The sequence below is a fragment of the Gordonia sp. N1V genome (assembly GCF_029269935.1).
GTDB classification, from domain to species: domain Bacteria; phylum Actinomycetota; class Actinomycetes; order Mycobacteriales; family Mycobacteriaceae; genus Gordonia; species Gordonia polyisoprenivorans.
Map to the genome: position 1 here is coordinate 57,445 of NZ_JARJDD010000015.1, position 89,230 is coordinate 146,674.

Annotated in this window: 92 protein-coding genes and 1 tRNA gene (1 of these 93 cut by a window edge); 41 read left to right on the top strand and 52 right to left on the bottom strand. The window is 67.4% G+C overall.

Annotated elements, in window-relative coordinates; translation table 11 throughout:
- Both dapC and fdxA read right to left on the bottom strand, forming a co-directional pair.
- Window positions 1-480, bottom strand: the 5' end (the start) of a protein-coding gene (dapC, locus tag P3L18_RS18765) for a succinyldiaminopimelate transaminase (protein ID WP_014360611.1). The gene continues 636 nt to the left of window position 1, outside the view; the window shows 480 of its 1,116 coding nt (coding positions 1-480); it begins with the start codon at window positions 478-480; its stop codon lies off the left edge, out of view.
- A gap of 7 nt (window positions 481-487) precedes the next feature.
- Window positions 488-820 (bottom strand): ferredoxin, encoded by a 333-nt coding sequence (gene fdxA, locus P3L18_RS18770; RefSeq protein WP_014360612.1) that lies wholly within the window; start codon window positions 818-820, stop codon window positions 488-490.
- 357 nt (window positions 821-1,177) lie between these two features.
- Between fdxA and P3L18_RS18775 the strand changes: the two genes are divergently transcribed.
- From P3L18_RS18775 to P3L18_RS18785, 3 genes are read left to right on the top strand one after another with little or no spacing between them, the layout of a single operon-like run.
- The gene (locus P3L18_RS18775; RefSeq protein WP_006367641.1) at window positions 1,178-1,807 is read left to right on the top strand and encodes a cysteine dioxygenase family protein; all 630 of its coding nucleotides are present in this window, start codon (window positions 1,178-1,180) and stop codon (window positions 1,805-1,807) included.
- An 18-nt stretch (window positions 1,808-1,825) separates the two neighbouring features.
- Window positions 1,826-2,200 carry a rhodanese-like domain-containing protein gene (locus P3L18_RS18780; protein ID WP_006367642.1) on the top strand — a complete coding sequence of 125 codons (375 nt, stop codon included), beginning with the start codon at window positions 1,826-1,828 and terminating at the stop codon, window positions 2,198-2,200.
- Window positions 2,201-2,213: 13 nt separating this feature from the next.
- On the top strand, window positions 2,214-2,630 hold the full coding sequence (locus P3L18_RS18785; RefSeq protein ID WP_276114903.1) for a pyridoxamine 5'-phosphate oxidase family protein: 417 nt from the start codon (window positions 2,214-2,216) through the stop codon (window positions 2,628-2,630).
- A 35-nt stretch (window positions 2,631-2,665) separates the two neighbouring features.
- Here the strand turns inward: P3L18_RS18785 and cofG are convergent, their stop codons facing one another.
- From cofG to typA, 7 genes are all read right to left on the bottom strand, one after another.
- Window positions 2,666-3,895, bottom strand: a complete 1,230-nt coding sequence (cofG, locus tag P3L18_RS18790; protein ID WP_276114929.1) for a 7,8-didemethyl-8-hydroxy-5-deazariboflavin synthase CofG — start codon at window positions 3,893-3,895, stop codon at window positions 2,666-2,668.
- Between the two features lie 21 nt (window positions 3,896-3,916).
- Complete coding sequence (locus P3L18_RS18795; protein ID WP_211544356.1) at window positions 3,917-5,422, bottom strand: NAD(P)/FAD-dependent oxidoreductase; 1,506 nt, start codon at window positions 5,420-5,422, stop codon at window positions 3,917-3,919.
- Complete coding sequence (locus P3L18_RS18800; protein ID WP_211544354.1) at window positions 5,419-6,546, bottom strand: FO synthase; 1,128 nt, start codon at window positions 6,544-6,546, stop codon at window positions 5,419-5,421. Before P3L18_RS18800 ends, P3L18_RS18795 begins: the two co-directional genes overlap by 4 nt.
- A gap of 50 nt (window positions 6,547-6,596) precedes the next feature.
- A complete protein-coding gene (locus P3L18_RS18805) occupies window positions 6,597-6,971 on the bottom strand; it encodes a hypothetical protein (protein ID WP_006367647.1) in 375 nt (124 codons plus the stop codon).
- Entirely contained in the window at window positions 6,968-7,876 is a 909-nt protein-coding gene (gene mshB, locus P3L18_RS18810; protein WP_006367648.1) for an N-acetyl-1-D-myo-inositol-2-amino-2-deoxy-alpha-D-glucopyranoside deacetylase, read from the bottom strand. Before mshB ends, P3L18_RS18805 begins: the two co-directional genes overlap by 4 nt.
- Complete coding sequence (locus P3L18_RS18815; protein WP_079930351.1) at window positions 7,873-9,759, bottom strand: ABC transporter family substrate-binding protein; 1,887 nt, start codon at window positions 9,757-9,759, stop codon at window positions 7,873-7,875. The genes mshB and P3L18_RS18815 overlap by 4 nt, the downstream gene beginning before the upstream one ends.
- 91 nt (window positions 9,760-9,850) lie before the next feature.
- Window positions 9,851-11,776: a translational GTPase TypA gene (typA, locus tag P3L18_RS18820; protein WP_006367650.1), complete on the bottom strand. Its 1,926-nt coding sequence runs from the start codon at window positions 11,774-11,776 to the stop codon at window positions 9,851-9,853.
- A gap of 152 nt (window positions 11,777-11,928) precedes the next feature.
- Here typA and P3L18_RS18825 point away from each other — a divergent pair, with 152 nt between their 5' ends.
- A complete protein-coding gene (locus tag P3L18_RS18825) occupies window positions 11,929-12,105 on the top strand; it encodes a hypothetical protein (RefSeq protein WP_006367651.1) in 177 nt (58 codons plus the stop codon).
- Window positions 12,106-12,186: 81 nt separating this feature from the next.
- On the opposite strand, the gene P3L18_RS18830 is transcribed toward P3L18_RS18825, so the two are convergent.
- Window positions 12,187-12,789: a TetR/AcrR family transcriptional regulator gene (locus P3L18_RS18830; protein ID WP_276114904.1), complete on the bottom strand. Its 603-nt coding sequence runs from the start codon at window positions 12,787-12,789 to the stop codon at window positions 12,187-12,189.
- A 60-nt stretch (window positions 12,790-12,849) separates the two neighbouring features.
- Here P3L18_RS18830 and P3L18_RS18835 point away from each other — a divergent pair, with 60 nt between their 5' ends.
- Window positions 12,850-13,530, top strand: coding sequence for a lysophospholipid acyltransferase family protein (locus P3L18_RS18835; protein ID WP_014360620.1), 681 nt, complete (start codon window positions 12,850-12,852; stop codon window positions 13,528-13,530).
- A 79-nt stretch (window positions 13,531-13,609) separates the two neighbouring features.
- Here P3L18_RS18835 and P3L18_RS18840 read toward each other — a convergent pair whose 3' ends face one another.
- The 4 genes from P3L18_RS18840 to P3L18_RS18855 are packed head-to-tail and all read right to left on the bottom strand — an operon-like array spanning window position 13,610 to window position 17,770.
- Window positions 13,610-14,020, bottom strand: a complete 411-nt coding sequence (locus P3L18_RS18840; RefSeq protein ID WP_006367654.1) for an NUDIX domain-containing protein — start codon at window positions 14,018-14,020, stop codon at window positions 13,610-13,612.
- The gene (locus tag P3L18_RS18845) at window positions 14,017-15,060 is read right to left on the bottom strand and encodes an ABC transporter ATP-binding protein (protein WP_276114905.1); all 1,044 of its coding nucleotides are present in this window, start codon (window positions 15,058-15,060) and stop codon (window positions 14,017-14,019) included. Before P3L18_RS18845 ends, P3L18_RS18840 begins: the two co-directional genes overlap by 4 nt.
- The gene (locus P3L18_RS18850; RefSeq protein ID WP_276114930.1) at window positions 15,060-16,778 is read right to left on the bottom strand and encodes an iron ABC transporter permease; all 1,719 of its coding nucleotides are present in this window, start codon (window positions 16,776-16,778) and stop codon (window positions 15,060-15,062) included. The genes P3L18_RS18845 and P3L18_RS18850 overlap by 1 nt, the downstream gene beginning before the upstream one ends.
- The gene (locus P3L18_RS18855) at window positions 16,754-17,770 is read right to left on the bottom strand and encodes a thiamine ABC transporter substrate-binding protein (RefSeq protein WP_249155086.1); all 1,017 of its coding nucleotides are present in this window, start codon (window positions 17,768-17,770) and stop codon (window positions 16,754-16,756) included. The genes P3L18_RS18850 and P3L18_RS18855 overlap by 25 nt, the downstream gene beginning before the upstream one ends.
- 477 nt (window positions 17,771-18,247) lie before the next feature.
- Here P3L18_RS18855 and P3L18_RS18860 point away from each other — a divergent pair, with 477 nt between their 5' ends.
- The 4 genes from P3L18_RS18860 (at window position 18,248) to P3L18_RS18875 (ending at window position 22,262) form a co-directional block, all read left to right on the top strand.
- Window positions 18,248-19,093, top strand: coding sequence for a hypothetical protein (locus P3L18_RS18860; RefSeq protein WP_014360625.1), 846 nt, complete (start codon window positions 18,248-18,250; stop codon window positions 19,091-19,093).
- 201 nt (window positions 19,094-19,294) lie between these two features.
- Window positions 19,295-20,308 (top strand): hypothetical protein, encoded by a 1,014-nt coding sequence (locus P3L18_RS18865; protein ID WP_211544344.1) that lies wholly within the window; start codon window positions 19,295-19,297, stop codon window positions 20,306-20,308.
- Window positions 20,305-21,576, top strand: a complete 1,272-nt coding sequence (locus P3L18_RS18870) for a lipase family protein (protein ID WP_276114906.1) — start codon at window positions 20,305-20,307, stop codon at window positions 21,574-21,576. Before P3L18_RS18865 ends, P3L18_RS18870 begins: the two co-directional genes overlap by 4 nt.
- Window positions 21,573-22,262, top strand: coding sequence for a lysoplasmalogenase family protein (locus P3L18_RS18875; protein ID WP_276114907.1), 690 nt, complete (start codon window positions 21,573-21,575; stop codon window positions 22,260-22,262). The genes P3L18_RS18870 and P3L18_RS18875 overlap by 4 nt, the downstream gene beginning before the upstream one ends.
- 7 nt (window positions 22,263-22,269) lie before the next feature.
- Here P3L18_RS18875 and P3L18_RS18880 read toward each other — a convergent pair whose 3' ends face one another.
- Window positions 22,270-23,757, bottom strand: coding sequence for a sugar porter family MFS transporter (locus P3L18_RS18880; protein ID WP_006367662.1), 1,488 nt, complete (start codon window positions 23,755-23,757; stop codon window positions 22,270-22,272).
- A gap of 179 nt (window positions 23,758-23,936) precedes the next feature.
- On the bottom strand, window positions 23,937-24,410 hold the full coding sequence (locus tag P3L18_RS18885) for a hypothetical protein (protein WP_006367663.1): 474 nt from the start codon (window positions 24,408-24,410) through the stop codon (window positions 23,937-23,939).
- Window positions 24,411-24,586: 176 nt separating this feature from the next.
- On the opposite strand from P3L18_RS18885, the gene P3L18_RS18890 reads away from it, so the two are divergent.
- Both P3L18_RS18890 and P3L18_RS18895 read left to right on the top strand, forming a co-directional pair.
- Window positions 24,587-25,165, top strand: coding sequence for an HhH-GPD-type base excision DNA repair protein (locus P3L18_RS18890; protein ID WP_079930360.1), 579 nt, complete (start codon window positions 24,587-24,589; stop codon window positions 25,163-25,165).
- A 19-nt stretch (window positions 25,166-25,184) separates the two neighbouring features.
- On the top strand, window positions 25,185-26,147 hold the full coding sequence (locus tag P3L18_RS18895; RefSeq protein ID WP_006367665.1) for a hypothetical protein: 963 nt from the start codon (window positions 25,185-25,187) through the stop codon (window positions 26,145-26,147).
- Window positions 26,148-26,166: 19 nt separating this feature from the next.
- On the opposite strand, the gene P3L18_RS18900 is transcribed toward P3L18_RS18895, so the two are convergent.
- From P3L18_RS18900 to P3L18_RS18935, 8 genes are all read right to left on the bottom strand, one after another.
- The gene (locus tag P3L18_RS18900) at window positions 26,167-27,504 is read right to left on the bottom strand and encodes a hypothetical protein (protein WP_276114908.1); all 1,338 of its coding nucleotides are present in this window, start codon (window positions 27,502-27,504) and stop codon (window positions 26,167-26,169) included.
- A 78-nt stretch (window positions 27,505-27,582) separates the two neighbouring features.
- Window positions 27,583-27,780, bottom strand: coding sequence for a CsbD family protein (locus P3L18_RS18905; RefSeq protein WP_006367667.1), 198 nt, complete (start codon window positions 27,778-27,780; stop codon window positions 27,583-27,585).
- A gap of 129 nt (window positions 27,781-27,909) precedes the next feature.
- Window positions 27,910-28,467, bottom strand: a complete 558-nt coding sequence (locus tag P3L18_RS18910) for a hypothetical protein (protein ID WP_276114909.1) — start codon at window positions 28,465-28,467, stop codon at window positions 27,910-27,912.
- Window positions 28,464-29,072: a DUF6286 domain-containing protein gene (locus tag P3L18_RS18915; RefSeq protein WP_006367669.1), complete on the bottom strand. Its 609-nt coding sequence runs from the start codon at window positions 29,070-29,072 to the stop codon at window positions 28,464-28,466. The genes P3L18_RS18910 and P3L18_RS18915 overlap by 4 nt, the downstream gene beginning before the upstream one ends.
- Window positions 29,069-29,638 carry an Asp23/Gls24 family envelope stress response protein gene (locus P3L18_RS18920; protein ID WP_079930362.1) on the bottom strand — a complete coding sequence of 190 codons (570 nt, stop codon included), beginning with the start codon at window positions 29,636-29,638 and terminating at the stop codon, window positions 29,069-29,071. The genes P3L18_RS18915 and P3L18_RS18920 overlap by 4 nt, the downstream gene beginning before the upstream one ends.
- Window positions 29,631-29,813 carry a hypothetical protein gene (locus P3L18_RS18925; RefSeq protein ID WP_006367671.1) on the bottom strand — a complete coding sequence of 61 codons (183 nt, stop codon included), beginning with the start codon at window positions 29,811-29,813 and terminating at the stop codon, window positions 29,631-29,633. Before P3L18_RS18925 ends, P3L18_RS18920 begins: the two co-directional genes overlap by 8 nt.
- The gene (locus tag P3L18_RS18930; RefSeq protein WP_006367672.1) at window positions 29,806-30,228 is read right to left on the bottom strand and encodes a hypothetical protein; all 423 of its coding nucleotides are present in this window, start codon (window positions 30,226-30,228) and stop codon (window positions 29,806-29,808) included. The genes P3L18_RS18925 and P3L18_RS18930 overlap by 8 nt, the downstream gene beginning before the upstream one ends.
- Entirely contained in the window at window positions 30,225-30,728 is a 504-nt protein-coding gene (locus P3L18_RS18935) for an Asp23/Gls24 family envelope stress response protein (RefSeq protein ID WP_006367673.1), read from the bottom strand. Before P3L18_RS18935 ends, P3L18_RS18930 begins: the two co-directional genes overlap by 4 nt.
- Window positions 30,729-30,890: 162 nt before the next feature.
- On the opposite strand from P3L18_RS18935, the gene P3L18_RS18940 reads away from it, so the two are divergent.
- Window positions 30,891-31,577 (top strand): RNA polymerase sigma factor, encoded by a 687-nt coding sequence (locus P3L18_RS18940; RefSeq protein ID WP_276114910.1) that lies wholly within the window; start codon window positions 30,891-30,893, stop codon window positions 31,575-31,577.
- On the top strand, window positions 31,574-32,041 hold the full coding sequence (locus P3L18_RS18945; RefSeq protein ID WP_006367675.1) for a hypothetical protein: 468 nt from the start codon (window positions 31,574-31,576) through the stop codon (window positions 32,039-32,041). The genes P3L18_RS18940 and P3L18_RS18945 overlap by 4 nt, the downstream gene beginning before the upstream one ends.
- 58 nt (window positions 32,042-32,099) lie before the next feature.
- Here P3L18_RS18945 and P3L18_RS18950 read toward each other — a convergent pair whose 3' ends face one another.
- Window positions 32,100-33,395, bottom strand: a complete 1,296-nt coding sequence (locus tag P3L18_RS18950) for an acyl-CoA dehydrogenase family protein (RefSeq protein WP_276114911.1) — start codon at window positions 33,393-33,395, stop codon at window positions 32,100-32,102.
- A 338-nt stretch (window positions 33,396-33,733) separates the two neighbouring features.
- On the opposite strand from P3L18_RS18950, the gene P3L18_RS18955 reads away from it, so the two are divergent.
- Window positions 33,734-34,912, top strand: a complete 1,179-nt coding sequence (locus tag P3L18_RS18955; protein WP_079930366.1) for an AI-2E family transporter — start codon at window positions 33,734-33,736, stop codon at window positions 34,910-34,912.
- Window positions 34,913-34,928: 16 nt separating this feature from the next.
- On the opposite strand, the gene P3L18_RS18960 is transcribed toward P3L18_RS18955, so the two are convergent.
- The gene (locus P3L18_RS18960; RefSeq protein ID WP_014360642.1) at window positions 34,929-35,750 is read right to left on the bottom strand and encodes an enoyl-CoA hydratase; all 822 of its coding nucleotides are present in this window, start codon (window positions 35,748-35,750) and stop codon (window positions 34,929-34,931) included.
- Between the two features lie 127 nt (window positions 35,751-35,877).
- Entirely contained in the window at window positions 35,878-37,593 is a 1,716-nt protein-coding gene (locus P3L18_RS18965) for an LCP family protein (RefSeq protein ID WP_276114912.1), read from the bottom strand.
- 462 nt (window positions 37,594-38,055) lie between these two features.
- On the opposite strand from P3L18_RS18965, the gene P3L18_RS18970 reads away from it, so the two are divergent.
- Window positions 38,056-38,385 (top strand): transglycosylase family protein, encoded by a 330-nt coding sequence (locus tag P3L18_RS18970; protein ID WP_079930369.1) that lies wholly within the window; start codon window positions 38,056-38,058, stop codon window positions 38,383-38,385.
- A gap of 131 nt (window positions 38,386-38,516) precedes the next feature.
- Here the strand turns inward: P3L18_RS18970 and P3L18_RS18975 are convergent, their stop codons facing one another.
- The gene (locus P3L18_RS18975; protein WP_006367682.1) at window positions 38,517-39,734 is read right to left on the bottom strand and encodes a cation:proton antiporter; all 1,218 of its coding nucleotides are present in this window, start codon (window positions 39,732-39,734) and stop codon (window positions 38,517-38,519) included.
- 179 nt (window positions 39,735-39,913) lie between these two features.
- On the opposite strand from P3L18_RS18975, the gene P3L18_RS18980 reads away from it, so the two are divergent.
- Window positions 39,914-40,339 carry an acyl-CoA thioesterase gene (locus P3L18_RS18980; protein WP_202947068.1) on the top strand — a complete coding sequence of 142 codons (426 nt, stop codon included), beginning with the start codon at window positions 39,914-39,916 and terminating at the stop codon, window positions 40,337-40,339.
- A gap of 15 nt (window positions 40,340-40,354) precedes the next feature.
- Here P3L18_RS18980 and P3L18_RS18985 read toward each other — a convergent pair whose 3' ends face one another.
- Entirely contained in the window at window positions 40,355-40,795 is a 441-nt protein-coding gene (locus P3L18_RS18985; RefSeq protein WP_006367684.1) for a hypothetical protein, read from the bottom strand.
- 113 nt (window positions 40,796-40,908) lie between these two features.
- Window positions 40,909-41,397 (bottom strand): MarR family winged helix-turn-helix transcriptional regulator, encoded by a 489-nt coding sequence (locus P3L18_RS18990; RefSeq protein ID WP_014360646.1) that lies wholly within the window; start codon window positions 41,395-41,397, stop codon window positions 40,909-40,911.
- Window positions 41,398-41,419: 22 nt separating this feature from the next.
- Between P3L18_RS18990 and P3L18_RS18995 the strand changes: the two genes are divergently transcribed.
- Window positions 41,420-42,688, top strand: a complete 1,269-nt coding sequence (locus P3L18_RS18995) for a multidrug effflux MFS transporter (RefSeq protein WP_276114913.1) — start codon at window positions 41,420-41,422, stop codon at window positions 42,686-42,688.
- Between the two features lie 8 nt (window positions 42,689-42,696).
- On the opposite strand, the gene P3L18_RS19000 is transcribed toward P3L18_RS18995, so the two are convergent.
- Both P3L18_RS19000 and P3L18_RS19005 read right to left on the bottom strand, forming a co-directional pair.
- Window positions 42,697-43,350, bottom strand: a complete 654-nt coding sequence (locus P3L18_RS19000) for a response regulator transcription factor (RefSeq protein ID WP_020170691.1) — start codon at window positions 43,348-43,350, stop codon at window positions 42,697-42,699.
- A gap of 34 nt (window positions 43,351-43,384) precedes the next feature.
- The gene (locus tag P3L18_RS19005) at window positions 43,385-44,587 is read right to left on the bottom strand and encodes a histidine kinase (RefSeq protein WP_079930374.1); all 1,203 of its coding nucleotides are present in this window, start codon (window positions 44,585-44,587) and stop codon (window positions 43,385-43,387) included.
- Between the two features lie 124 nt (window positions 44,588-44,711).
- Here P3L18_RS19005 and P3L18_RS19010 point away from each other — a divergent pair, with 124 nt between their 5' ends.
- From P3L18_RS19010 to P3L18_RS19025, 4 genes are all read left to right on the top strand, one after another.
- A complete protein-coding gene (locus P3L18_RS19010) occupies window positions 44,712-45,632 on the top strand; it encodes an ATP-binding cassette domain-containing protein (RefSeq protein ID WP_020170690.1) in 921 nt (306 codons plus the stop codon).
- Window positions 45,632-46,432, top strand: a complete 801-nt coding sequence (locus P3L18_RS19015; RefSeq protein ID WP_014360651.1) for an ABC transporter permease — start codon at window positions 45,632-45,634, stop codon at window positions 46,430-46,432. The genes P3L18_RS19010 and P3L18_RS19015 overlap by 1 nt, the downstream gene beginning before the upstream one ends.
- 137 nt (window positions 46,433-46,569) lie before the next feature.
- Window positions 46,570-48,054, top strand: a complete 1,485-nt coding sequence (locus tag P3L18_RS19020) for a trypsin-like peptidase domain-containing protein (protein WP_253194013.1) — start codon at window positions 46,570-46,572, stop codon at window positions 48,052-48,054.
- 64 nt (window positions 48,055-48,118) lie between these two features.
- On the top strand, window positions 48,119-49,192 hold the full coding sequence (locus P3L18_RS19025) for a hypothetical protein (protein ID WP_276114914.1): 1,074 nt from the start codon (window positions 48,119-48,121) through the stop codon (window positions 49,190-49,192).
- On the opposite strand, the gene P3L18_RS19030 is transcribed toward P3L18_RS19025, so the two are convergent.
- Window positions 49,114-49,746, bottom strand: coding sequence for a TetR/AcrR family transcriptional regulator (locus P3L18_RS19030; RefSeq protein WP_020170687.1), 633 nt, complete (start codon window positions 49,744-49,746; stop codon window positions 49,114-49,116). The genes P3L18_RS19025 and P3L18_RS19030 overlap by 79 nt on opposite strands.
- Before the next feature lie 128 nt (window positions 49,747-49,874).
- On the opposite strand from P3L18_RS19030, the gene P3L18_RS19035 reads away from it, so the two are divergent.
- Window positions 49,875-50,972 carry an oxygenase MpaB family protein gene (locus P3L18_RS19035; RefSeq protein ID WP_172398852.1) on the top strand — a complete coding sequence of 366 codons (1,098 nt, stop codon included), beginning with the start codon at window positions 49,875-49,877 and terminating at the stop codon, window positions 50,970-50,972.
- Here P3L18_RS19035 and P3L18_RS19040 read toward each other — a convergent pair.
- The 3 genes from P3L18_RS19040 to P3L18_RS19050 all read right to left on the bottom strand — a co-directional run bounded on the left by P3L18_RS19040 (window position 50,936) and on the right by P3L18_RS19050 (window position 54,436).
- Entirely contained in the window at window positions 50,936-52,081 is a 1,146-nt protein-coding gene (locus P3L18_RS19040; protein WP_276114915.1) for an acyl-CoA dehydrogenase family protein, read from the bottom strand. The genes P3L18_RS19035 and P3L18_RS19040 overlap by 37 nt on opposite strands.
- Before the next feature lie 20 nt (window positions 52,082-52,101).
- The gene (locus P3L18_RS19045) at window positions 52,102-53,343 is read right to left on the bottom strand and encodes an acyl-CoA dehydrogenase family protein (protein WP_006367696.1); all 1,242 of its coding nucleotides are present in this window, start codon (window positions 53,341-53,343) and stop codon (window positions 52,102-52,104) included.
- A gap of 115 nt (window positions 53,344-53,458) precedes the next feature.
- Entirely contained in the window at window positions 53,459-54,436 is a 978-nt protein-coding gene (locus P3L18_RS19050) for an AraC family transcriptional regulator (RefSeq protein WP_020170684.1), read from the bottom strand.
- A 214-nt stretch (window positions 54,437-54,650) separates the two neighbouring features.
- Here P3L18_RS19050 and P3L18_RS19055 point away from each other — a divergent pair, with 214 nt between their 5' ends.
- The 4 genes from P3L18_RS19055 to P3L18_RS19070 are packed head-to-tail and all read left to right on the top strand — an operon-like array spanning window position 54,651 to window position 58,675.
- Window positions 54,651-55,895, top strand: coding sequence for a cytochrome P450 (locus P3L18_RS19055; RefSeq protein ID WP_079930379.1), 1,245 nt, complete (start codon window positions 54,651-54,653; stop codon window positions 55,893-55,895).
- Window positions 55,896-55,900: 5 nt separating this feature from the next.
- Entirely contained in the window at window positions 55,901-56,965 is a 1,065-nt protein-coding gene (locus P3L18_RS19060) for a 2Fe-2S iron-sulfur cluster-binding protein (protein WP_276114916.1), read from the top strand.
- Between the two features lie 28 nt (window positions 56,966-56,993).
- A complete protein-coding gene (locus tag P3L18_RS19065; protein ID WP_276114917.1) occupies window positions 56,994-57,350 on the top strand; it encodes an HNH endonuclease in 357 nt (118 codons plus the stop codon).
- Window positions 57,347-58,675 carry a diacylglycerol kinase family protein gene (locus tag P3L18_RS19070; RefSeq protein WP_276114918.1) on the top strand — a complete coding sequence of 443 codons (1,329 nt, stop codon included), beginning with the start codon at window positions 57,347-57,349 and terminating at the stop codon, window positions 58,673-58,675. The genes P3L18_RS19065 and P3L18_RS19070 overlap by 4 nt, the downstream gene beginning before the upstream one ends.
- 153 nt (window positions 58,676-58,828) lie before the next feature.
- On the opposite strand, the gene P3L18_RS19075 is transcribed toward P3L18_RS19070, so the two are convergent.
- From P3L18_RS19075 to P3L18_RS19085, 3 genes are all read right to left on the bottom strand, one after another.
- Window positions 58,829-60,466, bottom strand: coding sequence for an HNH endonuclease signature motif containing protein (locus tag P3L18_RS19075; protein WP_276114919.1), 1,638 nt, complete (start codon window positions 60,464-60,466; stop codon window positions 58,829-58,831).
- Between the two features lie 535 nt (window positions 60,467-61,001).
- Window positions 61,002-61,565, bottom strand: a complete 564-nt coding sequence (locus P3L18_RS19080; protein ID WP_276114920.1) for a dihydrofolate reductase family protein — start codon at window positions 61,563-61,565, stop codon at window positions 61,002-61,004.
- Between the two features lie 40 nt (window positions 61,566-61,605).
- Entirely contained in the window at window positions 61,606-62,631 is a 1,026-nt protein-coding gene (locus P3L18_RS19085) for a bile acid:sodium symporter family protein (protein ID WP_276114921.1), read from the bottom strand.
- 90 nt (window positions 62,632-62,721) lie between these two features.
- On the opposite strand from P3L18_RS19085, the gene P3L18_RS19090 reads away from it, so the two are divergent.
- A complete protein-coding gene (locus tag P3L18_RS19090) occupies window positions 62,722-63,555 on the top strand; it encodes a LysR substrate-binding domain-containing protein (RefSeq protein ID WP_006367706.1) in 834 nt (277 codons plus the stop codon).
- A gap of 9 nt (window positions 63,556-63,564) precedes the next feature.
- Here P3L18_RS19090 and P3L18_RS19095 read toward each other — a convergent pair whose 3' ends face one another.
- From P3L18_RS19095 to P3L18_RS19105, 3 genes are all read right to left on the bottom strand, one after another.
- A complete protein-coding gene (locus tag P3L18_RS19095) occupies window positions 63,565-64,509 on the bottom strand; it encodes a glycoside hydrolase family 43 protein (protein WP_079932045.1) in 945 nt (314 codons plus the stop codon).
- 84 nt (window positions 64,510-64,593) lie between these two features.
- Window positions 64,594-65,109: a GNAT family N-acetyltransferase gene (locus P3L18_RS19100; protein WP_079932046.1), complete on the bottom strand. Its 516-nt coding sequence runs from the start codon at window positions 65,107-65,109 to the stop codon at window positions 64,594-64,596.
- A gap of 63 nt (window positions 65,110-65,172) precedes the next feature.
- Complete coding sequence (locus P3L18_RS19105; protein WP_276114922.1) at window positions 65,173-66,054, bottom strand: SDR family oxidoreductase; 882 nt, start codon at window positions 66,052-66,054, stop codon at window positions 65,173-65,175.
- 85 nt (window positions 66,055-66,139) lie between these two features.
- Here P3L18_RS19105 and P3L18_RS19110 point away from each other — a divergent pair, with 85 nt between their 5' ends.
- Window positions 66,140-66,718 (top strand): TetR/AcrR family transcriptional regulator, encoded by a 579-nt coding sequence (locus P3L18_RS19110; protein ID WP_079932048.1) that lies wholly within the window; start codon window positions 66,140-66,142, stop codon window positions 66,716-66,718.
- An 8-nt stretch (window positions 66,719-66,726) separates the two neighbouring features.
- Window positions 66,727-67,560: a chromosome condensation regulator gene (locus tag P3L18_RS19115; RefSeq protein WP_079932049.1), complete on the top strand. Its 834-nt coding sequence runs from the start codon at window positions 66,727-66,729 to the stop codon at window positions 67,558-67,560.
- 39 nt (window positions 67,561-67,599) lie between these two features.
- Here the strand turns inward: P3L18_RS19115 and P3L18_RS19120 are convergent, their stop codons facing one another.
- The 4 genes from P3L18_RS19120 to P3L18_RS19135 form a co-directional block, all read right to left on the bottom strand.
- Window positions 67,600-69,087, bottom strand: a complete 1,488-nt coding sequence (locus P3L18_RS19120) for an MFS transporter (protein WP_139765895.1) — start codon at window positions 69,085-69,087, stop codon at window positions 67,600-67,602.
- Window positions 69,088-69,265: 178 nt separating this feature from the next.
- The gene (gene ychF / locus P3L18_RS19125; protein ID WP_006367714.1) at window positions 69,266-70,345 is read right to left on the bottom strand and encodes a redox-regulated ATPase YchF; all 1,080 of its coding nucleotides are present in this window, start codon (window positions 70,343-70,345) and stop codon (window positions 69,266-69,268) included.
- A gap of 51 nt (window positions 70,346-70,396) precedes the next feature.
- The gene (locus P3L18_RS19130; protein WP_231386950.1) at window positions 70,397-71,560 is read right to left on the bottom strand and encodes an AI-2E family transporter; all 1,164 of its coding nucleotides are present in this window, start codon (window positions 71,558-71,560) and stop codon (window positions 70,397-70,399) included.
- 198 nt (window positions 71,561-71,758) lie between these two features.
- Window positions 71,759-72,037 (bottom strand): hypothetical protein, encoded by a 279-nt coding sequence (locus tag P3L18_RS19135; protein ID WP_014360687.1) that lies wholly within the window; start codon window positions 72,035-72,037, stop codon window positions 71,759-71,761.
- A 132-nt stretch (window positions 72,038-72,169) separates the two neighbouring features.
- Between P3L18_RS19135 and P3L18_RS19140 the strand changes: the two genes are divergently transcribed.
- Genes P3L18_RS19140 through P3L18_RS19155 form a run of 4 tightly spaced genes read left to right on the top strand, consistent with a single transcriptional unit; the run spans window position 72,170 to window position 76,805 of the window.
- A complete protein-coding gene (locus P3L18_RS19140; protein WP_079930416.1) occupies window positions 72,170-73,807 on the top strand; it encodes an Ada metal-binding domain-containing protein in 1,638 nt (545 codons plus the stop codon).
- Between the two features lie 10 nt (window positions 73,808-73,817).
- Entirely contained in the window at window positions 73,818-74,432 is a 615-nt protein-coding gene (locus P3L18_RS19145; RefSeq protein WP_079930417.1) for a methylated-DNA--[protein]-cysteine S-methyltransferase, read from the top strand.
- Between the two features lie 59 nt (window positions 74,433-74,491).
- Window positions 74,492-75,727 (top strand): DNA recombination protein RmuC, encoded by a 1,236-nt coding sequence (locus P3L18_RS19150; RefSeq protein ID WP_276114931.1) that lies wholly within the window; start codon window positions 74,492-74,494, stop codon window positions 75,725-75,727.
- Window positions 75,728-75,773: 46 nt separating this feature from the next.
- Complete coding sequence (locus P3L18_RS19155; protein ID WP_276114923.1) at window positions 75,774-76,805, top strand: DUF6542 domain-containing protein; 1,032 nt, start codon at window positions 75,774-75,776, stop codon at window positions 76,803-76,805.
- Between the two features lie 33 nt (window positions 76,806-76,838).
- Here the strand turns inward: P3L18_RS19155 and P3L18_RS19160 are convergent, their stop codons facing one another.
- From P3L18_RS19160 to P3L18_RS19185, 6 genes are all read right to left on the bottom strand, one after another.
- Window positions 76,839-77,426 carry a nucleosidase gene (locus tag P3L18_RS19160; RefSeq protein WP_006367721.1) on the bottom strand — a complete coding sequence of 196 codons (588 nt, stop codon included), beginning with the start codon at window positions 77,424-77,426 and terminating at the stop codon, window positions 76,839-76,841.
- A 22-nt stretch (window positions 77,427-77,448) separates the two neighbouring features.
- Entirely contained in the window at window positions 77,449-78,240 is a 792-nt protein-coding gene (locus P3L18_RS19165; RefSeq protein ID WP_238534721.1) for a fructosamine kinase family protein, read from the bottom strand.
- Entirely contained in the window at window positions 78,221-79,153 is a 933-nt protein-coding gene (locus tag P3L18_RS19170) for an SDR family oxidoreductase (RefSeq protein ID WP_014360691.1), read from the bottom strand. The genes P3L18_RS19165 and P3L18_RS19170 overlap by 20 nt, the downstream gene beginning before the upstream one ends.
- A gap of 32 nt (window positions 79,154-79,185) precedes the next feature.
- Entirely contained in the window at window positions 79,186-80,283 is a 1,098-nt protein-coding gene (locus tag P3L18_RS19175; RefSeq protein WP_079930421.1) for an N-acetylmuramoyl-L-alanine amidase, read from the bottom strand.
- A gap of 223 nt (window positions 80,284-80,506) precedes the next feature.
- Window positions 80,507-81,655, bottom strand: a complete 1,149-nt coding sequence (locus P3L18_RS19180) for a GTP-binding protein (RefSeq protein WP_079930422.1) — start codon at window positions 81,653-81,655, stop codon at window positions 80,507-80,509.
- Window positions 81,652-82,548, bottom strand: a complete 897-nt coding sequence (locus P3L18_RS19185) for a rhodanese-related sulfurtransferase (RefSeq protein ID WP_079930423.1) — start codon at window positions 82,546-82,548, stop codon at window positions 81,652-81,654. The genes P3L18_RS19180 and P3L18_RS19185 overlap by 4 nt, the downstream gene beginning before the upstream one ends.
- Before the next feature lie 34 nt (window positions 82,549-82,582).
- Here P3L18_RS19185 and P3L18_RS19190 point away from each other — a divergent pair, with 34 nt between their 5' ends.
- The 8 genes from P3L18_RS19190 to P3L18_RS19225 all read left to right on the top strand — a co-directional run bounded on the left by P3L18_RS19190 (window position 82,583) and on the right by P3L18_RS19225 (window position 89,017).
- A complete protein-coding gene (locus tag P3L18_RS19190; protein WP_253194018.1) occupies window positions 82,583-83,341 on the top strand; it encodes a hypothetical protein in 759 nt (252 codons plus the stop codon).
- Window positions 83,342-83,525: 184 nt separating this feature from the next.
- Window positions 83,526-83,870, top strand: coding sequence for an Lsr2 family protein (locus tag P3L18_RS19195; protein WP_006367728.1), 345 nt, complete (start codon window positions 83,526-83,528; stop codon window positions 83,868-83,870).
- A 101-nt stretch (window positions 83,871-83,971) separates the two neighbouring features.
- Window positions 83,972-84,772: a thioredoxin domain-containing protein gene (locus tag P3L18_RS19200; protein ID WP_238534722.1), complete on the top strand. Its 801-nt coding sequence runs from the start codon at window positions 83,972-83,974 to the stop codon at window positions 84,770-84,772.
- Between the two features lie 106 nt (window positions 84,773-84,878).
- Window positions 84,879-84,954: transfer RNA gene (locus P3L18_RS19205), tRNA-Ala, on the top strand.
- A gap of 404 nt (window positions 84,955-85,358) precedes the next feature.
- Entirely contained in the window at window positions 85,359-85,679 is a 321-nt protein-coding gene (locus tag P3L18_RS19210; protein ID WP_276114924.1) for a hypothetical protein, read from the top strand.
- A 50-nt stretch (window positions 85,680-85,729) separates the two neighbouring features.
- The gene (locus P3L18_RS19215) at window positions 85,730-87,340 is read left to right on the top strand and encodes an AAA family ATPase (protein ID WP_276114925.1); all 1,611 of its coding nucleotides are present in this window, start codon (window positions 85,730-85,732) and stop codon (window positions 87,338-87,340) included.
- The gene (locus P3L18_RS19220) at window positions 87,340-88,659 is read left to right on the top strand and encodes an ATP-dependent helicase (protein ID WP_276114926.1); all 1,320 of its coding nucleotides are present in this window, start codon (window positions 87,340-87,342) and stop codon (window positions 88,657-88,659) included. Before P3L18_RS19215 ends, P3L18_RS19220 begins: the two co-directional genes overlap by 1 nt.
- A gap of 19 nt (window positions 88,660-88,678) precedes the next feature.
- Window positions 88,679-89,017, top strand: a complete 339-nt coding sequence (locus tag P3L18_RS19225) for a 3'-5' exonuclease (RefSeq protein ID WP_276114927.1) — start codon at window positions 88,679-88,681, stop codon at window positions 89,015-89,017.
- The last annotated feature ends 213 nt before the right edge of the window (window positions 89,018-89,230 follow it).

The window sequence follows — 89,230 nt, forward strand, 5'->3', positions numbered from 1 at the left end:
CAGCACGGCCGGGCGCGCCGGCCCGAGCGCCACCGTCGAATCGGCACGCACCGGTGTCGCACCGGCCAGCAGGGCACTGACCTCATAGGTCGGGTAGGCGACCTCCGGGATGACGACCATCTCGCCGACGCCGACACCGAGCGTCGCGACCACCCCGGCGATGGCCTCCTTGGTTCCGATCACCGGGAGGATGCTCGACTCGTCCACGCCGACGGCGCCGTAGCGACGACCCAGGGCCGCGGCTGCGGCGTCGCGCAGAGCCGTGGTCCCGATCGTCGTCGGATAGCCCGGGAACTCCGAGGCCTGCGCGAGTGCCTCGCGGATGACCGGATCGACGGGATCGACCGGGGTGCCGACCGAGAGGTCGACGATGCCATCGGGATGGGAGTTCGCGGTGGCCTTGGCCTCGGCCAGGGTGTCCCACGGAAAGTCGGGAAGGGCGGCACTGACCCGGCGTCGGGCCGGACGGTCACCGGTCACCGCGAGCTCAGTCCTCGTCCTCGTTCATCGGGGGCAGCTGCTTGATGAAGGGCGGGTCGAAATCGGTCTTACCGACCTTGCTGGCGCCGCCCGGCGAGCCCAGCTCGTCGAAGAAGTCGGCATTGGCACTGACGTACGGATCCCATTCGTCGGGGACGTCATCCTCGTAGAAGATCGCCTCCACCGGACACACCGGCTCGCAGGCACCACAGTCCACACATTCATCCGGCTGGATGTAGAGACTGCGACCACCTTCGTAGATGCAATCGACCGGGCATTCCTCCACGCATGCCTTGTCCATCACATCCACGCAGGGTTCCGCGATGATGTAGGTCACCACACACTCCTTTGCTGCAAGCACTTCGGTCGGCCGCCGTCGCGCGGCGGGCCGAGATGTACGCGAGGGCTGGTCGCGCCGAGCACGCATGCAGCGGCAATCCGCAGCTCTGAAAGACCGCACACACGTGTTGTCCTAGAGTATCTGCCCACCGGGCGGCCCTCCCACACCCGCCCCTGCTCACCGACGGTCGTTGAGTCACAGATCACACCGGGGCCCGATTGCACCCAGGGTGAGGAGAACCCTCCCGCTCACGTCGATGCGCGGTCACCCTGGTCGCGTGAGCACTCCATCGAGGCGATGTCGCGGCCGTCACCGTATCCGGCGCACTCCCCTCGACCCTCGTTCACAGGAGAACTCATGACCTCGACCCTGCCCTCCCGTACCCAGCCATCTCGTACCCAGCCACCCCGCACGCTCCGCCCGGACCGTTCTGCCCGCCACACCGCTGCCCACCTACCGACCCGGCTGCGCCCGGCAGACCTGCTGCGGATCACCGACCAGGGCGTCGCCGACGTCCTCGACGGACGTTACGACCACCTGCTGCCCACCGCCTGGGACCCGGTGGAGCGGTGGTCGACCCGTCTGGAATCCGACGACGACCTCGACCTGTGGCTGATCAGCTGGACGCCGGACCGCTCGACCGACCTGCACGACCACGCCGGATCGCTGGGCGCACTGACCGTGTTGAGCGGCGCACTGCGCGAATACCGTTGGACCGGTGACGATCTCGCGCTGCGCATCCTCTCGGCCGGCGATCAGGCGGCTTTCCCGCTGGGCTGGGTCCACGACGTTCAGCACCACGGGAGCATCCCGCCGGCGCGTGGTCTCACCGTCCCGACGGGCGATACCTCGGTGGCCACTCCGAGCGGCCCGACGCTCAGCGTCCACGCCTACTCCCCGCCATTGACCGCGATGTCGTTCTACGAGGTGACCGAAGGCGGCGCACTCCGCCGGACCCGGACCGAACTGACCGACGAACCGGAATAGAACGCCTATCGTGAACCCATGCCGATGACCATCGACGACATGCTGCTCGTCGCGCGGGAGTCCCTGCAACGACTGCCCGCCGAGGATCTCGACGCCGAACTCGCCGCCGGTGCCGTGCTCGTCGACATCCGCCCGGCCGCGCAACGTGCCGCCGAGGGTGAGGTTCCCGAGGCACTCGTCATCGAACGCAACGTCCTGGAATGGCGATGTGATCCGGCCAGCGACGCACGGATCCCACAGGCCGTCGACCACGACGTGCGGTGGATCATCCTGTGCTCGGAGGGATACACCTCCAGCCTGGCAGCGGCATCGTTGCAGCAGTTGGGATTACACCGCGCCACCGATGTCATCGGGGGATATCGGGCCCTCGCGGCACATCACGATCCCCGGTGAATCGCCGACCCCGATGACCCCGACCGAATTCATCGCCTTCATTCGCTCCCACCCGCTCGGGGTCGTCGCGACCGTCTCGCCGGACGGAGCACCCGAGGCGGCGCTCGTCGGGATTGCCGTCACCGACTCCGCGGAGATCGTCTTCGACACCTCACGGTCATCCCGCAAGTTCGCCAATCTCGCGGCCGATTCCCGGGTCGCCCTCGTGGTCGGCACCACCGAGGAAATCACCGTGCAATGTGAGGGGCGGGCGGACATTCCGCACGGCGAGGCTGCGCAGCGATGCCGGGACGCGTACTTCGCGCAGTATCCGGACGGACGGCAGCGGGCGGCCGATCCCGACATCGTGCACGTGCGCGTCCGACCGCAATGGGTGCGCTGCGCCGACTATCGGCCGGACGGCGGCGGGGTCACCGAGAGACACTGGTGAGCGGCGCCCCGCTCACGGTCGGCAGCCAGACCCGCTCACGCCACCGACGACCACGCCCGGGGTGACGGAATCCGGTCGGCAGCCAGACCGCTGTGCGGATCGCTCAGGGCCACCACGTGCTCGTGCAGTGCCGGGTCGATCCAGGACGACGCCTCGAGGATGTACGGCGGCTGCGCGGTGAGACGTTCGGTCAGGGTGAATCCCGCGCCCGCGGTGAGGTCGGCGAGCACGTCGAGGTTGGGCCACGGGCGTTCGGGATTGACGTGATCGGGCGTCAACGGTGACACTCCACCCCAGTCGTCGACGCCGGAGGCGATGAGTGCCTCGCACTCGGCCGCCGACACCAGGTTCGGCGGCGCCTGGATACGCATGTGCGGACCGAGCACGATCCGCGCGGTCGCGACCGCGGCGAGGAATTCGGTCATCTCGGCGTCGGGGGTACCACGCATCGCGGTGTCCGGCTTGGCCCGGAAGTTCTGCACGATCACTTCCTGGATGTGCCCGCCGGCCGCGGCAATCTCGGCCATCGCGAGCAACGATTGCGCTCTCTCGGTGAGACTTTCACCGATCCCCACGAGGATTCCGGTGGTGAACGGAATCCCGACCGCACCCGCATCACGCAACACCTGCAGCCGTACCAGGGGATCCTTGTCGGGGCTGCCGTAATGAGGCATGCCCTTCTCGGTGAACAGTCGGCGCGAGGTGGTCTCGAGCATCATGCCCATCGACGGGGCGACCGGGCGAAGGGCGGTCATCTCCTCGGCGCTCATCACACCCGGATTCAGGTGCGGCAACAGTCCTGTGTGTGACAGGACCGCGATGGCGGCGGCGCGGACGTAATCCAGCGTGGAGGTGTAACCACGCTCGGACAGCCATTGCGCGGCCTGCGGCCACCGATCCTCCGGGCGGTCACCGAGAGTGAACAACGCTTCCTTGCAACCGAGTTCGGCACCCTTGCGCGCGATGTCGACAACCTCGTCGAGTTCGAGGTACATCCCTGCACCGGCGCGGGCGAGCTTCCCCGGGATCGTCACGAAGGTGCAGTAGTGGCATCGGTCGCGGCACAGTTTGGTCAGCGGGATGAACACCTTGCGCGAGTAGGTGACCTGCCCGGATCGTCCGACAGCCGAGAGGCCCTCATCGCGGAGATCGGCGGCGATCCGTTGCAGCGCATACAGATCGGCGCCGGACGCCGACAGCAGGGTGCTCACCACCTCGACGTCGGTGATCTCGGTGGTCGTCGCGGCATCGAGTGCCGCGGCCATGCTCATGGACGGCATGGGTGCTCACTCCCCTCGTTCACTGGTGGTGGCCGCTGTCGATCGGGTGACGAACGGCTCCGGCTCGAACGTGCCGTTGCGCTCTCGGAACGACAACGCCGTACCCGGCCAGAGCAGTGTCAGCCGACCACTCTCGGGATCGACATACCAACTGTCACAACCGGTCAACCACACCGTATCGGAACTCCGGTCGTCGATCTCCCGGGTGTACGCGGCCTCGGCGTCCGCGGTGACCTCCAGTGCGGCAACCCCCGCCTCGGCCATGTGATCGAGGGCGCCGACGACATAATCGAGTTGCGTCTCGATCATGTAGATCGCCGAATTGTGGCCGAGCGCCGCATTCGGGCCGTCGAGCACGAACATGTTCGGGAACCCGGCGACCACGGTCGAGGCATAGGAGATCATGCCGTGCCGCCAGTGGTCGGCGAGCAACTCGCCGTCCCGGCCGTGCACGCGCGTGGCGACCGGCGGTCGTGCCGCCTCGAAACCCGTTGCCATCACCAGGATGTCGAGTTCGTGACTGCGGCCGCTGGACGCGCGCGCCTTGGCTTCGACGACCGATTCGAGCGCCCCCGGCTCGAAGACGACGTTTTCACGCAACAGCGTCGGATAGAAATCGTCACTGAGAAGTATTCGCTTACAACCGATCTCGTAGTCCGGGGTGAGTTCGGCACGCAGCACCGGATCGGGGATCTGCGCGCGCAGGTGGGTCAATGCCCGCGCCCGGATCTCGTCGATGTCGGGACGGCGGCGCAGACGTTGCGCGAACGCGGCGTCGGCGTTGCGCAACAGTTCGTTTCGGTGTGCGGCCGCCCGCTGTGGATCGACGAGCTCGGCACGCTCGGCGGGATCGAGGCGACGATCCTCCCGCGGCACGATGTAGGGCGGGGTGCGGCTGAAGATGACGAGCTCGGCGGCGCGGTCGGCCACATGCGGCACGATCTGGATCGCCGACGCCCCGGTACCGACCACCCCGACCCGGGCGCCCGCCAGATCGAGGTCGGGCTCCCAGGCGGCCGTGTGGACCACGGTCCCCGGAAAGTCGTCGAGGCCTTCGATGTCGGGGATTCTCGGCTCCGACAACCGGCCCACGGCCAGCAGCAGGATCCGGGCGGTCAGCGACTGCGCACCGTCAACGCCCTCGGTGACCAGATGCCAGCGAGCTCCCTCGACATCCCATGTCGCACAAGTGAGTTCGCGGCCGAGTCGGATGTGGTCGGTGAGCCCTTCGTCGAATACGAGCCGGTCGAGATAGGCGCGGATCTCGGCGCCGGCGGGATAGACCGCCGACCAGTCGGCGGGGGGACGGAACGAGAACGAATAGAGGTGACCGGGGATGTCGCAGGCGATGCCGGGATAGATGTTGTCTCGCCAGGTGCCGCCGACCGCGTCGGCGCGTTCGAGGACCACGAACGATTCCCTCGCGCGCCGCGCCAGATGCGTGGCCATGCCCAGCCCGGCGAAACCCGCCCCGACGATCGCGACGTCGACCTGGGGTGCGGCCGCGGTCACCGGCCTGCCCGGTGCAGGATCGGCCGGTCGCCGGGCTGCCGATAGGCGGTGGTCCGCTGGACCGGCGTGCGGCCGGCGCGCTCGGCGAATCCGGCGAGGCGCTCGGCGTCGAGGACGCGACCGGCCTCCGGTCCGGCCGACGGCATCATCGTGCCGTCGAGGAGCATCCCGCCGATGTCGTCGACCCCGCCCCGCAGCACCTCGTCGACGACGTCGGCGTCGAGCTTGGTCCAGGCGACCTGGATGTGGTCGAACCGACCCAGGGTGACCAGCCGCGTGACGGCGTGGATCGCCCGCGTCTCGCGGCGTGAAGCGCCCGCCACCGCGACCGACCGCAGATGAGGTGGGGTGTTGTCGGCAACCATCGGCATCAGGATGAGCTCACTGAACCCGCCTGTACGCGACTGGATCCCGCACAGGGTCCGCAGATGGGCGAGGACGTGGCCCGGCGTTTCGACATGCCCGTACAACACCGTCGCCGTCGAAAACAGTCCCGCCTCGTGCGCTGCGGAGATGACCTCGATCCACCCGTCCCGGGTGTACTCGGTCCCGGGCGGTGCGAGGACCGCACGAACCTCGTCGTCGAGGATCTGCGCCGCGGTCCCCGGCACCGAACCGAGTCCGGCGCCGCGTGCGCGGCGCAGGAACTCCTCGACGTCGATGCCCAGCCGGGCGGCGGCGTCGCGGATCTCCGGTGGGCGGAACGCGTGCAGATGGACCGGCGCCGCGGCGGTGATCCGCTCGATCAGGCGCAGGTACCCCTCGGCCGGGGCATCGGCGGGCAGTGGCCCCTGCATGCAGATCTCGGTCGCCCCGAGCCCGTGGGCCTCGACGACCAGATCCTCCAGCGACGGGTCGATGGTCAGGCTCGCGGCCACCGCGGTGTCGAGATTGCGATTCACCACGTAGGTGAGGGCCTCGGGGTCGGTGACCGCACGGCGGGCCGCGTCGGCGTGCGCGCACAGCTCGTCGAGGAGATCGCCGTCGGCGCCGAGCAGCGCGATCCACTCGTCGTCGGAGAGGTCGGCCGGCGTTCCCACCGGGGCGGCGGACAACCGCTCCAGCGCCGCGGCGACCCGCTCGACGGGCGCCCGATGATCGGTCGCCCACGCGCGCAAAACCATGGACCCACTCTAACCGCAGGGTCCCCGGCGCCCGGGGTGGCTCGGGGCGCTCAGGCGTCCGGACGTGGCAGCCGGCCCGACCAGATGAGCGCCACCGGGATGCCGAGGCCGAACAGCACCAACATCAGCGTCGCGGGAACGGTGGTACCACCGAGGTAGAGCACCACGTCGCCACCCGGACCGGTGAACGCCGCGACCAGCAGAACCAGAACCCACGCGGCCAACGGAGCGAACCGCAGCGGTGAGTCGGTGGTGCGCGCGGCCAGCCACAGCAGTATCGCGTTCACCAGGCCGGCGACGATGGCGATGACCGGAACTGGCTGTCCCCAGAACCGCAGGTAACAGAACGCGACCGATCCCAGCCCGACCACGACACCGTCGACGATCAGCATCGCGAGGAGGAAGCGGTCGAGCACGCGGGTCACGGTCGCGCCTGTGCGGGACGGCGTTGCGGGGTGAACAGATCGTCGTTGCGGGCAGCGGGCCCTTCCGGTGCGGGGCTGCGCAAGATGAAGTGCTCGACGTCGAAGATCGGCTGAAGGATGTTGTTGGACAAGGCGTATTCGGTCCGCGACGGCGCCACCGTCACCTGCGTCGCGTGCGCGGCCAGGGCATCGACCTTGCGCTGATACACCCCGCCGACGTCGATGGCGGTGGTGATCCGATCGTCGGGGTAGCTGGGCAGTTCGGTGTCATGCGGCATCCGCCAGCCGTCGGGAACGCGGTCGGCCGCCGTGGCGAGACCGGCGCGCAGTGCGCTCGCCTCGGTGACCGACTCGTACACCAGGTACTCGGTTCCGGTCCGCCTCGACGCGATCGGTAGCGCCGCGACCGAGGCCTCGTGCACCGTCATGTGGTCGGGATGTCCGTAGGTACCCGCGGTGTCGTAGGTGACGACCACCTGCGGATCGAACTCGGCGATCTCGTCGGCCAGCGCCGCGACGACCGCGTCGAACGGGCCCTGCGCCAGTGCACGCGGATGCTCCGCCGACGGCGTCCCGGCCATCCCGGAGTCCCGCCAGCGTCCGGCGCCACCGAGGAATCGCGGGGTGAGCGGTGGCCGACCGGGCGGGGTGAGCGCCTCGAGCGCCCGGGTCAATTCGAGGATGCGGTAGCCGCCGAGCTGATCGGCACCGCCGTCGGCAACCAATTGCGCCCAGCGATCACCGATCACCTCGCCCTCTTCACCCAGGGTGAAGGTGACCACGCGCACGTCGACACCCTCGTCGAGATACCGGGCGATGGTGCCGCCGGTCATGATGGTCTCGTCGTCGGGGTGGGCGTGCAGCAGCAGCAGTCGGCGTCCTGCCGACTCGGACGGTTCGGTCATTTGATGTCCCAGGTGGCGGCGGTGCCGTAGATGGAGGTCTGGATCGGCCCGGACAGCGGCACACCGGTCACCGCCGGCGTCACCCCCACGAGCATGCTGTCCTGGTAGAGCGGCAGATAGATCGCCTGATCGGCCAGCAACGGTTCGGCCTCGGCGAGCATCGGCGTCGGGTCATCGGCCGAGAGCGCATCGCGGGCAAGGGAGATCAGCGCGGGATCGCACACCCCGGAGATGTTGCTGGCGTACACGGTGGTCGCCCCCGACGCGTCCTGGCTGGGTGCGACGCTGGTGGGCGTCGGGGGTGTCGACAGCGACGGCGCGGTCCCGGGCTTGGGCTGATCGCAGTCGACCTGCGAGGCCAGCGCCGCCGCCGGGGGCACACCGAGCCCCGTCCATCCGACGACGAGATCGACGCGTGAATCGGTCAACGCGACGCCGTAGAGGTCGCTGTTGGGCAGGGACACCACCCCGGCGCGCACACCGGCGGAACGCAGTTGATCGACGATGTTCGCCGCGGCCGACGTGGACCGGGGGTCACCGCTGATCGCCCCGACCCGGACCGTCAGGTCCTGGCCGTCCTTCTCGTACGGGATGACGCCGTCGGGCACCGGGGCGACGCTGGGCGCCGCCGCCGTCGGGGTACTGCTACTCGGTGCGGATGAGCTACTCGGGCTCGCCGAACTCGACGGGCCAGCCGAACCCGATGGGGTGGGCGTACCGGATGTCGGGGGCTCCGGAGCGGGTGGCGTGCGCTTGTATCCCGCGGCGGCGAGCAGATCGTCGATCGCCTGCGGAGCCGGGCGTGGACGGTTCACCGGGAAATACCCCGGGTCCGACGGTGCGTACACGGTGTTGGCGTACTGCTGCACCACCCATTCACCCGCACCGGCGAGCGTGGCGAGGTTGGTGTCGATCATCGACAGGATCGCGCGCCGCACCTCCACCCGATTCATCACCGGGGTACGCGCGTTGACGCTGACCGTGAGGGCCCGCGCGGTCGGGCCGCGCTGATCGGTCACCCCGGGTACCGCGGTGAGCTCGGCCGCGGTCGCCGGGCCCGCGCCGACGGTTGCCAGCGCCGAGCCACCCGAACGGATCGAATCGATCATCTGCGAGTCGGTACCGGCCCGGCGCAACACCACCTGATCGAGCTTCGACGGCGTCATCCAGTAGCGGTCGTTGCGGATCAACCGCACCTCGTCACGGGTGGGGTCGAGCGAAAAGATCTGAAAAGGACCGGCCGACACCGGTTTTCCCGAGTCCATGCCGGTCTGGAAACCGGCCGGGGTGCCACGCAGCACGTGGCTGGGCAGCAGGTTGGTGAACAGCTCGCGCCACCGCGGATAGGGCTGGGCGAAGCGGACCTCGACGACCTTGCTCCCCGCACTGGAGGTCACCGAGTCGATCAGCCGATAACCGGCCGGCGCCACCACATTCGGCTGTCGCGACATCTGCTGCCACAGGTAGTTGAAATCGTCTCCGGTGACCGGCAGACCGTCGGACCATTGCGCATTGGTGTGGATGCGGTAGGTGACCGTGAACGGCTCGGTCGAGGTGACCTCCGCCGAGGTCACCAGCGCGTCGTTGCGTTGCCACACAACACCGTCGGGCGTCTGCACCGGAAGGAACGCACTGGGCAGGGTCATCGCGGCGATGGCCGTGGTGACCGGATTCTGGTCGGCGCCCAGATGCGGATTGAAGCCCGTGCCGATCGAGTCGGTGGCGACGTAGATCGTCTTGCCGTCGGGATATTCGGTCGGCGTCTGCGGGGTCGCGGTGTCCCGCACGGGCGGCGGCGGGTTGGCGGTACACGCCGCCACCCCGAGCACCGCCGCGAGGACCGTAAGGACGAGCAGGAGTGATCGCCCGGCCGAATGCGTCACACGACGCCGCCTCGACCGCTCACATCCCACGTCCATCACGAATCCACTCACCCCCAGACCACGACCACGTTCACCCGACCGCGTACGGGACTCAGCCCGCCGCGGCATCCCGCGTCTTGGCGCGCGAACGCTCACGGGCTCGGGTGGTGGCATCGAGATGCACCTTACGCACCCGCACCACCTCGGGAGTCGCCTCGACACACTCGTCGGCGGCACAGAACTCCATCGCGCCCTCGAGCTCGAGATGCATCGGCTTGGCGAGGGTCTCCATCACATCGGCCGACGACTGCCGCATGTTGGTCAGCTTCTTCTCGCGGGTCACGTTGATGTCGAGGTCCTCGGCACGCGGGTTGATGCCCACGACATGGCCCTCGTAGGTGTCGTCGCCGGGATTGACGAAGAACGTGCCGCGGTCGGCGAGCTGGATCATCGCGAACGGCGTGACGGTACCCGCACGGTCACTGACCAGCGACCCGGTGTGCCGGGCGCGGATCTCGCCGGCCCACGCGGCGTACCCGTCGAAGACGGCATTGGCGATACCGGTACCACGGGTCTCGGTGAGGAAGTCGGTGCGGAAGCCGATCAGGCCGCGGGAGGGCACGGTGAACTCCATGCGCACCCAGCCCGAGCCGTGGTTGTTCATCTGGTCCATCCGCCCCTTGCGGGCGGCGAGCAGCTGGGTCACCGCGCCGAGGTACTCCTCGGGCACGTCGATGGTGAGGTGCTCGAACGGCTCGTGCACCTTGCCGTCGACCCGGCGGGTCACCACCTGCGGCTTGCCGACGGTCAACTCGAAGCCCTCACGACGCATCTGTTCGACCAGGATGGCCAGCGCGAGCTCACCACGACCCTGCACCTCCCAGGCGTCGGGCCGGTTGATGTCGACGACGCGCAGCGAGACGTTGCCGATGAGCTCGGTGTCGAGTCGATCCTTGACCATGCGCGCGGTCAGCTTGTGGCCCTTGACCCGGCCGGCCAGCGGCGAGGTGTTGGTGCCGATGATGACCGAGATCGCCGGCTCGTCGACCGTGATGCGCGGCAACGGGACCGGATTCTCGGCGTCGGCGAGGGTGTCGCCGATCATGATCTCCGGGATGCCCGCGATCGCGACGATGTCACCGGCCACAGCGGATTCGGCCGGACTGCGCTCGACACCGACGGTGGCCAGCAGTTCGGTGATCTTGGCGCGTTCGATGACGGGCTCGAGCGTCCCGTCCTCCTTGGTGACCGCACGGCACCAGGCGACGGTCTGCCCCTTCTTCAGGGTGCCGTTGTGGATACGCACCAGCCCGAGACGACCGAGGAACGGCGAAGCGTCGAGGTTGGTCACGTGGGCCTGTAGCGGCGCCTCGGGATCGCCCTTGGGGGCGGGCACGTGCTCGAGCAGGACGTCGAAGAACGGGTCGAGGTTCTCCCCGTCGGGCACCTCACCGTTGGCGGGCTGCTCGGTTGAGGCGATACCGGCGCGACCCGAGGCGTAGAGGACGGGCAGGTCGAGCACCTGTTCGGCCGCCGACGCGGCCTCCTCGTCGAGGTCGGAGGCCAGATCCAGCAACAGATCATGCGTTTCTTCGACGACCTCGGCGATACGGGCATCGGGACGGTCGGTCTTGTTGACCACGAGGATCACCGGCAACGACGCGCTGAGCGCCTTGCGCAGCACGAACCGCGTCTGCGGCAGCGGGCCCTCGGAGGCGTCGACCAGCAGCACGACCCCGTCGACCATCGACAGACCACGCTCGACCTCACCGCCGAAATCGGCGTGACCCGGGGTGTCGATGACGTTGATGACGACCTCGGTGCCGTCGGGCTGACGACGGTGGACCGCGGTGTTCTTGGCGAGGATGGTGATGCCCTTCTCGCGCTCCAGGTCACCGGAATCCATCACGCGGTCGACGAGCTCGGCGCGCTCGCCGAACACCCCGGACTGTCGGAGCATCGCATCGACCAACGTGGTCTTGCCGTGGTCGACGTGCGCGACGATCGCGACGTTGCGGAAGTTGGGAGCAGGGCTCACTGAGATCTCTTTCGTGTACGGGGGCGGTCACTCGGCGCACGCGGAACCGGCGCCGGCAGACTGACGACGGCTAACAGCGTATCGGGTCCGCGGGAGAGACCGCGATCACAGCGGAGTGTCAGTGGGTGAACAGCCGGTGCTAGCGTCACCGCATGGGCACGAAAAACCCGGCAAAGGTCGCCGACCTCAAGCCCAAGAAGAAGTGTTGTCGCTCCAAGACCCGCTGCGTACGCTGCCCGGTCGTCATCGCGCGAATGCGCAAACTCGACATCGACTCGATGAGCAAGAAGGACCTCGGCAAGGCCCTCAAGAAGGCACGGGCCGCCTGACCGATCCCTCGCCGACAGCGCCCGTCCCACCGCCGACAGCGCCCGTCCCACCGCCGACAGCGCTGTGACCACGCGGAGCGACTACGCAATGGCGTCGACCGCACCGATCACCAACGCCTCGACGTCGATCTCGACCACCGCTGCCATCGGTTCAAGCGCACGATTGGCCACCAGCACGGCCAACCCGTGAATGGACATCCAGAAACGGACGGTGGCGGTCCACGAATGATGATCACCGACGAATTCCGCAACGAGTGAGTGCAATTCGGCGATCATGGGTACCGATAGCGATCGCAGGTCGCCACCGGCCCCGTCGAGAATGTCGTGGCGGAACATCAGCTCGAACATCGCGCGCCGGCGTCGGGCAAAGCCGACGTACGCGTTCGCCGCGGAGACGAGTCGATCCCGCGGAGGCGTTGAGCGGTCTCGCAGTACCGGCGCGATCTCCGTCACAAGGTCGTCGAGTCCGCTACGAGCGACGGCGGCCAGGAGTTGCGCATGCGTAGGGAAGTACCGCCGTGGGGCACCGTGAGACACACCCGCGCTCCTCGCGATCGCCCGCACCCCCAGTGCCGCGAGCCCGTCACTCTCGAGCAACTCCACTCCCGCCGCCACCAGACGAGAACGTGTCGTGTCAGAGGGTTTCTCTTCGTCGGCAGCAACCATGTAGACATTGTCTACCATGGGCGCGTAGACAGTGTCTACGCCTGTTCAACGGTCCTTTCATCGACGAGCACAGGGGAAATGCGCATGTGGTACCGGCTGTTCAAGTACGTCCTGATCGGGCCGGCATTGTTGGTGACCTGTCGCCCTCGGATCGTCGGCCGCGATCTCCTACCCTCGACTGGTCCGGTCATCGTCGCGGCCACTCATAGCGCCTTCATCGACTCGCTCCTTCTGTGTCTGGTCCTCCCCCGCCGGTTGACCTTCGTCGCGAAAAGCGAGTACTTCGACCGACCGGGCTTGCGCGGGCGGATGCAGCGATGGTTCTTTCTCGCGGCCGGTCAGACTCCCATCGATCGATCCGGTGGGGACCGTGCCGCCACCACATTGGCCACGGCGACCAGCCTGGTGTCGGGAGGTGGCGCGTGGGCCATCCATCCCGAAGGGACTCGTAGTTGCGACGGCCGCGTGCACCGCGGCCATACCGGCGTGATGCGGGTTGCCCGGGCAACCGGCGCGCCGGTGGTCCCTATTGCCTTGCGCGGCACCGAGCGGGTAAATCCCCCGGGTCGTCTGATGTGGCGCCCGCATCGGGTCGACATCGTCATCGGATTCCCAGTTCCCGTCGACCAGGCAATGGCAGACGACGACCTACGGAGCGCCACCGACCGCCTGATGATCGAACTCGCGGCAATGGCGGGGCGACCCTACGAGAATTCCTACGCCGAACGCCGTCCGCAGGCACCGACGGCAACACCGTGAGCGCTATCGCCGACGTGGAGAGCGCCGTCGGTGAGGTGGAGAGCGCTGTCGGTGAGGCGGAGGGCGCTGTCGGCGCGGATCAGGCGCGGCGTAGCCGCGCCACCAGTTCCGGAACCCACACGGTGTCGGCGGGGACCAGGCGGCCCTCGTCACACAGCGTCGACAGTTCCTCCGCATCGACCCACCGCACCGCCTGATGTTCACGCGCAGTGGGTTCGCCGGCGATCACGCGCGCCCAGCGGGCGATCAACACCAGCTCGTCGGAGAGCACCACCTGATCGCGTAGCTCGAACTCGACGCCGACGGCGATACCCAGCTCCTCCGCGAGCTCACGACGCAAGGCTTCCTCGTCGGTTTCCCCCACCTCGGCCTTTCCGCCGGGCAGTTCCCAGAGACCGGCCAATTCGACCGGCCGCGCCCGTCGCGCCAGCAATATCCGCGTGCCCGAGGAGTCGAGGATGGCGCCGGCCAGCACGTGCCGACGTCTCATCGTCCGATCACCGCGACCCGGTCGGGAATCAACCGCACCAGGACCCGGTCGCCGACCGCGATCGCACCGGCGCCGATCGCGTCGATCTCACCGTGATCGGTGGCCACCCGTACGCGAGGACCTCCGGGGAGGTCGGCGACAACCATCGCCGTGCCGACTGCACCCGATGTCGTGTCGCTCTCCTCTGTGTCACGATCTTCGGCCGGCTCGGCAAGCACCGACTCGGCCCGCAGACCCAACCTCGCGCCCGTTTTCGGCAGATCGACGGCAAGTGCTCCGAAGACGGTGTCGGCCAGACCTTCTCGCTTCTTGCGGCCATCAATGATCGTGGTACACCCGAGGAATCGCGCCGTCCACTCGTCCGCCGGCGCCGACCACAGACCGGCCGGTCGCGCTGTCTGGACGATCTCGCCATCGCGCATCACCGCGACGGAGTCGGCCATCAATGCCGCCTCCGTGTGGTCATGGGTGACGACGATCGTCGGAGTTCCTGCGGCACGGACGATTTCGGCAATCTCCACAGCCAGGCTGTCACGGAGGCGGCGGTCGAGGGCGGCCAACGGCTCGTCGAGGAGCAGCAGCCGCGGCCGGGGCGCCAGCGCGCGCGCCAGCGCCACCCGCTGCGCCTGACCACCCGAGAGCGACTCGACGCGGCGTTTCTCGACGCCGGGGAGTCGTACGAGTTCGAGCATCTGGCCGACCCGAGCGGCGATGTCGGCTCTCGACCACCCCCGAACGCGCAGTCCGTAGCCGATGTTCGCGGCCACCGTGCGTCCCGGAAAAAGCTGACCGTCTTGGAAGACGACCCCGAAATCCCGCCGATGGGTGGCGATCTCGGCGAGATCGCTCCCGTCGAAACGGATCGTCCCGGCGGTCGGTCGCTCCAGTCCGGCGACCGCGCGGATCAACGTCGACTTGCCGCATCCGGAAGGCCCAAGTAGCGCGGTGACGAGTGAATCCTGGCCGCCCACAGACCAATCGAGCCCGTTGACGACCGCTTCGGCCCCATACGCGACGCTCAGTTCCTCGATCTGCAGCATCAGATCAGTGTCCCCGAGCGAGGTCGGAAGATCTCCACCGCGAGCACCGCGACAGTGGTGACGACCACCAACACCATCGATGCAGCCATCGCCGTGGCGAGTTCGGTGGCACCCGGGCGGTTGAGGGCCGATCCGATCAGGACCGGCAGGGTGGTGGTGTCGGCGCGCGCGAGAAAGCTCGTCGCACCGAACTCCCCGAGTGCCATGACGAAAGCGAAACCACCTGCGGCACCGAGCGATCGGCCGATCAGCGGCAGATCGACGGTGCGGAACACCCGCCACGGCCCGGCACCGAGGACCGCCGCGGCCTGGCGCAATCGCTCGGGTACCGATTCCAGCGCCGGGATCACGATGCGGATGACGACGGGGATCGCGATCAGCGCCTGTACGCACGGGATCACCAACGGTGAGGCGGCGATCTCGGCCGGCAGGGCGGCCAACACGATCAGGTACCCGAATCCCAGTGTGACCGCACTGATCCCCAGGGGAATCATGGCGATCGCGTTCCCCACCAGGCCGGCAACACCACGTGACCGATGCAGGGTGATCGCCGCGAGGCCACCGACCACCAACGCGATGACCATGGCCAGGATCGCGCTGAGTAGCGAATACCGCAACGTGTCCAGCGGCGTCACGCCGTTCACCGGTTCGGACAGTGCCCGATAACCGGCGAGTGTCCACGATCCGCCGACGGTCGGACGCACCGACCGGATCGCCAGCACCGCAATCGGTCCCACCAGAACCAGCACCGTCCACGCCCATGCCAGGACTACCGGTATCCATCCGATGCCGGCGATCGCCGACGGCCGACGCCGCGCGCCTGCGCCGCCGGACGCGCCACCCGGGGCGACGATCCGGGTACACAGCAACACGGCGACCACCACGACGATCTGCAGCAGCGACAGCATCACCGCCTCCGGCAGCCGGAAGTAGCCGATCGCCTGTGTGTAGATCTCGGTCTCCAGAGTCCGCAGGGCACCTCCGCCGAGGATGATGATCACCCCGAAACTGGTGGAGCAGAACAAGAACACGAGGGCGGCGGCACCACCGGCAGCGGGGGCCAGCCGCGGTGCGACCACCGACCACCAGGCCCGGGTCCGGGTCGCACCGAGCACACGGGCCGCCTCCTCGGTGCGGGTGTCCAGCGAGCGCCAGGCCGCTCCCACCACCCGCACCATGACGGCGACGTTGAGAAAAGCGTGGGCGGCGAGCACCGCGGGCCACCCGCTGCCCATCCCGAGTCCGGCGAGCGGACCGTTCAGCAGAGCCCGGAAGGCCACCCCGACCACGACCGTCGGCAGGACGAAGGGCACGGTGACGATCACCGTGAGGACCACCGATCCCGATCCCGGCAGCCGGGCGTAGAGCCACACGATCGGCGCGGCAACGACGGCTGCGACCACGGTCGACGCACCGGCCTGGCCGAGGGTGACCCAGAGCAGGTGCAACGCATGGGTGCGTTCGAGCAATGCGACCGGCGAATCACCGGCGGTCCCGACATCGATCGCCCGACGCACCAGGGCCGCCACCGGCCACAGGAAGAACACCCCGAGGAACACCATCGGGATCGCCTGCAGAGCCGGCGTGGCGATGCGTCCCGGCACGATCGCACGCCGACGTCGAATCTGCCGACCGTCACGCGGTGGCCCCGGCGGGGACAATTCCCCGCGGGTCGTCTCGGTGGACGGATCGATCAACGACCGACCGCGGCGCGCCACTGCTCGAGCCACGACTCGCGGTTCTCGGCAACGTATTTCGGCGGCATGCTGACCGTCCACTGCGGCAACGGCGCACGCTGGGCCCAGCCGTCGGGCAACGGTGTGTTCTTCTGCACCGGATAGACATACATCGACGACGGGAGCGCCTTCTGCACGGCGGGGCTCAGCATGAAGTCGACGGCCTTGCGCGCACCGGTGACGTTCTTGGTGCCCTCGAGGATTCCGACGTACTCGACCTGACGGAAGCACCCGTCGAGAAGCGCGCTGGTGCCCGGTGTCGCCGCGGGCGACGACGCGTAGGACAACACGATCGGCTTGGGCCCCTTGCCCTCTCCGGCACTGAACTGCTGGTTGTAGGCGATCTCCCATCCGGAATCGATGGCGGCTCCACCCTTGGTCACGTCCTGCCAGTACGACTTCCAGTCGTTGCCGAACATCCCGATCGTGCTGAGCAGGAAGGCCATTCCGGGTGAGGAGGTACTCGGGTCGATGAGCGCGGCCTGCGCGGCGTAGGTGGGGTTGCGCAGATCGCGCACGCTGGTCGGCGGCTGCTGGTGGTGACTCGCGTACCACTTGTCGTCGATGTTGAGGCAGACGTCGCCACGGTCGACGGCGGTCAGTTCATTGTTCGAATCCGGCACCGCGAACTGGACGGCGCCGTCGGCGGCGGCGGGAGGGTTGTAGGACTCGAGTGCCCCGGCATCGATCGGACGGGACGCGAAGGTGTTGTCGATGCCATACACGACGTCGGCCTTGGGTGATCCGGGGGTCAGCGACACCGTCGACGCAAGGGTGCCGGCATCGCCGGACTTCACGATCTTCAGGTTCAGCCCGGTGTCGGTGCGGAAACTGTCGAGCACCGACTGCGGCAGGCTGAACGAATCGTGGGTGAGCATCACGACATCCGCCGACGACGAGGCATCGTCACCGCATGCGGTCACCAGGGTGGCGCCTGCGGCGAGGACGACGGCAGCGATCCCCACGCGCCGCAGCGACGACGCGCCGGCTCGGACGGATCTGCGCACGGACTCGCTGAAGTGACTCACGGGCTCCCCTGGACGGTGACGCGGCAATCGGGTGGACGGGCTCGGCGGGGGCACCCACCGGTCACCGGTTCTGCCGATGTCCGACGCGCGGCCGCATTGCACGCCCGCGTTGATCTAACCAGGTGATCAGTGCCCACACGAGCCCAGCCCGCGTGACACCAACAGTAACAATTGCATCAATTGCCTCACTTGTCACAACCGTTCGGAGTTAGGCTGCCTGGACACCGCCCCACCCGAGGGGCTTAGAATGACCGGCGACGTCCGCGGTGTGCTCACTGAGCGCCGGGTCCGATTACTCGGCACGCCGCAGTGCTCGAGGGTGTCGGGGGGACGTCGGAGCCAGAGAACGCCAGCGTGGGCCGTGAATGATCTCGGCGCACACCGACTTTGATAGGACCTCGCCTCGTGCGCCTGCAAGCACCGATGAGCCGATCCCGACGCCTGATCGCCGCCACCGCGGTGGCCATCGCCACGTCGCTCGCCATCCCCGCCGTCGCCATGGCGGCACCCACCAGCCCGGCGCCGACATCGCAGACCCCGAGCCCGCAGACACCGAACGAGCAGACACCGACCCCGGATCAGCGCACGCTCGACTCCCTCGGAGCCTTCGCACCGGCGATCATCGGTGCGGTCACCACGCCGGGTCCGGACGGCAAGGTCAACGCCGACCTGCTGCGGCAAGCACAAACTCTCGCCGACAATCCCGCGCTGCCCCCACAGATCAAGGACATCTGGAAGCAGATCACCGATTTCCTCGGTGAGCCGGGGCGTCAGCAACTCGCCGCCCAGCGGGCCGCCGAGACCCGCGTGGCCAAGCCCGGTGACCCGGTGATCCCGCAGGGCCCGAACGCTCCGCGTATCCAGGAGTTCCTGTATCCGACACTGGGCTTCGGCTGCATGCCGGGCAACGGTAACTCCCTGGGTCGGGCTCTGGTGACCGCGGGTCCGCAGGCCGCGCCCGCGCCCGGACCCAAGAGGGGCGAGGCCGGTTACGTCTACACCAGCCTCGGCACCGGTCCGGCCGTCAACAGCCCGGTCCGCAAGCTCTGGGTGAGTTGGCTCAACATCGACAACGGCCGCACCGGCCAGCTGCAGCTCAAGCGCAACGAGAAGATCAATGTCGCGGCGGGACCGGGCACGTTCACCGGGATCGCGGCCACCGGCAAGGGCCGGATCATCTCCACCATCTACGGCGACGTCACCACCAAGACCAAGGGCCGGGTCCTCTCGTGCACGATCGCACCGACGATCGGCATCGCGATCATCTGAGCGCTCTGCTGCCACGCCAACGCCCCGGCCTCTCGGCCGGGGCGTTGGCGTTCTGACGGGCATATCCCCACGGTCGCGGGCGCATCACAACTCGGACTCGCGACTTGTCGATCCGGCAACCCTCATGCTTTCTTTTAACTTGAGCACCATCTGTCACATTCGCCCCACTGGTTGCGGGCGAGTTGCCGCCTGAGGAGAGCCATGTCCATTGCGCCACGTTCGACGTCATCGTCGTCGCAGTCTCCGCACCCGACGCCGTCGGCGCGACATCCGCACCGGCGATGGGGTCTCGGCGTGAGCGGTATCGCCCTGGCGACCGCGATCACCCTGGGCGGCGGTGCTGGACTGGCACACGCCGCACCGGCACCCGCACCGCATGCCCCGACCACCCACGCCCCCACCACGCGCGCAACGGCCACCACCTCACCCACCGACCAGATCGGTGACCTGATCAACCAGATCGAACTCGGCGCGGTCCCGCTCGACAGCGAACTCGCCGACGCCGTCCGCAAATTGAAGGCTGCCGGCGTGGATCAGATGGCGCTCAAGGCCGCCGAGGCCGTCAAGAGCAGCCTCGGCCAGATCTCCCCCGACCAGATCACCGGCCTGCTGGGCCAACTGCCGCTCGGCGGACTCTCCTCGGGAACCACCCAGGTCTCCGCGCGCCGTGACGTCGACACGGTCGCCGACCCGCTGGCCGTCCTGCGCGCCGCCGGCATCCAGACCTTCACCCCGTCGATCGCACCGTTCTGCGCCGCACCGACTGCCGACAACCCGCTCGGACTGGTCACCGCCGGAGCCGGCGCGGTCGCCGGGCCGTGGCCGATGAAGTCCGAGCCGACGACCCCGATCAACCAGATCCTGCAGATGATCCCGGGTGTCAAGGTCCCACCGCTGGCACCGATCAACCTGGTCCGCGACGGTCAGACCGGATACGCATTCGTGCCGGCCTCTCCGGTCACCGACGGCAAGATCCAGGTCGCCTGGTTCAACACCAGCAGCCTGCAGGGCGGTTTCGCCGATCTGCAGTCACTGACCGACAACCCGCAGGCGGCACTGCTGACCAAGATGCTCCCGGCCCTCGGCGCCATTCGACTGGCGCCGGTGGACACCGGCAAGGGCACCATCCTGTCCGCGGTCTACGGCACGGCTCGCAACGGATCGCAGTCCTGCTTCTTCCTGCCCGCCGTCGGCATCGTCGACGCGACCTCATGATCACCCTGCGGCGCCGGCCCCGCTGGGTCGCCAGACGCACCCGACTCGGTACCGCCCTCGCGACCACCGCGGTGGTGGTGTCCGCGGGCATCACCGGCTCGGTGATCGGCCTGGCGCATGCCGCGCCGGGCTCCGACCCCACCACCGAGGCCACCTCGACCACCCCGTCGGCGGGTCCCTCCGCCGATGCCACCACCTCGACGGGCATGCCGTCGGCGAGCGCGGGACAGCAGGCCGGAACCGTCTACGCCAACCGACAGATCCCCGGGTCGAACCTGTTCGCCGGGGCGCGTCAGGGCAATCAGTTCACCTACTGGAGCGTCGGCGCCGACGGTGCCGCGCACCTGAGCACCGGATCGCTCTACCTGCCACCGCAGGCAGCCCCGGCCGGCGGTTACCCAATCGTGGTGTGGGCGCATGGCTCTCGCGGTCTCGCCGACACCTGCGCCCCGTCCGTTCACCCGACCGACACCGACCTCGACGCGTTGCGCACCTGGTTGCGCCGTGGCTATGCCGTGGTCGGCACCGACTACGCCGGCCTCGGAACCACGGGCACGCCACAGTATTACGACGTCGACGCGACGGCCCGGAACATCGTCGACGCGGTCCGCGCCGGCCGGGACATCTCCGATCAGCTCTCCGCCTGGTGGGCCGTCGTCGGTGAAGGGCAGGGCGCGTCGGCGGCGATCGCCCTGGCTCGTTCGGCGCCGAAACTGCAGGGCCCGAAGCTCGATTACCGTGGCAGCGCGGCAACGTCGATTCCCGCCGACTTCGCTTCTCTGCTCAGCAATCTCGGTCCCACGACGACTCTGACCGCACCGCCGGGATGGGTGTCCGACGCGCTGTACACCCTTGCCGCGATCCGCACCGCACACCCCGAGGTCGGTCTCGACGGCTACCTCAGCGACGCCGGACGTGCGTGGATGACCAAGGCGCAGAACCAATGTGTCGGCGATCTGACGCGCGAGGTGGCCGGGCTCTCGCTCGGGTCGCTGTTCAGCAGGCCGCTGGCCCAGAACTCGACGCTGACCACCATCCTGTCGTCGGCGTCGACGCTGCCGTCGAGCGGGTTCACCCGGCCGGTGCTGATGACACAGACCCTGCAGGACCCGAATGTGGTTGTGCCGCTGACCCTGAAGTACATCAACGACGCCCGAACCGCCGACCGGCGTGTCTCCGGTCGCACCTATCTGACGCTCGACGAGCGCCAGGCAACCTCGATGTCGGACAACGACACCCGCGATTTCGTCGCCGGCCTGATGCGGTGAGGCACCTACCCTACGCACTCGCCGCGGGTGTCGCCGCAGTGGCAGGCGCCTACGGCTCCCGCCGGGCCGCCGCACTCACCAAGCCGGTGCCACTGGCGTTGCTGGCGGTCGAGGTCGGTCGTGGTTGGCGCACACGGACACCGGTCGACAACGCACTGCTCGGCGCCGCGGTCGCGTTCTCGGCCGCCGGCGATCGCGCGATGCTCGCCGAGGAGTTCACCCCGGCCGCCCCGGAGGATCACCACACTCGTCTGCCTCTCGCTCATCCGTTGAGCGCCAAGGATTCCCGGCTGGCGCTGGGGGCTGCACTGTTCGCCGGTGCGCAGCTGTCGTATTGCACGCTGCTGTGGCGCCGTGGAGCCCGCCCACGGGTGCCCGACGTCGCCCCGCGAATGCTCGCACTCGCCGAGTCGGCGGCGGTCATCGGCTACCACCGACCCCGACTGCTGTCGGTTCTCGGCCCCTACGGCAACACGCTGGCGACCATGTCGGCGCTCGCCGCTTCCGCACCCACCGGGCAACCCGCTCTGCGCGTCGGCGGATTGTTGTTCCTGGCTTCGGATCTGAGCATCCTCAACCGCCGTCATCTGATGAGCGACCCGGCGCGGCGACGAGCCGTCGAGGTGTGGGTGCTCGCCTCGTACTTCGCCGCGCAGGCATTGCTCGTCGGGACGCTCGCCGAGTAACCCAGAGCTACTTGACGCGCGAGGACTTGGCCGCGTACTTGCTTTGCAGCGCCGACAATTCGGAGTCGGCCATCGCATCCATGTCCTCGAGTTCCATACCCTTGGTCTCGCGGACCTTGAATCGCACGAAGAAGTACGACGCCGCCGCGCAGAAGGCGAAGAACCCGTAGATCCACCCCAATCCGACGACCTTGCTCATTTGCGGGAACAGCATCGAGATGATGAAGTTGGCGACCCAGTTGAACGCGGTGCACACACCGAGGGCAACGCCGCGGATACGGTTGGGGAACATCTCGCCGAGCATCACCCACATCACCGGACCCCACGTCGCGGCGAAGGCGACGACGAACAGATTGGCACCGACGAGGGCCAGCGGCCCCCACGGATCGGCCAGTGACGTCTTGGGTTCACCGTCGACGACGGTGGTGACCGCCTGGGTGAAGGCGACACACGCCATGACCAGTCCGATGAACATGCCGACCGAACCCCACAGCAGCAGCACCCGACGACCGATCCGGTCGACGAACAGGATCGCCACGAACGTCATACCGACGTTGATCGCCGAGGTGATGACCGAGGTGGTGAACGCGTCGTCGGTGGAGAAGCCCACCGACTGCCACAGCGTCGTCGAGTAGTAGAAGATCGCGTTGATACCCACGAACTGTTGGAAGATCGCGAGCCAGATACCCACCCACACCAGGGGATGCAGTCCGAACGAGGGTCCACGGATGTCGGCGAGCGAACTGTTGCGTTCGCGCTTGACCGTCAACCGGATCTCCTTCACCCGCTCGAGCGGGTTGGGTTCACCGGTGACCTCCTGCAGGATGCGCGCCGCCTCCTCGTCACGGTTGCGTCCGACGAGATAACGCGGGGATTCCGGGATCGACAGCGCCAGGAGGCCGTAGATGACCGCCGGGATGACGCCGACGAGGAACATCCACCGCCATGCGTCCAGTCCCCACCAGAGGTCCTTCTCGGGTCCGCCGGCCTGATTCTGTAGCAACGTGTCCGAGAGCAGCGCGGCGAAGATGCCGAGGGTGATCGCCAGCTGCTGCATCGACGCGAGGGCGCCGCGGTAGCGTGCGGGCGCGATCTCGGAGATGTACGCGGGAGCGATGACCGACGCGATACCGATGCCGAGGCCGCCCAGGATGCGCCACAGCAACAGATCCCACAACGTCTGGGTGTAAGCGGTACCGATGGCCGAGATGATGAACAACGCCGAACCGAGCAGCATCACCCGTTTGCGGCCCCAGGAGTCGGCGAGCCGACCGGCGAACCATGCACCGACCGCGCACCCGAGAAGCGCGACGGCCACCGCGAATCCGTTGACGAGGAAGCTCAGCTCGAAGGTGTCCTGGATGGAGTTGACGGCGCCGTTGATGACCGAACTGTCGAACCCGAACAGGAAGCCGCCGACCGCGGCGGCGATGGAGACGCCGATGACCTTGGCCGTGTGTTGTTCGGCGATCTCGGCGTTGTGCGCTTCTGACATGATCCGAACCCCTTCGTCCGGGCCCGATATCGGAAGGGATCGGGCTACCGCGGATTACGCTACCCCGCGAATTCGCCCGGCCCCCATGGTTTCGCCCACCCGCATGTCGCCCATGACCGAAGTGTTATCGGCCTCGGGCGCACGAGAAAGGGGTGGACCGCGCGATCTCCGAGCTGTGCCTAGGCGGTTGCCTGGCCCCGACAGCTGGAGTACTGCGGGTTGACCATCGGCACGAACGCCAGCGCACCGATCTTCTGGTTGATCGTGAAGCTCACGGGGCCGCTACCGGGGTGCAACACCACTTCCCAGCCCACCACCTGGGTTCGGGTCGGGACCCGCACCGTGCCGGTGCGTCCGGTCCGCAGATTGCGCCACGCGACCGTCACCTCGACGGTGAATTCGAGTACGCCGGGCTTGGCTCGCGAGGACCCGACGAGCGAGATCGCCGGCCCGGGCAATCCGTCGGAGGGGAAAGCGATCTGGTTGTAGACGTCCACCCACACCGGAATGCGGGGCGCGGGCCACGGATTGGCGCTGTCGCAGCGCAGCGTGGTCACGTAATTGGGTTGCGGGTCGGGTAACGCCGACGCCGTACCCGAGGCCTGGGCGGTCAGCCCGAGCACCACCGCCGCCACCGAGACGACCGCGATCACCGCCGTCCGGAAGCGCCGACCGCATCGGCCACGCAACCCAGACGTCGACGGTCTTGTCGTTGTAATCGGCGTTGTTGTAACCGGCGTTGTTGTAATCGGCGGCGTCTCCCCCGAGCGCCGAGAATCCACGGACCCACGCAGCATGGGGCTCAGTGTAGGGGCACTACCCTGGTGCCATGGCGAAACTGCAGATTGCCCAGGATCCCACCGCCGACGAATTGTTGTCGACCGATCCGTTCGCGCTGCTCACCGGGATGCTCCTGGATCAGCAGTTCCCGATGGAGCGCGCTTTCGCCGGGCCGGCGAAGATCAAGGACCGCTTCGGCTCGCTCGATCCCGAGGCGATCGCCGCCGCCGACCCCACCGAATTCGCCGACCTCTGCGCCACCCCGCCGGCGATTCACCGCTACGGTCGCTCGATGGCCGGGCGGGTTCAGGAGCTCGCCCGAACCGTGGTGGCGGAGTACGACGGTGAGACCGAACGGATCTGGACCGAGGCCACCACCGGCGCCGAGCTGTTCGCGCGGCTGCGCAAGCTCCCCGGCTTCGGTGAGCAGAAGGCCAAGATCTTCACCGCGTTGCTGGCCAAACAACTCGACGTGAGGCCGGCCGGGTGGACGAAGGTGGTCGGCGACTACGGCAAGAAGGGTTTCCGTTCGGTCGCCGATGTGACCGATGCGGATTCGCTGCTGCGGGTGCGCGAGTTCAAGAAGGCCGCCAAGGCGGCGGCCAAGGCCGAGTCCGCACAGCGCTGACGCGCGCTATCGTTCCCCCATGAACTCCCCCGACACCGGCGACGCCGGCGCGAGTGGGTCGGTGCCTCGCCGACAGTCTCCTGGTCCGATCGACGTCCGGTCCCTGATCGAGTTCCCCTTCCAGTTGGGTTTCGCGGTCACCGGTGTCACGCTCACCGCCGCGGAATCGGCGGTCAACATCGCCCGCATCACCGCCGACAGCGTGCAGCACGAGCTCAATCACGCTCTGGGGATCTCCGGTGACGAGCTCAGCGGAGCCCGGGCGCCGCTGGCGTTACTCGGTCAACTGGCCGATCTCCTCGGTCCCGATCGTCCTTTCGGCCGGATCGTCGCCGCGGGCGGACCACTCGAACGCCTTCTCAATCCCGGTGGCGTCATCGACCGCCTGACCGCCAAGGACGGATTGCTCGAAAAACTCACGGCGCCCGGCGGAATCCTCGATCAGATGTCGGAGGACGGCGGCATCCTGACGCGGTTGACCGCCAAGGACGGTCCGCTGGACCGCCTCACCCGCACCGGCGGGGTGATCGACCAGTTCACCGAGAACGAGGGCATTCTCGAACGCCTGACGTCGGAGGGCGGCATCATCGACAAGTTGACCGCACCCGACGGCGTCCTGGAAAAGGTCACCGCCGACGGCGGAATCCTCGATCGCCTCGCCGAGGACGGCGGTCTGCTCGACCAGCTCGTCGGCGAGAACGGCGCGGTCGAGCGTGCCATCGCGCCGGACGGCCCGCTCGACCGCATCACCGAACTCACCGAGGTGATCGGTCAGCTCGCACCCAATCTGCTCGCCATGCAGGACACGGTGCACGAGTTGGCCGAGACCGTCGATCTGCTCAATCAGACGGTGGCCCCGCTCGGCGGGCTCGCCGAGCGCCTGCCGAAGCGCCTGACGCGAGGCCATCGGGGCGGCAACGATTCTCCGACGTCGACGCGCGGGTCGGAGCCGGACGACGGCCCTCCCCAGATCACGTCCTGACCGACTCGTTCCGGGCAGCTCACCGTCGGAGGGCGTCGGTCAGCAACGCCAGGTAACGGTCGATATCGGGGCATCGGCGGGGTGCAGCGATCACCGAAAGCGTCACGCGCGCACCGAGACCGTGCACGCCATGGTTGAGTCCGTGCACCGGGGACAGTGCCGGGAAGCCTGCGGTGATCACGGATCTGCTGCCCCCGCCGAGCGTGAGATCGGCCGGTCCCCGATCGACGGAGGAGACCACGCTGATACCGTCGATGCGCTCCGGGAGCGGCGCCGCCCCAGCCTGACGGGCGCCGAGGATTCGGAGCGGGGCAGGAGTGGCGTGTTCGGCCCGACGGGCGGCTGCGCGTTCGGGGGTCATGTGTTCGTCACGGGCGCGGGCGATCTCGGCGGCGATCGCCGAGGCTCGACGGTCGAGGTCGGCGATGTCGGTGTGCAGGTCGATGCCGACGGTCCGGAAGTCATTGCGGGAACCGGTATTCGGGCCCGTGGTGGCCCGTCGCCGGGCGACGGTGAGGGTGATCGTCACCGGCATCGACGGGTCACCGAGGAAGCGCGGAAGCGCGTCGGAGATCGCCGTGAGGGCCCCGACGGTGACGGTGCCGCCACGGGCGGTGAGCACATCGGCGGGGACGGTCAGGGTGCGCAGTTCGCGTCCGCGACCGGGTGGCCCGTTGATCGATGTCGGCGCGACACCTGAGGTCGCCTGACCCGAACCTGTTGTCCCCGAAACCTGTCGGTGGCAGTGAAACGCGAGACCGCCCCAGAAGAGCATGCGTGCGACGTCGATGGGCATGCGGGCCACGCCGAGTGCCGCGGCGGCCGGGACGTGCGCCACCGTCGTCGGCCACCGTTTGGCCAGGCACCGCGCCTGTACCTCGATCTCCTTCTCGGAGAACAGTTGTCGCGCAATGGCCGACGATCGACGGCCGTCGCCAAGCGCGTGTGCGACCTGCAGAACCGCGACGACGAGATCGCTGCCCTCGGCCACGCCCGGGGCGGGTGTGACCGCCCCGTAGAGATGTAGCCGCCACATCTGTTGCCGCGCATCGAGTTGATCCTCCATCGACTGCGCGATGTGATCGAGGCACGCCTGCCACGACAGGGGACCCTGAGTCACCCGCACCTGATCCGCGGAGACCGGAGCATGCCGCCAGTACGGCCGGTCGAGGTGGGCCGGGGCGTCGGCGACACGCAGTCGCAGATCGTCGATCGTCGCGGCTCGACGGCGCACCTGCTCGGCAACGACGTCGAGAGCCGTTCGCGGCGAAGTGAATCCGTAGACCAGGAACTGGTCACTGGGCATCGTCGACGACATCCAGTACCACATCGCGTCGACGGCACTCATCCGCTGCATCGGGCTCACCCTACCGCCGGATGCGCCGGGGCGGACATCGTCGATGACGATGCCCGCCCCGGTGTTACCGCGCGCGGCTCAGTTGCCGGTCAGCTTGTCCTTGACCTTGCCTGCGGCGTCCTTGACGCTCTCGATGCCGTCCTTGACCGCGGCCGAGGCCTGATCGGCCTTGCCCTCGCTCTTGAGGCTGTCGTCGCCGGTGACGTCGCCGCCGACTTCCTTGGCCTTGCCCTTGGCGTCTTCGACCTTGTTCGAGATCTTGTCCTCGAGTGCCATGACAGCTCCTTCTCTTGATGGTCCCGGCGCGCAGTGCGCTCGGGTCTGCCGGGGGTCCCGGCGAGTTCGTGGCGACACCGAGATGCGGTGTCGTGTCTGAAATCGTGAGTTCTGCGCTCGCGTGCGGACTCAGCGACTCGGATTCTGCAGGTGGACCAACGCCTGGACGTGGATGTCGGCCCCGTCGACCGCGCGACGAATGTTCTCCACGGCGGGCCCGAGCACCTCGGCGATCTCGTCGTAGGAGTAGCGCGGCGGTGCGGTGACGTCGATGCGGATGATGCTGCGTCCGCGATCATCGAGGGCACGCGCGGTCGCCTTGTCGAACATCGTCCGTTCGGACAGTTCGTCGGCGACGGCGGCGGCGATCAGCTTGGGCGGAACCGTCAGGATTCCGTCGGCACCGCTGCCGGTCAGGGTCAGGTCGTCCACCCGACCGGGACGCGACGCCGCACCGAGCAGCGCGAACCCCCAGATCACCGCGATGACGACGACCCCGAGAAGCACAGCCCACCACCAGTTCTCCGCGGTGGTGCGGCTCGCCCAGGTGGGATCGAGATGATCGACCCAGCCGTGGATGGGGGTGATGTCGAGTTGCCAACCGATGGCACCGACACCCACCACCAGAAGTGCCAGGCCGATCACCGCGACGGTGAATCGGTGCAGGATCGCTGGACGCCGGTTCACGAGCGTGCCTCCTTGCTGCGGACCACGCGCCGGATCACCACGCGTGGAGGATGTTTCACCGGGGCCAGTGCCTCGGCAACGCGGTCGCGCATGGTCTGCTCGTCCACACCGCCCGACACGGTGACGGTGACCTTTGCCCGTCGTCGGGTGACCACGGTCGTGGCGTGCTCGACCCCGGGGACGGTGAGCAGTGCGGCACTCGCACGGCGCGCCATGTCGCCGCGGCGGGTCCACATCACCTCGAAGTCTCCGAGTGGGACGTGGGTGCGACGCCGGGGCTTGACGGCCAGCCACACCAACCACAGTCCGACGATCACGCAGATCACCGCGACCGGCCACATCCAGTCCTGCCACGTACTTCTCGTGATCCAGTCGGCGGTATTCGTCGTCCATCGGGTCCCGTCGATCCATCCGGCGTACACGATGAGATCTCGGATCCCGACGCACGCCAGGCCGAGGAACAGGAGCCCGATCAGCGACCCGACGATCGCCGCGCCCGGGTAGGCCGCAGGGGCGAAGACCTTGCCGCCGGCGAGATCCTGGTTCTCGGCGACGACCTCGGCCCGTGGCCGCGATGCGGATTCGGGTGTCGTCGATGTGGTCATGAGTGAACCCTCTCCTGCCCTGTCTCGGTGTCGGTGACCATGTCGGTGTCGGTGTCGCGCGCCTGCGACTCGCGCTTCTCGATTTCCGAGGGAGCCGGTAGTTCCACGTAGCCGTCGCGGGTGGTCGAGTCCCCGTTGTCGGTGGTGATCGTTCCCACCGTCACATCGACCCGAGAGGGCCGAATCCCGGTGAGCCGCGCCAGTTCGTCGGCGACGTGGGCGCGCACGTCCCGGCACACCTGCGCCACCGCGCACGGCCAGGTCAGCGCAACCGTGACCTCCACGAGCGGCGCGGTGTCGGACATGTCGACGCGCACCGCGGGGTAGGCCGCGCCCAGCGCACCCGGTCCGAGCAATGATCCGATCGTGTTGCTGTACTTGGTGACCCCGTCGATGTCGAGTGCTGCCCGGCGGGCGATCTTGGCGCCCACACGGTCGGCGATGATCAACGCCCCCTTGGCATCCCCGGTGGCCGGGGCCGCGGTCCCGACGGCATCCGGACGCACCTTGTCGACGCCTCGCGTCACGGTGGCGCCGGTGCGCGTCGGGGTCGACGACTCAGCCACGGTTCCGGCTTCGCAGCAGCGCACCGAGATCGATGGCGCCGTCGCGTTGTAGACCCAGTGCCAGCCCGATGCCGCCGAGGACCAGCGCGAGGACGAAACCGCCGAAGCCCCCGGTAGTGACCGCGAGTGCGAGCAACAATCCCACGATCAAGCCGATAGTTGCGTTGTTACCCATTCTGATTCCCCTCTGTCGCGCCGGGTTGGTCACCGCCGGCGGGGGTGCCGCGGCGGGAAGCCGAATTCTGTTGTTCCGCCCGTTGTCCCGGGAAGCTGATGTCCTCGATGGTCACATCGACCGGCACCCCGGCGACCTCCGTGGCAACAGCCACCGCGTGCGCGGCGACGGTACGCAGGTCGTGGGAGATGTCGACGATCACGTGCACTCCGCCGCGGTCGTCGTCGAGTTGCACACCGCTGACCCGGCCGCCGGGGAGATAGGTGGCGATCTCGCCGAACATGCCGCCGTGCAGACCGGTGACCCCGTCGACCGCGGTCACCGCGTCCGCGACCTGCTGCGCAAGGTCGGCGCCCGGCCCCCCGGAACGTGTGGGGAGCCGGTCACTTCCGGATTCGGCCTGCACGGCGATCACTGAACCCGAGGCGGGGTGTCGGTCTGGTCGTCGTCGTCATCGCCGAAGTTGATGTCGTGCACGGTGACGTTGACCTCGGTGACCTCGAGCCCGGTCATGGATTCGATCGCGTTGATCACGTTGCGCCGGATCGCCGCGGCCAGTTGATGAATGGCGACGCCGAAGTCGGCGACGATCGATACGTCGACGGCGGCCTGCTTCTCGCCGACCTCGACGTTGATGCCCTGGGTGGTGCTGACCGAGGTTCCGGGAATGACCTCGCGCATCTTTCCGACGACACGCTCGGCAGCGCCACCGACATCGTGGACGCCGTCGACCTCGCGGGTCGCGATGCCGGCGATCTTCGCGACGACCGCATCGGCGATCACGGTCCTGCCGCGGTCACCGGGCGCGCCACTCTCGCGGGCCAGTGCCAGGCCCTTTCCCGTGGGCTCACTGGTGTCCGTCGCTGCGGCGGCGGTGGTGGTCTTGGTCTTATCGGTCACAGTTGAATCGGTCACGAGAACTCCTCTGTACTCACTCGACTACACACGGTGGACACTGTTCGCGGCATCCGCCGCACCGAGCGCGGCGAGAAGACCTCGGTGGTCTCATCGTCGTCCCGGATTGCGGCGCACGATGCCGGTATAAGGTCAGTCGTAGTGGAACCGAAATGTGCACGCGTGAATTCGAGTGAGTCCGGTCACAGCCCGGCGGCTCCGGGTCTGGCGTTGGGCGGTCTGTCCGACGACGAGTTGGCCGCGGCCGCCGCCGTCGGCGACACCGAGGCGTTCTCGGAGCTGGTCGCCCGGCTGTCCCCACCCTTGCTGCGGTATCTGCGCCGTATGGTGCCCGATTCCCAGACCGCGGAGGACCTGGCCCAGGACACGTTGCTCGATGCCTGGCGGGGGCTGCCGGACTTCGCTTTTCGCAGCAGCGTCAAGACGTGGGTCTTCGCGATCGCGCACCGCAAGACGATCGATTATCGCCGCCGTCGCCGAGACATTCCGACCGACGACGTCCAATTCGCCGACCTGGCCGCCGCCGAACCGCTACCGTCGGATGAGGTGATGCGGCAGACCCTGGTCGAGGCGCTGGGTACCGAGTTGCTCACCCTGCCGCAGAATTCCCGGGCGGTGTGGTGGCTTCGCGAGGTCGAGGGATTGTCGCTGGCCGAGATCTCGCGAATCCTGCAGATCAGCACCGGATCGGTCCGCGGACATCTGCAGCGCAGTCGCCGCTATCTCGCCACCCGGTTGGAACCCTGGCGGCCCGGTGGCCGATCGTCGGACCCGCCCAACGACCCCGGCGCCGATACCGACACCGACCCGACGCCGACACCGACACAGCAGGAAGGAGCCCAGGAGTGAGTAGCCAACTCGACGACGAACAGACCGACGCCTGGCTCGTTGCTGCCGGACGTGAACTCGACGGTGCCACCGACCGTCTCAGCGAGGACGCCAATCGCCTCGTCACCGCGATCACCGCGAATCTCGGGCGGGTGCGCCGGCCGGGCCGCCCCCTCGACACCGACACTCCCGGGGTTCAGGTCTCCGACCGGGTCCTCAAGCAGGTCCTCGCGGTGCGCATCCGCCGCACCGTGGGTCGCCTGGTGGTGCATCTGCTCGTCGACGGCGAGGACGGACGCGTCGACCGCATCCGGATCGGCCTGATCGCCCGCTACCACGACGTGCTGCCGTCGGATTCGGAGCAGGTGCGCGACATCATGACCGAGGTGCTGACCGAGTTACTCGGGCCCGAACACGCGGCGGTGGCCGCCTCCCACCTCGATGTCCGCTGGCAGGATCTGGAAACGCACGAGTGGTCGGCGTGAACCGCCGACCACTCGTCGTCACTTCCACCCGCGCCCGGGCCGGGCGGGTGAGCTGCCCTTACTCGCCCTGTGCTGCCTCGTCTTTCACCGACCTGCGGTCACCTGCGCTCCACGCATAGGGCAGATCGGCGCCGTTGAGGACATGATCTCCGATGGCGCGCAGCTTGAAGATGAGCGGGTTGTGTACCGAGATCACCCGCGCGTTGCGCCAGTGCCGGTCCAGGCGCAGCCGTTCGGAGGTGATCGACGCCCCGCCGACCTCGAACAGGGCTGACGTGGCGTCGAGCACCGTCGTGATGACCGCGTGCTGGGCGCGGGCGACGTCGAACTCGACCTCGTCGAGCAGCGCCTCGTCGGTGGCGCCCTCGTCGAGGAGCAGATCGAGCTTGCCCGCGATGTCGAGGACCAGGGTGCGCGCGGTGTAGGCAGCAGCGGCCAGGCGCCCGATGACCTGCTGCACCAACGGATCCTCGCGGGGTAGATCCGCCGCGGCGTGGGTGAAGGTGCGGGTGCGGGCACGCACCCATTCGGAGGTGTCGTCCAGCGCGCGTTGCGCGATACCCGCGAGCACCGACAACTGCACCAGCTGCAGATACGACGTCGCATACGTCCGGCCGGGGGCTCCGTATCCGGCGCCGAGCAGCCGATCAGCGGGCACCTCGACACCGGTGAACTCCGTGGTGCCGCTCGCGGTCAGCCGCTGACCGAAGCCGTCCCAGTCGTCGTGCTGGGTGACCCCGTCGGCGTCGGCGTCGACGAGAACCGAGACACGTTCTCCCCCATGATCACCTGCGACGAGGATGTGGTCGGCGTAGAGACTGCCGGTGCTGTAGTACTTGGTGCCGTCGACGCGGTATCCGCCCTCGGTGTCGGTCACCGTGGTGCGATAGCGGTCCACGGCGCCCACGCCGGGCTCGGTGATGGCGTTGCCGACGAGCGTTCCGTCGGCCACGGCCTGCAGCCACCGCTGTCGGGCGGGCGAGTCGTCGGCGAGCAGCTGATCCTCGACGAAGGACCAGTGCACCCGAAGCGCTTGGGGCAGATTGGATTCCGCCGCAGCCAGATCGATCAGCAGCCGGAACAGGGTCTGTACCGACGCCCCGTAACCACCGAATTCGACGGGGACACGCAACGCACCGAACCGGACCTGTTTGAGCCACGCGATCTCCTCGTGGGCGAGACGGCGGTCCTCCTCTCGCGCGACGGCCCCCTCGGCGATCCGGGCGAACACCGGCCCGAAGACGGCATCGAGGTCGGCGTCGGTGTACTCGCCACTTGCGGGGGTGCTTGCGGCGCTCGAGGTGCTTGCGGCGCTCGAGGTGCTTGCGGCGCTCGAGGTGGTTGTTGCGGTCACGGTGGTCCTTCCACGGCACCGACCGCCGGTGTGCGGATGCGGCGGCCGAAGTCTTCTGGGTCTGTCCTGTCGTCTGTCCTGTCGGAGCTGCCGGTGCGGCATCGCGACACGAGGCCCCGACAGTCTCCTCCGCCGTTCCGCTGCCGCCCACACTTCTACGCAGTGCGCGCAGAAGGCGTGCGGATCGGCGTGACTCATCCCTGCCGGGTGATTTGTCCGGACTCGCGGTCGCCGAAGCACCCACAACGGGCACCACCGGACCTAGTCTTTTCGCAGAGCACGTCATCACAGGGCGCTCGGTGGTCTCCGCGCGCCGCCGGAGAAGGGGCACACCCGAAATGGCCAAAGCCCACGCACCCATGTCGTTGCGCGCGAACCCACCGGCGTGGTCGATGCCGCGCGGTGCCATCGTGCTGGTGTCGATCGCCGGCATCGTGGTGGCCGTCGCGGGTATCCGATCGGTCTCCTCCCTGGTGGCACCGATCTTCTTGGCGATGATGCTGACGGTGGCGGTGGCCCCGGCCGCGAGTTGGATGCGGCGCAAGGGTTTACCGGCCTGGTTGGCCTTCGTCACGGTCCTGGTGCTGGTGTACGGAATCCTGGTGGGACTGTTCGCCTCGCTCGCCTACTCGGTGGCGCGCCTGGCGACGATCCTGCCGAACTACAGCGACAGGTTCAACGATCTCCTCGCCTCGTTCCAGCGGTTCCTCACCTCGCACGGGGTCAGTGAACAAAAAGTGCACGACATGCTGCACAACATCGACTCCAGCAAGATCATCGGCGCGGCCACCGACATCGTGCAGTCGACCGCCGGCGTCGCCTCGTCGTTGGTCCTGATCCTGGCGCTGCTGTTGTTCATGGCCGCCGACTCGGTCGGTTTCGGGGACCGGATGGAGTATCTACGCGCCGAGCGCCCCGACATCGCGTCGGCCTTCTCCGCCTTTGCCCAGGCCACTCGCAGTTATCTGTGGGTCTCCACGCTGTTCGGTCTGATCGTGGCGGTGTTCGACAGCGTGGCGCTCGCGATCATCGGCATACCGCTGCCCATCTTGTGGGGCCTGTTGTCGTTCATCACCAACTACATCCCGAACATCGGATTCGTCATCGGCGTCATCCCGCCTGCGCTGCTCGGGCTCCTCGACGGCGGTGTGCCGACGATGCTGGTGGTCATCGTGGTCTACAGCGTGATCAACGTCGTCATCCAGTCGGTGATCCAACCGAAGTTCGTCGGCGACGCCGTCGGGCTCTCGACCACCTTGACGTTCGTGTCGTTGCTGTTCTGGGCGTGGGTCCTCGGTCCGCTCGGGGCGATCCTGGCGGTGCCGTTGACCATCATGTGCAAGGCTCTGCTGCTCGACATCGATCCGTCCACGCGATGGGTCGACGCGCTGCTCAATTCCTCTGTCCCGCAACGGGCGACGACGCCGTCCGACAAGAACGACGAGCCAGACGAGCCCGACGATCCCGATCCGGCAACGCCGCCGGAGGACGGACCAGACCCCACCGAGACGCGTTAGGAGGACTCGGAGGAGTTCACCGGTCGGTCCACACCGGCGCTCGTTTGGCCAGGAACGCCGACATCCCCTCCTGCGCATCGCAGGTCATCGCGTTGGTGGCCATCGTCTCGGCCATGAGCTCGTATGCGCGCGTCTCAGTTTCGTCGATCTGCTGATAGAAGGCACGTTTGCCGATGGCCAAGGTGGAGGCGCTCGACCCGGCGATGCGCAGCGCGAGTTCACGGACCGTCGTCGCCAGTTCGTCGGGTGACACGACGTCGTTGACCAGTCCCCAGTCAGCGGCGGTGTCGGCGTCGATGGCGTCACCGGTGAGCAGCATCTTCATCGCCCGCTTGCGCCCGATCGCACGCGTGAGCGCCACCATCGGCGTCGAGCAGAACAATCCGATGCGCACACCCGGGGTCGAGAACGTCGCGGTCGTGGCGGCCACGGCGAGATCGCAGGTCGCAACGAGCTGACAGCCGGCGGCGAAGGCCGCCCCGGCGACCTCGGCGATGACCGGACGATCGAGTTCGTGGACCGCGGCCATCATCTCCACACAGGTGTCGAAGACAGCGCGCTCGTCGTCGAGGGTGCGGTCGACGAGCTCGGACAGATCATGTCCGGCGGAGAACGCCGGCCCGTGCGCGCGGATCACGACCACCCGGACGGCGTCGTCGGAACCCAATGTCCGCAGGGCCGCGGTGACGGCGCGCATCGTCTCCGTCGACAACGGGTTGCGCCGACGCGGGCGGGTCAACGTCACGATCCCCAGTGGCGCCTCGACAACCACCTCGACCGGATCCGGATCCGAGGACCCCGTGCCGACCCCTGTTGCCGGCTGTGCTGTGTGCGTCACTGTCTTCTCCTCGCTCCCACCCCGCGTAGGGCTGTACCCGAGTCCAGTGTGCCGATCACCTCGACCCGGCATCGGCATTTCCCGACGAACCCGCCACGCCCCGTCCGTGTGGGCAGGTGTCGACCGGTCAGTCGACGCAGGGAATGGTGCCCGTGTTGACCACGGCCGGGCCGCTGTCGGGCGCGGGTCCGGAGTCGTCGGCACTGGCGTCCTGGGCCCCGTCGGAGGAGTCGTCGGTCGTCGGGGTCGCCTCCGACCCGGAGTCCGACGACGACGCACCGGACTGGGAACCGCCGGACTGGGAGGTATCGGATGAGGACGGCGCGGGCGCGGCGACCGGCACACCGAAGGCGCGCTGGACCTCGGCGCGGATCGCGACGGGATCGATGATGTTGACGTCTTGATCGTCGACGGTCGCATACCGCACGACGGGCAGGGTCTGGAAGCTGATCTTCTGATCGGGCACGCCGATCATGTCCTGGGCCCAGGAGACCACATCCCAGCCCTGGGAGAAGACGACGTCGTCGTCGACGACGCTCATCAGCCGGTTCAGCTTGCCGACGTCGGTGAGCGTCCCGGCGCTCTGCACCTGATGGAGGGCGGAGAGCAGGAAGGCCTGCTGGCGGTGGGTGCGGTCGAGGTCGCCGCGGGTCAGCCCGTGACGCTGGCGCACGAAGGCCAATGCCTGCGACGCCGACAGCCGATGCATGCCCGCACTGAAGTTCGCGCCCGAATAGTCGTCGGACACCGCATGATTGAGGCACACCTCGACGCCACCGAGCGCCTTGGCGACGTCGTAGAAACCGATCAGGCTGACCTCGGCGAATCGGTCGATGGGCACTCCGGTGAGGGTGCGCACCGCCTTGATCGTTGCGGTGCGGCCGGCATCGCGACCCTTCGCCTCGAGCGTGGCCGGATCGCTGATGCCCTCGTTGGCCAGTTGGTCCTCGGTCGCCGCCTTGGTGCGGCCGTACACCTCTTTTATCTTGGCCTGGGACACGTCGAGATCGGGCGTCTCGACGAGGTCGTCGCGCGGAATGGAGTAGGCGACGATGTTCTTCCGGTCGGCCGGGATGTGCATCAGGATCAGCGTATTGGTGTTGTAGCCACCCGAGTCGCCGTCACCGGCGTGCAGCTGTCGCATCACATCGTCGGGAAGATCGTTGCCGTTCTTGTCCTTTCGGGTGTCGAGCCCGATCAGCAGGATGTTCTGGGCGCCATCGGTCGACCGCGGCGCGCCCTGCAGCGCGTTGGAGTACCCGAGCCCGCCACGAAAAGTGCTGGCCCCCATCCACATCGCCCCACAGACGACGAAGGCGACAACCGAGCACACCACGACTGCCGCGCGTGCCAGTCCGATCGCGGTCCGGCGGCGCGCGGGCCGCGCGGAATCGTTCGCTGATAGTCGTGGTGCACGACGCCGTGCGGGGTCGCGTTCGACCGAGCGGCCCCGTGCGGTGCCGCTGCGGACCGGAATGGCCCGGAATGTGCCGGCATCGGCCCCCACCGTGCCGTCGTCCGGCGTCGACGCGACAGTCTCCCGCGCTTGCGGTCGAGGGCGACGATCCGGTGTCGGGGTCGTCGGGATGGGTCGGGTCGGGTCCTCGGAGACCGAACGGCGGGTCGGCTGCGGCTCGATGGGGCTGACGTCGAGATCGGGGTGATCCGGCGCGTCCGGTTCCGCGGGGAAGCCCCCGACCGGCGTCCAGACCGAGGTGTCCTCGTCGGCTCGGCGCTGCGCCGCCCGGCGATACACCTCGCCCGCAGTCGGCCGATCGGGCCGTGCGGCGCGGTGACGTCCGGAGGACGCACGCGACCGACGTCGATCGAACTCGCTGGCCATCCGTTCTCCACTCGTCGTCAGGGCGCCGTTGCGCGCCGCATCGTCCCCTGGGGCCGGCGGCGTCGGCACGTAAACCGCGCAAGGCTAACCCCCCGGACTGTGAGGGGACTGAGCACGCGCTCGCCCGCCCGGTCCGACGTAGACGACGAATTGCGCATTCCGCGAGCAACTTTCGACATCAATGCCGCGAAACGGACAGCGACGCAACCGAAAACGCGTGACACGAACCACAAACTCACTGTGCGCTTGGTCACAAAACAAGGGTCCCGCCAACCCCTGGTCGAGGAGCGCGACACGCCGTGATGCGCAGGCATTTCCTGGTCACTTCACAGCGTTATCTCACCGTGATGATTTTCCCGCAGGTCGCAAGCGTGGGCGTGACCTGACCGTTATCGAGCCCGTAGGGTCGCCTCCGGTCCGAGAATCACCTGCCCACCACCGGGCGGATGAGAGGAGGAATGGATGACGACCACCATGAAGAAGCTTGCTGTGCGCGCCGGAGTGATCGGTGCCCTGGCGGTGGCCCCGTTCGGCGTGGCAACCGCGACCGCATCGGCCGACACCGGCCACAACTGGGACGCCGTCGCGCAATGCGAGAGCGGCGGCAACTGGGGCATCAGCACCGGCAACGGCTACTACGGCGGCCTGCAGTTCACCCAGTCCACCTGGGAAGCCAACGGCGGCACCGGCAACCCCGCCAACGCCTCGCGCGACGAGCAGATCCGCGTCGCCGAGAACGTGCTGGCCACCCAGGGACCGGGCGCCTGGCCGGTCTGCGGTCAGTACCTCTGATCGACAACGACGCAGCACGGATCCGGTGTCTCCCGGATCCGGCCGAGGGGACGATCCATTCCATGGGTCGTCCCCTCGCTCGTCTGGCGGACGTGCTCGTCCTGACGGGCGCCGAGACGCGGCCCACAGCGTCACGACACCGCGGACGCCGCCGTGGAGTCCTTACGCGCGATCAACCGAGCAGCCAGCGGGAACACCAGCACCGTCGTGGCGCCCGCGGCCACGAGTGTGGAGGCCAGCGTCGGTGACATCAGATCGCTGCTCGTCGCGACCTGGGTGACGGCGACGATGATCGGCAGGCCGGTGGCAGCGTAGAGCGCCAGCGAGATGCGCTCGCGTCCGACGCGCAGACTTGCCTCGTGGGTCACCAGCCGCTCGCCCACCCACACCGGGACGCCGCGGGCAACGCCGATACCGACGACCAGGATCACCCACAGCATCGGCGCCGACGCCACCGCCGACGGATCGATGTTCATGCCCGAGGTCACGAAGAAGACCGGGATGAGCAGGCCGAAGCCGATGACCTCGAGGCTCTCGACCACCCGGGTGTCCTCGGGGAGCAGGCGCCGAAGGGCGATGCCGGCGGCGAAGGCACCGAGCACCACGTCGAGATCGAAGACCGCGGCCACCGCCATGAACGCCGCGAGCAGCACCACGACGACGCGCACGGGCAACTGGAAGGTGCCGCCCTCCATCTCGACGAGAGCGGCGCGCAGGGCCGGAATCCGGCCGACTCGTCGCGGGAGCGCGAACAGGACCAGGGCCGCGACGGCGAACAGGGCGAGCACGATCGCCGCTCCGCCGATGTTGCGGCTGGTCAACAGCAACGACATCGCCAGGATCGGACCGAGTTCACCGACCGCCCCGTGGGCCATCACCGCGCGTCCCAACGGCTGTTCGAGTAGCCCGTCGGCCTTGATGATCGGCAGCAACGTTCCCAATGCCGTCGAGGTCATCGCGATCGCGATCGCGACGTGTGCCGTGAAATCGCCCGGCGCCACCAGCAGTGCCACCGCGATCGTCGCGATGAGCAGACTCAGCAGCCAGATCCCGCCCGCGAGCGCACCGGGCTTGCCGCGCAGGATGTGCGGGTCGAGTTCGAATCCGGCGAGCAGGAAGAGCATGCCGAGGCCGAGCTGGCTCACCGCGGCCACCGAGTCCGGATCACCCACGGCGAGGACGTGCGGCCCGAACACCATGCCGAGAATCAGCAGCACCACCACCTCGGGGACGTAGCGGCGGGTGAGTCGGGCGACTAGCGGCGCGGCCACCGCCGCCACCGCGATCCAGAACAGGGTCACCGCGGTGCTGCGGTCGGGATCCGAGGCCGCCTCGGCAAGCACGCTCACCCGCGTTATCCTGCCGCATCGCCCTCGACGTGCCTATCATGACGCGACCACCGGCCCGCCACATCGCACCGTGAGCGCCGGCCCCGATCGCGAGGAGCGCCCCGATGACCCCGCCCGCGCAGGTGCCGTCGCCGCCCGAAGCGCACATCCATCCGGGAACCGACCGGTCGACGTTGTACATGTCGCTGCTGATGACGCCCGACCTCGCGAACTTCGCCGGAAACGTCCACGGCGGTGCTTTGCTCAAACTGCTCGATCAGGTCGCCTATGCGTGTGCGAGCCGGTATTCGCGCCACTACGCGGTCACCCTGTCGGTGGACCGCGTCATCTTTCGGGAGCCGATCCGGGTCGGTGAACTGCTGATCCTGTCGGCGTCCATCAACTACACCGGTCGGACGTCGATGGAGGTCGGCATCCGGGTCGAGACCGAGTCGATCCAGACCGGCGAGCGCCGGCACACCAACAGCTGCTATTTCACGATGGTCGCGATGGACGACGACGGCCGTCCGTGCGCGGTACCGCAGCTGGTGCCGGAAAACGACGTGCAGCGCCGGCGATTCACCGAGGCGCAGCAACGACGCGAGGCGCTGCGCTCGGCCAAGTGAGTCGCCCGGTGCGGGTCAGCTGTCGGCGGACTCCCCGGCCGCACCGCCGCGATCCTCGTCCTCGCTGCCACTGTTGTCGGCGGCGATCGCCGAACCGCCGAGCGCGCTGACCGCGATGCCGTAGGGCAAGAATCGCACCCGGCGTCGCGGATCGGTGTTGTGCTGATTGGCGCGCAGGGCGTCGATCTCGGTGGCGAATACCTGTTCCACTCGCGCATCGCCCCGATCGTCGACGTCGAACACCGCCCAGACGCCCGCACCGACCTCACCCGCCGTGGGCGGTTCCGGCTTGGTGCGGCGGCCAGAGGTGGCATCGACGAACGTCGAGAACACACTCGACGCCGCCGGCTCGGAGACGAAGCGCCCGAAAACCTGGCGCAAACCGTCGGCGGCCTCCCGGGCGAAGCGATCGAAGTCCTCGGGATCGAATCCGAAGTTCTCGTTGTGACCAGCCATCGTTGGGCCTTCCGTCGTGGCCTGTCATCGGCGTCAGGCGCTGTGGTCTCCAGTGTGGCGAGCGGGTCCCGACTTCGCCACCGCGATCGGTTCGATGACCGCGATGGATTCGATCACCGCGCCCGCGGCAATCCCTCGTCGAGTGCGCAGAGCACCTCGAGGGTGGTCCGCAGCCGGTCGAGCTCGATCGGCTGCGCACCGGCCGACGTCTCCGCCTCCAGGGCCGCGGACATCGTGTGTGCCCAGAACTCGTGGAGTCGGGCGATGCTGTCGAGGGCGAGGTCGGTCGGATACAGCCGCACCGAGCGGGCATCGCCGGGATCGGGTTCCCGGACGATCATCGCCTTGTCCTCGAGGGAGCGCATGGCGACGCTGAAGTTGCTGCGCTGCAACCTTGTTGCGGTGGCACCCTGAGCCGGGGTGCCGCCGGGGTGACGGTGCACCCACCGCATCACCGCGGCCTCGCTGCCGTTGAGAGGCACCACGCCGGACGGACCGTGCGGTCCGCGGGGCTCGACCTCGCGTGCCACTCGCAGCACCACGTCGGCGATCTCGACGAGGAGTGCTGCTCGTGACCTCGGTGTGCGTTCGACAGGCGGCATATGGATATGTTCCCATAACCATATGACGTCGTCGACACCACCCGGGATCGCAGCCGAACACAGCGGCATCACCCAACCCGACCTCACCCACCCCGGTGTCACCCGACCGGTCCTGCTCGTCCTGGCCCTGCTGTCGGCGGTGGCACCGTTCGCCACCGACCTGTATCTGCCGGCCTTCCCGGAGATGACCGGCGATCTGGGCACCGGGGCGACCGCAATCCAGTTGACGCTCACCGCCTTCCTGATCGGTATCACCGCCGGCCAGCTCGCCTTCGGTCCACTCTCGGATCGATTCGGCCGTCGGGGTCCACTGCTGGCCGGGGCACTGCTGTGTGTGGCCTCCGGCGTGCTCGCCGCGCTCGCCCCCACGGTCGGTGTGCTCGTCGCCGCCCGGTTCCTGCAGGGATTCGGTGGTGCTGCGGGCATGGTGATCGGCCGCGCGATCATCTCCGACCTCGCGAGCGGGCGCGCAGCCGCCCGGGCGTTCTCGCTGATGATGATCGTCGGCGGGGTGGCGCCGGTGCTCGCGCCGCTGCTCGGCGGGTTCCTCGTCGATCCGATCGGGTGGCGCGGAATCCTCGGTGTGGTCCTCGCGATCTCGGTCGTCATGCTCGTCTCGATCGCCTGCGTCATCACCGAGACCCTGCCCCGAGATCGCCGGCTCGTACGCCGCCGCGCCGACCACCCGGGATCGACCCGCGAGCTGCGCCGGCTCGGATTCCTGGGCTACAGCGGCACTTTCGCGTTCTCCTTCGCGGTGATGATGGCCTACATCTCGGCGTCGCCGTTCGTCTATCAGGACATGATGGGGCTCTCCAGCGGCGTGTACGGGCTGGCGTTCGGGGTCAACGCGGCGGGCCTGATGGCCGTCAGCGCTCTGGCCGTGCGTCTGGTCGCCACCCGCGCGGTCCGCGGGCTCGTCGCAGTCGGGATCACCGTGATGTCCACCGCCACCATCGGTTTCGCGGTACTGGTGGTGACCGGCGCACCGCCGGCCTGGCTGGCGGCGCCGTTGTTCGTGATGGTCTCGAGCCTGGGCCTGGTCTTCGGCAACGCCACCGCCCTGGCCATGTCGTCCGTCGGCACCAACGCCGGCGCCGCATCGGCGGTACTGGGCGCCCTGCAGTTCGGGCTCGGTGCGCTGGTGTCGCCCTTGGTGAGCATCGCCGGACCGGAGACCGCCGGCCCCCTGGCGATCGTCATGCTGGCCTGCGCGGCGATCGCGGTGTGCGCGTTCCTCGTCGCCGGCGCAGCGGCCGAGCCGCCGCACATGGTCGAACAGGCTGTGTGAGAAGGGGTTCAGACCAAACCGGCGTCGTGGACGGCGATCGCCACCTGCACACGATTGGCGGCGCCGAGTTTGCTGAAGATGTGCGAGATGTGCGCCTTGACGGTGGCCACACTCATGTAGAGCTCGGTTCCGATCTCGGCATTCGACGCTCCCTTGGCCAACGCGATCGCCACCTCGCGTTCCCGCTCGGTCAGTCGCGCGATGCCCTCGCGGGCCACGGCCGACCCCGACCGCTGCCCGGAGTCGACGACCTGTTTGATCAGCGCCGCGGTCACCGATGGACTCAGCGCGGGCTGTCCCTCGAGGACGTTGCCGATGGCCGCCACGATCTCCTGCGGTGGTGTGTCCTTCAACAGGAATCCGTCGGCACCGACCGCCAGTGCCCGCACCACGTAGTCGTCGGCGTCGAAGGTCGTCAGCACGATGACCGCGGGAGCCGGCTCGGCAGCCTTCAGGGCGGTGGTGGCCGCGATCCCGTCCATCACCGGCATCCGCAGATCCATCAACACCAGATCGACCGGGTCGCTGCGGTGCGCGTCGAGCGCCGCGCTGCCGTTGGCCGCCTCCGCGGCTATCGACAAGCCCGGTTCGCCGCCGAGCAGCAACTTCAGTCCCGACCGCACCAACGGGTCGTCGTCGACGATCATCACCCGTGCGACCACCGGCCACCTCCTCGTGTCTCCGTCACCCTGATCATCATGTTCTCGGGTCGTCTCTGGTCGGGTCGTCTCTGGTCGTCACGGCCGGCGGCAGCCAGACGTGCAGGATGAACATCCCGTCGTCGGTGCGGGTCGTCGAGTACCGTCCACCGCTCAACTCCACACGTTCGCCCAGCCCGATCAGCCCCAGACCCGACGGCGGCAGCGTCGGTGACCGGTCGCCGATCGGCAGCGGATTGGCCACCAGCAGGTCGATCCCGCCCGAGCGTCCGGGTTCGACGCGCACGGTCACCGCCGACGCCGGTGCGTGCTTGCGTGCGTTGGTCAAACCCTCCTGCAGACAGCGATACAGGGTCCGTGCGGTGGTGGTCGCGACCGTCTGCAGGTCGTCGGTGCGCACATAGCTGACGCGCATACCCGCCGCACGGCTCTGCTCGACGAGGTCGTCCACGTCGTCGCGGCCGGCCTGCGGCTGTTCCGGGTCGGCATCACCGGGGCCCTCGCGCAGCACCCCGAGTACCTCGCGTAATTCGGTGAGGGCCAGTCGCGAGTTCTCCTCGATCGTCGACGCGGTGTCGTGCACCTGCTCCGGCGTCAGATCGGCACGGTAGGCCAACGCCCCGGCATACATGCTCACCGTCGAGATACGGTGCGCCAGAACGTCATGCATCTCCCGCGCGATCCGCGCCCGCTCGACCGATCGGGCCTGGGCGACCTTCGCCTGCTGCTCCTGCTCGGCCAGCATGGCCCGCGAGCGCCAACTCGCGAGCAGTTCGCGCCGCGACCCGATGTACATACCCCACGCCACCAGTACCGCGGTGATCGCGACGATGAACGAGTATCGCACCAACGGTGACTCACTCGGATCGGGTCGATAGACGAACTCGTCTGCGACCGCGCTACACGCGATTCCCAGCACGATCTGCGGCGCGATCTCACGCCACCGCCGTCGAGTGGACAACGAGACCAGCGCCAACGCCCCGGCTCCCGAGGAACTGACCGACACCATTGCGGCCAGGTTGGTCAACGTACACACCAGAACCGGATGGGTTCGGCGCCACCAGGTCGCGACGAAGCACATCACACCGAGGGCCAGATCGAGGGTCAGCCACCAGATCACATGAGCGCCCACATGATCGGTGCGCCCGATCATCGCCACCGCGGAGATCGCCAGCATCAGCAGCAGACGCCACGTATGGCTCCACCAATTCAGCGGCGGCTGATAATCCTCGGGACGCACCCCCTCACCGTAGTGGGGGTGATCCCCCAGCCGCCTGCACCCGACGGCCAGGCAGTATCAGACTTTCGTCGTAGATCGGGTCCATCCTCGCGCCCGATGTGCACACCCGCCCGGTGCGGCAACGATGATCTCCATGATCACAGTGGAGAACCTCAGCAAACGCTACGGCGAGTACGTCGCCGTCGACAACGTGTCCTTCGCGTGCCGCCCGGGGCAGGTGACCGGCTTCCTCGGACCGAACGGAGCGGGCAAGTCCACCACCATGCGGGTGATGACCGGACTGACCCCGGCGACGTCGGGCTCGGTGACGATCGACGGGCAGGCCTATCGCGACATCCCCAATCCCGCCACCGAGGTCGGCGTACTCCTCGACGCGTCCGCACAGCACGCCGGACGCACCGGCGAGGAGATCCTGCGCCTGACCGCGATGACCATCGGGGTGCCCCGCACCCGGGTCGATGAGATGCTCGAACTGGTCAGCCTGACACCGCAGGAAGCCGGCCGGCGGGTCCGCAACTATTCCCTCGGTATGCGGCAGCGACTCGGAATCGCCAACGCGCTCATGGGCGATCCGCGGGTGTTGATCCTCGACGAACCCGCCAACGGCCTCGACCCGGCGGGCATCCACTGGATGCGCAGCCTGCTGCGCGGCTACGCCGATCGTGGCGGCACCGTGTTGCTGTCCTCGCATCTGCTGCACGAGATCGAGATCGTCGCCGACGACCTCGTCGTCATCGGCAACGGACGCATCGTCGCGCAGGGCACCAAGGCCGAGTTGCTCGCAGGCACCGGAACCACGGTGCGCTCGCTCGACGACCGGGCCCTCGCCGACGCGCTCGACGCCTCGGGCATCAGCGCGCAGCCGCAGTCCGGCGGCGGACTGTCCACCGACGCCGCCCCCGAGGAGGTGGGGCGGGTCGCCGCGGCGAACGCCATCGTGCTCACGGAGTTGCGTGCCGGCGACGGCGCCAAACTCGAGGAGATGTTCCTCGAACTGACCGCCTCCACCCAACGCGAACAACCGATGACCGCAGGAGCATTCTGATGACCACCCTCACCGTTGCCCCGGCCGCGTCCGCGCCGACGCGCACCGCCGGCATTCCGATGACCCGCCTGGTCCGGGTCGAACTCCGCAAACTCGTCGACACCCGCGCCGGATTCTGGTTGGCCGCATCCATCGGCGTGCTGTCGGTGGTCGTCGTGGTGGCGATGCTGATCGCCAACCGCAACAGTCTGACCAACCTCACCTTCGGCCAGTTCTTCGGCATGATGAACATCCCGCTGGGCATCATCCTGCCGGTGATGGCAATCCTGTTGGTCACCGGTGAATGGAGTCAGCGCTCGGCGTTGACGACGTTCACGATGGAACCGCGTCGCGAACGGATCATCGTCGCGAAACTACTGACCGCACTGATCGCCTCGGTGATCGCCGTCGGCCTCGCCCTCGCGCTCGGGGCGGTGGGCAACGTGATCGCCGGTCTCGCCTTCGCCGATCCGGCCGGAGCATGGTCGTTCACCGCTGCGGGACTGGTGAACTCCTTTGTGCTGCAACTGTTCGGGCTGCTCCTCGGATTCGGCTTCGCCGCGCTCATCCTGAACACTCCCGGCGCGATCGTCGCCTACTTCGTGCTGCCGACCGCGCTGACCCTCGTCAGCCAGCTGGTGCCGTGGTTCCACGACCATCTCGGAGCCTGGGTCGACACCGGAATGACCAACGCGCCCTTCCAATCCGAGCAGTGGGCGAGCGGTGGCGAATGGGCCAAGCTCGTCGTCTCCGGAATCGTGTGGATCGGTATCCCGCTGTTCTTCGGCGTGCTGCGCATCCTGCGCGGTGAGGTGAAGTAGCCGCAGCGGCCGCCACATCGGTACATCGGGACGTCGAGGCGCCCACCGACAACGGTGGGCGCCTCGACAGTGAATTGACAGCCAATTCCACACAATCCTCTCGGATTGCTCTCAGTGACCTTGGGCAACGTGGTCTGGTGACCACAGATCGCCATCCCGACAACCACGTTCCGGGCGAGAGCACTCCCGACGGAACGGAAATCTCGGGCACCCAGCAGGATTCGCATCAGTATCCGACCTCTCCCGGGACGCCGACCGCGCCGGTGAGTCCGCCGCCCCCGACCACCGGGGGAACGCACCCGTACGGGCAGCCCGCCGGAGGGTGGGGCCCGACCCCCGGCTACACCCCACCTCCGTCCGGCCCGTACGCGACCGGAGGATACGAGCCTTCTGGGCACCACCCGGGTGGCCACTACCCCGCCGGCCCCTCCACCATCACGCCGATACCCGCCGGAGCCACCGCACGTCGGTCGTCGATGAAACCGATCATCGCGACGGCGGTCATCGCGGGATTGCTCGGCGGCGCAGTCGCTCTCGGCGGAAGCGCGCTCGTCGATCACAGCACCTCGGCGGCACCCCAACTCGCCACCCCGGCCGCGACCACAGCCGCCCCCGCCCAGCCGGGTTCCATCACTTATGCCGCGCAGGCGGCGTCGAAGTTCACCGCCGACATCGAGGTCGCCGGCAGCCAGGGCACCGCGGTTGGCAGTGGCATCGTGCTCTCCCCCGACGGCTACATCCTGACCAACAACCACGTGATCGCCGGAGCTGGTGGCACCTCGGCGATCCAGGTCACCACCGCCGACCAGAAGACCTACCAGGCCTCGGTCGTGGGTACCTCACCGTCCTACGACCTGGCGGTGATCAAACTGCAGAACGCGTCCGGGTTGACCCCGGCAACACTCGGCAATTCGGACGGCCTGCAGGTCGGGCAGCAGGTCGTCGCGGTCGGCAGCCCGGAGAATCTGTCCAACACGGTGACCTCCGGCATCATCAGCAATCTCTCGCGCACCGTGACCGCAGGCGATGAGCAGGGTTCGCAGGTCGCGGTCTACAACGGACTCCAGACCGATACGCCGATCAATCCCGGCAACTCCGGTGGGCCGCTGGTCAATCTGTCCGGCCAGGTGATCGGGGTGAACTCGGCGGTCGACACCGGCCAGGCATCCCAGGGCGGCGTCCAGGCCTTCGGTCTGGGTTTCGCCATCCCCATCAACACGGCTCGGCGCGTCGCCAACGAGTTGCTTGCCGACGGCCACGCGACCAAGCCCGTGCTGGGGGTGACCGGTTCGCTGGCCGAAACCAACGCCGCCGACGTCGAGGGCGCCCAGGTGACCACGGTGAGCGGGGACGGTGCGGCCGCGGCCGCCGGCATCAAATCCGGTGACGTCATCACCAAGGTGGGCGATCAACGTGTGACCAGCTACGCCGACCTGATGGCCCAGATCCTCACCCACGAACCCGGCTCGACGGTACCCATCACCGTGTCCAGCGGCGGCCAGGAACACACGGTCACCGTGAAACTCGGCAGTGCCGTGGACAATGCGCAGACCACGGTGCCCAGCAACGGCAACGGAAACGGTGGCACCGGCGGCGGCACGGGAGGCCTGCCCTTCCCCTGATCCCCACATCCGATTCGACGGCCTGCCGTGCACCCCGGTGGGTCCGGGTGATCAGATGGTCGGCATGAACTCCAGCGCCACCGGGGACTCGCTGTCCACCGAGATCGCCGCTCTGGCCACCGACGCGGCGCGGTTGGCCGAGCAGTTGGCCGCCGTCTCGGAACCCGATGACGCACTGCGGTTCCAACTCGCCGACGACGCGATACGGCGCGCACGTCTGGATCTCACCTACGCCGACGCCGCGCTCTCCGACTCCTCACCCGCCCGCTCCAGTGATCGCCGGGAGACCGTCCGACTCGTCGTCACCGCCACCCGAGCGCTGTTGCGGCGCACCGCGAACGAGGTGGCGCGAGCGCTGCGCGCCCGACCGCACGCGGTGCTGATCCGCGTGGTCATCACCCTCGCGATCAGCCTGTCGTTGGTGGTCGTCTATCGATCGGTGGGATGGGCGACCTACGAGAAGGCCGGGTCGCTGACCCTGTATGTCTTCGGTGGCGTCGTCGGGAGTGTGGTGTGCACCAACGCCTTGTGCTTCGACGCCGCACGGGTGTGGACCGACATCCGGGCCGGCGAACGTCTGTGGCGAATCCTGGTCGCCAAGAACCTGATGATCCTGATAGGGGTCGCGATAGCGGCCGTACCCATCCTCGCCTACCTCGCCGTCACCACCGATCTCGACCTCGCGGCGATGATCGACCAGTTCGTCGTCATGGTGCTCGTCTGGCTCGGTGTGGGCAACGTGCTCTCCGTGGTCGCGCCGCTGCGACACGAATCGCTCTCGGCGCGGCTTCGCGACGGAACGTGGCGTCCGTATCTGGTGTCGTTCGGCATCTCCTACGTCGTCGGGCTCACGGTGAATCTGATGATCTATTGGCGCCTGTGGGCACGCCAGCTGGCGTCGGAATCGCTGACCGCCCCGTCCTGGACACTGCAGTTGTTGCTGCTGGCCAGCGGTGCGCTGCTGTGGATTTCGTTGACCGTGATCGCGGTGTCGGTGGCCGGCCTCGCACCGGTGCGTGTGATGCTGCTGCGCGAGGTGCTCGCGACCCCCACCACCGATCAGGTACGGGCGGGTGCCGATCGCAGGACGAAGGCGGTCGCCGCGTCGACGACGACGTCGAGATCCGACCCCAGATGACCGCCCAGCCACTGCCGTGCCAGCTCGGCCATCGCACCGGCGAACATCACCGCCCCGACCTGATCGGCCCTCGGACGTGACGTCCGATCCCCTTGGCGCCGAACGGTTTCGGCCAGGACGGACGACATGAGGAGTTCCTCGGTCGCCACGCGACGGGCGGCGAGCACCGGGTTGGCGCGGGCATGGGTGAACAGGATCGCGCCGCGCCGTGGATCGTCGCCGGCATGACCGAGCACGGCGCGGATACCCGCCGCGGTGCGCGATCGCACCGATCGGCCGGCGCACTCGATCGCCGCGGCGACCACACCCGCGAGGTCGGCGGCAACCTCGTCGTAGAGCTCGCCGAGTAACTCGTCGACGTCGGCGAAACTCTCGTAGAAGTAGCGGGAGTTGAGGCCGCTCGCGCGGCACAGCGCCCGCACCGACAGCGCCGACGGGTCGTGACCGAGCAGGTCGGTACCCAGCAGGTCGTAGGCCGCGGCGATCAGCAGCGCCCGTCGTTCGGTACGCCGATCGCTCAACGAGACCCCGGCCCATCGGGTCGTGTTCGACATCGTCTCACCGTACGGCGCGTGGCGAGATCACGAAAGGTCTGGTCACAGGTGTGACCAGACCGTAGTCTGGGCACATGCGTGGCCAGAAATTGTCCGGTCGCGCACCACCACGAGCGCAGGGAGAGACGATGAAGACTCCGTCCGCGATCAGGCTGCCCCGCAGCGGCCTGGGATCACTGCCGCTGCCGACCCTGCCGTTGCCGACCCTGCCGCACCAGTGGGTCGGCGACTGGCTCACCGGCTTCTTCGACGCGAACATCCGCGCAAAGTTCTTCCGGGGCATGGAGTTCGAGGAGCCGGCCGGCGATCCGGGATGGTTCGGTCCGGACAGCGCCACCTGGTATGTCCACTCGCACACGCCTGCCCTCGTCTTCGGGTTGCAGTGCGCGTCTTATCTGGAGCGCCTCGACCCGAGCATCTACTGGATGGGGATGCACCACTCCCGGCTGGTGGAACGCTCCGACGACCCGGCCGCACTGCCCCGGATCGATCCCGAGGGTGCATCCGTTCGCTTGGGACACTCGGTCGCCTTCTTCATCGGTACCGCCTACGGCAGCACCGAGACCGCCGAACGACTGGCGCGCACGGTCCGCGCCATGCATCACACGATCAAGGGCACTCGTCCCGACGGCGCCACCTACGACGCCGACGATCCTGAGTGGTTGCGCTGGAATTACGCCACCGTGGTGTGGGGATTGGCGACGGCACACGAGATCTACCATCCGCGGCCGCTGCGCGGTGCCGACCTCGATCGCTATTACGGCGAGTTCATCCGGGTCGGTCATGCGCTCGGGGGCACCGACCTCCCGACCACCAAGGCCGAGACCCTCGAGTGCCTGCGGTCGTATCTGCCGCGCCTGGCGGTGACCTACGGGGCGGCGATGGCGACCGGCACCAACGTGCCCAATCCCGCTGCGGCTGCGGTCGACTGGGCGATTCGCGACACCCTGCCCCGGTGGGCGGCGCAACTGGTCATGTATTCCCCACCCCATCCCGTCGAGCGCCGCGCCCGGCGCAGCGCGGTGTGGTCACTGCTCAATGCCGCCCACGCCGGCATCGGCGAGCTTCCGGAGTTCACCGCGGCCCGCCGCCGGGTGGCCGGCGGGACGAGCGCCGCCCACACCGAGCCGACACATGTGCCCGGCACCGACCCGGCGCTGGGTCGGGCCGAGATCGAGGCCGAGTTCGCTCAGGCCCGGGCGAGTTTCTCGACCCTCGCCAGATGAGCGTCGGCCGAACCGAATTCGTACTCGATGACGGTCAGTCGCCGGAAGTAGTGTCCGATCGCGAGTTCCTCGGTCATGCCCATCCCGCCGTGCAGCTGCACCGAGTTCTGGCCGATGAATCGTGCGGCCCGGCTGATCGTGGCCTTGGCCGCCGACACCGCCGCAGCCCGCTCGGCGGGTTCGGCGTCGAGCGACAGGATCGCCAGATACTGTGCGGCAACCGCCTGTTCGAGTTCGATGTACATGTCGACCATGCGGTGCGCCAATGCCTGGAAGCCGGCGAGCGGACGCCCGAACTGCTGACGCTGGGTGGTGTAGGCAACGGTGTCGGCGAGCACCTTGCGCATCAGCCCGACCGCTTCGGAGACCACCGCGGCGGTGGCGGTGTCCCATGCGCGTTCGAGTAGCGCGAGCGCGTCGGCACCGCGGGCGATCAATGCGTCGCCGCCCACCTGCACGCCGTCGAGGGTGAGGTCCGCGGCACGGCGGTCGTCGACGGTGCGGAACTCGTGCTGGGTCAGCCCGGCCGGCGTCGCGTCGCCGAGCGGGATCAGGAACAGGCCGATGCCGTCGCGGTCGTCGTCGCTGCCGGCGATCCGCGCGGTGAGGATCAGCTGGTCGGCGATCGGGGCGGTGGTGACAACGGCCTTGGCGCCGTGGAGAACCCAGCCGCCGTCGGACTCCTCGGCGCGGGTGGTCACGTGGTGCAGCCGTCCGCCCGAGGTGTCCTCGAGTGCGGCGGTGGCCACGAGGGTCTCGCCCGCGGTCACCGCCCGCGCGACCTCGAGTGCGCCGTCGTGTCCGGTACGCGCGAGCAGGCCGGCGCCGAGGACCACCGTATCGACGAACGGTTCGACGACGAGGGCGCGGCCGAGCGCCTCGGTGACGACCATCAGCTCCTCGGGGCCTCCGTCGTCACCGCCGACCGTCGAGGGCAGGCACGCACCGATGACGCCGAGTTCGTCGGCAAAGGCGCGCCAGATCTGTGGTTGCCATCCGTCACCGACCTTGGCGACCTTGCGGCTCTCGGTGAGGTCGTAGCGGGAATCGAGAAAGCGGGTGAGCCCGTCGGAGAGCAGTTGCTGTTCGGCGGTGAGATCGAAATCCATTGTGGGCGAAACCTTTCCGGTCAGTACTGGGGCAGGCCCAGAGCGGCCTTGGCGAGGATATTGCGCTGGATCTCGTTGCTGCCCGCGTAGATCGAGCCGGCGCGGTCGTTGAGGTAGAGCAGCGGCGCCACCGCCTGCCACGCCTGCCCGCTGACGTATCCGTCGGCCGGCGGCACGAAGTCGGCGATCGGCCCGCCCGGTGCGGCGGCGTGCGGCTGATATGCCCGTCCGCGGGGGCCCGCCGCCTCCACGCCGAGGGTGGTGATCTGCTGGCTCAGCTCGGTCGAGAGGATCTTGAGCATCGACGAGATCGCGCCCGGGTTGCGTCCGGCACTCATCTCCGCGAGCGCGCGATATTCGAGCACCTCGAGAACCTTTGCGCGCGTGCGCAGATCGGCGAGCTTGGCGGCGAACGCCGGCTCATCGGCCAGCGGCACCCCCGACGGCCCGGTGACCGTCGACGCGTGATCGGTGAGGTTTTCCACCATCACCTGTAGTGCCGGCGCGGCCGCGCCACCACCGCGCTCGAACACCAGCAGATACTTCGCGACCGTCCAGCCGTCGTCGATCGCGCCGAGGACGTTCTTCTTGGGCACCCGCACCTCGTCGAAGAACACCTGCGCCTGGACCTGCTCGCCCGAGGCCATCACCAGCGGCTGCACCTCGATGCCCGGGGAGGTCATGTCGATCAGCAGGAAGGTGATGCCCTCCTGTTTCTTGCCGGTGCGTGAGGTACGGACCAGGCAGAACATCCAATTGGCCTCGGCGGCATGGGTTGTCCAGATCTTGCTGCCGGTGCACACCAGATCGTCTCCGTCGGAGACCGCCGACATCGACAGCGACGCGAGGTCGCTGCCGGATTCCGGTTCGGAGTAGCCCTGACAGAAGAAGACGTCGCCGGTGAGGATGCCGGGCAGGTAGAACGCCTTCTGCTCGGGGGTGCCGAAGGCGATGATCGCGTGGGCGACCATGCGGATTCCCATGGGGGACAGCGCGGGCGCACCGGCCAGCACCGATTCGCGGCTGAAGATGTAGTGCTGGGTCAGCGACCAGTCGCAGCCGCCGTGCTCGACCGGCCACGCCGGCGCGGCCCATCCACGCTTGTGCAGGATCGCCTGCCACTCCATCGACGCCTCGTGATCGGTGTACACGCTGGTGCGCAGTCGACCGGCGGCGCGCAGCTCCGGGGTCAGTTCGGCGTCGAGGAACTCACGCACCTCGTCGCGAAAGGCGATGTCGTCATCCGACCAGGTCATGTCCATCGGTGTGCACCTCTGTCTGTATCAAATATATGATCTGCTTCAATGTACGACACAGGTCACTGTATCCACACATCGGGGGCTCGCCGATCGTTCCGCAATTGCCGTCGGCGCGCGGTCACCTGCGCAGCACTTCCGACGGCCGATCCCCGTACCGCCGACGATAGGCCGCGGCGAAGCGGCTCGCGCTGCTGAAGCCCCACCGCGCCGCGATGTCGGAGATCGTGCCCGCTCCGCTCTCGATGTCGTTGTGCGCGTGCGCCAATCGGATGTCACGCAAGGCCGCGGTCGGCGTCGCGCCGACGTATTCGGCGAAGGCCTCCTGCAGACGACGCACGCTGGTCTGCGCGAGCGCTGCCATCTCGGCGAGTGTCCACGGTCGCGCCGGGTCGGCGTGCAGGGCGTCGAGGACCCGTTTGACGGTGCGCGGTCGCAGTGGATGTGCCGCGTCGACGGGATCGGGCGCCACCGTGAGCAGGAACGCCGCGGTCACCGCGCCCGCCAGTTGCGGCCCGACCAGTGGATTGGCGAGCAGGTCGACGGGTTCGCGATGTTGGGCGGACAACGCCGCGACGAGGTCGAGCCACGATCGCCCGGCGTCGGTCGCGACGTCGATCTGGTCGGGCAGGACGAGGCGTCGGCGTACGGCACCGACGTGGATGCGGTCGGCTTCGCGTTCGAGGTGATCGGCATCGAACTTGACGCCGATCACGTCGCAGTCAGCGGTCCACCGGGTGATCTGCGACTCGCGGTCGGCGACGAAGACCGTCGCTCGTCCGGGGGTCGAGACCACCTCACGCGTTTCGTGTCGGGAGTGCAGTCGTCCCGACATCGGGATGTTGACCTCGTAGGCCCCCGGATAGGCGCAGGTGATCGCGACGTCGGTACCCCAGGTCAGTCGACCGATCGTCACGCCGCCGAGTTCGACGGTCCGCAGTGACAGCGCGACGTCTCCGGTGCCGTCGAGGTCGGTGAGTTCGTGCGGGAAGTACGCATCGGCGACGGCACGGTGCGCGGCGTCCCAGTCCCGGGTCTCCCCATCCGGTGCCCCGTGCCCGGTTGACGAGTGCCCGGTGGACGTGTGTTCGGTGAACATTCGGGTGGCGGTTCTTTCGTCGGCCCGGCCGGCGGGCTGCGCCGGCCTGGATCTTGTCTACCTCACATCGGCCACCTGATGCGATATCGATCACAACCTCATCGCGCATTCGGTGTCTCCCCCGCGCAATCGGTGTCGAGGCCGGTCCCGATCGGCCCTACCGTCTCCGGCCAGAGCAGTTCCGATCGCCTGCCACCGACCAGAGGAGTACGCCATGACGATCACCGAAACACCCACCCCGTCCGACCCCACTCCGTCACCGAGCTGGATCGACGAGATCACCATCACCGAGCTCGAGCGCAACCCGTACCCGGTGTACGAGCGGCTACGTGCCGAGCGCCCGTTGGCCTACATCCCCGTCCTCGGCTCGTACGTCGCCACCACGACCGACATCTGCCGGGAGATCGCCACCAGCGAGCACTTCGAGGCGATCATCACCAAGGCCGGCGGGCGGACCTTCGGGCACCCCGCGGTCATCGGCGTCAACGGGGAAATCCACGACGACCTGCGGTCGATGGTCGATCCGGCATTGCAGCCGCAAGAGGTCGATCGGTGGATCGATGATCTGGTCCGGCCGATCGCACGCCGGTTCCTCGAGACGTTCGAGGACGACGGCCACGCCGAACTCGTCGCCCAGTACTGCGAACCGGTCAGTGTGCGGGCGCTCGGCGACCTCCTCGGACTGCGCGAGGTCGGCTCGGACACACTGCGCGAGTGGTTCCACAAGCTGTCCCGGTCGTTCACCAATGCCGGCGTCGACGAGAACGGCGAGTTCACCAACCCCGAAGGCTTCGACGAGGGTGATGAGGCCAAGGCCGAGATCCGCGCGATCGTCGACCCGATGATCGACCGCTGGATCACCCACCCCGACGACAGCGCCATCTCCCACTGGTTGCACGACGGCATGCCCGACGGGCAGACCCGCGACCGCGACTACATCTACCCGACCCTGTTCGTCTACCTGCTCGGCGCCATGCAGGAGCCCGGTCACGCGATGGCTTCCACGCTGGTCGGATTGTTCACCCGACCGGATCAGATGGAGCAGGTCGTCGACGAACCCGGACTGATCCCCCGGGCCATCTCCGAGGGGATGCGCTGGACTTCGCCGATCTGGTCGGCCACCGCGCGCATCAGCACCGCCGACGTCGAGGTCGCCGGGGTGGCGCTGCCCGCGGGCACCGTCGTGCTCATGTCCTACGGCTCGGCCAACCACGACACCGCTGTGTACACCGCACCCTCGGAGTACGACATCACCCGTCCACCGTTGCCGCACTTGGCTTTCGGGGCCGGTAATCATGCGTGTGCGGGGATCTATTTCGCCAATCAGGTGTGCCGGATCGGTCTGGAGGAACTCTTCGAATCGATTCCGAACCTGGAGCGCGACACCGATTCCGACGTCGAGTTCTGGGGCTGGGGGTTCCGCGGACCAACCTCGCTGCACGTCACGTGGGAGGCGTGAGGGCGATGGCTGTTTCCGATACGACCGGCTCGCAAGCCCATCGCGTCGACGTCGTGGGTGCCGCGTCGGCGAGCGTGACCTGCGCTGAAGATCAGCCACTGCTCGACGCCTTCCTGCGTAACGGCGTCTATCTGCCCAATTCGTGCAATCAGGGGACGTGCGGAACATGCAAGGTGCGCTTGTGTTCGGGCACCGTCGATGCTCCCGAGGTCCCGGAGACGGTGCTCGGCGCCGACGATCAGGCGCGTGGATTCGTCCTGGCGTGTCAGTCGCGTCCGCGCTCGGACACCACGATCGAGGTGGAAGCGCCCGAACAGACCGGCCCTCGGCACCGACTGCGCGATGTGGCCGGGACCGTGCACGGCATCGAGACCGTGGCCCACGACACGGTCACCGTGCTCGTGGATATCGATGAGCCACTGGACTTCTCGGCCGGCCAGTACATGGAGATCGCGGTTCCGGGCACCGGAGAGTGGCGTCAGTACTCGATGGCCAATCCACCGGCGTCGGCGAGCAGGCTGGAGTTCCAGATCCGCCGGGTCCCCGGTGGTGTGGCGACCGACGGGTGGATCTTCGGCGGTCTCGATGTCGGCCACGAACTCGAGATGCGCGGTCCGTGGGGTGACTTCGCGTACGAGCCCGGTGCCGACGAGCCCGAGACGCCGATGCTGTTGCTCGCGGGCGGCACCGGTCTGGCACCTCTGACATCGATTGCGGCGCAGGCTCTCACCGACGATCCCGACCGCGAGATCCATCTGTACCACGGGGTCCGCCACGAGGCCGACCTCTACCATCAGCAGTTCTGGCAAGAGCTGGCCGAGCGCCACCGCGGGCTCACCTATGTCCCGTGTCTGAGCCGATCCGAGTGGGTCGGGCGTACCGGCTACGTGGGTGACGCGGTGCTCGACGACTTCGCATCGCTGCGCGGGTACGTCGCCTACCTGTGTGGACCGCCGGCGATGGTGGACGCCGGGGTGAAGGCATGCAAACGCCGGCGCATGCCCGCGCGCAACATCCGGCGCGAGAAGTACACCCCGAGTGGTCTCGTGCCGGCCGGCCTCAGCGCATGAGATCCAGTGATGGCCTACCCTGATCGTCGTGCCCGCCAACCGCACCCGTGCCCGCCGCTACGCGAAACGTCGTCGGCGCAGAATGGACGCGGTCACCCATGACCTCACCCCCGAGCAGTGGGAGCAGTTGGTCTCACTGTGGGGTGGATGCGCCTACTGCGAGGCTGATGGCGTTGCGCTACAGAAGGATTGCGTTCTCGCCATTTCCCGGGGCGGCCGGTACACCGCTTGTAACGTGGTGCCGAGTTGCCGGTCGTGCAACGCGGGTAAGTGCAATACCGAGGTCACCTCGTGGATGCGCCGCAAACGTCTCGACGAGAAGCGTTTTCTGCTGCGCTACGCCGAGATCTGCGCTCTGATCACCTCCGACCCCGACTCCCCGTGAGCCGTCAGCGACGGATCAGTGCCGTCGTCGCGTTGCTGGCCGCGGCCGGACTCCTGGTGGCGATCCTGGTGTTCCTGGTCAACAGCGGTCTGCATTTCGTGCTCGGCGTGGCGGGTCTGGCCGTCGCAGCCCTCGGCGCATGGTGGGCGATCACCGAACGCGGGGTCCGACGCGGCGTCGGTATCGGTGTCGGGGTGCTCGGGGTCGCAGCGCTCATCAGTGCGTTGGTGCTGGCCGTCGTTGATTTCGGCGCTTTTGTCGTGCACCTGTTCGTCGCCGTCGCGCTCGGGGTGATCGCCGTCGTCTCGGCCCGTTACGCCCTGACGCCGCATCTGCACGAGCTGGATCTGATGCACGCGCCGTGGCGGCCCCGGCATCCGGTTCTGATCTGCAACCCGAAATCCGGTGGCGGCAAGGTCGATCGGTTCGAACTCGTCGAGGCAGCACACCGGATCGGTGTCGAGACCGTCGTCCTGGGACCCGACGACGACCTCGAACAACTCGCACGCGACGCGGTGGCACGCGGCGCGGACTGTCTGGGGATGGCCGGCGGTGACGGTTCGCAGGCGCTCGTCGCCGCCATCGCGATCGAGCACGACCTGCCGTTCGTCTGCGTCAGCGCGGGCACCCGCAACCATTTCGCCCTGGATCTCGGGCTCGATCGGTCCGACCCGCGGCGCAACGTGCGAGCCTTCACCAACGGCGTGATCCGTCGCGTCGATTACGCCACCGTCAACGGACGTCTGTTCGTCAACAACGTCTCGCTCGGCGTGTACGCAACGATCGTGCAGCAGGATTCCTACCGCGACGACAAGGCTCAAACCACCGCGGCGCTGCTGCCCGAACTCCTCGGCAACAGCGCAGAACCCTTCGACCTGCAATTCACTTCGGCCGACGGTACTGCGGTGGACGGCGCGTTCCTGATCCTGGTGTCCAACAACCCGTACTCCGGCGCGCTTCTCGACGCCGGTGAACGACGACGGATGGATACCGGCCTCCTCGGCGTCGTCGCCGTGTCGCCGCGGACCGGCGCCGAAGCGGCCACACTGGTCGCCCTGTCGGCCGTCGGGTTGCGTAAGACCAGTCCGCACTGGCACGAGTTCACCACCCCGACCTTCGAGGTCTCCTCGGGTGGCGGTACCGCCTATGCGGGCGTCGACGGAGAAGCCCTCGAACTCACCACGCCGCTGCGGTTCCGCAGCCACCACAAGGGTTTACGTCTACTCGTGCCCTCCGACAATCCGCTCGCCGAATCCCGCCGCCGCGCCCGCGACGTCAGTGTCCGGGCGCTCGTGCAGATCGCGGCGGGACGGCCGCCCGGCTGATCACCTGTCGAGGACCTCGCCCCCGATGACGCCCTTCTTACCCCCGATGGTCGAGGTGTCCTTTGTCTGGTGGTCGAGGTGCGACGAGCGCCAGCGAGGAGCCTCACGTCCCGTTGAGTCACAGCTGGTTCCACCCCACAGCAAAAGCGACCGTCACCGCGGATAGGTGACAATCACCTGCCCACTCCGCCGACTCCGCCACTCCACCCGCCGATCGGTGTAGAGCGTCGGCACCCACTCCGCGAGATGCTTGCGTTGATGATCAGCCCGACACAGCGGGATCAGATCACTGAGCACCGTCCAGCCCCCGGCCTCGGGGTCGGTGTGGTTGAACGGCCGCCAATGGTCGAGGTCGCACAGGTGTGACGGCCTCCCGCAGAACGGAAACCGGCACCACGCATCATTGGCCAACACCTCAGCGCGCAACGCGGCGCTGGGTGCATACGTCAATGCCCCAGGTGGCGGCACGGTGTGACCACCGTGTCCGGTCGGATCCGCCGGCGGGGCTTGCGGCCGGTCGGAAATCTGCGGGATGAGTGGTCCCGCGGCACGGGCGGATTCGGGGTAATGGATGGTCTTCGCGACCTCGGACAGGGTGGTGGCGTAGTCGCGGTCGATCGGCCCGTACCCCTGCAACCGGGGCACGAGAATCCCGTCCGGATCCTTCAACACCGTCAACACAGGTGCCCCGGGCACCACCAAGGCCCGCCCGAACGCCACCGGCACCTCCTCCGGCGTCGGCTCATCCATGGGATCGGGGATGTCGGGTTCGACGACCGGCTCCACCACATCGACAGGTTCCTGTGCCCGCGCATTGGAAGGGGCCGGCGCACTGGAAGCTTCGATGTCCTCGACTTCAGGCGCATCCGCGTCAGCGGGTTCGGGGAGCAAGTTGTCCCACTCTGCCGCGTCCTCGGCGTCAGAGGGTGTTTCGGCCGACCCGTTGCTGTCGGTGCCACCACCTCGTTTCGGGCAATCATCTTGTCCGCATTCACAGTCGAGGTGCGCCCCCGGGACGCCGGTGATCTCACCAAGTGCGATCACCCGCAGCGATCCCACGCGGCGGGTGTCCTTGCGGCAGGTCCGTTCATCGATGAGCGCGTTGATCTGCGTCGTGAGAAACACCCCATAATGGGCGGGAACAACCGCACCCAGAGAGGAGTGTCCAGCGACATCGGAGGTGATGGTCACGTGTCCCACCAGGTCGGCGATGTCTTCGCGTTCCTCGGTGACACTGTCGGGGTTCATTGAAATCAACGCAGCGTCGAGCTGTTGCGCCAGAACCGGATCGGTGGTGGCGCGGGATCCGTAGTCCAGGACGATCTCTTCGAAGGACATCTCGGACTCGTCACCGGTATCGACGCTGTCGCTGTCGGTGTCGGTGTCCGCGCCACGTTGGGCGCAGCGCGCCATGATCGAGGCCCGGTTGGTGGACAGTTCCCCGTTCAAATACGCAGCGCGGATCAGGGGGAGTTCTTTGAGGAGGTCCGCCAGAGCTATCCAGCTGCCGGCTTTGCTGCGGGAGACCTTGAATTGCAGAGACACTTCGGCGCGTGCGAGTTTGTCGGCGTGCTCGATCACCGAGCCCCACACCTCGACCTCGGACTGGCCCGCCAAACGCTCCCGATACACCCGATCCGCCAACGCGGCGGCAGCAAGCACCGTCCGGGCTTCGTATTTGCGGGACTCGCGTAGCAGGTCCGGACCGGTCTCGGTGAGCTCATCGCGCGACATTGCGGCGATCGCGGCAGCGTCGGCATCCGGATCAGTGAACGTCAACGTCGTCGACACCCAAAACCTCCCCTCCCACGATCGGACGTGATGAGAACAAGTGTACGAAGGGGTACCGACAAAACCGGTCCGACGATCGCGCGGCTCGGGAAATCTGTGGACAACTTTTTCGGGCGATTCGACTGGGCGCTCTATTGCGTCGACTGGGCGTTAAACTTCGTCGACCGGGCGCTCGATTACGTCGGGTGGGTAGTGGATGTGGTTGCGATACTTGTCATCTCACCAGGGTCTCGAGGCTCGCCGCACGCGGCTCACACCTCGACCATCGGGGGGAAGCGTTCGAGTGACGCTCCGGGCCTTCCCATCCGATGGTCGAGGTGCCGAGGAGCGATAGCGACGAGCCTCGAGACCCCTCTCGCCGATGAGTATCCCCACCACCCGTGGAACCGAACCAGCACCGGCGCAAGCGGTCTCGAGGCTCGCCGCACGCGGCTCGCACCTCGACCATCGGGGGGAAGGGCCGAACATCCGGGGGGGAAGGAGCGAGCAATTCGGTGAGAGGAATGAGCGGCAGATAGCGATGCCCAGCGCACCCTCACCTAGGGGCGTAATGCAGATAGACGGTGCCGTTGGCGAAGGTCCGCTGCTCGATGAGCCGAAGGTCGAGGGCAGCGTCGGCGGGCAGGGCACGCAGTCCCCCTCCGACGATCACGGGGACGACGACCAGCCGGAAACCGGAGACCATTCCGGCGCGGATTGCAGTAGCCGCGGTGGTCGGCCCGAAGATCTCGACCGAGCCAGGAGCGCTCTCGGTGAGCTGCCGTAGTTCTGCGGTGTCGAGCTCTCGTACCAACCGCGAGCGATCGGAGGAGAGATCGTCGGGACTCATCGTCGTCGACACGACCACTTTCTCGATCGTCTGCCATCGGCGGGCGAACTCATGTTCTGCAGCCGTCCAGCTCCCGTCCTCCGGAGGGCTCTCCCAATACCGCATCAGGTCATAGGTCTTGCGGCCCAACACCTCTGCGGAGGTCTCCGCCATCCGATCAACATGCATGTCGAAGATCTCCGCATCCGGAGCACCCCAACCGAAATCGCCATCGGCGTCGGCGACGTAGCCGTCGAGGGACATGCTGGTGGTGTACATCAACTGTCCCATGCGCCGACCTCCTCGTGGCGAAATCTCCGTGGCGCACACCCTACGGAGAACGGACCACGAAATCCAGAGTCGGGTCATCGCTCGGGGTACCTGCGCGCTCAGCTGCCATACGGCCGTGGTGGGCGGCGAGCATCGAGCACACCAGCAATTGGATCTGATGAAAGATCATCAAGGGCAGGATGATCAGGCCCACCGGCGCTCCAGCGAAGAGTACTGCGGCCATGGGCAGACCGGCGGCCAGACTCTTCTTCGATCCGCAGAACTGGATGACGATGGCGTCGTCGCGACCGAAGCCCAAAGCCTTTGCAGCCCATCGGGACAACACCAACACCACTCCGAGGACGCCTGCGCACACCGCCATCACCACGGCGATCGACCCCACGCTGACCGACGACCAGATGTGCTCGGCCATACCGGCGCTGAACGCGGAGTACACGACCAGCAGCACCGAGCCGCGGTCGACGGTCTTGGTCAGCAAGGGGTGTCGTCCGAGCAGTCCGGCGACCAGCGGCCGACACACTTGGCCGGCAAGGAACGGAAGCAGCAACTGAAGGATGATCTCGCCGAACGATTCCGCACTCACGTGGACTCCGCCGGTGGTGGTCATGAGGGCGACGACGAGCAAAGGGGTCAGCACGACTCCGAGAAGGTTCGACAACGACGCCGACACGATGGCCGCCGGGACGTTTCCGCGGGCAACCGAGGTGAACGCGATCGACGACTGCACCGTGGACGGCACGAGACAGGCGAACAGCACACCGGTGTAGAGGGCACTGCTCAGCACGTGTGGGGTCAGCACCCGCAGCGCGAGGCCGATCAGCGGGAACACGACGAAGGTGACCGCCAGAACCGTCAGATGCAGTCGCCAATGGCGTGCTCCCGCCATCGCCTCGGCGGGCGAGAGCCGCGTGCCGTAGAGGAAGAACAGAAGCGCGATGGCCGCTTTCACCATTCCGTCGAGAATCGTCGCCGCCGCGCCCGCGACCGGAAACACCGATGCGAGCGCCACCGTCACGAGGATCGAGAGCACGAATCCGTCGATGGGGAGCTTCCTGAGCAGTCGCATGAGACATAAGTCAACGCCCGTCGGAGCCATTCGGAAACACGTTGATCACGATTATTGTGATCGAGTTTGTCGATAACTAGCCTGAGATGTGTGCTCGATCCCACCGCGCTGCGCACCTTCCTCACCGTCGTCCACACCGGCGGGTTCTCAGCCGCGGCACGCCAGCTCGACGTCGGGCAATCCACTGTGTCCGGCCACATCGCCCGCCTGGAGAAACAGGTCGGCAGAACGCTGTTGCGACGCGATACGCACTCGGTCGAGCTGACCGCGGACGGCTCGGTGATGGCCGGCTTCGCCCGCTCCATCCTCGACGAGTGCGATCGCGCGCTGAGTTATTTCACCGATGACGGCATCACCGGACGCATCCGCTTCGGGGTGTCGGAGGACCTTGTGGCCACGGGGACGCCAGAGATCCTGCGCCGCTTCCGGACCGACCACCCGCGCGTCGATATCGAGCTGACCATCGGACTCAGCGAGGACCTCCACACGAGCCTACGTGCGGGTTCACTAGATCTGGTTTTGGCCAAACGCAATCCGGGCCAACGGCACGGACAGTTGATCTTCACCGAACCGCTGGTCTGGGCGGGCGCGCCGGACACTGTCCTGCGGCCTGGTGACCCGATTCCACTCGTGACCTTTCCCGAACCCAGCATCTCGCGCACCGCTGCGCTCGCCGCACTCGCCGACGCGGGGCTCGATCACCGCATCACCTGTGTCTCCAACAATCAGCAGGGGTTGCGCGCCGCGGTGCTGGCCGGGCTCGGTGTGATGGTGCATGCGCGTCGGCTCCTGCCCGCCGACGTCGTCGAACTCGACGGCCTGCCCGACCCGGGACTCACCGAGGTCGTGGTGATCACCCGGCGGCGGCCGGCGACGCGCGCCGAGGCAGCACTCCTCGCTGTACTGCGGTCCGCGACGTGGTGAGTTCCCGCATCACACCGGCTCGCGAATCACTCCCGCGTGTCGCACCGTTCCGGACAGGCCCGGCAGTTCTTTGGGAGCCGTCCACGTCCGCAGACCGTCGCCACTGTCGGAGTAGAGGTATTTTCCCCTGGTGTAGGCGTCGAAGTACATCCGCCATGCCCCACCGGGCAGTTGGATGACCGACGGCCCTTCCACGAAGGTGCCCCAATTACCCGGTGCGACAAAGGTGTAGGGCCCGGCCAGGGTGGGGGCGACGGCGTGCTCGATGACCTTCTTGGTCTCGTTCTTGGTGAATGCGTGGTAGGTCGAACCCGCCTTCACGATGGTGGTGTCGATGTGGTCGGCGCCGATTCCCGCGAGCGGCACCGGCGGCCCCCAGTTCCGCAGCGAGGAGTCCGTCGCCGTCATCAGATACGGGATGAACCCACCGCCGGTCGACATCGACAAGATGATGTTGACGCGACCGTTCTCGACGAACCAGTCCGGCGCCCACGCCTTGGTGGTGAACGGCGACAGTGAGGGCAGGTCGCTCGACCCGGCCGAACCCGACGAACCCAGCGCACCCAACGATCCCTTGCCGTCGCCGGTACCGGGAAGAAGGAAGCAGCAGAACGGGACTGCCAGGTTCTGCATGAACGTCCAGTGGGTGAGGTCGGTGCTGCGCGCGAACCCGATACTGGCGCCGGCGGCCGTGGTGTAGGTGAGGTAATACGACCCGTCGGTGCTGCGGAAGATCCGTGGGTCGCGCACCAACCCGGACGGCGGACGATACGCCGCCTTCTGGAGGACGTCGAAATGAGTGCCGTCGACGGACTGGTAGACGTCCATGTCACGATCGCTGGCGTTGCTGAACGCCACCATCGTGTATCGCCACCCGGATTGTGGTGCGGCTCCGGCCGTCCCGGGAACGGCGAACAGCAACCCCGCGACAGCCAGGATCGCCGATATTGCCACGCATATCGTCCGCTTCGTCACCGAAGCAGTATCGGTGATGGGCGACAATTCAGAAACACCTCGGCTCACACGGGTACCACATCGTTATCCCCCGGTTTCGCCTGAGATGACTTTTCTCGCAAGGAAGACCAGGTCGTAGGTCCCGACATTCCGGCGACGGAACTCTCGAAAACCGAAACGGTTATACAGGCGAATGTTCGCGAGACTGCGCTCACCGGTGAACAGTTCGAGTCTGGTGACAGCACTGGGCAACCACACGTCGACCGCGTCGAGCAGACGACTGCCCAAACCCCTCCCCTGCAGGTCGGGCGCGACCGTGAGACGACCGAGTTCAGCGGTGTCACCGTGCAGGGTGAGTCGTACTGCGGCGACCAGACGTGCTCCGGAGGCGATTCCCAGGGCGATCACCTCCGGGCTCCGTAATTCGTCGACGATCTCGTCGACGGTCTGATCCAGCGGGGGCAGCTGCAGGTCGTTGTGCAGCTTCGCCTCGGTGACATACGCGGCCCGTTGAAGAGTCAGAATCTCACCGGCCCGCTCGACACCGATCCGGTGGACGTCACCGAAGTCGCGGTCGGACGAATCGACGTCGGTCGTCATCGGTTCGCCTTTCTGACGCTGAGGCCCGGCTTCGGGACCGAACTCGGACGCCAATCCTATGTCTCACGGTTCGATGTTCTCCAGATCCTCGAGCAGGCTCGGATGCGCCGGCGTCCAACCGAGCGCTTCGCGGGTGTGCGTGCTCGTCGAGGGTTGATCCACCGCGAAGATCGGACCGAACGCACCGAAGCTCTCGGTGGGAATCTGCTGCACCGGCAGTCCGAGCCGCCTGCCGATGACCGAAATGATGTCGGCGACTGTGTCGCCCTCGTCGGCGACCGCGTGCCACGCTGTCCCGGCCGGCGCCGATTCCAGCGCGAGGCGGAACAGTGTCGCGGCGTCGCGGGCGTGCACGGCCGGCCAGCGCTGTGTGCCGTCGCCCGGGTATCCCGCTACGCCGCTGCGTCGTGCCTGTTGGGTCAGCAGGCCGGCGAACCCACCCTCACCATGGTTGTGAACCGTCCGCGGCAGACGAATCGCACTGGGGCGCAAGCCTTTCGATGCGAGGTCGAGTAGCGCCATCACCGATCGCGCCCGGCCGCCGACGGGACCGTCGGTGGGCAACGGATCGGCCTCGGTGGACGCGCGCCCCGGAATCCACGGCGTGCCCGACACCGTGACGATCGGACGGTCGGTGCCGATGAGCTCATCCCCGATCGCCGACAACGCGGCGGTTTCCTGGGTGATCGCCGCGGCCAACGCGTCGGCTCCGTGGTCGCCGTGATCGAAGGCGAGGCTGATCACGCCGTCGGACTGCGCGACGCCGGAGCGCAGCACGTCGAGATCGGACAACCCGCCGCGCAAGACCTGCGCACCGGCGTCGGCGAGTGCCTGCGCGGACCGGTCGGAGTGAGCGAGGCCAAGCACGGTGTGGTCGTTACCGAGCAACTCTGAGACGACGGCGGAGCCGATGGTGCCGGTACCACCGGTGACGAAGACGTGCATGGATCTCTCCTGACGAGTGATGCGACTGTTGTCTCATCACTGTAGCGCGCTGACGGGACATGTGTCGCATCACTATGATGGCCACATGGCTCGATGGGAACCCGGCGCGCGCGAGCGCCTCGTCCTCGCCGCAGTGGACCTGTTCAACGAACACGGCTACGACGCGACGACGGTCGCGCAGATCGCCGACCGTGCCGGAGTCACCCGCAGCACCTTCTTCCGGCACTTCTCGGATAAGCGCGAGGTGCTGGTGGCCGGCCAGGAGACGCTCAGCCGCCTGATGGCGGAGGGAATCGCCGAGGTATCCGCCGACGCGACACCACTCGGCATGGTCAGCGCGGGTCTCGAGCGTGCCGCCGGCGAGATGGGGCCGATGAATCGGGAACTCGGACCGAGACTCAGCGCGGCGATCGCTGCCAGCACCGAACTCCAGGAGCGCGACGCCCTCAAGAGCGTCGGGCTCGCCGCCGCGATGACCGACGCCCTCATCACCCGCGGCGTTGCGGATGCGACCGCGCGGGTCGCCGCCGAACTCGGTGTGCTCGCCTTCAAACAGGGATACGCGAAGTGGACCGAGGGCGAGAAGGACGACGGCGCGCCGCTCGTGCCGTTCGTACTCGAAGCGCTCAGCGAATTACGCTCGGCCGCAGGGTCACTGGGCTGATCCCGCACATGAACACGCTGGCCGCAGGCCGACGACACTCGGTCGCGTGTCGGGAGGACGGGACGGCAGCGGCGACCGGCGACGGTCGCGCCGGCGAATGTGACGTCTCGTCGTGGTCGGGTATCTGTGCCGTGGCTGCCGGCAACGTGCATGCCGCGCGCAATACCGGCCGCTCCCATAGCGTCGGGTTGCGCAGCGACGGAACGGTTCTCGCCACAGGATGGAACGGTGACGGACAAACCGACATCGGCCGATGGCGTGAGATCGTCGCCGTGGCAGCCGGATGGAGAACCACTCTCGGCCTCCGCTCGGATGGCACCGTTGTCGCGACCGGTCGCACCGCGGAGGGTCAGTGTGATGTGGCCGCGTGGAAAGACGCCATCTCGATCGCGTGCGGAGACTGGCATTCGGTCGCCGTATTGGCTGACGGCACAGCACTATCCACCGGCAGCAATCGGCGCGGGCAGTGTGTGGTCGGCGGCTGGCACGACCTGATCGGCATCGGCGCAGGCTACCTGCACACCGTCGGCTTGCGCGTCGACGGCACCGCGCTGGCCACCGGCGACAACACCGGGGGCCAGTGCGATGTCAACCGATGGCGCACCGTCGTCGCGGTGTCGGCGGGCAGCCACCACACGGTGGCGCTCCTCGCTGACGGAACCGTGCGGGCGGTCGGCGACAATCACCACCGACAGTGCGAGGTCGCAGAGTGGCGTGGCGTTACTGCCGTCGCGGCCGGATCTGCGCACACGCTCGGACGTCTCGACGACGGAACCGTCATCGCGACCGGAGACAATTCGCATGGTCAGTGCGACGTGAGGCCCTGGCGCCTGCATCGATGACCTGCCGCTCACCCGAGCGGCGCGCCCCCGCGTGGCAAGTCAGGTACTCGCCGCGGAGGCGCTACGGCCTGCAGCGACGGCCGACGCGAGGGCAGCCAGTGCTGCGAGAGCAGCGAAGCCGAGCAGCACCAGCCAGGCCCAGTGCGCCGCCCCCACCAGTGCATTGTGTGCCGCGCCGGCCGGATCGGATGCGTCGCGTCTGCTGTCGTGTCCGGCAACGTGCAGGGTCAAGGTGACAACGGCAACGCCGGTGGCCACTCCAACATTGCGGGACAATGCGATCAACGATCCGGCGGTACCGGTTCCGCGAGCTGTGGCCGCGGCCATCACCGAGGCGTTGTTGGCAGGTACGTACACCCCGAGGCCGATGCCGAGGACCGCCAATGCAGGGACAATCCACGCAATCTCGGTCGGCCGGGACGCGAGCGCCACAATCGCTCCGAGAATCGCCACACATCCCACATCGGTGCGCATGGAGTTTCCGGCCCAGGAGTGCAGCCACGCGGTGGAGGCAACGGTCGCCGTGAGGAATCCGGCGGGCATCGCGAACAGGATCACGCCGGTCGCCGACACCGACCAGCCCAGTGGGACGAGAAGTTGCGGGATGAGCACGGTCGGCGCGATCAGCAAGAGATAACTCACCATGGCGCCCAGCGCGCCGATCGCGATCTGTGGGGTGCGCAGCGTCGGCGGATCGATCAGCGGTGCGCCCGCACGCTTTTCTCTCCGCCAGAACACCGGGAGAATAAGTGCGGGACTCACGAGCAGGATGAGTGACCCGACCAACCCCAGCGGCAAGCCGGAGAGCCCGGACAGACCGACCAGCAGCCCGATGGCGGCCAGCGTGAGCAGAGTGGTTCCGGGCCAGTCGAATCGGGGCATCGAACGCCGTTGTGTCGCGTCGGGCAGGAGCACAAGCGCCGAGACCACCGCGACGACACCGATCGGAACGTTCACCCAGAAGATCGACCTCCATCCGAAAGCGTCGACCAGGAAGCCACCGCTCATCGGCCCGAGCGCCAGGCCCAGAGACTGCACGGCGGCTTGGACGGCGAGCCCGTCGCGCAATCTTTCCTTGGGAATGTTCTCGGTGACCATTGCGATGGCGTTGCCGGCAATCGCTGCTCCACCGGTGCCCTGCAGCACCCGAAACGCGATCAACGAGGCGAGGTCCGGCGCGATGCTGCAGAGAATCGAACCGACCGTGAACATCGCATACCCGTAGAGATACAGGTTCTTGCGTCCCCAGCCGTCACCGAGTCGCGCGCATGGCGCGACCAGCGCCACCACCGTCAGCACGTAGGCCACCGACACCCACTGTGCCGACGCGAGCGACGCGTCGAAGGACCGCTGCAATGACGGCAGTGCCAGTGTGACGATGCTCGAGTCCAGCTGAATCATGAACGCGCCGAAGCTGATTCCGGCGATGGTGTACCAGTGGGACCGCGAGGACCGCTCGACCCATTCCGGTCGCCGGGGCAACTTCATGGCCGGCCGACGAATGCGCACTGCGCCTGCACTGTTCACGATCAGCCATTGTGCCCATCATCAGGCTCTCCGGCGTGGGACTCGCCGAATCATCGGAGCTGATGCCCTACATGGAGAGAGGATTCCGATGAACGAAGCGATTCACTTCGCCGATCGGCGAGTTCATGTCGCCGATGGACTTGATCGCGGGACGAACCAGGACGCACCATGTCCAGCGCTAAACGTTGAAGCGGAACTCCACCACATCCCCGTCGGCCATCACGTAGTCCTTGCCTTCCATGCGCACCTTGCCCGCGGCTTTGGCTGCGGCCATCGAGCCGGCGGCGTCGAGGTCGTCGAAGGAGACGATCTCGGCTTTGATGAAGCCCTTCTGGAAGTCGGTGTGGATCACGCCTGCGGCCTGGGGCGCGGTGTCGCCCTTGTGAATCGTCCACGCGCGCGACTCTTTCGGGCCGGCGGTGAGGTAGGTCTGCAGGCCCAGGGTGTGGAATCCGGCACGCGCGAGCGACCGCAGGCCGGGCTCGTCCTGCCCGATGGAGTCGAGGAGTTCCTGCGCGTCGGACTCGTCGAGTTCGAGGAGTTCGCTTTCCACCTTGGCGTCGAGGAAGACCGCATCCGCTGGTGCCACAGCGGCTTTCAGCTCCGCCTTGCGCGCGTCGTCGGTCAGCACCGACTCGTCGGCGTTGAAGACGTAGAGGAACGGCTTGGCGGTCATCAGATGCAGTTCGCGCACCGACGACAGGTCGAACGAATCATTCTGCGCGAACAGTGTTGTGCCACTGTTCAGGATCTCCTGCGCCTTCTGCGCGGCGGCGAGCACCTCGGCGGTGTCCTTGTTCTTGCGGGCTTCCTTCTCCAGCCGCGGAATCGCCTTCTCCAAGGTCTGGAGGTCGGCGAGGATCAGCTCGGTTTCGATGACCCCGATGTCTGCGAGCGGATCCACCCGACCGTCGACGTGCACGACGTCGTCGTCGGCGAACACGCGCACCACCTGACAGATCGCGTCGGCCTCGCGGATGTTGGCCAGGAACTGGTTGCCCATGCCCTCACCCTCCGACGCGCCCTTGACGATGCCGGCGATGTCGACGAACGACACGGTCGCAGGCAGGATGCGTTCACTGCCGAAGATCTCGGCGAGACGGTCGAGCCGTGTGTCCGGGAGCTCGACGACGCCGATATTGGGCTCGATGGTGGCGAACGGGTAGTTCGCGGCGAGCACATCGTTGCGGGTCAACGCGTTGAACAGGGTGGACTTGCCGACGTTGGGCAGTCCGACGATACCGAGGGTGAGACTCACGGGCGCCCAGTCTATCGGGCAGCTCTCGGCACACCGAGGCCGGTGACGGACTCAGGCGGTGCCCGGCACCGCCCCGCCGGTGTCCTCGGCGTCCTCCGAGTCCTCATTGGCTCCCACACCCGGTCCGCCGTCGTCGGATGCCTCGTCGAGAGGTGGCGGCTTCTCCCCCACCCGGATCGCGATCTGCTCGTTGAGGTACCGCAGGATGACGGCGATGGTCGCCGCGGCAGGCACCGCGAGGAATGCGCCGATGATCCCGAACAGGCTGCCGCCCAGGGTGACCGCGAGCAACACGATCGCCGCATGCAGGTCCATCGACTTGGACTGCAGCCACGGCTGCAACACATTTCCCTCGAGTTGCTGTACGGCGAGGATGATGCCGAGGACGATCAGCGCCGTGGTGAGTCCGTTGGACACCAGCGCGATGAGCACCGCGAGCGCGCCCGCGACGAAGGCACCGACGATCGGGATGAAGCCACCGAGGAAGGTGATCACCACCAACACCCCCGCCAGGGGGACCTGCAGGATGAACAGTCCCGCACCGATGAGCGAGGCGTCGACGAAGCTGACGATCGCCTGCGTCCGGATGAAGCCGCCCAACGAGTTCCACATCCGTGACAGCACCTCGCCGAGGTGCGCACCCGCCGGATGCCCGATCGTGCGCTGCAACCACGGAACAAAGCGCGGGCCGTCCTTGAGGAAGAAGAACACCAGGATGAGCGTCGTGAACAGGGTGATCAGCACCGACGTCGCGGTGCCGATACCGCTGAACACCCCGGCCGCAATGGTGCTGGCACTGGATTGCACACGTTGGGTGATCGCCGACACCAGGCCGTCGATCTGCTCATCGCCGAGATTCAGCGGCGGACCCTGGACCCAGTCCTGGAGTTTGTGGACACCGCTGACGGTGCGGTCGGCGAGCTCCGGCGATTGATCGACGATCGAGGGCACGATCAGCCCGATCACCCCGCCGAGCAGGCCCACCGCGACGAGCATCATCAGCAGGGAGGCCCCGGCGGGCGGCACCCCGTGTCCCCGCAGCCAGCGCACCGGCGGCCACAGCAACGTGCACGCGATGATCGCGAGGAGGACCGGGAGCAGGATCACCCAGACCTCACCGACCACCCACATCACCACCCAGAGGGCGCCGACCACCAGGATGAACTGCAACCCGACGATCGAGGTCGACCGCAGGCCACTCAGGAACACCTGCATTCTCGAGGGGGCAGCGGGTGTGGCGACGCCGGTGTCGGCCGGGCCATCTGCAGCAGGGTCGGGCAGCGGCGACGAATCGTCAGAATCGGTCACGCCACGATCCTCACACACCACCACGACGAGACTCCCGAGCGAGGGCGGCGCGGCGCGGGCTCGCCCTTCTCAGCGCAACGGATCAGTGACGCCGAGCGAAGCCGGTCAGCGACGACGCAGGAAGCGCAGCACCAGCGCACCGAGCGCATCGGCCGCGACCAACTCCGCCTCCAGCGGCGACAGCGGACGCACCGGATCGTCGGTCTCGATCGAGTCGGCGCCCGCGAGATGTGTCCGTGTCCTGCGCTGACGGGCGCATTCGGCATCGATGGTGTCCGGTCCGTACAACCCGCGCATGATGTCGAGTCCCCAGTCGGGCAACTCCGCGAGCGGGGTCTCCGGCTCCTGACCTCGCTGTCGAGGGCCGTCGAACTGCGTGCTCATGCAGACATCGTGGCACGAAGTGTTAGCTACGTCACTCAATTGCCGAACCTGGGCGACCGAGTGTCGCCGGTCCGGTGAAGCGATGGCCGATTCCCGCCAGAAAAGCCCGCCGGGCGGTGAGAGGGTGGAGCCATGACCGCTTCCACCGACGCGCCACCCCAGTCCTCGACGACGGCAGGCACCGACCCGGTCCGGGCGTCGACGGGGCTCGATTTCGAAGGGTGTTACCGCGCGCTGCAGGCACGGGATGCGCGTTTCGACGGCCAGTTCTTCGCCACCGTGCGCACCACCGGAATCTATTGCCGGCCGTCGTGCCCGGCGCAGACCCCGCGACCCGAGAACGTCGCCTTCGTCGCGACCGCGGCCGGCGCGCAGGCGGGCGGATTCCGTGCCTGCCGGCGCTGCCTGCCGGACGCGGTTCCCGGTTCACCGCGCTGGAATCTCAACAAGGATCTCTCCTCACGGGCGATGCGGCTCATCACCGACGGGGTCATCGAACGCGAGGGGGTCGGTGGTCTCGCCGGACGACTCGGGTATTCGACACGGCATATGACACGGGTGCTGACCACCGAACTCGGTGCCGGCCCGCTCGCCCTCGCCCGGGCGCATCGCGCGACCAGCGCGCGAATCCTTATCCAGTGCACCGATCTACCGATGTCCGACATCGCCTTCGCGGCCGGGTTCACCAGCGTGCGTCAGTACAACGACACCATCCGCGAGGTGTTCGGCCTGACCCCGCGCGCGCTGCGCTCGCTGCGACGGGCCAACTCCCGCAGTGACATCGACACCCCGACCGCAGCATCCGCGGCCACCGGTAGAGGCGAGCGATCGTCGGCGATCACGCTGCGCCTGGCATACCGCGAACCGTTCGACACCTCCTGGTTCGGGTGGTATCTCGCCGCGCACTCGGTCGACGGCGTCGAGCGGTATCGACCCGACGCCGATCGGCAGTGGATTCATCAGCGCGTGTTGACCCTTCCGCACGGGCCGGCGCTGGCGGAGACGACGCCCGGCGACGGATTCCTGCGCGTGCGACTCGAGCATCTGGACCTCCGGGACCTGAGTGCCGCGGTGAATCGACTGCGCCGGTTGTTCGACCTCGACGCCGACATCGTGGCCGCAACCGACGCCCTGTCCACCGATCCGGCCCTCGGCCCGGTCGTCGGCGTCGCACCGGGGGTTCGGGTACCCGGAAGCATCGACGGCGGCGAGTCACTCATCCGCACCATGATCGGCCAGCAGATCAGCGTCGCCGCCGCGCGGCGGCACGTGACGCGGCTGGTCGACGCCCTCGGTGAGCCGACAGACTGGCCGACGGCGGCCGGCGATGACGGGGGCGACGACGGTGCGCGATCGTGGCGACAGTTCCCGACGGCCGCCGCCATCGCCGAACGCGGCAGCACGATCCTGACCGGGCCCGCCCGCCGGATCTCGGCGATCGTCGGCGCGGCACAGGCGATTGCCGAACATTCGGTGGAACCACACATGGGGGTCGATGCGTCCGATCTTCATGCACAATTACTCGCCCTGCCCGGAGTGGGGCCGTGGACCGCCGACTACGTCACGATGCAGGTGACCGGTGACCCCGACGTCCTCCTTCGGCACGACCTCGTCGTTCGCCACGCCGCCCGCGATCTCGCCATCGACCTCGACGACACCGCCCAGTGGGCACCGTGGCGTTCCTACGCCTCGATGCACCTGTGGCGCCATCGGCTCATCCCCTCAGACGCCAGTACCCCGCCCACCACTACCGCAGACACGACCACCTAGGAGCATCCTCATGACCGACACCCTCGAAACACCCTCCACCCCAAGTACTTCCACCCCAGGTACTTCCACCCCCAAGGACGGCGTCGGCCTGTGGACGACGGTCTCGACGCCGGACGGCGCATTCACCGTCGTCGCCGACACCGACGGCATCATCCTGGCATCGGGGTGGACCGACACCCCCGAATATCTGGTCGCACTCGTGCACCGCGACCTGCGGCCACACGATCTGCGCGGTCCCGCAGAGCTCGGCCGCACACCGGAATTGACCACGATCACCGAGGCCGTCGAGGCCTACTACGCCGACGACTTCGGTCCGGCCGCGGCCCAACCGGTCGTCCAACGATCGGGTCCGTTCATCGAAAAGGCTTGGGCCGCATTGCGCGGGGTCACCGCGGGCACCGCGGTGACCTACACCGAATTGGCCGAGCGTGCCGGCGAACCGGCCGCCATCCGGGCCGCAGCCTCGGCCTGCGCGCGCAACGCCGCGGCACTGTTCGTGCCGTGCCACCGTGTGCTGCGGCGCGACGGCAGCCTTGGCGGATTCCGTTACGGACTGGACATCAAGCGGTCGCTGCTCGAACGGGAGACACCCGACCAGGAGGTACCCCTCCCCGACGCGGGCTGAACGACCGCATCGCGGGCGGCGAACCGATTCTGTCGGTGGTCGCGGGCAAGATCACCGACATGATCGGCATCGTGCTCGCATTCACCGTCGGCATCGTGCTTGGCGTCGCAATCGGTTGGCTCGCGTGCACGAGCCGATCGGCCGGCGCCGTCGCCGCCGCACGCGCCGAGACCGCGGCGCTGCGGTCCTCCCAGGACCTGGTCGGACGGTCGCTCGCGGCGGCCTCCGAAGACGCAGCGCGGCGGCAGTCGAACGCGATCGGCGCCGAGCTCAGTCACATCGTCGATCCACTGCACACGCTGGTCGGACAGATGGCCGACGAACTACGACGTGTGGAACGCGACCGCACGAGTGCCTACGCCGGCCTGTCCGAGCAGGTACGGGGCATGCAGATGATGTCGACGCGGCTCTCCGATCAGACCCGGGCACTGACCAACGCACTACACACCCCGCATCTGCGGGGCCGGTGGGGTGAGGTCCAGCTCGAGCGGGTCGTCGAACTCGCCGGGATGACCCGCCACTGCGACTTCAGCACCCAGGTGTCGGCGAGTTCGGAGGCCGGGTCGGTCCGCCCCGACATGGTGGTGCACCTGGCCGGTGGCCGCGCCATCGTCGTCGATGCCAAGGTGCCCCTGCAGGCGTATCTGCAGGCCGCGGACTGCGAGGACCCGCAGATGCGGCGCGACCTGCTCTCCGACCATGCCCGCGCGGTGCGCGCACACATCACCGCGCTCTCGGCGAAGTCATACTGGTCGGCCTTCGACGACACCCCCGAGATGGTCGTGCTGTTCTTGCCCGCCGACGCGGTGCTCGAGTGGGCGGTGCGCGCCGATCCCACGCTCATCGAGTTCGGCATCACCAAGAATGTGGTGCTCACCACGCCGTCGAGTCTGGTGTCGTTGTTGCGCACCGTCGCGCTCGGTTGGCGGCACGACGCGATGGCACGTGACGCGGCGGTGATCCACGAGCTCGGCGTCGAGCTGCATCATCGGCTCGACTCGGTACTCGGCCATCTCGATCGGGTCGGGACGTCGCTGCGCAGGGCGGTCGATGCCTACAACTCCACTGTGGGAGCACTGGATTCCCGGGTCGGGGTGACCGCCCGCCGGCTGGCATCGCTGGAGGCGCTCGGCGATCTCGAGGAGCCCACCACGGTCCGCACGGTTCACGACACCGTCCGCGAGACCCGCACGGCTGATCACGGGGCCGGGTCGAGCCCGATCGCGCAGTTCGACGCGCACATCACACAGAACGGACATGGCGCCCCGATCGGGTCGCCGGATCGGCCAACATGACCCGGCGGTTGGCGGGAAATCGCGCTTCACCCGGTACCGTCTACATGTGCCCTTTCCGCAACGAAGCTCTCCCGCGGTGCCACTGGACCAGCAGTCGGTGCTGCCGACCGTCCGTGGGGTGCCCTGGTGGGGTGCCGTCCTCATCGCGACAGCGCTGACCGCGATCGGCGCGATCATGGACGCCAAGAATCACGGCAACCTCGGCGCGGTGTTCAATTTCTGCCTGCTGGTCGGGTGCTGCCTGGCCGCGCTCGCCGTACGTCGCCGGGCGTTATTCACCGCGGCCGCCCAGCCGCCGCTGATCGCATTCTGCGTCGGCGTGCTGGCGCTCTACAGCCTCAATGCCGGCAACGCATCCGGTCTCAAGTCCTTGGTACTCAAGGTGCTGCTACCGATCGCCGCCAACTTCCCGTGGATGGCCATCACCTTTGTGGTGACGCTCGTGCTGGTTCTGCTCCGGTGGTTGCTGACCCGGCCCGAGGGCTGGAACGCGAAACTCTGGGGCGGCAAGAGCAACAACCGGCCGCCGGCCAAACGACGCGCGAACAAGAGCACTCGCGCTGCGGGCACACGCGCCTCCGGCGCACGCACCGAGGGCGACAAGGCCACGCGCACTCGTCGGACCGAGACCGCCACATCGTCGAGCAGCCGCGCGGCGACCGCGCGCACGGGTTCGTCTCGTGCTGCCACGAGCACCTCGTCGAGCAGCCGCGCCGCCCGGCAGAAAGACGCCGACGCCCGCAGCACCGCATCGAAGCCCCGCGCGAGCGCATCAGTGGTCGGCGCCGCAGCCACCGCCACCGACGACTCCGGTCGGGCACGTCCCCGGCGAGCACGTGCCGGCGACGCGGCCCGCAAGACCACCGAGTCGTCGGAGGCACCGCGTCGTCGTGCCGGCGATGCCGGCCGACCCACCGCACGACCGGTCCCCGTCACCTCCGAGGAGACCACGCGCATCCCCGCGGATCAGGCCGACCGACCGCGCCCGCGCGCCCGCTCGGCGGCCGCGGACCTCGACCGGTACGAGTCCGGCGCTGCCGCCGCCTATCAGTCGACGCGCTCACGCAACCGCTCCTGACCGGCGCCTCGGTACGTCGCGCCGACGTACCTCCTACGCAATAAGGTGCTCGGACACCCACCGCCCGAGCGTGCGGGCCGCCTCGTCGACGAGTGACGGCCAGTCCATCGCCCCTTCGTCGGCGCCGTCGGTGACCACCTTCACCAGCCGGCAGGGCACCCCGAACGCCGCCGCCACATGGGCAATCGCCGCACCCTCCATGTCGACGAGATCGGCGCCGGCGGCCAGTTCGGCGCGGCGGACCGGGTCGGCGACGAAGGTGTCGCCGGTGGCAAGCACGGTGCCGTCGCCGTCCGGCAGCTCCCATCGGTCGACGATCGGATACCCCATCGCCCGCAGCTCGGTGCTGCTGATGTCGTGTTCGACGACGGCCGACGGTACGAACAGTCCCTCGTGACCGACCGGCAGATGGTGGTCGTGCAGCGCGCCGGCGGTCCCGATGTTGACGATGCGTGTCACCGCGGGTCCGGTGCTCAGTTCTCGGGTCAGCGCGACCGACGCGGCGACCTTTCCGATGCCGGTGACCAGAAGCCGGGTGCCGTCGGGGATGTGGCGTGCCTCCGACCGGGTCGCGGAGACGACCAGTACCCCGGTATCGGACGACGAGGAATCTGCGTGCATCCGATGATTGTCCGTCAGCCTCTCAGCGGGTGAGCGCGAGGGTTGCCTGCGCCGCCCGCCCCAACGCCGACCCGTAGGAGGGTCCGTGGCCTGCAGCGTGGACGGCCAGCGGATGCAGTTGGTGCAGCGGGATTCGGTCGCGCCACCCGGCCGCCAATGGGTGGGTCTGGTCGTAGGCGGAGACGATGGCGTCGAGTTGTGGACAGCCGAACAGCGCGAGCATCGCCAGGTCGGTCTCGCGGTGACCGCCGTGGGCGGCCGGATCGATCATCACCACTCCGTCGGGTGTCCACATCACGTTGCCGCTCCACAGGTCCCCGTGCAGCCGGCTCGGTGGCTCGTCGTCGTCGAAGACTCCGTCGGCGATGGCCGCACAGGCCGAGCGGGTCAGTTCCTCGTCGTCGGCGGTGAGATATCCGGCGCGGCGCGCGGGTTCGAGGTAGGGCTCGACGCGTTCGGCAGCGTAGAAGGCGCCCCAACTCGCGTGGGTGCGGGAACTCAGCGGCCGTTCGCCGATGAACTGTCGTCCGTGGTATCCGGCGGGCGGCGCACCGAACGAGTCGGCACCCGCGTCATGCATTCGCGCCAGAGCGGCGCCGAACTCGCGTGCGGCGTCGGCGTCGGGGAAGGCGGAGTCCAAGCGCTGCAACTCGATTCCGCTGTCCCACACCGCGATGACGTCGACGACGGGTGCTCCGGCCTCGGCCAGCCACCGTAGACCGGCGGCCTCGGCCGCGAAGAAATCCGGGTCGGCGTCACGGCGGGTCTTGCGGAAGACGTTCTCGTCCAAGGAGTTACCGCTCTCGCGCGGCATCCGGGTCGGCCGGCACGGTCTCGGTCCGCGACACCGCACTGATCCGGGCGAGATGTGCGAATCGATCGTTGGCGATGCGCATGACGATCTCGTAGGGCAACGCGAACTTGCGTGCCCACCAATACCCGAACCGGATGTCGAAGGAGGTGTAGACCATGAACCGATTCTTCTTGATCCCCTTGATGATCGCGGCGGCGGCGGTGTCGGGGGTGACCGAGACGCGATGAAATGCATCGATCTGCTTGGCCACCCGCGGGTCCGTGCGATCGATACCAACGATCTCGACGCTGTTGACCAAGGGAGTGGCGACCGCACCCGGGCAGACCAGTGACACCCCGATGTGGTGACGACGCAGGTCGAATCGCAGAACTTCCGAGACCCCGCGGATACCGAACTTCGATGCGCTGTAGGCGGCATGCCAGGGGAAGGCGAGCAGTCCCGCAGCCGACGACACATTCACCAAATGTCCGCCGTGCCCCCGCCGAACCATCTGTGGCACAAAGCATTCGATGATGTGGATCGGACCCATCAGGTTGACGTCGACGGCCGATCGCCAATGCCGGTGCTCGAGGTTCTCCACGGTGCCCCAGACCGAGATACCGGCGATGTTCATCACCACGTCCATCACGCCGACCTCGGAATCGACCTCATGGGCAAAGCTGCGGACCCACTCGTAGTCGGAGACGTCGCCCGCGGAATGGAAGGCGACGTGCCCGCCGGCCTCGGTGACGGTGGTCACCGCCTCGTCGAGCTTGTCGGCGTGCAGGTCGGTCAACACGAGTTCGGCGCCATCGCGTGCCGCGGCAAGTGCCGTGGCCAAGCCGATTCCGCTGGCCGCCCCGGTGATCAACACCCGGCGTCCGCGCAGGGTGGGAACCGGCGGGTCCATTCTGATCAGGTCGCGTAATGACATGACCTCGACCCTAATCCGACTGTCGAGGACACTCAGCCGATCGGTAGCTTTCCGTCGAACAGGCCGTAGACGATCTCGAGCATGGCGTTGAGCACCTGCGCCGACGCGTCCTGACCCTCGGTGAGCATCAACCGCATGATCTCCGCGGGATCCTTGGTGCCGAGCAGTTGCTGGATGAACGGAAGAACCGCCGACAGTTCATCGTCGTCACCGGACGACTGTGGGGTCGTCGTTCCCGGGGTCGCGGAACCCGGGGTCGTCGTACCGGGTGTGGTGGCACCGGGGTTGCTGACGCCGGGGATCGTGGCGGCCGCAGAGCCCTTGACGTAGTTGATGATCCCGTCGGTGATGGCCATCGAGTACTTGACCTGACCGTCACGGGCGGCCAACGCGGCGGCTTCCTGCGGGTTGGAAAGGTTGCCCATTTCGATGAAGACGGCCGGGACCTTGGTCAGGTTCACCGCCGCGATATCCGAGCGGGTCTGGATTCCGTCGTTCACCCCGGCGTAATTGGCGGCCGGGAAGCCCGCCTTGAGGAAGGCGTCACGCATGATCGTCGACGCCTTGCGGCCTTCGCCGCCCTGTACCTGATTGACCGTCGCATCCGGGATCGGCAGCGTCGGCACGATCATGTGGAAGCCCTTTTTGGTCGTATCCGTACCGGTGGTGGTCGAATCCGCGTGCAGGCTGACCGCGATGGCCGCTCCCGACCGGCTCGCCGCGGCAGCGCGCTCGTCGACGCATCCGCCCCAGCCGGTGTCGTCGGGTCGGCTCAGGACCACCCGCGCGCCCTGACTCTCGAGTCCGGCCTTCACCAGCTGCGCGACGTCCCAGTTGACGGTGTGCTCGGCCACGCCGTTCACCCCGGTCGCGCCGGTCGTCTGGCAGTCCTTGGTACCGCCGCGTCCGTCGGGAACCTGCTTGGCCAGGTCGTGGCCGGCCGCGCCGCCCTGATGGCCGGGGTCGAGGAAGATCGTCTTGCCCGCAAGGCTGGTGCCCGTGGCCGGTGCGGCCGATGCGGGTGCACTTCCGGTGGTGGCGGTGAGCACCGCCGACCCCGTCAGCAGGGCGACGGCCGCAGCCGTGATCGCGAGTCGCGCTCGCGAGCCTCGTCTCCGGGCGATCGACATGTTCGCACATCCTCAGCGTCGTCGTTTCGGTCGTCGCCACCCCAAGTCAAAGCAGCAACACTGGCCACAATAGCCACAGCTTTCACACAGTCAAACAGTCGCGGGTGAGATGCGGAAATCGGTGACCTGGGCTGATCGGATTCGTTAGCCAGCTGTGACGTGACGGGCACGGGATCGAGACACGGAGGTCAGCCTAGCCTGGGCGACCCGTGGTCGGCGCAGGTCAGCGCGCGGGCAGGTGTCGGGTGATGTGCAGGATGCCGTGCTCGTCGTCGGCGGTGGTGTCGTCGGCGACGGCCGCGGTCAAGACGCTGAGGACCTCGTCACGGTCGATCCCCGTTCCGATCGCGACGATGCTGGTCTGCCTGGCCTGGCCGGCCCACGAGTCGCGACGCACCTCGACGAAGCCGCCGACCCCGTGCACGATGTGGCGCTGCCGATGCCCCGGCAGGTCGAAGTGCGCGACTCCTTTGATCCGATAGCAACCGACCGGCGGCCGCTCGAGGAATCGCGCGAGCCGGCGCGGGTCCATCGGCGCGGTCGAGGTGAACTCGACCGAGGTGAACTCGTCGTGCAGGTGTCGGTGACCGTGTGATCCCGGCCCGAGATGGTCTCCATGGCCATGCTCGTGCTCGTCGGCGGTACCGCAATCCAGGGTCTCGGAGTCACGGCGTCCGGGATCATGGAGCAACGCATCGAGGGTGAGCTGCACCGGTCCTGTGTCGTCGCCGGCACTGTCCGGTGCGTCGGCATCCGGCGCGACGACCTGATCGAACAGCATCGCCGGGTCGACCCGGGCGTCGATCACCGAGATCTGTGCCGCGGTCGGGTTGAGCTCACGCAGGACCGTCGTGATGTCGTCGAGTGCCTCGGGCTCGACGAGGTCGATCTTGTTGAGTACCACCAGATCGGCGACGGCGATGTGCAGGTCGATCTCCGGGTGCTCGTGTCGGGTACGGGCGAACAACGCCGCATCGACGACGTAGACCAGTCCCCCATACCGCATCCGGGGGTCGTCGGAGCCGGTGACCATGCGGATCAGTGCTCGTGGTTCGGCGATGCCGCTGGCCTCGATGACGATGGCGTCGATACGGGCCGACGGCCGCAGGAGAGTCGACAGCGCGGCGTCGAGTCCGTCTCGGTCGACCGAGCAGCACATGCACCCGTTGGCGAGGCTCACTGCGCCGTCGGCCTGCCCGGCGACCAACATGGCATCGATGTTCACCGCTCCGAAGTCGTTGACCAACACCCCGATTCGCGCGCCGACGGAACCATCGCGACCGCCCTCCCGCAGCAGGTGATTGAGCAGCGTCGTCTTGCCCGACCCGAGGAATCCGGCGACCACGACGACGGGAACGCCTACCCGGCTCATCGCGGCGTCACCGACGGTGAGGGATCACCCGACCCGGTGACACCCGCGGCGGCGAGACAGTCGGCGCAGATGACCGCGAGGTCGCGACCGAGCCGATCGGGATGGTTGGCCACATTGCTTGTCGCCGATCCGCATTCGACGCAGGCCGCGATCACGTCGGGATGGTCGGAGAACGCGACGTTCATCCGGTTGTCGAACACGTAGAGCGAGCCCTGCCAGAGTCCGTCGTCACCGAACTCCTCGCCGTAGCGAACGATCCCGCCATCGAGCTGATAGACCTCCTCGAAGCCGCGGTTGCGCATGAGCGCGGTGAGCACCTCGCACCGCACCCCGCCGGTGCAGTAGGTGACCACCGGACGGTTCTTGAGGTGGTCGTAGGCGCCGCTGTCGAGCAGCGGCACGAAGTCGCGGGTGGTCTCCACCGGCGGGGTGAGCGCGCCGGCGAATCTGCCGATTTCCGACTCGATGCGGTTGCGGCCGTCGAGGAAGACGACGTCGTCGCCGCGCTGCTCGACGAGTTGATGCAGATCGCGGGGGGTCAGCCGGTCACCGCCACCGATCACGCCGGACTCATCGACCTTCAGTTCCTCAGGCGCGCCGAAGGTGACGATCTCCGGTCGCACGCGCACCGACAACCGCGGGAAGTCGTCGCCGGCGCCCTCCGACCACTTGATGTCGGCTTGGGCGAACGGGGGGTATTCGCGGGTGGCCCTGACGTACCGTTTCACTGTGGCGAGGTCTCCGCCGACGGTGCTGTTGATGCCGTGCCGTGACAGGATGATCCTGCCGCGCAACCCGAGAGAGGAACACACGGCCTGCTGCCACAGCCGGATCGCCTCAGGGTCGGGCAACGGGGTGAACACGTAGAACAGGACGATCTTGGGGGTCGACACAGTGCAAGGGTACGGATCGCGATGGTCGCGCCGCGTGTCGATATCAATGGCCGCGATCGGGATCGTCCTCCTCGGCGCCGGCGCGACGGCATGCTCGCTGTCGGGCGGCAACGGTCCGTCCCAGATCGTGCTGCCGCCGACCGATCAGCTGACCACCGAGTCCGATGCCCCGAGCACATCGACGACAACCGCCTCGATCACCAACACCGCCACCGAATTACCGGATTGGAGTATTGGCCGGGTGGTCTCGCTCGCACCGCGCGCCGATAATTCCAATTATCACGACGGCGCCACCGGCTCGACGGATCCGCTGCAAGAAACGTCGGGATTTCACTTCTCCACCCCCGACCGCAACCTCAGTTGTTCCACCGGCACCAATGGGCGGGCCACGTTGGCATGCCGCATCAACAACGCAGCTGCGAACGGCACTCCCCCGGCATCGGAGCCATCGAGCTGTCAATGGGCAGCAAACCTGATCACCCTGGGCGCCGACGGCCCCACTCACGGCGCCTGCTCCAACGAGTATCCGGTGCTCTATCGCAGTTCGATTGTCGACTTCGGGACGACGATCGCCATCGGTCGATTCCAGTGTCTGGTCTCGCCGTCGGGCACGTATTGCCTCGAGTCGACGTCCGACACCGGATTCGCAGTCACCTCAACGGGTTATCGCAAGATCTACGCGAACGAGCGCGCACCGCAGTCGCTTCTCGGGCTCGACGACACTGACTCCACCGACGCCGACGGCACTCCGTCCGACACTGATGAACCGTCGAATCCCGCACCACCAAGCTGAGGATTCCTTCACGTTTTTCGCCGATTTTCGGCGTCTGTTGAGTGAGTGATTCTTTCAGGTTTCTCTTATTCGATTCCGGCTACCATACGGCTACGCCCCCCACATTCTGGGCAGTGCCGACATTTCGGTGACGCCCGGCAGCCGTCATTCAGGGCGGGCAGAAGTGAAGGCTCTGGAGGTCCACATGGCAAAGGTTCAATCGGTCGAGATCGTCGACGACATCGACGGCAAGATTCTCGACGAATACGAGACCGTTCGTTGGTCGATCGACGGCAAGGATTACGAGTTCGACACCTCGGCACGCCACGCTCAGCAATTCCGCGACGCGGTGGCCCGATACATCGAGGTGTCGCGCACCGCTGGTTCGGCCCGCAAGCCGGCCGCCAAGCGCGCCACGAGCGGCGCGGGCACCCGCAGCAAAGAGCAGACGCAGGCCATCCGCAAGTGGGCAACCAAGAACGGGTTCGAGGTCAGCGACCGGGGCCGTATTCCGGCCAACGTGCTCGAGGCCTTCGAAGCGGCTCACTGACCCACCCTCTGCCGCCGTGCAGCGACGCCTGCCGACGCTCGACGCGGCCCTGGCCGAACGCTCGGCTCGCTCGTTGGTGACCACCCGTTACAGTCGAGTGCGTGACTGAGCGGCGCAAGACCTCGAACGCCTCGCGCGCGAAGCCCTCGGCCGCGTCGTCGCGGAAATCCGCCACCTCGACGCCGTCCGGCCATCAGCCCCGGTCGACCTCCAGCAAGGCGACCTATGTGCTTGTCGGCGTCGCTGTGGTGGCAGTGGCGGCGCTGGTCATCCTCGGCTTCGTCTGGAACGCGAACAAGAAGGACCTGGGGCCGGTCAGCGATACCGTGCTCAACGAGAACGCCGCGCTGATCGTGGGTGAACCCGCCGCCCCGACCACCATCGATGTGTTCGAGGACTTCCTCTGCCCGGTGTGCCAGCAGTTCGAGAAGCAGTCCGGCCAGCCGATCATCGATGCCGTCAATTCCGGCAAGCTCCGGGTGCGCTATCACATGCTGACGTTCCTCAACTCGAGGTCGGCGTCGGGTGACTACTCCGAACGCGCCGCGGGAGCCCTGCAATGTGTCGGTGACGCCAAGGACCCAGCGCTGTTCTTCCGATTCCACACCGCGCTGTTCGTCGATCAGCCCAAGGAGAACGGCGACTCCGACCACTCCAACGCCCAGCTGGCGCAAATCGCCGCCGCGCAGGGAGCCGCTCCCCCGACGCAACAGTGCATCGCCACCGGCGCCAAGCTCGCCGAGGCAAAGCAGGCTGCAGCACAGTCGCGCACTCAACTCGAAAAGGCCATGGAAACCACGGCAGTGGGCACCCCGACGGTGTTGCTGAACGGAGAGCCGGTCAACGGGATCACCGACGGCCCGGGGTGGCTGACGGCCATTCTGACCAAGGAGACCGAGTGAACCACTGCCCTCCGAGACCGCGTCGCTGACAAGGCGATTTGTTTACCGTTCACGCGATGGTGTAACTTCGCCAGTGCCCATTTCGAGGGGCGAGAGAACAGAATACGGGGCTATGGCGCAGCTGGTAGCGCACCACACTGGCAGTGTGGGGGTCAGGGGTTCGAGTCCCCTTAGCTCCACCATAGAAACCCCTCCGACCTGCGTCGAAGGGGTTTCTTATTCCCGGGGGGGTAGCCCGCCTCAGAGTCAGAGTGGGCCCGAGAGGTTTCAGTGGGCCATCGCTGGACCACCAGGTTCACAACCGAGCGTTGGCGAACAGCAAACGGCCGTGGTGTGGTGTTTGAAGAACGCGGCGAGCATGCAGCTCTCTGCTGCAGCCGCTTGCGAGTCGGGTGTCACCCGCCATCCGACGAGCAGGTCGGCGTGGTCCGCGAGATGCCACACGCGACGGCCACCCGGGAGGTCGGTGTCCGGTGGTCGGGCGGAAGTGCGTTCGTTCGCGATCACAGTCCAGTCCGAACTCAAGACGAGTTACCTCATGCCGGCCGTCACGGACGCCTGATCTACAAGCAAGTATCCGCCTTTCGTGCAGCCTTCGCGATCGTCGGTTGAAGACGTCGATGCGGGATACGTGTCTAACAAGTTCCCGATTTTCACGCCGAAGGACGGCCTCTATGACGACGCAGTTCTGCTGGCCTACCTGATGCAAGTTCTGAGCTCACCCTCATCGTTGGCAGGGATTAGCGCTGCGTCACAGGCCTCGACGAAAACCAGCCGCAATCGACTCGGCCAGACAGCGCTGCTTAAGATGCAAGTTCAGTTGCACAGGATGACCAGCCTCGTGACGGCGCTGAATGCGGCTGACGCGCTGCGGGACAACCTCGAGCCCGTGGGTGACTCACCGTAATCCCTGCGGGATGCGTTCGGTGGGCTGATGGTCCCGGACGAGGAGTAAGCATGAAGCTTCAGCGAATCCGCGTCGAGAACTATCGGCGCCTGCAGGATTTCGAGATCGGGGTCCGGGAGCACCTGGTACTCGTCGGCGCGAACGACGTCGGAAAGTCGTCGCTGCTCCGGGCGGTCGACCATGCACTTCGGGCGAGCGTTGCTCAGCTGTATGCCAACATCACGGTTGACGACTTTCGTGACGCCACAGAGCCGCTCATCATCGAGATCGAACTCACGGACTTCGGTCAGGACGAGCGCGCGTACTTCCCGGACGAGATCTACGTCGACCCACAGACCTCCGCGACGTCGCTCACCATCCAGCTTCGCGCGGAGGCCGATGACAAGGGCTCGCTGACGATCCAACGGATCGCTCCGTTCGGCGGCACAGGACGGCAGATCTCTCGTGATCAGCTTGATGGCCTCGGGTGGAAGTTCCTCAGCGCCACAGCTTCCACGCGCGACATCCGTGAAGATCGTCACTCAGCCGTCGACGACCTGTTGCGAGCTATCGAGCTTGGCGATGAGCAGAAGGCATTCCTTGCGGTCGCCGAGCAGTTTCAGGTTCAGCTTGACGGCTCGAAACGGCTTGAAGCGCTTCGTGGTCGCCTTGCTGGACAGTTATCCAAGGCGTTGCCTGCGCGACTCGATGCCGGCGACTTAACGTTCGTAAGCGGTGCTGCTGCCACGGAGGATGTGCTCAACGACGTTCGGCTCCAGATCACCAAGGAGGGTGAGCGTCACGATCTATCGGAGCAGTCCGACGGAACTCGCGCGCTGTTCGCGATCGCACTCTATGACTTGATGACGGTAGGCGCTCATGTCGTCGGCATTGACGAGCCGGAGATTCACCTCCACCCCACATCGCAGCGAAGTCTGGCGCGGCTGCTTCGGTCGAGCTCAAGTCAGAAGGTACTCGCCACCCACTCCTCCGACATTGTGGGTGCGTTCGATCCCGATTCGATCGTCGTTGTGCGTAGGGGCGGAGATGTGGTGCAACCCCAAGAAGGGTTCATGTCTGACGACGAGAAGACCTTCGTTCGCTGGTGGGTGCGCGACCGGCTCGAGCCACTTACCGCAAAGCGTGTGATCGCCGTCGAGGGGATATCCGATCGAATCATCTTAGAACGTGCCGCCGAGCTAACGGATCGTCACCTTGATCGCCTCGGAGCCTGCGTGCTCGAAGCCCGCGGGGCGAACGAGATGGCACCCATTGACAAGCTGTTCGGTGCCACTGGCTTCGATATTCCCATGTCCCTCCTTATCGACAAGGATGCCGAGCAGGCAACCGCTGAGAAGTTCGGCGTCTCTGTCGACGATTTGCCAGGTCGTTCCGTGTGGGTATCGGACGCAGACCTGGAAGACGAGTACGTCGAGGCGCTTGGTCCCCAGGTCGTTTGGGACGCAATTTCCAACGGCGGACACTTCGCGCCGAATCAACTGTCGATATGCGCAGCAACCGGTGCGGGGGGTATGCGAACCGCTGCTGACGTCGCGGGGTTCTGTCGACGGAAAAGTGACTTCAAGGTACGGGCCGCGCTGTCAGTGGCGCCGGTCCTCACAGAGGCCACGGCACGAAAGATCGTAAGTGTCGAGTCACTCCTGAACGAGATCGCGAACTGATGCTAGAACCGACTGCATCGCAGATTCAGATTCGCGACCATACTGCTCGCGACCTGCTCGTCATCGCACCTGCCGGATGCGGAAAGACGGAAGCGCTCGCTCTCCGAGTCCAGGGGCTCCTGCAAAGACACGATATTGTTGCGCCTCAGAAGGTACTGGTCGTCACGTTCTCGAATCGGGCGAGGGACAACATCCGCGAGCGACTTCGGTCATACCTGGGGACCGGACAATTACGGAACTATGTCTCGGTCGTGAACTTCCACGGTTTGTCTGCACGGATCTTCAAGGCGCACGCGAACGTCATTGGTTTGTCACCTGATCTGGCAATTCCAGAGAGTGATTGGGTATCCACCGAGTGCCGTCGCCGGAACTTTGACTTCCCGGTAGCGAATCGAGTCAAGGATGCACTCCGCGTAGCGAAGCAGGAGATGCGAACTGACGCGGAAGTGGAGGAGTTCCTGTCGACGAACCGTGAGATGGCCGCCTTGCAGCTGGAGCGAGATCGAATCGACAGCGAACGGCTGACCTATGATGATCTGCCTCGCGTCGCCGAACTCATTCTTGCGGTCGAACCAGTTGCAGAGTTGTACCGGTCGCACTTCGGGGCGGTCATCGTCGATGAGTTCCAAGACTTGACGCCGCAACAGCTCCGCATCGTTCATCGGATCGGCTACGGCCGCACGACCTACGGTGGGGATCTTGCGCAAGGCATCTACGGGTTTGCAGGGGCGAACCCAGCTACGATTCACGTGGTGATTCGTGAGGAGTGTTCGGAAGTAGTCGAGTTCGCCGAATCCCACAGGTCGTCGCCCGCGGTGCTCGGAGCAGTGAACTCATTGATCCCTCTGACCAGTGGCACCGAGCTCACGTCCGCGGATCCCGCATCGTGGCCGCACGGCGGACTATTCGCTATCGCATCTTTCTCGACTGCGGAGGTGGAAGCGGAGCGAGTGGCGAAGCTGGCGAACAGGATTGCAGGACAGGCGCCAGGCCACCGGATAGCGATCATGGCACGTACCGTCCCGCGCCGCCGCTTCGTAGAAGCCGCCTTATCTGAGGTTGGGGTGGAGTTCCTCCGCTGGGATGACGGCGTACTTGACACCGACACCGCACGAGTAATCCGCGCCATGCTGAGCAAGTTCGACGTCGACGGGTACAACGCTGCAACCGACAAGGTCGAGTATCTTCGCCTCGCATCAGGGCTTAAGACCATAGCCGATGCAGCAACCCGGGAGAGCGTCGTCGACGCGCTCGGCTGGTGTTACGAACAGCTGCGTGAGGGCGCCCGAGGACATGCGCTCGCGGATCCGAGTCGGTGACGAGTCGACGCTCGTTACCATGCCAGGAATACACGTTCTCACTGGTCATATCGGCAAGGGGCAACAGTTCGACTGGGCGATCATTATCGGTGCCGAGGACGGAGCGATCCCCGATTTTCGCGCGAAGACTCCGGAGCTGCAGGCTGAAGAGGCGCGAGTGCTTTCCGTCATGATCTCAAGAGCGCGCCACGGTGCCATAATCACCTACGCTCGGGACGTAGAGGCCCAAACCGGGAAGCGTATACGTCGGGAAGAGTCGCCCTTCTTCACGCAGTTGACGACAGCGAACCCCCTCTGTGGTCCGGCGATACGCGAGTGGCTTGATGCGGCTGATTGGACGGCGATCGCTGCTCGATGAACGTGCCTGGTCCCGTGTAAGGGCTGTCGTGGACAGCAGACTTGTCAGAGGCTCCGGGTACGGTCCGACGCAAGAAGATGTCGACCTCGAAGGAGCGATCATGTCGCCAGCTCACTACGACTTCCCCGTGGCGGTCTCTCAACTGAAGATGCCGGACTTGACGAGGCTCATCGAAAGTGCTCAGTGATGCTCATCGAATCTGCTCACTTGTGA

What these genes read in the sequence shown, in the direction of transcription:
- P3L18_RS18775 (WP_006367641.1), top strand. Translation starts at nt 1,178, where the DNA reads ATGACCTCGACCCTGCCCTCCCGTACCCAGCCATCTCGTACCCAGCCA.
- P3L18_RS18780 (WP_006367642.1), top strand. Translation starts at nt 1,826, where the DNA reads ATGCCGATGACCATCGACGACATGCTGCTCGTCGCGCGGGAGTCCCTG.
- P3L18_RS18785 (WP_276114903.1), top strand. Translation starts at nt 2,214, where the DNA reads ATGACCCCGACCGAATTCATCGCCTTCATTCGCTCCCACCCGCTCGGG.
- cofG (WP_276114929.1), bottom strand. Translation starts at nt 3,895, where the DNA reads ATGGCCGCGGCACTCGATGCCGCGACGACCACCGAGATCACCGACGTC.
- P3L18_RS18800 (WP_211544354.1), bottom strand. Translation starts at nt 6,546, where the DNA reads ATGGTTTTGCGCGCGTGGGCGACCGATCATCGGGCGCCCGTCGAGCGG.
- mshB (WP_006367648.1), bottom strand. Translation starts at nt 7,876, where the DNA reads ATGACCGAACCGTCCGAGTCGGCAGGACGCCGACTGCTGCTGCTGCAC.
- P3L18_RS18825 (WP_006367651.1), top strand. Translation starts at nt 11,929, where the DNA reads ATGGGCACGAAAAACCCGGCAAAGGTCGCCGACCTCAAGCCCAAGAAG.
- P3L18_RS18830 (WP_276114904.1), bottom strand. Translation starts at nt 12,789, where the DNA reads ATGGTAGACAATGTCTACATGGTTGCTGCCGACGAAGAGAAACCCTCT.
- P3L18_RS18835 (WP_014360620.1), top strand. Translation starts at nt 12,850, where the DNA reads ATGCGCATGTGGTACCGGCTGTTCAAGTACGTCCTGATCGGGCCGGCA.
- P3L18_RS18840 (WP_006367654.1), bottom strand. Translation starts at nt 14,020, where the DNA reads ATGAGACGTCGGCACGTGCTGGCCGGCGCCATCCTCGACTCCTCGGGC.
- P3L18_RS18845 (WP_276114905.1), bottom strand. Translation starts at nt 15,060, where the DNA reads ATGCTGCAGATCGAGGAACTGAGCGTCGCGTATGGGGCCGAAGCGGTC.
- P3L18_RS18860 (WP_014360625.1), top strand. Translation starts at nt 18,248, where the DNA reads ATGAGCCGATCCCGACGCCTGATCGCCGCCACCGCGGTGGCCATCGCC.
- P3L18_RS18865 (WP_211544344.1), top strand. Translation starts at nt 19,295, where the DNA reads ATGTCCATTGCGCCACGTTCGACGTCATCGTCGTCGCAGTCTCCGCAC.
- P3L18_RS18870 (WP_276114906.1), top strand. Translation starts at nt 20,305, where the DNA reads ATGATCACCCTGCGGCGCCGGCCCCGCTGGGTCGCCAGACGCACCCGA.
- P3L18_RS18880 (WP_006367662.1), bottom strand. Translation starts at nt 23,757, where the DNA reads ATGTCAGAAGCGCACAACGCCGAGATCGCCGAACAACACACGGCCAAG.
- P3L18_RS18890 (WP_079930360.1), top strand. Translation starts at nt 24,587, where the DNA reads ATGGCGAAACTGCAGATTGCCCAGGATCCCACCGCCGACGAATTGTTG.
- P3L18_RS18895 (WP_006367665.1), top strand. Translation starts at nt 25,185, where the DNA reads ATGAACTCCCCCGACACCGGCGACGCCGGCGCGAGTGGGTCGGTGCCT.
- P3L18_RS18900 (WP_276114908.1), bottom strand. Translation starts at nt 27,504, where the DNA reads ATGCAGCGGATGAGTGCCGTCGACGCGATGTGGTACTGGATGTCGTCG.
- P3L18_RS18905 (WP_006367667.1), bottom strand. Translation starts at nt 27,780, where the DNA reads ATGGCACTCGAGGACAAGATCTCGAACAAGGTCGAAGACGCCAAGGGC.
- P3L18_RS18915 (WP_006367669.1), bottom strand. Translation starts at nt 29,072, where the DNA reads ATGACCACATCGACGACACCCGAATCCGCATCGCGGCCACGGGCCGAG.
- P3L18_RS18925 (WP_006367671.1), bottom strand. Translation starts at nt 29,813, where the DNA reads ATGGGTAACAACGCAACTATCGGCTTGATCGTGGGATTGTTGCTCGCA.
- P3L18_RS18955 (WP_079930366.1), top strand. Translation starts at nt 33,734, where the DNA reads ATGGCCAAAGCCCACGCACCCATGTCGTTGCGCGCGAACCCACCGGCG.
- P3L18_RS18965 (WP_276114912.1), bottom strand. Translation starts at nt 37,593, where the DNA reads ATGGCCAGCGAGTTCGATCGACGTCGGTCGCGTGCGTCCTCCGGACGT.
- P3L18_RS18970 (WP_079930369.1), top strand. Translation starts at nt 38,056, where the DNA reads ATGACGACCACCATGAAGAAGCTTGCTGTGCGCGCCGGAGTGATCGGT.
- P3L18_RS18980 (WP_202947068.1), top strand. Translation starts at nt 39,914, where the DNA reads ATGTCGCTGCTGATGACGCCCGACCTCGCGAACTTCGCCGGAAACGTC.
- P3L18_RS18985 (WP_006367684.1), bottom strand. Translation starts at nt 40,795, where the DNA reads ATGGCTGGTCACAACGAGAACTTCGGATTCGATCCCGAGGACTTCGAT.
- P3L18_RS18990 (WP_014360646.1), bottom strand. Translation starts at nt 41,397, where the DNA reads ATGCCGCCTGTCGAACGCACACCGAGGTCACGAGCAGCACTCCTCGTC.
- P3L18_RS18995 (WP_276114913.1), top strand. Translation starts at nt 41,420, where the DNA reads ATGACGTCGTCGACACCACCCGGGATCGCAGCCGAACACAGCGGCATC.
- P3L18_RS19010 (WP_020170690.1), top strand. Translation starts at nt 44,712, where the DNA reads ATGATCTCCATGATCACAGTGGAGAACCTCAGCAAACGCTACGGCGAG.
- P3L18_RS19015 (WP_014360651.1), top strand. Translation starts at nt 45,632, where the DNA reads ATGACCACCCTCACCGTTGCCCCGGCCGCGTCCGCGCCGACGCGCACC.
- P3L18_RS19025 (WP_276114914.1), top strand. Translation starts at nt 48,119, where the DNA reads ATGAACTCCAGCGCCACCGGGGACTCGCTGTCCACCGAGATCGCCGCT.
- P3L18_RS19030 (WP_020170687.1), bottom strand. Translation starts at nt 49,746, where the DNA reads ATGTCGAACACGACCCGATGGGCCGGGGTCTCGTTGAGCGATCGGCGT.
- P3L18_RS19035 (WP_172398852.1), top strand. Translation starts at nt 49,875, where the DNA reads ATGAAGACTCCGTCCGCGATCAGGCTGCCCCGCAGCGGCCTGGGATCA.
- P3L18_RS19040 (WP_276114915.1), bottom strand. Translation starts at nt 52,081, where the DNA reads ATGGATTTCGATCTCACCGCCGAACAGCAACTGCTCTCCGACGGGCTC.
- P3L18_RS19045 (WP_006367696.1), bottom strand. Translation starts at nt 53,343, where the DNA reads ATGGACATGACCTGGTCGGATGACGACATCGCCTTTCGCGACGAGGTG.
- P3L18_RS19050 (WP_020170684.1), bottom strand. Translation starts at nt 54,436, where the DNA reads ATGTTCACCGAACACACGTCCACCGGGCACTCGTCAACCGGGCACGGG.
- P3L18_RS19055 (WP_079930379.1), top strand. Translation starts at nt 54,651, where the DNA reads ATGACGATCACCGAAACACCCACCCCGTCCGACCCCACTCCGTCACCG.
- P3L18_RS19060 (WP_276114916.1), top strand. Translation starts at nt 55,901, where the DNA reads ATGGCTGTTTCCGATACGACCGGCTCGCAAGCCCATCGCGTCGACGTC.
- P3L18_RS19080 (WP_276114920.1), bottom strand. Translation starts at nt 61,565, where the DNA reads ATGGGACAGTTGATGTACACCACCAGCATGTCCCTCGACGGCTACGTC.
- P3L18_RS19085 (WP_276114921.1), bottom strand. Translation starts at nt 62,631, where the DNA reads ATGCGACTGCTCAGGAAGCTCCCCATCGACGGATTCGTGCTCTCGATC.
- P3L18_RS19100 (WP_079932046.1), bottom strand. Translation starts at nt 65,109, where the DNA reads ATGACGACCGACGTCGATTCGTCCGACCGCGACTTCGGTGACGTCCAC.
- P3L18_RS19105 (WP_276114922.1), bottom strand. Translation starts at nt 66,054, where the DNA reads ATGCACGTCTTCGTCACCGGTGGTACCGGCACCATCGGCTCCGCCGTC.
- P3L18_RS19110 (WP_079932048.1), top strand. Translation starts at nt 66,140, where the DNA reads ATGGCTCGATGGGAACCCGGCGCGCGCGAGCGCCTCGTCCTCGCCGCA.
- P3L18_RS19115 (WP_079932049.1), top strand. Translation starts at nt 66,727, where the DNA reads ATGAACACGCTGGCCGCAGGCCGACGACACTCGGTCGCGTGTCGGGAG.
- P3L18_RS19130 (WP_231386950.1), bottom strand. Translation starts at nt 71,560, where the DNA reads ATGCAGGTGTTCCTGAGTGGCCTGCGGTCGACCTCGATCGTCGGGTTG.
- P3L18_RS19135 (WP_014360687.1), bottom strand. Translation starts at nt 72,037, where the DNA reads ATGAGCACGCAGTTCGACGGCCCTCGACAGCGAGGTCAGGAGCCGGAG.
- P3L18_RS19140 (WP_079930416.1), top strand. Translation starts at nt 72,170, where the DNA reads ATGACCGCTTCCACCGACGCGCCACCCCAGTCCTCGACGACGGCAGGC.
- P3L18_RS19145 (WP_079930417.1), top strand. Translation starts at nt 73,818, where the DNA reads ATGACCGACACCCTCGAAACACCCTCCACCCCAAGTACTTCCACCCCA.
- P3L18_RS19150 (WP_276114931.1), top strand. Translation starts at nt 74,492, where the DNA reads ATGATCGGCATCGTGCTCGCATTCACCGTCGGCATCGTGCTTGGCGTC.
- P3L18_RS19160 (WP_006367721.1), bottom strand. Translation starts at nt 77,426, where the DNA reads ATGCACGCAGATTCCTCGTCGTCCGATACCGGGGTACTGGTCGTCTCC.
- P3L18_RS19165 (WP_238534721.1), bottom strand. Translation starts at nt 78,240, where the DNA reads ATGCCGCGCGAGAGCGGTAACTCCTTGGACGAGAACGTCTTCCGCAAG.
- P3L18_RS19170 (WP_014360691.1), bottom strand. Translation starts at nt 79,153, where the DNA reads ATGTCATTACGCGACCTGATCAGAATGGACCCGCCGGTTCCCACCCTG.
- P3L18_RS19175 (WP_079930421.1), bottom strand. Translation starts at nt 80,283, where the DNA reads ATGTCGATCGCCCGGAGACGAGGCTCGCGAGCGCGACTCGCGATCACG.
- P3L18_RS19180 (WP_079930422.1), bottom strand. Translation starts at nt 81,655, where the DNA reads ATGAGCCGGGTAGGCGTTCCCGTCGTCGTGGTCGCCGGATTCCTCGGG.
- P3L18_RS19195 (WP_006367728.1), top strand. Translation starts at nt 83,526, where the DNA reads ATGGCAAAGGTTCAATCGGTCGAGATCGTCGACGACATCGACGGCAAG.
- P3L18_RS19215 (WP_276114925.1), top strand. Translation starts at nt 85,730, where the DNA reads ATGAAGCTTCAGCGAATCCGCGTCGAGAACTATCGGCGCCTGCAGGAT.
- P3L18_RS19220 (WP_276114926.1), top strand. Translation starts at nt 87,340, where the DNA reads ATGCTAGAACCGACTGCATCGCAGATTCAGATTCGCGACCATACTGCT.
- P3L18_RS19225 (WP_276114927.1), top strand. Translation starts at nt 88,679, where the DNA reads ATGCCAGGAATACACGTTCTCACTGGTCATATCGGCAAGGGGCAACAG.